Here is a 113,733-nt window from a genome sequence, read left to right as displayed (position 1 = left end):
GCCTGTCTCAACGACGGCGTCGATGCCCACACCGCCGTCAGCGCCATCAAGAAACGGCTTGCCGCCGAGCACGGCATCAGCCATGCCACCGTCGAACCGGAATTCGGCCACTGCGCCGATGACGAACATGACCACGACCATGATCATGCGCATGGTACGGCGCCGCATCACGGCCACTATCACTGATGCAAGGAATCCATGACATGGCAACGAGACTGAATTCCCGCCGCAGCGGGCGCGCGTAGTGGACCGCGACACGCGCAATGCGCTGATCGCGGCAGCGTGGATCATGCTGCTGTTCGGCCTCGCCGCCTATTGGCTGCCAACGGTGATGCTGGCGGTGGGCAGCGTCTCCACCGTCCTGGCCGGCATTGTCGCGGCTATCTTCCTGGTGGCGTTTTTCGCCGTGTTCTGGCTGCGCGCCCGCAGCCAACGCAAAAAGGGTCTTTGACAATGCGCATTCTGATCACCGGCGCGGCAGGCATGGTCGGCCGCAAACTCATCGCCCGGCTGGCAAAGGACGGAACGCTCAACGGCCGCAAGATCACCGCGCTCGACCTGCACGACATCGTGCCGCCGCAGGCGCCGGCGATGGAAGGCGTAAGCGCCGCCATCCATACCGGGGATCTTGCAGCACCCGGCGCGACAGCAAGCCTGGTCGCGTCGCGTCCCGATGTGATCTTCCATCTCGCCGGCATCGTGTCGGGCGAGGCGGAAGCCAATTTCGATCTCGGCTACCGCGTCAATCTCGACGGCACGAGGGCGCTGTTCGATGCCATCCGGCTGGCGCAATTTGCGCCGCGCGTCGTCTTCACCTCGTCCATCGCCGTGTTCGGTGCGCCGTTTCCCGATGTCATCCCGGACGAGTTCCACCCGACGCCGCTGACCTCCTATGGCACCCAGAAGCAGATGAGCGAAGCGCTGCTGGCCGACTATTCCAGGCGCGGCTTCTTCGACGGCATCGGCATCAGGCTGCCGACCATCTGTGTGCGGCCCGGCAAGCCCAACAAGGCGGCTTCCAGTTTCTTCTCCGGCATCATCCGCGAGCCGTTGAGCGGCCAGGAGGCGATCCTGCCGGTGCCGCGTTCGGTGCTGCACACCCATGCCAGCCCGCGCTCGGCGGTGGGCTTCCTGATCCATGCCGCAGGCATCGACGGCAACGCCGTCGGGCCGCGCCGCAATCTGACGATGCCCGGCGTCGCCGTTACCGTTGGTGAGCAGATCGAGGCGCTGGAGCGCATTGCCGGCGCCGCGGTGGTGAAGCTGATCCGCGAGGAGCCCGACGACACGATCTGGGCGATCGTCAAAGGCTGGCCAACACGGTTCGAGGCGCGGCGCTCAAGGGAGCTTGGCTTCAGCGCCGAGAAGAGCTTCGATGACATCATCCGCGCCCATATCGAGGACGAGCTCGGCGGCAAGATAAGTTAGAGGACCGTACCGGTCGCCAGGCTCGCCGACAGCAGCAGCAGTCCGAACAGGAAGACAAAGGCGGCGCCGCCAATCTCGACGATCGAGTGGATGCGGTTGCCCATGCGGCCATCGCCGGCGAAATACACCGCCCAATTCTTAGCCGTCACCGCAATCGTCGCCAGAGCCGAGACGGTGATCGCGGTGCCGAGCGACATCGCCAGCACCGACAGTATGCCGCCGAACCACAGGCCGTTGAGTAGAGCAAAGCTCAGCACGATCAGCGCGCCGGAGCAGGGGCGGATACCGACCGCCGCCACCGCCGACCAGGCGGTGCGCCAGTCGAAGCGGTCGCCGGAAAGCAGCGCCGGGTCGGGCGCGTGCGAATGCCCACAGGTGTCGCAGACCTCGCCCGCCGCATGGGCGTGGCCATGGTCGTGATGATCGCCATGATCGTGGTCATGCTCGCCGTGATCGTGCGCGTGAGAATGATGATCGTGTGTCGTATGGTCGTGATCGTCATGTGCGTGAAGCGCGTGGGAATGCGCTGAATGAGCATGCGCGGAATGCGCGTGGCCGGCATGTGAATGACCAGCATGCGAATGGCCGGCATGCGAATGGCCGGCATGGGCGGCAGAGAGGCTGTAGGCGGGGCTGGCGCCGAACAGGCGCAGGATCGCGGGGCCGGCCTTGCGCCACAGAAGCCAGGCGCCGAACAGGGTGACGAAAACATAGCTCATGATTTCGAGGAACCATGCCGCGTCGGTCATCGAAACGGTGGTGCCGCGCAGGACGAAATAGGCGAGCAGCATGACCACGATCGCGGTCAGACCCTGCAAAAGCGCGGAGACGAAGGACAGCATGATGCCGCGCCGCAGCGCCACTTCGTTGGCCACCATGTAGGACGAGATCACCGCCTTGCCGTGACCGGGGCCGGCGGCGTGGAAAATGCCGTAGGCGAAGGACAGGCCGACGAGCAGCCACAGCTTGCTGCCATCCTGGCGCATCGCCTTCATCGCGGTTGCCAACGCCCGGTAGAATTCCTGCTGGCGCAGATTGATCCACATCAGGATGTGAGCGAACGGTCCGGTGGCGGTGGGGGCCATGCCGTCATTGGTGCCGATGCCGAGCGAGCTCTGGGCGTGGGCGGAGCCGAGGAAATGCGTCATCACGACGGTGACGGCCAAAAGGGCGAGTGCCAAACGCAGGGACGGTTTCGTCACCGGATCTATCCTTCTGGCTGACAGTTCAGCTCAAGCTTGGTGGCAAATATCTTGCTCATGTCGGTGCCTGTCGGATCGTTGAAGAAGGCTTCCGTCAGGGTCTTCTGGTTTTCCTTGATCGCCTCGTCCGGGTCGGGCCGGATGACGGCCTTGGTGCAGTTCGAGGGCAGGCCTTCGACCGTGATGTTGCTATCTTCGGTGAAATCGATCGCCGTGTAGAAGGTCGGATCGTAGACGCCGAAATCGATCTTGCCAGCGAGCTTGATCGGCTCTTTCGGTTCGGATTCGAACAGGATGATCAACTGGTCGTTGTCGAAATTGGCCATCAGGTGCGGCGGCGGCGTCATTGCCACGTCCTTGCCGTTGACGGTGACGAGCTGGAAATAGTTGAACTCGGCCAGCGAGGCATGGACGGTGTCAGCGACATCCTTCAGCTCCTTGTCGTCAAGCTTCAGGTCGGAGTTCTTGTCGAACTCCATCATCACAGTACTCGAAAACAGATCGTCGAAGCGCCAGAGATGACGCAGCGCTTTCACACTTTGGTGATCCTCACTCAGAATGACGTCGAGACGCGCCTCGGCGAAGACGTGCGGATGCACCTCGGCCGGTCCGACCGTGGCAAATGTCGCCGCCGTGGCCGAAGCCAGCATGATTGCTTGCCGTTTGAGGTGCATTCCCGGTCGCGATTCCATCGACTTCAGAGAGTGTGGAGAGGTTACCAGAAACGGGGCGAAATTGGGACCGGTGCCGCGTGTTGCCCAATAGTGCGAAGCGGTTTTGGGATAACGACACGCGCCCAACAAACTCAAAGCGCAACGCGCTTTGACGGCCGTATCAGGTCATGCGGCTTCGCGCGTCTTGAACCACTGCACCAGGAAATCGACAAAAACGCGAACCTTCGCCGGCAGATAACGTCGGTGCGGGTAGACGGCGAAAATACCGCTGCCCGACAGGATGCGGTCGTCCATCACTGTCACCAGCCGGCCGCTTGCGATATCGGGCGCGGCGATGAAATCCGGCAATATGGTGAACCCCAGCCCCGACACGGCGGCAGCTCTTGCCGCCATCGGACTGTTGACCTCGATCGGGCCCGACACCGAGACGCTTACCGCATCGCCATTGTCGCCCTTGAACGGCCAGTTGGTCAGCGAGCGGCCGTTGGTGTCGACGATGCAAGGCACGCGAGCAAGATCCTGCGGCCGCAGCGGCATGCCGTGCTTGGCGATAAGCTCCGGCGAAGCGCACAGCCGCACCGAAAACGGCGCCAGGCGCCTGGCGATCAGCGACGAGTTTTCCAGCCGCGAAATGCGCACCGCAAGATCAAAACCCTCCTCGACCAGATCGACGAAGCGGTCGTCGAGATGGATATCCAGCACAATGTCGGGATGCTGCTTGGCGAAGTCGATCAGCGACTGGCCGATCGGCGCGTCGGCAAAAGTGCGCGGTGCCGAAAGCTTGATCCGGCCGCGCACGTCGCCGGAGGATTCGCGCACCGCATCGGCGAGGCTGTCGACCTCGCGCACGATCTCCGAGGCGCGGCGAAAATAGGTGTGGCCGGCTTCGGTCATCGAGAACTGCCTGGTGGTGCGGTTCAAGAGCAGCGCGCCAAGCTCATCCTCCAGCTCGCGCACATATTTGGACAGCAGCGCCTTGGAGCGACCGATCTTGCGCGCAGCGGCTGAAAAACCTTCGGCCTCGACCACGTCGATGAAGGCGCGCATGCGGGTCAGTGTGTCCATGGGTCAGGTCTTTCGTGCCGCGTCGAGGATTCTACGGCCGAGCCGTATCAGGGCGACGTCGCTGCCGGAAGGGCCGAGCAGCGAAAGGCCGAACGGTGCGCCATCGATCTGGCCCAGCGGCAGCGTGATCTCAGGAAAGCCGGACAGGCCGGAAAGGCACAGCAGATGCTGCGCCCGTTCGCGATACGACTGCAATTGTTCCGGCGCGCCCTGGGCAAGCGGAGCTGCCCCCGGCACCGTCGGCAGGACGAGGAAGCCATGGCTGCCAAGCAGATCGGCGAGTTCGGTGCGGAACGTCAGGCGGCGCGTCGCCTCGGCCTGCGCCGTCTTGATGTCGACCGCCCGGCCGAAGCCGAAGCGTTCTTCGACGCCTGGCCCGAGCTGGCGGTTGCCGCCGGCGATCCAGGCGCCATGCTCGCGCCAGGCCTCGAAGGCCTGCAGCCGGCGAAAGCACCAGTAGAGCTCGTCGGGGAAGGACGCGAACGAGTATTCCATCAGCGTCGGTTCGCCGATGACGGTAGCGGCCAATGCCTTCATCCTGGCATATTCGGCCGCCTCGGCGGGGCCGGCCACGAAGGCATCCAGCCAGCCAATCGAGAGCGGGCGGTTGAGCGGCTGCTGGTGCGGATCGCGGCCGAGCAACAGCTTGCCAACCGTCTCATAGGTTTCGATGTCGTCGGCGAACCAACCGAACGTGTCGAAGCTTGGCGCCAGCTTCATGGCGCCCTCGTGCGAAATGCGGCCATGCGTGGTGCGCAGTCCGATCAGGCCGCAGAAGCTTGCAGGCGCCCTGATCGAGCCGCCTGTGTCGGAGCCGACGGCGATATCGGCAAGCCCACCGGCGACCGCTGCCGCCGATCCCGACGAGGAGCCGCCGGTGACGCGCTCAGGCGCGGCCGGGTTTACCGGAAACGGAAAATGCGCGTTCTGGCCGATCAGCGAGAAGGCTAGCTCGTCGGTCTGCGTCTTGCCGACGAATCGTGCCCCGGCGTCGAGGATCATCTGCACGGCCGCGGCGGTACTGGAGGCGGCGTGGCCATCGACGAACTTGCTCGGATTGCCGCAGCCGGTGCGGTAGCCGGCAACGTCGTAGATGTCCTTGACGGCGAGCCGCAGCCCGGCAAGCGGGCCTAGTTCCGCATTGGCGACAGGCATCTGGCGCAGGTCGAGAAAGGCGTTGAGCGGGCCGTGCGTGCCTGGCATCGTTCGCTATCCGGATACGGTTGCCGCAGCATTGTTCGATGCCGGAAATTTTACAACCTGCGATACGATTTTTATTGATTGTGAAATCTTTCGATCTTATATCGCGCTTGCCCAAAGTCGCACGTGCCTGTGGGTGTCCGCCGATCCTCGAATGGTGAGGGAAATCGGTAAGGTAACTGGAGCCAACCCCTCCAGTCGGTCTAGCGGCCAACCGCCAGCCCGAGGACACCTTGAAGCAACGACGGTGCGGGCCTTTCTGGTTCTCTTCCGGTTGTCCAAAGACCGGGGTTACTAAAGAGGCACACCTTCATTGCCGGCAGTGCGGACGGGTCTCCCATCCAAGCCAAGGCAGACAAAGCGAACCGAGGCCGGGCAAGGCCAAGGTTCATCGCCGCGAGACGGCGTTTCATGGTTCCGGGGTCTCCACCGGCTGGTTCCATGATTTGACGTCCCGCCTTTGTTTGATCCGCGTGTTCGCGAGGCTGACTGCCCGCGTCCCGCAGCCTTATTGCGCGCCGCAAGGCGTTTATGGAGAGACCCCGATGGCCACCCAGCGCATCCTTGACTTCCTCGCCACCCGACGTCCGTCCGGCCCCTGCCTCGTCGTCGACCTCGATGTCGTGCGCGACAATTTCCGCGCCTTCGAAAAGGCGCTGCCCGATTCCAAGATCTACTATGCGGTGAAAGCAAACCCGGCGCCGGAAATCCTGCGCCTCCTTGCTGCGATGGGCTCGTCCTTCGACACCGCTTCCGTTGCCGAAGTCGAGATGGCGATGGACGCCGGTGCGCCGGCGGACCGCATCTCCTTCGGCAACACCATCAAGAAGGAGCGTGACATTGCACGCGCCTACCAGCTCGGCATTCGCCTGTTCGCGGTCGACTGCGTCGAGGAAGTCGACAAGATCGCCCGCGTCGCTCCCGGCGCGCGCGTGTTCTGCCGCGTCCTGACCGATGGCGAAGGTGCTGAATGGCCGCTGTCGCGCAAATTCGGCTGCGTGCCTGACATGGCCGTCGACGTGCTGCGCCATGCCAGGGCGCTCGGCCTCGACGCCTATGGCGTGTCGTTCCACGTCGGCTCGCAGCAGACCGACCTGACGGCGTGGGACCGTGCGCTGGCCGACGCCAAGAAGGTGTTCGCCACGCTCGCCGACGAAGGCATCGTCTTGAAGATGGTCAATATGGGCGGCGGCTTCCCGACGCGCTACCTGAAGGACGTGCCGGTGGCGCAGGCTTACGGCCAGGCGATCTTCTCGGCGCTGCGCAAGCATTTCGGCAATGCGCTTCCCGAGACCATCATCGAGCCGGGCCGTGGCATGGTCGGCAATGCCGGCGTCATCAAGTCGGAAGTCGTGCTGATCTCGAAGAAGGCCGCCAACGACAATGTGCGCTGGGTGTTCCTCGACATCGGCAAGTTCGGCGGTCTGGCCGAGACGATGGATGAGGCGATCCGCTACCCGCTCGTCACCCGCCATGACGGTTCGGAGACAGCGCCTTGCGTGCTCGCCGGCCCGACCTGCGATTCGGCCGACGTGATGTACGAGAAGACGCCGTACCCGCTGCCTCTGTCGCTGACCATCGGCGACGAGGTGCTGATCGAAGGCACCGGCGCCTACACGACCACCTACTCGGCAGTCGCCTTCAACGGCTTTGAGCCTCTCCGATCCTACGTGATCTGACGGCTCGCTAGGAGCCGATCAGATCATCCCAGGTGGGCGCCTGTCGCCCGCTTGGGCTCGCCTGTGGAACAAGCTCCGCTCGTGAAGGATCGCGGAAATGGAAATGCTAAACGAAATCGTGACCGGCTCGCCGGCCTTCATCATCACCGCTGAGGCCGCAGCCGATGTCGCGGCGCGTGAGGCGCTGCTCGATCGCGCCATGGGTCCGATGCGGCGCAAGAAGTCGTCGGAAAAGCTGCGGCGCGGCCGCCGGCCTTCGGAAGGCCTGGCCTTTGTCGCGCGCGACGCGTCGGGCGCGGTTATCGGCACCGTTCGGCTGTGGGATGTGCAGCTGGGCGAGGGCGGTGCGGCGGCGCTTCTGCTCGGCCCGCTCGCCGTCGATCCGGCGCTGAAAGACGCCGGCATCGGCTCGGCGCTGATGCGCCATGCGATCGGCGAAGCAGCGCGCCTCGGTCATGCCGCGATCCTGCTGGTCGGCGATGCGCCCTATTACGGGCGGTTCGGCTTCTCGGCGGCAAAGACCGGCGGGCTCGCCATGCCCGGCCCCTATGAGCGGCACCGCTTGCTGGCGCTGGAACTGGCGGACGGCGCGCTTGAGGGCGCACGGGGCACGCTGAGAGCGGCAGGGCGCAAGCTCAAGGCACAGAGACTGCCGCTCGCCGCCTGATCGGTCGAAAGCAAAACGCCGCCCGACCTTATGAGGGTTCAGGCGGCGTTTTGCTGTTATCCCTAGAGGTCAGCCGAGCACCTGGCTGAGCGCCATGGCGACCGTCATGTCGCCTTCGACCTTTATCTTGCCGGACATGAACGCCATGGTCGGGTTGAGGTCGCCGGCGATCAACGAATCCAGATCGTCGAGCGAAAGCTTTACGGTGCAGTCGGTCGGCGCATCGGTGTTCGAAACGGTCGCGCCGTCGATGACGATGACGCCGTCGCTGCCGGTGTCGAACTTCACCGAATGCTCGAACCCGGCGCTCGCCACGCGCGACCTCATCCTGTCGGCAATCTCCTGAACGCCCATGGCTGTTCTCCTCGTCTCGTTGCGTTTGCTGCGCATTGGCACTTCGCGATTTATGATCGCTGGCGCATATAGCTTCGGGTTGACGTTTACGTCAACGCAGTTTGTCTGCGTCATTTTTCCGATGAGGAAGGGAGCAAGCCATCAGCCTTGTCGGCTCGAATATTTGACGGAGCTTCTCGCGCAGTGAATCCGGCTGGCGGCAGGTCAATGTTCCGCGGCAGGCTTGGGCGTTTCCGCCTCAGCCGGAGCCGGGTCTTTGCGGCGGCGCATGGCGTTGTCGCGGATCTCGTCCTTGGTCAGGAAGTTGACCTGGTCGATCAGCACTTCATGCACCAGTTCGGCGCCGACTCTGGTGTTGATGGTGTCGCGGATGGCGGTGCGGAAGGCGTCGAGGTTGATCGTCTCTTTCTTGGTGAAGTCGATCTGCGGGTTGGAATAGAGATAGGAATAGACCTGATCGGTCATCAGCGCTTCGGCCGGTATCGACAGCTTCTTTATCTCGGCGGGCTCGACCGTGTAGACGAGCTTGGTGAGGAAATAGCCGTCGATTCTGGAATCGCGGATCAGCGGCACCGAGATCATGTCGGTCTTGACGTAGTCGAGACCGCCCAGCATCGGCTTGGGTGTCTCGCCGACGCCGGCCTCGCCGGCCGCCTGGAACGAATAGAACACAGCACCGAGCGTGGCGGCGCAGATCCAGATCGCGGCGGCGATGAATTTGATCACCAGCTGTTCCCAGTTTTGTTCGGGCCTGTTCTGCCCGGACCGGTTCTGTTCATGCCTTGGCCCAGCCGAATTCGCCGGCCGAATAGGTGCCATCGGCTTCGGCGCGCTGAATGGCGTTCTTCAACAGATTGGCGACCTCGTTGACGGCGTTCAGGTGCGCCAGGATCGCCGCCTCGTTCCTTGCCAGCTTCTGGCGCAGCCGCGTCAGGCCCTCGCGGTGCTGCTCGAGGAATTCGGCTTCGCTGCCGCCCTTCATGGCGCGCGTCAGCTCATAGAGGTAGCGGCTCTTGCGGGCGTTCGATGCCTTGAGGTCATAACTGGTGTCGCTGCGGATACCTGCCGTCTCTTCCTCGACCGCTTCCTCGATGCGGCCGATGATGGCGGCGAGATTGCCCGGCCGCGCGAATGGGATCGGCGCTTCGGTGGTGCGCGCCGGCAGGTTGGAAGAGAATTCGGAATAATCGGCCATGATAATCCTGGTCTAGATTTTGAAGTCGGTTTTGATGGTCGTCTCGTCGCCGGTCATCGACCGCGCGACCTTGCGCTGCAGTTCCTGGACCAGCGAGGTGGACAACCGGGTCTGCTGGTCGATCTCGGTCTTCTCAGGTCCGCCCGAAACCGGCCCGACCGGAACGGTGCGCTTGCCGTCCTTGTAATGGTCGGCCAGCATCGACTTGGCGATGCCGATGCCGCCGCGATCGGCCATGACGTCGGCGAGCCTTTCGGCAAGCTGCGATTTCCACATGTCGCCGGCCAGGCCCTTGCCGTAGACGCCTTCGGTGTCCTTGGGCAGCATGTTCTGGATGAAGGTCTGCAGCACCATCGCCTCGAACTTCTTGAACTTCTTGGCCGGGTCGGCGTTCGCTGCGGCCTTGTCAGCCGTGGCGCGCGACAGGATCGAACCGGCATCGATCGACGCCGCGGTGTCGACCGAAAAAGTCCCGGCCACGCCGCCAGCCCGCTTGGTCAACGCCGCGCGAGCCGCCTCGATGCCTTCGGGGTCGACAGCGCGGGCCACATCCATAACGATGTCGCTGGGTGGAGAAATTGCCAAGAAAGTCCGCCTTTTACCGGTTTTCCGTGGCTAGACCATGCCTCAACAAGCTTGTGGCAGGCTTGCGAGGGAGAGGGAGGCGGAATGCAGGCGGTTAATCGAGGCATCTCGAGTCCAAGTGACAGGCATTTGTCGCGCGTATACGCTGCCTGCACGACAATCATCGAGGGAGCCATCGAGGTGAACGCAGACACTGCCAGCCCAAGCTCGCCAAGGCCCCTCGCGGAGATCGCCAGCTACCACGCCCATATCTACTATGGCGGAGCGGCCGAGCGACAGCACGCCGAATGGCTGCGCCTGCGCATCGGCGAACGTTTTCGCGTGCGGCTCGGCAATTGGCGCGACGAGCCGGTCGGCCCGCATGAGCAGGCCATGTACCAGGTCTCCTTCGCCACCGAAATTTTCGCTGCCCTCGTTCCGTGGCTGATGCTGAACCATGGCGGCCTGAGCATCCTCATCCACCCCAACACCACCAACCCCAAACGCGACCATCTGGTTGATCCCCTCTGGATCGGCCGGGCGTTGGGGGTGCATGGGGAGGTGCTTGGCGAGGAGGACGAGGCGGAAGAGGCGCTGGAGGTGAATACGGAGCCGACGCTGGGGGCTTAGGGGCCACCGCGTTCGGCAATGTAGGGCTCGGCCTCGGAATCACATTCCGATACAGTTTAGCTCAGTCGTGCATGACCGGCCGCTTTGCGCCTCATTTCGGACGTGCAGCACCTGTTTGCCTCTGCCTGAAAGCGGACGTCGTCGACAGCGAAGGACACCCGGTCTCGGCTAAGGCTGTTGCCAGTCGTAGACTTTCGCCAACAGTCGTTTCCATCACAGAACATCTGTGATGGAACTGCCGTCATGCGAACTCACACTAGCCGTCGTGGATTTGATCAGCCTGGGCATCATTCCATGATTGACACGGCTTTGATGGCCTACTCGGCGCTTACGACGACCAGCTTGCGATTGACAAACTCCTTGATCCCGGCGTCGCCGAGTTCGCGGCCATAGCCAGACCGCTTGACCCCGCCGAACGGTAGCTCGGGCCGCGACGTTGTCCACATGTTGATAAACACCATGCCTGACTCGATCCGTGAGGCCATTTTGCGCGCACGTTTGATATTTGCCGAAAAGATGCTCCCGCCGAGGCCGAAGTTCGAGTCATTGGCAAGCGCCACCGCCGCATCGTCGTCGTCGACCACGAAAAGCTGTGCGACCGGGCCGAAGAACTCCTGATAGAAGGCGGGGTTGTCCGGGTTCACATCGGTCAGTACCGTCGGTTCGTAAAAGAATCCTGTTTGGTCCGCGCGCTTGCCACCAGTCAGAACGGTCGCGCCGTGCGCAACTGCTTCCTCGACCTGACGGCTGAGCCCGTCCAGCCCTTCACGCGAGGCCATTGGCCCGAGGAGCGTTTGCGGGTCCTTCGGGTCGCCCATGGTTGCCCCGCGCATCGCCCCAACAAAGGCGTCGGTAAAGGCGTCCGCGATCGAGCGCTGGACGATGAAGCGCTTGGCTGCGCTGCAAGTCTGGCCAGCATTGGCCAATCGTCCGATAACGGCACTTTGAACCGCCTTGCCGAGGTCGGCATCGTCAAGAACCACGAACACGTCACTTCCACCCAATTCAAGGGTTGATTTCTTCAGCTTCTCGGAGGCGCGCGCCCCTACCTGGCTGCCGGCCCCTTCGGAGCCAGTAAGAGCGACACCTTGGATCCGGTCATCTGCGATCAGTTCAGAAACCTTCGCTGAAGAGATGTACAGGTTGGTCACGGCGCCTTCGGGTGCACCGGCCTGACGAACCAAATCTGCAAACACGGCAGCGCATTGAGGCACGATACTGGCGTGCTTGTAGATCACGGGATTGCCGACCGCGATCGCCGGCGCGACAACACGGATGAGCTGGTAGATGGGGAAGTTCCATGGCTCTACCGCAAGCAGCACGCCGACAGGATGAAACTCAACCCAGCCTTCACCGACATTGCTGTCGACCGGCTGCGGCTTCAGCATCTCGGTGGCTCGATCAGCATAGTACCGTGCTATATCGGCACATAGATCGGCCTCCATCTGACCTTGGAGCAACGGCTTGCCCATTTCCTCGGCCATCGTGTTGGCGAGCCTGTCGCGGTTCTTGGTGATCAACCCCGCGAGTTTGTCGAGAATCGCAAGGCGGGGCGCGCGATCGCCGGTGGACCAGTCAGACTTGAAAAGAGCGTGTGCCTTGGCCAGCGCCACCTCAACTTCGGCGTCGGTATGTTCGGTGAATTCCTGGACTTTTTGCTCGGTGAAGGGGTTGAGGGATCTGTAAGCCATCGAATTCTCCTTTGGGTGTCGAAATAGACGCATGAGCGCAACGAAGCCTGAGAGCCACACGCGGCGGCTGCTCCGTTCAAGGTCGTTTAAGCACAACTAGGTAAGTCGCGACGGTGCACCCCTCAGGCTCCGACGCTCCTCGTTCAGGGGCGGTAGCGGGGCCCGGGCTGGGAATTGCTGAAGCCAGATGCGAGAATCCCACGCGCCTGCTCGAACGCCTCCCAGGCCGCAATGTCGGGCACTGGCGGGATCGTGATCAGTTCCTTGCGATCAAACCCGACGAGTGCTGCATCCACCAGATCCTCAACTTCCATGACGTTGGGGACCTTGTTGATGTCGCCACCGGCGCGATCGTAGATTTCCGTTCGCGTGGCGGCCGGCAGCACAGCCTGCACATAGACGCCTTTCGAAGCCACCTCGGCCGCAAGGCTCTGCGTCAGGGTCATCACATAGGACTTCGTTGCCGCATAGACGCCGTGCGAGTATTCGGGCAGCAGTGCCAGAACGGACGCGATGTTGACGATCGCGCCATTCCCCCGTGCGACCATGCCGCCGATGACAGCTGATGTGAGCAAGGTAGGGGCGACAACATTGAGCCGGATCAGTTTGTCCATATCTGCGGGGGCGGCAGCTGCGAAATCGCCGCTCAACGCTGCACCGGCATTGTTGATGAGTATGTCGATCGGCGGGTGCGCGCGAAGGCGTTGCAGGACCGGTTCAAGTTGAGCGCTGTCGGTCAGATCAGCAGTGATCACCTCGATACTAACGTCGTACGCCTCACGTAGCTCGGCGGACAGCCCGTTTAGACGGTCGGTCGCCCGAGCGACTAGGACAAGGTCGTGGCCGCGAGCGGCCAGACGGCGCGCATAGGTGGCGCCGATGCCGCTGGAGGCTCCGGTTATAAGTGCGGTACTCATGGTGTTTTCCTAAGTTAGGCTGTCACAGCCGATAACCTGCAGAGAGTGTTGGTGAGCCGTGCATGTCTGTTGGGAGACGGAGATGTTAGCCACGCGCCTTGAGACTAAGCATGGTGTAATGCTCATAGTGGCCGACGCCATTCTTCACGATCGGATCTTCCGATGTGAGGGCAGCGATATCTTGATCGTCGGCGATTTGGTAAAGCGACACCCCGTAGCCTCCCGTATCGTCAATGACGGGGCCGTGGGCGACGATAAGGCCCTGATCGAGTAGCCTGTTTAAGAAAGCGCCATGCTGGCCCATCCATTCACGCTCGGCGGCGGTCAACGTTGTCAGAAAATCGGCACGCGGCGGTATGTATTTGCAGAGGTAGTACTTCATCTTTGTCTCCTGGCAGGATGGCAACGCAAAGCATTTGACGGCCGTGCGATGCCGGATAAAGGGGGATAGCGAGCAGAACGCGCTTCATGATCCTGCGACGCGGGTGCTGTCAGACTTTCTGTGTGCCTTTGATGAAAGCTGCAATCTGGGCAGAGGCCATTTCCGGATATTGGAAATGCGGCGCGTGGCCAGCGCTTGGGGAAGTGATGATGTTCATCGTCGGCAGCTGGCCGTTGAGGGCATACCAATTCTCGACCGGCCCGGAAATGTCGTGATCACCGGCAAGGTGCAGGATCGGAACGTTGCGACGTGACGGGCTGGCAATCTCTTCACCTGTCGGGTGTGCCTGATCCTCGATCATATCAAGTCCTCGCTTTGGCCGTCGCCACACGCTTCATTATTGAGCTTTCGAACATTTTCGGCGCGTAGTTTTGCAGGAAAAGTATCATCCCGATCATCTTCCCCACCGGGTTGCTGAACTTTGGCTCGTTCGTCCCGATAAGCTTGGTGATGGTATGGATGACCGCATCGGGCTCTTCCGCCGCATCGATATCGGACTGCGTCGCAATTTGTACTTGTTTGCGATAGGCATTGTAGTCCGCGATGTTGCCGGCGACTGAAGAGATTGCATTGTGACCGAGGTTGGTTTTGAACCAGACCGGCTCGACCATGCTGACTTTGATGTTAAATTGAGTGAGTTCGAACCGTAGTGACTTGAAATAACCTTCAACGGCATGTTTTGAGGCCGAGTAGTAGGAAAGGTTCGGCGGGCCGATCAAGGCCACGACAGAGCTGACGGTGATGATCTGACCTTTCTTTTGCCTCCGGAAGTAAGGCAAAATGGCATTCGTAACCTTCACCGTGCCCCAGAAATTGGTCTCAAACTGCTGTCTGCCCAGGTCAATAGGGGTCTCTTCGGCTATGCCTGTGAGCATGTAGCCGGCGTTGTTGACCAACACATCAAGTTGCTTGCCATGCTGAAACAACTCGTCGGCGAACGACTGGATGGAGCTGTCATCGTCGATATCCAGACGCATGAGTTTGAAGGGCACCTTTGCCGCATATTTTTCCGGATCACGGCTGGTGCCAATGACATTAAAGCCGCGCTTGTGAAGCGTGTTGGCAAGCATCAAGCCAAAACCTGACGATGCGCCCGTTATCAAAACCGTCTTGCTCATTTCATGTCTCTCTACTGAAGCAGGCCGCACATTTGCCACCGAACTTGGCGATCCGCACTCGCCGAACGCGCCAACTTTCAGCGGAACGCGCCAACCTGACGCTGCAGCCCCTTTGGCGCCATCTGCTATTGTCGTGGCGTGATCCGCTTCATAAAATTGAACTATGAATGATCGAAATAGATCTGCACCGAATGGCCGGCGCGGCGCCGCCTTAGAATACGCGGTTTGGCCGGGCTGGCGTCTGTTGATGCAAGACGCCGGGCTGGCGACGTCCCCTGTGCTGCGGCGCGCGCAGTTGCCTGGCGATTTGTTTGCGCGTGAAAACGTTCGCCTGGACTCGGAGACTTTCTTCAAGCTCTGGGAGGCAATTGGGGCTGAGGCTGAATTCGTTGATCCGGATTTGCCGGCCCCCTTGCGCATTGCCAAGGTGATGTCTTCCGACTGGTTCGATCCAGAACTGTTCGCGGCGTTGTGCAGCGCCAATATGGGCAACGCTCTCGATCGAATTGCGAAGTATGTGCGGCTGATCGCACCCATGGCGATCAAGGTCGAACGCAAAGCGGCTGAAGCCATCGTCACGATCGATTTTCTGGATCACACCAGGCACCCGCCAAGCGTCTTTCTAGCGTTCAAGCTGGTGTTCTTTGTTCAACTGGCGCGGTTGGCGACGCGCAGTCCTGTGCAGCCGTTACGCGTGGGTTGGCCATCGCCGCCGAAGAGTGAATCAGAGTCAGGTCTTTACAGGTCCTACTTCGGTGTGCCCGTGACCAATACGCCACTGGCCACCCTTGTATTCACCACGGCGGACATTGAGCGTCCGTTCCTGACGGAAAACCACTATATGTGGTCGTTCTTCGAACCCGCTTTGCGTCAGCGATTGGCGGATCTGGATCGTACGGCCGGCATGATCGAACGGGTGCGCAGCACGCTACTCGAGACATTGCCGGCCGGTGAGGTATCGATGCAGGTGGTCAGCCGAAAACTCGGGGTCAGCACCCGCACGCTTCAGCGCAGATTGCACCATGAGGGGACGACTTTCCAGGAGACGCTGGACACCTTGCGCGATTCTTTGGCGCGCCACTATTTGCGCACCACGCAAATGTCGAGTGCGGAGATTTCGTTCCTGTTAGGTTTTGAGGATTCCAACTCATTTGCCCGCGCGTTTCATGCATGGACGGGAAAGACGCCGCAAAGGGTGCGAACGGAAATTCGTGGTGACCCGTAACTTGGAATCTGGCGGCAGCCCGGTTTTCTTCACGGGGAAATGTGAGGTGTAGAACGGTCCCATGGACTGCTTCGGTTTGCCCCAGAGATATCGATCACCGTCTTGCTTCAACGTCCGCTATCGTTGTTCCCTTCACCATAAGCGGCCCTACTGCTCCCGGCCCCATCCAAGACGTTCGAGGCCTTGATGCTACGCGATAGCGAAGGCAACTCCTCCGCTCACCCCCCCAGCCAGCCTCGGCAGCAGAAAAATCTCCGCACCCTTTGGCAATTCCTTCGACCACGTATCGCGATAGATCGTCCCGCCGATCGCCACCGCATTCCCGCGATCGTTCAGGGGCTCGAACGCGGGCGAGCCGCGCTCGCGTGTAGGAAGCAGACTGAAGGACCCAAGCGTAAGCATTCGTCGAAGGCCGCAGAATCAAGGCATCAACGTTGTCGTTGAGGTTCGCTGCTCTGACGTCGGTCGGATCGTAGTCCGCGCTACCCCGACCTGCTTGTCGTAACGAGTGCGGGACTCTCCGAATAACCTGTTGTGTAGTATTGCGAATCGCCTTTGAAAATTTGGAGATTCCATTGCTTCGCCGCAGTCTTGTTGCCTTTGTCGCGGTCGCGCTTACCGCTTGCTCCACGTCCTCCATTGATCCGCAGAACAAGGCCTCCATAGGCCTCGTCTACGTGGAGCCTGTGCAGTTATCAAAAGCCACTGTCTTTGCCCCAAATCTAAGTGAGGCAAATGAAAGTTCCGGGAAGGTGCCCGCCACGGTGTCAGAGGCTACTTCTCGCCTTCAGGAGGTCGTGGATACGCGCACCAACCTGCGCGAGCTCATCGAGAGTCAGGCGAAGGAAGACCTCATTGCCAAGGGATATCGCCTAACAGACGCGGCATCAGGCGCCTCCGCCAGGCTGAAGATCAACGTGTACCACGCATTGAGCGTACCAATTGGCGATGGGCGAGGGATTGCAATGACCGTCAGCGCCGAGATGGTTCGTTCATCGGACGGCAAACGGTTAATGTTCGCCGGCGCCAGCCAAATCAAGGATTCTGAAGCGAAGGGAGTTCGCGTGGCACCCTATGCCGATTGGTTCACCAATGATGATTTCGTCGTAGAGCAGTACCGCTTGGTAGCTCGGCTGCTTACTGCTCAGGCCCTTGCGGGCCTGTAGGGGCGTAAAAAACTCGGTGGAGGCGGGCCTGATCGACCGGCCATGCGGGCGAGCGCGATCGCCGGTCTGCCTATCCGCCAGCCAGCCTCGGCAGCAAGAATATCTCCGCCCCCGGCGGCAATTTCTTCGACCACGTATCCCGATAGATCGTTCCGTCGATCGCTACCGCGATGCCGCGGTCGATCCAGGGCTCGAGGCCGGGATACTGTTCAGCCAGCTTCCTGAACAGCTCCCTTATGTCCTTGGCCTCGACCTCGACCTTGCTCTGGCCGCCGGCGAGCTGGCCGAGCGCGCCCCAGAGGGTGACTTCGACCATTCGCTCGACCTCGCTCAGCCTCCCCGTTCCGCCTCGATTGCCGCCAGGATGCGTGGCGGCGACATCGGGATGTGGGTCATGCGCACGCCGGCTGCATTCGACACCGCATTGGCGATCGCCGCCAGCGGCGGCACGATCGAGGTCTCGCCGACGCCGCGCACGCCATAGGGGTGGTTGGGGTTGGGGATCTCGAGGATCTGCGTGTCGATCATCGGCAGGTCCGAGCAGACCGGGATGCGGTAATCGAGGAAGCCGGCGTTTTGCAGCCGGCCGTCCTTGCCGTAAATATACTCCTCGTTGAGCGCCCAGCCGATGCCTTGCGCGGCACCGCCCTGGTACTGGCCCTCGACATAGGTCGGGTGCACCGCCTTGCCGGCATCCTGCAGCACCGTGTAGCGGATAACCCTGGTGAAGCCGGTCTCGGGGTCGACCTCGATGTCGCAGATATGGGTGGCGAAGGAGACGCCGGCGCCGTCGGCGACGAGCTCGCTGTGGCCGGCGATCGGCCCTCCGGTCTTGCCGGACTCCGCCGCGATCTCCTTCAGCGACAGCTTTCCGAGATTGCCGTGCTTCTCGCCCTTGGCAACGGCATGGCCCTTTTCCCAGACCACGTCGTCAACGGCGATGTCCCACATCTGCGCGGCGCGTTCGCGCAGGATTTTTATCGCGTTGCGGGCGGCCGAGATGGTCGCCATGGAGGAGGAGAAGGTGCCGCGGCTGCCGTCGGTCATGTCGTTGTAGCCGAGCGAGGACGTGTCGGCGATCACCGCTTTGAGCTGGGCATAGTCGATGCCGAGCTCTTCGGCCGCTACCAGCGACAGCGACGCGCGCGAACCGCCTACGTCCACCGTTCCGACGGCCAGCGACACCGAGCCGTCCATGCCGATGTTCAGGTCCACGCAGGTCTGGCCACCGAAATTGAACCAGAAACCGCAAGCCATGCCACGGCCCTGGTTCTTGCCCAGCGGCGCCTTCATGTGCGGATGGTTCTTCGCCGCCTCCAGCGTCGGGCCGATGCCGATCGGGCCATAGACCGGGCCGTAGGACGACCTGGTGCCTTCCTGCGCGGCGTTTTTGATGCGGAACTCGACCGGATCCATGCCGAGCTCCTTGGCCAGTTCGTCGACAGCGCTTTCCACCGCGAACGCCGCCATCGGTGCGGAAGGCGCGCGATAGGCCGCGGTCTTCGGCCGGTTGACCAGCACTTCGTAGCCGACGGTCTTGACGTTATCGAGCTTATAGCAGGCGAACGCCGTCATGGCGCCGATCTCGGCCCAGGAGCCGGCATAGGGGCCGCAGGAATAGCGCAGCGTCGCTTCGGCAGCGGTGATGGTGCCGTCCTTGCGGGCGCCGATCTTCACGTCGACCGAGGTGGCGCTGGTCGGGCCCGAGGCGCGGAACACCTCGTCGCGGGTCATGACCAGCTTGACCGGGCGCCCGGCCTTGCGCGACAGGGCGAGTGCCACCGGCTCGGCCCAGACATGGGTCTTGCCGCCGAAACCGCCGCCGATCTCCGACGAGGTGACACGCAGCTTCGAGGCTTCCATGCCAAGCAGTTGGGCGCAGTGCTGGCGGTAGACGAAATGCCCTTGCGTGCAGACCCAGAGGTCGGCGGTGCCGTCGGAACTGACGCTCGCCACGCAGGCATGCGGCTCGATATAGCCCTGGTGCGTCTGCTCGGTCTTGAACGAGCGCTCGACGATGAAATCGGCGTGCCCAAAGCCCTGATGGACATCGCCATGGCCAAACTGGCTGCGCTTGGTGACGTTGGACGGCTTGACCGGCTCTTCCTCGAGGCCTTCGGTGAAGATGGCATCGTTGATGAGAGGCGCCGAGTGCTTCATCGCCTCGTCGACATCGGTGACATGCGGCAAAAGCTCGTAGTCGACCTCGATCAGCTTCAGCGCTTGCCTGGCCGTGCGGGCATCGACCGCGGCGACCGCGGCCACCGCATGGCCGTCATAGAGTGCCTTGGTGCGCGCCATGCAGTTGTCGAGGATGTCGTACATGGCGGCATCGCCATCGGTGAGGTCCGGCAGGTCTTTCGCCGTGATCACCGCCTTGACGCCGGGAAGCTTTTCCGCCTTCGAGGTGTCGATCTTCCTGATTTTCGCATGGGCGTGCGGGCTTCTCAGAACACGCCCGACCAGCTGTCCCGCCATGTTGAAGTCGGCGCCGTAGCGGGCGCGGCCGGTCACCTTGTCGACGCCGTCGGGGCGGATGGGGCGTGTGCCGACGGATGTGAAATTACGCCCGGAATAACGCGGATCGAAATTCATCTCAGGCTCCCTTCATCACGGTGGCCGCGTCCTGGACGGCGCGCACGATCTTGTCATAGCCGGTGCAGCGGCAGAGATTCCCGGCCAGCCCAAAGCGGATTTCCTCTTCGCTCGGGTCGGGGTTTTTCGTCAAAAGGTCCTTGGCCGCGATCAGGAAGCCCGGCGTGCAGATGCCGCATTGCAGGGCCGCATGCTCGAGGAACTTCTGCTGCAACGTGTGCAGCTGGTCGCCATGCGCCATGCCCTCGACGGTTTCGATGCTCCGTCCTTCAGCCTCGGCGCCAAGCACCAGGCATGAGCACACCAGGCGGTCGTCGAGGATGATGCTGCAAGCGCCGCAGTCGCCGGTGCCGCAGCCTTCCTTGGCGCCCGTCAGCCCGAGCCGATCGCGCAGCACGTCGAGCATCGTTTCGTCCGGCTGGCAAAGATACTCGAAATGGTCGCCGTTGATTGTCGTTGAGACTGCTATACCAGCCATCATTTGCCTCCTGCACGTGCATAGGCGGTCGTCGCGGCCCGCTTGGCAAGCACGCCCGCAACCTTACGCCTGAATTCAATGGTACCCCGCTTGTCGTCGATGGGACGGCAAGCCCCGGCGCAGACCTTGGCGAGCCGCTCAAGTGCTGCTTCGTCCAGCTTCCTGCCGATGAGCGCCTCGGCTGCCTCTTCCACCAGAAGCACCGTCACTGCCACGGCGCCCAGCGCCACGCGGGCCGCTTTGACGATGCCCGCCTCATCGATCGTCAGGTTGACGCCGGCACTGACCACCGCGATGTCCATCTCGGTGCGGGGGATGAAACGTAGATAGGCGTCGCCCGAACGCGGCGCGCGCTTGTCGAGCAGGATCGCCTCGATGATCTCGCCCTTGGCGAGCGACGTCTTGCCCGGTCCGATCGGCACGCTGCCCACGGAAATCGTGCGCCTGCCCGCTGGCCCGACAATTGATGCCCGGGCGCCGGCCGCGACCAGCGCCGGCACGCTGTCGGCCGCCGGCGAGGCGTTGCAAAGATTGCCAACGATGGTGCAGCGTCCCTGCACCTGCTTCGAGCCGATCAGCTTGGCCGCTTCGACGACGCCGGGCCATGCCTTCTTCAGGGCCGCGTTCTCGCCCAGCACGGCGCAGGGCACCGCGGCGCCGATGCTGAAACCGTCAGCCGTTTCGCGGATGTCGCTCAGGCCGGCGATGGCCTTGATGTCGACGATCAGGTCGGGTTCGATGAAGCCGCCCTTCATCCTCACCAGGAGGTCGCTGCCCCCCGCGAGGATGGCGGCCGGGCCTATTGCCTTGGCGAGCTCGCCAACGGCATCTTCGATTGAAAGCGGACGTATGTAACGCATCGTCTCCCCTTGGATATCGGAATTTCAGCGACCGTTATAAACTGTCTCCTCATAATGGCCATCCGCTTCCTCTGCTGCGGCGATTGGGCCAGGCGCCGAAAAATCGAGTCCCAAAACAGGCTGGCCTGGCGTACGCCAATGAATGGCGGCAACTGGCTTTGAGATGGCTTTCGGGGAAATTTCTGAAATGGATCAATAGGATAGTCAGAAGCAGAATCCCCGCCGCTACTCCTGCCCGCGCTTCTGCGCGATGAGATCCAGCCGGTCGCGGTCGGAGCGTTCGCGGTCGTCGCGGCGGCGAACGTCCTTGTAGGCGCGCTCGACCATGTTGGTGCGGGCGGTTGCGGTGGCGATCAGGCCGGCCTCCTGCCTGGCGCTTTCCAGGCTCGCTTCCTGGCGCACCACGGCATTGGCGATGCGGCGATGGTAGAGATCGGGAAACAGGCTGGCCAGCGAATCGGCCGCGTCGAAATGCTCGACCAGCTCCTTTGCTTCCGTCTGCGCCTCCGCGGCCGCCGATAGGAACGTGGCATGGCGGGTCTCGTGCAGCGCCTTCAGCTGTTCCTGCACCTTGACCAGTTTCTTTAGGCGATCCTTGCGCGTGCTCATTGTGTCTACCGGGCGAGCGTGAGGTCGACGAAGCCGTTGACGAACAGCGACAGCAAGGTGCCGATGGCAAAGTAGAAGATGATCAGCCCGCCGGCGATGACGAAGGGCAGCGAGATGAAATAGACCGGGATTTGCGGGGTCAGCTTGTTGACGAAGCCGATGGTCAGGTTGACGAGGATGGCATAGGCGACAAAAGGGCTGCCGAGGCGGATGACCAGGAAGAAGGCATCCGACACCGTGTCGGTGACATCGACGAGGGCCGCCTGCGGGTTGAAGAAGATGTTGACCGGGGCGACCGTGTAGGAGGAGACCAGCGCGCGCACGATCTCGTGGTCGAAATCGAAGACGAAAAGCAGCATCAGCGCCGAAAACGAGATGATGGCGGCAAGGGCTGCCTGCGGCTCGGCTTCTTCGATGGCAGGGCCGCCGGAGCCGCCATAGCCGATCATCGTGGCGATGCCGGCGCCCATGAAGCGCAGCGCCTCCATGTAGAGCCTGGTCATCGCGCCGATCAGCCCGCCGATCAGCAGTTCCGAGATGATCATCGGCGCCAGTATCTGCGGGCGCGGATCGACGAAGGGATAGATGCGGTCCCACAGGAAGGTGAGCAGGCCGCCGGTGGCGGCGATGGCGACGAACAGCCTGACCTGAACCGGCACGCGGGCGCTGGACAGGCCGGGCATCAGCATGAAGCAGCTGCCGATGCGGCAGAAGGCGAGGAAGGCGGCGATGACGACGCCTTGCGACAGCGCGGTCACGATATGGTCCCGAGCACCTTGATCTCGACGCCCTTGGCAATTTCGACATGGCTGAGCACCGGCAGCGTGGTGAACAGGCGCTCGATGATCATGCGCACATAGGGGCGCGCGTCGGGAGCTGTGACGAGGACAAAGCGCTCGCCGGCTTCCAGATGCTTGCGGATCGCCTTGGTCGCGTCCTGGCCGAACTCCTCGAGCTGGCGCGGGTCGATGTCGAATTCGCGCACCTCGCCCTTGGCGTCGCGCTTGAGGCTCTGGTGGAAGGCGAGATCCCAGCGGTTGCCGAGGCGCAGCACCTTGAGCACGCCGCCTTCGGAAAGGTCGCCGCAGATCTGCTGGGCCATGCGGATGCGGACATGCTCGACGATCTGCTCGGTGCGGCGCACATGCGGGGCGATCTCGGCGATGGCCTCGATGATCAGGTGCAAATTGCGGATCGAGACGCGTTCGGCGAGCAGCAGCTTCAGCACCGCCTGCAGGCCGGGGTAGGAGATGTGCGAGGTGCAGATCTCGTCGGCCAGCTTGCGATATTCCGGGTCCTGGCGTTCGAGCAGTGCCTTCATGTCCTTGTAGGACAGAAGCTGCGGCAGGTTGTTGCGGATGACCTCGGAGAGATGAGTGAGCAGCACCGACATGTTGTCGGCAAAGGTGTAGTTCTCGCGCTTCAGATCCTCGGCGAAGGTTTCGAGCACCGAGAAGGCGCGCATGCCGAAGGCCGGTTCGCGGATTTCCTCGCCGGGCATGTCGGGCAGGTCACGGGTGCCGAGCAGCACCATGATTTCGCCGACGCGCATCTGGTATTCGGCGACCACGGTGCCATGCACCTTGATCTGGTAGCTCTTCGGCGGGATGCCGAAATCGTCGGCGACGCGCACCTCCGGCACGACGAAGCCATATTGCGTGGCAAACTTCTTGCGCATCTTGGCCATGCGGAAGGCCAGTTCCTGATGCGACACCAGAAGCCGCGTCGACAGCTGCTTGCCGATCAGGAGCTCGATCTCGGCGGTGGCGAGCGAAGCCTTGACCGAGTTCTTTTCCTCCTCGACCTTGGTTGCCTTCTCCTGGTTCTTCAGCGCTTCGGCCTCGGCAAGCACGCGGTTGGCGCGCATCGGGATGATATAGCCGAGGCCAGCCATGCCGCCGGCGAGCGCAAAGAACGGGAACAGCGGCAGGCCGGGCATCAGGCCGAGCAGGACGAGCAGCGATGCCGCGACATAGAGCGCGCGCGGATGGGCGCCGAGCTGGCCGAACACCGCCTGGTTGGTCGAACCGCGGGTGCCGCCCTTGGAGACGAGCAGGCCGGCGGCGAGCGAGACGATCAGCGCCGGGATCTGGGTGACGAGGCCGTCGCCGACCGAGAGCTTGATGAAGACATCGGCGGCTTCGCCCATGCCCATGCCGTGCCTGATATAGCCGATGGCGATGCCGCCGACGATGTTGATGGCGGTGATGATGAGACCGGCGATGGCGTCGCCGCGGACGAATTTCGAAGCGCCGTCCATCGAGCCGAAGAAGGACGATTCCTCTTCCAGTTCGCGCCGGCGCAGCTGCGCCGTCTTGTCGTCGATCATGCCGGCGGACAGGTCGGCGTCGATCGACATCTGCTTGCCGGGGATGGCGTCAAGGGTGAAGCGGGCGCCGACTTCGGCGATACGCGTCGCGCCCTTGGTGATGACGATGAAGTTGACCACGATCAGGATCATGAAGACGATCAGGCCGATGACGAAGTCGCTGGCCATCACCAGCCTGGAGAAACCGGCAATGACATAGCCGGCGGCATGCGTGCCTTCATTGCCATGCGCCAGGATCATGCGCGTGGTGGCGATGTTGAGCGACAGCCTGAGCATGGTGGCGATGAGCAGCACGGTCGGGAACGAGGAGAAATCGAGCGGCCGCTGAATCCACAGCGCCACCATCAGGATCAGCACCGACAGCGCGATCGAGAAGGCAAGGCCGATGTCGATGAGGAAGGCCGGGATCGGCAGAAACAGCACGGCCAGGATGATGACGATGCCGATGGCGAAAAAGACGTCGCGGCCGTTCTTGACCACCGCGCCGGGCTGGATGCTTTCGCTGATCGCCATGTCGTCCCCAGATCACAAGCCTGCCCGCGCGGCAGCCTTTCCACCCTAGCTGGCCAAGCTTGCGCGAAGGTGGGAGACTGCGCCCTTGAAGCAAGAGGGTTCGCATGCTCGTCATCATTGGCACTGTTCGCCTGCCGCCGGAAAAGCTCGAGCAGGCAAGGCCTGTGATGGAGCGGATGGTTTCGGCCAGCCGCACTGAACCCGGCTGCCTCGAATATTCCTATGCGCAGGATGTCTTCGATGCCGGCCTCATCCGGATCACCGAAGTCTGGAGCAGCAGGGCGGCGCTCGACGCCCATTTCGCCGCGCCCCATCTCGCAAGCTGGCGCTCAAGCTGGCCGGCGCTCGGCATCGGCGATCGCAATCTCGTGCTCTATGAGGCAGGCGAGCCCAAGCCGACCTGATTGGCGGCCGTATCGCGGTTGCCATGCGGTATCGCCGGGCGTATCAGCAGGGCCTTCACACCATTCGGATATCGGCGAGCCGCTCCGGTGCCTTCCAGAAACCAACCGCAAGTCTATGCCCGCCGGCTTCGCGCGGTGCTGATCAGGTCGATCCCGCTGCTCGAGGCACGCGGCATCGTCGTCGTCATCCTGGCCGGTGTCGTCGGGGTGATGGCGGCGGTGCTGGTCACCGCGATGAGCCAGATCGTCCAGGACCTGCATGGGCTTTTGTTCGGCGTTCAGCCGGGCGGCCGGCTTTCCGCGATGTTTTCGCTCGCCAACCCGGTGCAGGCGATGGTGCCGGCGATCGGCGGCATCCTGCTTGGGCTGACGGTGATCTGGCTGCGAAGGCGAAAATTCCGCACCCCGGTCGATCCGATCGAGGCCAATGCGCTCTATGGCGGGCGCATGTCGCTCACCGATACGTTCATCATCGCCGGGCAGACGATGATCTCGAGCGGTTTTGGCGCTTCGGTCGGACTGGAGGCCGGCTACACGCAGGTCGGTTCCGGACTGGCGTCGCGGCTGGCGCGTGCCTTCAACCTGCGGCGCAACGATGTCCGCATCCTGGTCGGCTGCGGCGCTGCCGGTGCGATTGCTGCCGCCTTCGACGCGCCGCTGACCGGCGCCTTCTACGGCTTCGAGCTGGTCATCGGCATCTATTCGGTCGCCAATGTCGCGCCGGTGATGACCGCCGCGATCTGCGCTTCGCTGACCGCCGAGCTGTTTGGCGTGGTGCCGTTTCCGCTCGAGCTCTCCGGCCTGCCGGAACTCACCGCCAGCCAATATCTGCCGTTCCTGCTACTCGGCCTGCTCGGCGGCGCGGCCTCCATTGCCATCATGCATCTGGTGAGCCTGATCGAACGCGGTTTCGCCAGGCTGTCGATCGACGCCTCGCTGCGTCCCTTCATCGGCGGCGTCATCGTCGGGCTTTTGGGCCTGATCACGCCGCAGGTGCTGTCCAGCGGCCATGGCGCGCTGCATCGCGAATTCGCGATGAATTACGGGCTCGCTGTCGTGGCCAGCGTCTTTGTGCTGAAGCTGGCGGCCTCGGCGATCTCGCTGGGCTCGGGCTTTCGCGGCGGCTTGTTCTTTGCCTCGCTGTTCCTCGGCGCCTTGCTCGGCAAGATGTTCGCCGGCGTGATGGCTTTTGTCTCGCCGGCGACCGGCATTGACCCATCGGTCGCCGCCGTTGTCGGCATGACGTCGCTGGCCGTCGGCGTCGTTGGCGGTCCACTGACGATGACGTTCCTGGCGCTGGAATCGACCCGCGACCTGACGCTCACCGGCGTGGTGCTGGCGGCGTCGCTGATGGCGGCGATCCTGGTGCGTGAAACCTTCGGCTATTCTTTCTCGACATGGCGCTTCCATTTGCGCGGCGAGACGATCCGCAGCGCCCATGATGTCGGCTGGATGCGCAGCCTGACGGTTGGCTCGATGATGCGAAAGGATGTCCGCACCATCGACGCCTCGACCACGCTTGTGGCTTTTCGCAATGCAGTGCCGCTTGGTTCTGCCCAGCGTGTCATTGCGGTGGATGCCGGGCAGCATTATGCCGGCGTGCTGATCGTCGCCGAATTGCATAGCGTTCAATCCGATGGCGAGATGCCGGTGCTGTCGCTGGCGAGATTCAGGGATGCGGTGCTGGTGCCGAGCATGAACGTTCAATCCGCCGCCGAGACCTTCCAGCGCGCCGGCGCCGAGGAATTGGCGGTGGTCGAGGATTTCGACAATCAGGTCGTCGTCGGGCTTTTGACCGAAGGCCATCTGATGCGGCGCTACGCAGAGGAACTCGACAAGGCGCGCCGCGACCTGTCGGGTGAGGGGTGACAGGCAGTCGGCCGCTTCAGGCTGAGCGCGGCTCGGTGGCGACCTGTCGTTGTTCGTTTCTTCCCTTGTAGAAACTGAATGTGCCGCGACCGCCGCGCTTGCTCTGGTAGAGCGCAAGGTCGGCTTTCCGCAACAGCTCGTCCAGTGACAATCCGTCGTCGGGTGCAACGGAAATTCCAATGCTGGTGCCGATGGAGACCGAACGCCCGCAAACAACGAACGGTTCATGCATGGCGGCAACGAGACGGCGTGCAAGCACACCGGCGTCGGATCGTTTATGGATATCGGTCTGCACGATCGCGAACTCGTCGCCTCCAAGGCGTGCGACCGTGTCGTGATCGCGAACCGAGGCACTCAATCGTCCGGCAACCTGCTTCAGAAGCTCATCTCCTGCCTGATGGCCAAGCTGGTCGTTGACCGGCTTGAACCGATCAAGATCCAGGCACAGGACGGCTATGGTTCCGCTACGCTTCGTCTTGGCGATAGCCTGCTGCAAACGGTCATTGAACAGCGCGCGGTTGGGAAGATCGGTCAGGTGATCGTGGTGCGCCATATGGGCGACGAGTTCCTGGTTGCGACGTTGCTCCGTCACATCCAGGTACGTTGTCACAAATCCTCCTCCGCTGAGCGGAACGCCTCGCACTTCAAGCACGGTGCCATTGGGTCGGGTACGGTGGTAGCTGTGGGGCGTTCGCTGTCTGACCAGCTCAAGGCGCCTTCCGACATGGTCTTCAGTCGACCCAGGGCCATACTCACCTCGCTCGGCATTGAACCGAAACAAATCCTCCATGCTTGGATAGCCATTGCGGAAAAGCTCCGGAGGATAGTCCAGCATGGACTTTTGCTGGTCGTTGCAGAGGACCATCCGCAGGTCGTCGTCAAACAGGGATATGCCACCAGGGAAGTTGTCAACGACTGCCTCCAGAAGCCGAACTCTTTCGCGCAGAAACTGCTCCGATGAACTGACCTTTGCAGGTTCGTTCGATTCGAAATCCATCGGTGCGTGCGACTTGCGCAATGCTGGCATAAGGCTTCTCGTTGCTCCTTGCAGGGGGCTTGCCGTCAAGGTCACGAATACGCCGAGAATCTTTATATCAGGTTTCTCTAAAATTGATGCAGAAGCTGGGGAGCGGCTCAATCCAGCCAGGAAAGCTCTAATGCTCGATCGGGCCCTTCGGCATGACCAGGGCCGTGCCGGCGGTTGTCGGGCGCTCGATCATGCGGCGCACGCGCGGCGGCTCGTCGCCGCTGTGCAGCGCCCTTATGCGCTCGCCGATGACGGCGTCGGCGTGGGTGGTACGCTTGTTGTGGCGGATGTATTCGAGCCAGGTCGGCGTGTGATAGTGCTCGATCCATATTGCGGGATTTTCAAGGTCGCGCGCCAGCGTCCAGTTGCGGGCGCCATCGCGGCGGCGGATGCGGCCGCGTTCGGCCATGACGCCGAGGAATTCCGGCACGTCCTCGTCGCGGATAATGTACTCGATCATGATGGCGATCGGGCCGCTGCGTGGCTTGAGGTCGAGTCCGAGATGCGGCTCCTTGAAGCGATTGAGCGGATCGAGATTGAGCATCGCCTGCTGGGGAAGAGGCAACAGCAGGCCGATTGCGCCGCCGGCCAGCATCGCGACGCTGGCGGCGATCAGTGCGGTTTCGGCGCCATGCGCATCGGCAACGACGCCCCAGACCCAGCTGCCGAGCGCGATGCCGCCGAAGGTCGCCGTCTGGTAGACCGAGAGCACCCGGCCAACCACCCAGCGCGGCGTCGACATCTGCACGGTGACGTTGAAATGCGACAGCGCGTTCACCCAGCAGGCACCGCCGAGGAGCAGTCCGAGCGAGGTCTGCCAGGCATTGTGGCTGATGGCGGCGTTGAAGGCGCAAAGCGCGAAGCCGGCGAAGGCCATGCGCACCATCGTCTCGCTGGACAGCAACTGCCGCAGCCGGACGCTGATCAGCGCGCCGCCGACCGCGCCGATGCCGAAGGCGCCGAGCATGATGCCGTAGGTCAAGGCATCGCCCTTGACGACATCGCGCGCGACCAGCGGCAGCAGCGCCAGCACCGCGCCAGCGCTGAAGCCGAAGGCCGAGCCCCTGACCAGCACCTTGCCGATGTTGGGCGACATGGCGACGTAGCGCAGGCCGGCGCCCATCGCCGCGCCCAGCGTCTCGCGCGGCAGCGTCGACGCCGGCAGTTCCGGCTTCCAGCGGGCCAGCACGATGATGAGGCCGACATAGCTCACTGCGTTGGCGGCAAAAGCCGCCGCGGCGCCGGCTGCGGCGACGATGATGCCGCCGATCGCCGGGCCGACGCTACGCGTCAGGTTGAAGCCGAGCGAGTTGAGCGCGACCGCCGCCGGCAGCTTGGGGCGCGGCACCATATCGCCGACGGAGGCCTGCCAGGATGGGCTGTTGAGCGCCGTGCCGCTGTCGATCAGGAAGGTGAAGGCAAGCAGCGTCCACGGCGTGATCAGACCGAACCATGTGAACAGCGTCAGCAGCACCGAGACGACCAGCATGAAAGTCTGGGCGACCAGCATCACCTTGCGCCGGTTGAAGCTGTCGGCGATGGCACCGGCGACGAGCGCAAACAGCATGATCGGCAGGGTGGTCGAGGCCTGCACCAGCGCGACCTGGTAGGACGATGTGGCGATGGTGGTCATCATCCAGGCAGCGCCGACGCCCTGGATCAGGCCGCCGAAATTCGACACCAGGCTGGCCGACCATACGGCGCGGAAAATACCATGGCTGAACGGCGCCAGCGCCGAAACGCGTTCGCCGGCCGGCTCGTCATCGATCATAAAAGCTGCCTACCTTCACCTGCTGGTTTCGTCCCTGAACCAAGTAGAGCACGGCACCCAAAGGGCGAACGCCTCTTTCGAAAAAGATCATGATCCAACAACAGGATAGCGAAGGCAAAAATACGTCCTGAGGGGACAGTCTTTTGCCCAGCGCAAGGTTCTCATTGGTCCACGTCAGCGGGCGTCCCGGCTGGCGGCATGCAGGGCTTCGGTCAGGTTGCCCGCCGTCTCGCCGCCGGCGTAGAGGCGCAGGAAAAGCTCCATGCCGACAAGCCGCATGCGGGATGATTCATCGCGCGCCGCAAGTTCCACCAGGTCTTCCAGGGAAGACGCCGGCCATTTCATGGCATCCCGCAAGAACCCCTTGCGCAACAAACCCTGGGCGCCGGCGCTAAAGTCGGGAGACATGTCAAAACCGACCTTTTTTGCGTAGACATTCTGGCGTGGGATGTGCTTTTCCGCGACCTTTTTCAAAAGCCACTTCCCGGTCTTGTCGCGATATTTGTGTCGCCTGGGCAGATGGATGGCAAAATCGATCAGCCTGTTCTCGAGGAAAGGGACCCTGAGTTCCACCGAAGCAGCCATGCTGAGCCGGTCATGCCTGTGCAGCAGATCCTGAAGATGCCCGTACAGGTCCTGGAGGCAGCTGCCCAGAAATGCGCGGTCGCTCAGGGGCGTCACCGGCTCCAGCCGGTCGAAGAGCTTCGTTTGCAGAAAGTTCAGTTCCGGCGACAGGGCCCGCAGCATGGCGTTACGATCCGATCCTTTGCCACCACCCATCGAGATCGCGTATGGCGCGCGGCGCAGACGCTTGAATTTCCGATCGAGCGAGCGCTTGGACTGAAACAGCCGCTGCGGCCACGACCATGAACGCCACAGCTTCATGCTCGCCGCCTGCCAATCGTAACCGCCAAAAAGTTCGTCGGCGCCTTCCCCGGTGAGCAGGACCTTGATGCCATCGGCCCGGCACTGTTCGGTAAGCGCAAGCAGCGCGGGCCGGCTGGCGTGCCATCCGTCGCTTTCCAGGTGCCAGACCATTCTCGGCCACAGCTCGAAAAAGCGGTCCTTGTCGAGCGGCACCCTGCGCAAGGGCACGCCGACATGGCGGCCGGTTCGCTCGGCGTTTTCGGCTTCGCTGCGGCCGATGAGGGGATCGACGACATAGCCGTGGATCTCGGGCCGGAAGCGCTTGGCCAGCGCGGTGATCAGGCCGGAGTCGACGCCGCTGCTGCAAGCCGTGGCGACGCTGGTGTCGGCGATGCAGTGTATTTCGATGCTGTCCTCGATCAGCTTCTCCAGCGCCGATATGCGGTCGGGGTCGGATGCCCTGTCATCGTTGATGCGCGCCGTTTCGAGGACATCGAGAACATGCCAGAAACTGCGTTTCTCGACGCCGTCATCGGTGATCTTCCACAGGCCGGCGGGCGGCAAGCGCTCGATCTTGTCGAACAGGCTGAAGCTCGAATCGCGGCTCTGCCAGGCGAGCCGCAAGGTGATTTCACGCGTGTCGATGTCGCCTGCGAACCCTTCGCAGGCAAGGATCGCCTTGTCTTCGGAGGCGAAGATCATGCGGTCGTCCGTCACCGCTACCGACATCGGCTTGATGCCGAGCCGGTCGCGGCAAAGCCACAACGTTTCGTCTCGCAGATCGAAATAAGCGAAGGAGAACATGCCGTCGAACAGTGGCACAGCCTTGTCCGGCCCCCAGTGATGCAGGGCCTGGAGGACCACCTCGGTATCCGACACGGTTCGGAAGACATTGCCTTCGGCCTCGAGGGCCGCGCGCAGCGCCCGGTAATTGTAGACTTCGCCATTGTAGACCAGCACGCCCTGGCCCGATGCGGTCAGCATCGGCTCGCGCGCAGCAGGTGACGGATCGATGATTGTAAGCCGCCGGTGACCCAAAGCGAGCCGGCCGCCGTTCCAGCTGCCATGATCGTCCGGACCGCGATGCACCAGCGCCTGCATCATGCGGGCGACATCGGACAGGTCACGCGCGCCGATCGGACTATGCTTTCGCCAGACGCCGGCTATTCCGCACATGGCCTGCCGGTCGGTCTTGCCTGGTTCATGGCATTCCAAGACATTATCGGGACAAAGGGGCGCCGCAGGCAGAGCAGGTGCGTTGCCGCGAAAGCGCAATCTATCCGGAACCCGGCCGGCTGCAAGCGCGGCCTTGAGCAGCGGCTAGAAGCCGTTTTCGATGCGCTCGAAAATGACGTTGGTGAAAGCCGATATCTGGCTGCCGATAAACGGGCCGGTCAGCGCCACGACCAGCATGATGGCGACGATCTTGGGCACGAAGGTCAGCGTGATTTCCTGGATCTGGGTCAAGGCCTGGATCAGGGCAATGCCGATGCCGACCACCATGGCCACCAGCACCACCGGTGCGGAAGCGGTCAGCACCGTCCACACCGCATACTGGACGATGTCGAGAGCGTCAGCCTCGTTCATGGGATAGCACCCTACCTCGAGATCGGCCTAGCTTGCCGCCTTCACCGAGACGCCCGGGCCAACCGCGATTTCCGTCCCGTTCTGCAGCACCGCGATGAGGCCGCTGCTGGCCAGCCGCACCGACGCTACCGTGCCCGTGGTCTTGCCGTCTGCGGAGGTGATCGAACGGCCGATCAAGGCATCCGCTTGCGACAATGCCGAGGACTGCATGATCTGGTCAAGCTTGGTGTTTGTCTGCACCGATTGCTCGACCTGCGAAAAGGTGGCGAGCTGGGCGACATATTGCGTCGAATCCATCGGCTTCGTCGGATCCTGGTTTTTCATCTCGGCGATCAGCAGCTTCAGGAACGACTGGTAGTCGACCGCCGTCTTCGAGGTTGACTGGGTGGCCTGGTTGGCGCCGGTCGGTATGGTGGTCGTCATGTCCACATTCATCAGTATCGTGCTCCCACAGCCAGCGGGCGCTGCGCACCCGCAACATCGTCATTGCCGCCAAGCGCGCGGCGTTCGAGCGGATAAAGCGCGCGGATCGCCTTCAGCGCCTCGTAGACATGATCCTCGCCGACCATGCGGTCGATCTGCTTCAGCCCGGCGCAGATCTGCTCATCCTCAAAGCTTGCCAGAAGCAGCGGCAGCGAGCGGCGGAACATGTCGCGCGCCTCGACGGCGCCAGAAGGGTTCATCAGCATGACCTGGAGGATGAAATAGAGCTGCTTGAGCGGCGTCGAGGCGTCCTCGGGCTGGATCACATGGCTCTCGAGCAGGAACTGTACGTCGTTCATCAGTTCGACGGTGACCTTGCGATCGACGCGGATGACGGCGCCGTTGATGTAGATCTTCTCGTTGGGTTTCAGCGAGATCTTCAGCGTGTTGGTCATTGAATGCCGTCCCTGATGATCTGGGACACTTCAATCAGCCCCTCGAAATTGTCGGTGCGGCCCTGGCGGATGTCTTCGGTCTCGCGCAGCAGCCACAAGCCGATGGAGATCAGGTTGGCGCGCAGCTCTTTTGGCAGCGCGTTGTCGCTGGAGCCGAGATCGTCGACGAAGGTGGTCCAGATGCGGTTGGTGAAGTGCAGCGCCTCGACCGCCTCCATCGAGCCGTGACCGACAGCGGCCGCCGCCGACAGCATGTCGATCGAGCGGGTCAGCAACTGCCGCTCGCGGTCCTTCGCGTCGGTAACGGAGTCGGTCTGGATGTCGGCGTAGGAGAATTGGTACATCGTTGGGCTCTACCGTTCCATTTGCGAGTTGTCAGGTCAGGTAATTCAACAGGCTGAGTTGCTGCAGGCGCGCCGTCAGCGCGAAAGACGTCTCGATATGCTGCGTAAGATCGGCGACCCGGGTGGCGGCTTCGGCAGGGTCGACACCTTCGAGATCGAGGATGTGCCGCTCGAAAAGATCGACCTGCGTCTTCATGCGGTCGCTGGCGTCGGACACGCGCTTCTGGACAAGACCGGTCTGCGACTGCAACTGGGCGAGCCCGCCGAGTGTGTCGCCGACCAGCGACACGGAACGGGTGACGACCGTATTGCGCGCAGCCTGGCTGATGTTGCCGGACAGCAGGCCGGTGATCATGGCCGACGCCATGGCGAGCTTGCGGATGCTGTCGCTGTTGGCGCTGACCGAGGTCTGGGTGGTGTCGTTGAGCGCGATGCGGCTGGTGATCTGCTGATCGGTGGCACTTGACCAGTTGGTCTGCCAGCCGGGGCCCATGAACTGCGGCACGACATTGCTGGTGATGAAGTTGTCCATCTGTGTGGCGGTGATTGCGGCCGCGGCCGGGGCGTTCTGAGTGAAGCCGAAATAGGCGACGAAGGAGGCGTCGAATGCCGCCTTGGCGGGCGAGCCGGCGGCGGTGAAGTCGTCGATCGGCTTGACGTCGGTGTTGGTGCCGGCGAACAGGTACTCGCCGTTGACGCTGGTGTTGAGGATCGACGTCAGTTGCTGCACCGCCGCATTGCCGGCGTCATGGGTGATGGTGCTGGAGGAATCGCCGGAGGTGGCGGTCAGGGCGGTCAGCAGATTCTGCGCGACGTCGGAGAGCTGGCCAAGCGAATTCTGGGTCGACGAAAGCCGAGCGGTGACCAATGCGTTGGAATCGATGATGACATTCAGCCGGTCGAGATCACGCGAAAAGGTCACGGCCTGAGCGGTGCGCCCGCCAAGCGCCAGGCCTACATCGGCGACCGTGCCCGTCGTCGCCTCTTTCTGGGCTTTGACGAGATCGCTCTGCATGCGCATCTGCGAATAGCGCTGAGCGTTTGACATGGCGGCCGAGGAGACGGATGTCGCTTTCATGGCTTATCCCACGGCATCGAGCAGGGCGGACAGCATGTCGTCGACGGTCTTCATCATGCGGGCCGAGGCTTGGTAGGTGTGTTCGAGGTCGAGCAGCAGCGACATTTCCTGGTCGACGTTGACGCCGGTGTCGTTGGACAGCGCCTCGGCCGTGCGCGTCGCCAGCGCTTCCTTGGTGTCGGCATTGGTCGAGGCCTGCTTGCGCACGCTTTCGAACCAGCCAATGGCATTGGCGGCGTAGTTGGCGACACTGGAAGCGACGGTGATGCCGGCGGACGGATCGAAAGCCATCGGCTTGTCGAGCTTGTCGCCATAGCCGATCAAAAGGTCTGCGTAGGAAGCGCCGCCGCTGGTGTTGGCTACATAGGCAGCGCCATTGGCGCCGCCATCGCGCAGCAGCGTCACATTGCCGCCGACGCTCGGATCCATCGCCGCGTTGACGCTGATCGAGCCGGCAAGGCCGTTGACCAGCGTGCCGGCCGGCGGCACGGCGGGCGCACCCGACCAGGTGAACAGGCCGGCTGCGTCGGGCAGCGCCGGCGCGGTCTCGGCAAAGGCGGTGATGAGCCCGCGCGCGGTCTCGTCGAGCTGGCTCTGCATGGTTGCGGCGACGCCGTCGCGCAATGTGATCAGGCCGGCGATCTTGCCGTCGGCGCTGGCGTTGCCGCCGGAGCCCGCGGAGACCGGTACGTTGTCGATGTAGACCGTGTTGCCGGCGACCCCGGCGGCATAGCCGGGCGATGGTGTGAAGGTCACCGAGCGCGGTATCGTTTCGAACAGCGTCGTGCCGTCCTTGGTGGTGATGACCATGTCGTTGTCGCCGCGCGTGAAGGTCGACACCGGAACGTATTCCGAAATCTTCTTCAGCAGCGCGTCACGCTGGTCGAGCGCATCCGACACATCGCTGCCCGACCGGGTGCCGGAGATGATGGCCTTGTTGGCATCCTGGAACTGGCTGAGCAGCGCGTTGAGATCATCGACCGCAGTCTTAATCTCGCCGTCGGTCTGGGTGCGGAAATCCTGGATCGCCTTGGTGCCGTCGTTCAGCGAACGCGTGACCTGCTTGGCCGCCTCGACGACGCTGGCGCCGAGGTTGGGGTTCGACGGCGAGGTGGCATAGAGTTGCAGCGCCTGCTGCAGATTGCCGATCGCGGTCGACGGTGAGGACGCGTTGTCAACGCCGTTGACGGCAAGGTCCAGCCGGTCCATGCCGCTGGAGAGCGTGCTCTGGCCGCTCCATGCCGACAGCGCGCTGAGGTTCTGGCGAAACAGCAAGGCGTTGGCGGCGCGCTGAATCTCCACCGAGCGCGCGCCGGGCGCCGTGCTGGTGACGACGGCCGTGCGGCGGGCGTAGTCCGGATTGGAGGCATCGGCAACGTTGCGGGAGACGATGCTGGTCTGCTTCGACGTGGTCAGAAGTGCCGACTGGGCGATGCTCAATGCGGAGGTAAGCGACATGCGGGTCTTTCACGGGCTGGCGCCCGTCGTTATCTTTTCAGGTTGACAAGGACGTCCATCAGGTCGGAACCAGTCTGGAAGACTTTCGAATTTGCGGTGTAGCTGCGCTGCGCCGCGATCATGTTGGTCAATTCCTCGGCGATATCGACGTTGGAATTCTCCAACGCGCCGGAGATGATGCTGCCGAGCTTGCCTTCATTGGCGAAGCCTATGCGCACGGTGCCGGAGTCCGTGCTCTGCGCATAGATATTGCCGGGCAGTGCGGTGAGGTTGTCGGCGCTCTGGACGTCGGCCAGCGGGATCTTGAAGAGCGGCTTGGTCGAACCGTCCTGATACTGGGCGTAGATGACGCCGTCTTCGCCGATCTGGATCTTTTCGATGGTGCTGGGAGCGTTGCCGTTGACCTTTGCCTCGGAGACGGTGAAGCCGGTGCCGAGCTGGGTCAGCTTGGACAGATCGAGATCAAGCGACGCGCCGCCCGGTACGGGGATCGTAATTGAGTTGACAGCGCCGGTGAGCTTGCCGGTGGTGGTGTCGAATGTCAGGTTGGCCGCAGCCAGTGCACCACCCGTGTAGGGGAAGGATGTGCCGGGCGTCGCCTTGGACTGGTCGAACACGGAGACCGACCAGGTGCCGGTGCCGGTGTTGGTGAAATAGACGTCGAGCAGCTTCTTGTTGCCGAGATTGTCGTAGGTGACCATCGAGGATTTCGACGTGTACTCTGCCGTCGCGCTGTTGGTCGACGGCAGCGGACCGGCGGGCGGCGTGGCGCCAGCCGGCAGATTGGCGTTGAAGTTGCCCGTGGTGCTCGGCGTTGCCGTCATTTCCTGATCGGAGATCTGGACCGGGACCAGGCCTTCGAAGCCGTTGGCGGTGGCAGCAGGCACGCCATTGGCGTAGCTGTAGGCCATCAGCTGGTAGCCGGCCGCGTTGACCAGCCGACCCTGGGCGTCGGGAACGAAGGCGCCGGCGCGGGTGAGGAAAGGCGTTCCGCTGGGATCCTGGACGACGAAGAAGCCGTTGCCGTTGACCGCCAGGTCGGAGACCGAGGTCGTATACTGCAGCACGCCCTGGGCACTGATCGCCGATCGGATCGTGGTGTTGACGCCGCCGGAATTATAGGCGCCGCCGACCTGCGGCATGATCAGCGTCGAAAACTCGGCGGAGGACCGCTTGTAGCCCGTGGTGTCGGAATTGGCGATGTTGTCGGCTGTCGTCGACAGGCGGTTTGCCTGTGCGTTCATGCCGGACACGCCGGTCCGCATCATTCCGTAAAGGCTCATCGAAACGTCTCCTCAATGCCCATATTGCTGGCTGTGAGGGTACGCTTTCTGTCTTGCGCGAGGCTGGCGGAGGTCGGCATCAATAGACGAGCCGATAGCCGAGGAAGCGCTTGGAATCGATCGGATCGTGGCCGAGCTTTTCACGCAGCTTCTTGCGCAGTTTGCTGATGTGGCTCTCCACCACGTTCTCCTCGACCTCTTCGTCGAAGATGCCGTAGATGGCGTTGAAAACCTGGGTCTTGGTGACGCGGCGGCCGCGGTTGCCCGCCAGATATTCGAGGATGCGGCGCTCGCGGCGCGGCAAGGGCAAAGGCTGGCCGTCGATCTCGGGATCGCGGCCGTCCATGAAGATGCGCATGGCGCCGATCTCGGTGTAGGCCACGTCTTCGTGAGCGCGGCGGCGGATGGCAGTGATGCGGGCCAGGATCTCGCGGATATGAACCGGCTTGCGGATGACGTCGTCGACGCCGCTCTCGAACAGCCGAAGCGTATTTTCGAGCGAGTGCTGTTCGCTGAGCGCAATGACCGGTGCGCCGGTGCGATCGCGGATCTGGCGCGGCGAGATTGCGCCCTCGCGGCAGTCGCCGATAAGGAAGGCTCTGACCGACCTCAGATCGGTGTCTGCCGCCGACGTTACCCACTCGCCGAATTCGCCGGGCGCGAAGCCTGCACAGGCGACGCCCTCACGATCGAAAAGTGAATTGTATCCCTCAGTTACGAGCTCACGCTCGTCAACGATCACGATCATCGGCCCGCCCTCCGAATCAGCTCATCTGCCCCGTGTGAAAAGGCGTATCCGGTGGCGAGATTCGTGAACAACCGTCATTTCTTGTAGCTATTTTCTTGGGAGTTTTTTTGAGGTTCGAAATAAGGGCGGTCGCGCGGCTGCTTCGGTGGCTGCACGCGCCGACGACGATGCGAGCATCGGCAGGGCCGGGCAAAGGCCTACAGCCGTGACCATCGAAGACAGCTATGGGTTGCAGAAGTTTCGGGCGTTCGCAGTCCACTTGCCGAAGCCGGTGGCGACCATGTTGGCGATGACGCGGCAGACATAGATCTTCTGTGCGGGATCGTTGTCGGGACCGGCATGGTAGCGGGCGACGGCCATCGACCACGTCACATGACGGGCATGCAGAGCGGCCAGGAACCGCGCCGCATAGTCGACATTCTGACGCGGATCGAGCATGTCGTCGACGCTGCGGAAATGCGAGGCATGATAGTGGTGGTTGATCTGCATGCAGCCGAGATCGATCAGTGTCTTGCCCTCGCGCCGGGCATTTTCGAACGTCGCCAGCGCCTCGCTGCGGCTCCTGGGAAAGACAGCTTTTCCCTCTATATTCAAGGCGTTGGGTTGCAAGCTGCCCTTGTTGCCGGTCTCGGTCAAGCCGACAGCGTAGAGGATGCCGGCGGGCACGCCATAGCGATCGGCGGCGCGCAGGATCTCCGGTTCGCACGGGTTGGTGGCGGCGCTCGCGACACCGGCAGCGAGGCTAGATAAACATATCGTCGCCAGCACGCTCGCGAGCAGGCGAAGCCGCACGGCCAAATTCGTGTGCGTCATTGCTGTTGTTCCTTCCCGGTTGCTGGCCGCCGGAACCGGCATTGTTGCCGCTTGAGTTGCCGGGTTGAAAGGAGGGCTGATCGCGACCCGAAGACATCGGCAAGGCGCTGCTGGCATCGGTGCGAGTCGCGGCGGGGACTGCTATCGAGGGTTGCAGGATGGTGACCTTGTCGACATCGAAACCGAGACCGCGCAGGGACTTGACGATGGCCTCGCTGTCAGTGGTCAGACGGCGATAGGCCTCATGCGTTTCGGGCTTCAGTTCGATCGACAACTGTTCCCCGGCAAGCCGCATGCTGGCCGTGACGACGCCGAGTTCAGCCGGATGCAGCTCGATCTTCAAAACATGTGTCGGAACGGCAACAGAGCTGGTCATTTGAGAGGTCGTCGAAGGCGTCGAAAGAGCCTGCCGCAAGCCATCCGAAGCGATCGCATCAACCAGAGCCGACGCCGTCTGGCTGATCGGGTTCTGGGCGGGCGCCGGAAAACTCTGCTCGGCGACGATTTCAATGCGTCCGCCGGACGCGTCTTGTTTTCCGGTATCGGAACGCAGGGCGGACTGGATCGCTTCAAGGCCCTTCATCACCGGCGCGGTGCGCTTGGCTTCCGGTGCAGAAATGTCGGCCGCCGGCTGATCCTTCAGCAGGGGCGCCAGATCATCCTGATGCGAGGGTTCGTCGGAAGCAGGTCCGATCCGATCCGTCTGTTGGCGCTCTTTCTGGCCGGATAGACCTGCAGCGACCAGGGCGCCTTCGGAACGCGACAGGGCAGCAAGTGCGTCGGTGTCGACGCCGGACGCGGCGCGGAATTTCTTCGTCGGAGCGGACAGCTGTTCGGCAGGACGAGGCTGGCCGCCGAGCGCCGGATCCGGTGCCCGTTCGTCTGCAGTGGCGATGCGTGCGTCGGTCTTGGCCGATGTCGAGAAATGGCGCATGTCGTGCAGTGCCATCAGCAACGGCAGATGATCCTGAAGTGGCGTTGCGATTGCACCTTGCCCGCTCTCGTCGCTGTCGGCCGAGGCCTTGTCCGAATTGGGATCGTCCTTTGCGGCTTTTGCGGCGGGCAGTTTCGGCGAGGCAGCCTTGCCCGATTCGGTTGGGGCAGGCTCTGCCTTGCCAAGACCGGCCAGGGCGCGCTTGGCCCATCGCGGGCCGTGGGCGCCAGCTTCGGTTGCCTGCGGGTTTTCCGGCGCGGCTGGCTTTTCGTCGTCACGCACCATTTTGCCGAAGCTTGTATCGTCGCTCTTCTCGCCTGTCGCGGACTTCGCCGACGGCGCGCGCGCAGCAGCGAATCCCGGAAGGGCCTGGCCAACACTGGTGGTCATTTCGGGGCGGCTCCAAGCATCTGGTCGATCGTGTCGAGCTGACGCCGCGCCTTGATCATGGCGGCGTCGGTGGGGTCGTTCGGGTCGAGGCCGGCTGCAGGCGCCGACACGGGCAGGACGGAAGCCGCATCGCCGGCAGCGGCGGCGACAGCCGACGCGTCCGGCACCGGCGCGGCAGGTTTGTCGGATGACGCGACGGGTTGTTCGGGCATCGCGCCTTCGACCGGCGGGAGGCCGGTTTCATCGGGCTTTGCCGCGGCAGCGGTTTCGGCTGCCGGCTTCTGTTCGGCGGCGGCTGGCGCAGGCTTTTCGACGGGAAGGGCGGTTGGCGGCGCGATCACTTCGCTGGCGACCGCTTGCGCGGCATCGAGCAAGGCGCGGTCGCCCTCCGAAAGCTTGCTGCGGTCGATCTTGCCCAGCGCGGCGCGCACGTCGTCGATGGTGCCGGACGTTACCGTGGAAAGGCCGGCATAAAGCGAGGCGCGCGGATCGTCGGCGTTGTGGATACCGTCGCGGCCCTGACCGGCTCTGGCCGAGGCGAAGGTGGAAAGATCATTCAGCCCGTCGATCGCGGCGCGGCGGGCGATGCGCAGATAAATCACCTTCTCGCGCTCGGGATCCATCATCGCGGTGATGTCGGCAAGCTTGTCGACGCTCATGGCCATATGCAGCGCAATGACGCCGGAGACGAAGGAGTCCGCGAACTGGCTGGCATAGGGCGAATAGAGATAATCTTCGACGTACTGGGTGGAGGCGAGCGCGAAGCGCGCGCCATCCCCTATGGTGGCGGCAATGCCGACCGAGCGGCGCAATGCCGCCTCTTCGACCAGCGTGCCGGGGCCAAGCAGGCGGGCCTCGTCAAGCAGCTTGAGCGCCTTGGCCGGTTCCTCAGTGGCAAGCAGCGAGCCCTTGACCAGAGCCAGGAATGCCCCGATGTCGCTTGGCAGGGTCATCGGGTCGATCGGCTTCAGCGTTTCGATCGCCTCGGCCGGCCGGCCGTTGAGGTAGCTGATGATGCCCTTAGCGATGGCAAGGCTCTGCGGGTCGGTCTGGGCGCGCGACGCGGCCGCCTCGACAGTGACGGGGTTGCCGCCGCTCATGCCGTAGACCAGCAAGGCGCGCAAATTCTTAGGGTCCTTGAAATCGTCCGCATCTGCCGCACGAAGCCGTGCGTCGGCCATTTCGAGCAGCTTGGCCTGCATCGGCAGTGCGGCATGGTCGCCGGAAGCGATGCGGTCCTGGACCAGCTGCAGCGAGCGCACAAGTTGATATGGTTGCAACGCATCCTGGGCGAAGGCCGCCGGTGCGTGTCCGGCGCTCAGCAGCAACAGGCCGAGGGCGCGGCCGATGATGGCGGCGGGTCTCATCCGTCGGTCGACATCAGGATTTCGATGCGGCGGTTGGCGGCGGCCATCGGGTTGGCAGGATCCTTTGGCTGACGGTCGGCGAAGCCTGCGACCTCGGTGATGCGACGCTCGTCGACGCCGCCGCGGACAAGCATGTAGTAGGCGGAATGGGCGCGTGCCGTGGACAGCCGCCAATTGTCATAGGTGTCGCTGCGAAACGGCCGTGCGTCGGTATGGCCGTTGATGCTGATGGTGCCCTTTTGGCTGTTGACGATGCGGCCGATCTTTTCCATCGCCAGCACCAGTTCGCGGCTCGGCAAGGCCGAGCCGATCTCGAACATGCCGAAATCGAGCTGATCGGTGATCGAGATGACGACGCCCTTGTCGGTGGCCTCGACCGAGACGCCATCATGCAGTTTGTCGCCGGGTTTGAAGGCATCGGCCAGTTGCTGCTTGACCTGCGCCGCGGCCTTGACGGCGGCGGCACTCGGCGCCTTTTCCGTGGTTTCGGGCTTGGCCACTTCTTCCGCCGTTGCGGCTTCGACCTTGGCAGCCTCTTCCGCCTTCGCGGCTTCGGCTTTAGCAGCTTCGGGCTCGGCAGCTTCGGCCTTGGCGATTTCGAGCTTCGCGGCTTCAGCCTTTTTCTCTGCCGCCGTCTTCGGCGCTGCCTTGTCCGGTGCGGATGTCGCCGGCGGCTCGGATGGTGTTTCCGCCACAGGCGGTGCCGGCGGGACGGCTTTCACCTTGGGCACCTGCGTTTGCGCGACCTTGTCGCCGGGCTTGACCGGATCGCCTTCGATCTTTGCGCGTTCGGCACTGGCCTCGGCGGCGGGGGCTGCGACCTGCTGCGACCAGAAATCCGGGGCGAAGGGATCGCGATAGGATTCGCCGCCGGACGCGCCCGTCGCCGGGCCAGCATTCTGCACGCCGCCATCGCCCTTTTGGCTGACGTTCTGCATGACACCGGTGTCGGTGGCGATTTCGGAAAGAACCGCATAGGGATCGGCAAAGAGATGCTGGTCGGACAGATCCGTTTTCGGCGCCGATTGCTTCGGCTGCTGCTTGTCCGCGGAACCGGCGGTGCCGGCGCTATCCTGCCCGGACTTGGCGGTCGTCTTGTCGTTCTGGTCCTGTGCCGCCGGCGCGACCTTGCTGGGGCCATCGCCGAGATCTTCCAGGCCCTTGCGGCTGGCATTGCGGTCGATCAGCTTGACCGGATTGAAGTAGCTGGCGACGGCTGCCTTGGTCTGCTCGTTGGCGGCGTTGATCAGCCACATGACGAGGAAGAAGCACATCATGGCGGTCATGAAATCGGCGAAGGCGATTTTCCAGACACCGCCGTGATGGCCTTCATCATGATCGTGATGATTGCGCTTGACGATGATGATCTCGTGCCTGGCTTCCGCGGCGTCGATAGCGCTCATGACAAGGCCTCGGACAAAGCGGCCGACCATTCGGCGATACGCGTCTCGAAGACGGCCTCGTCGATGGCGACGGTAAGGTCGAAGCCGGGCATTTCGACGAAGGCGAGATTGGCGGCGCGGGGGCCGAGCGCGGTCTTCAACGTTTCGAACAGCGACAGCGGCCCGCGAACACCGATGCGCACCGCTTCGTTGTCGGCGACGGCTTCGCTTATGGTGCGGGCAAGGGCTTCCAGCGAGCGCTTCTGCAAATCGTCGCTGACAATGCCGCCGATGACACGGGCAACGGTGGCGCTGACGAGGCGGATTACTTCCGCCTCCATGGCGTCGACGCCCGTGGCGACGGCGTTGCCGAGATCGCCGCCGAAGCTCTCGAGAAAAATCTTTGCCTCATCGGCATTGGCCTGGCGCTCCGCCTCGAGCGCCGCTTCATGGGCAATGGCAAGGCGCGCCTCAAGCGCGGCCTCGGCGTCGGCAACCGCTTCGGCGATCAGCGCGCCGATATCTGCCTGAGGCGCGGGTGCATCCGGCTTGCGCGGCGGCTCGGTTGCCGCCTGGGGCTGGCCGCTGCGCGGGGCGCGCGAGCCGAAATCCGGCAGAAGGTCAAAGAGCGCTGCTGTGGGCATGGTCTACCCCGCGACTTCCTGAGCCGCCCATTTGCGCAGGATCTGCGCGGTGCGCTCCTCGTTGATGTCGACCATGCGGGCAAGACGCTCCTGTGGTGCCGGCCTGATCTTCTGGCGCAAATCGTCAAGCGGGGTGGAGCTCGGCCGAGAACCCGGCAAGACGCCGACGGGAGCGGAAGGTGCTTCGGAAGCGGCGCTGGCTTCGGGCGTCGGCAGCGAGCGCTGGACATCGTCGAAGCTCGGGCCGGCGAGAGCAGGGGTAGTGGTGGCCCTCGCCGTCAGCGAGGCGGCCATCGGCCTGAGGCCGAAGAAGGCGACCAGGAACACGACGACGATGAATGCACCGGCGTTGATCAGCGTGCCGGCATAGGTCCCGATGGATGCGAGCATGCCGGGTTGCTCGATCGGCTCGCCATCCAGCCCGTCGATGAATTCGACCGCCGAGACGTCGATAATATCGCCGCGCTTGTCGTCGAAGCCGGTGGCCGACACCACCATCTTCTGGATGTCGGCGACGCGCTTGGCAATCTGCTCCGGCGTCGCGTCCTTGCCGAGGATGGTCATCAGCCGCTGCTGGTTGACGACGACGGCAATCGACATCTTGGTGACGGAATAGCCGTTGGAGGTGGTGGCGATCTTCTTGGAGTTGATCTCGTAATTGGTGATCTCCTCCTTGCGGTCGTTCTCGGAGGACGATTGCGGGCCGTCGGTGCTGGCCGCCTGGGTCTCGGGCAGGTTCTGCTCGACGCTGGCCGGCGTCGACGCCTGCTTCTGGCTGTTGTTCTCGTTGGCGCGCACCGACTGCACCGAGCGTTCGACGCGCGACTCCGGATCGAAGATCGTCTCTTCGGTCTGGCGGGTGTCGGTGTTGACGTCGGCCTTGACGCTGGCGCGGAAATTGTCGGGGCCGAGATAGGGCGTCAAGGCGCGGCGGATGTTGTCGCCGATCTGCGCTTCGACGGTCTGCTCGACGCCGAGCGTGCGGGCGGCGCTGGTGTTGGAAGGATCGTCGCCGGCTGCCAGAAGATTGCCGTTGGAATCGAGCACGGTGACCTTGTCGGCCGAAAGACCTGGAACAGCGGCGGCGACGAGATGGCGGATCGACATGGCGCTCTTTTCGGCGTCGATGCCGGAATAGCGGATGACGACCGAGGCGGAAGGCTGTTGTTCGTCGCGGCGGAAATTGGCGCGCTCGGACATGACGATGTGGACACGCGCGGCCTTGATGCCCGAGATCGACTGGATGGTGCGGGCGATCTCGCCTTCAAGCGCGCGCACCCGGGTGATCTGCTGCATGAAGGATGTCAGGCCGAGCGAGCCGACATTGTCGAACAGCTCATAGCCGGCATTGGCGCTGGTCGGCAGACCCTTCTCGGCGAGCAGCATGCGTGCCTGGGCGGTGGTGCCGGCCGGCACCAGCACGGTGGTTCCATCGGGGCCGACGTCGAAGCCGATGCCGGCCTCGCCGAGCACGAGACCGATCTGGTTCACATCGGAGCGTTCGAGCCCGACATAGAGCGTGTCATAGGCCGGGCGGTTGAGATAGACCGAAGCAACGCCGATGACGGTCATCACCAGCGCGGCGATGCCAGCCAGCATGGCGAGGCGTTTGACGCCAAACCCCTGGAGATTCGAGATGATCCTCTGGATCTGTTCCGGCACGGTTCAATCGCTCCCAGCATGACTGTCCGCAGGAACAGTAGACCGCGAAGCTTGTGCGAAGATGATAGGGGCAAACGAAAAGGCCGCGCCCGAGGCGCGGCCTTTCGACGAAATTGCGAGATCAGCCGGAACCTTAGTTCTTGAACAGCGCCAGGATCGACTGCGAGTTGCCGTTGGCGATCGAGAGCGACTGGATACCGAGCTGCTGCTGGACCTGAAGGGCCTGCAGGCGGGTCGATTCCTTGTTCATGTCGGCATCGACCAATGCACCGACGCCCTTGTCGATCGAGTCGCTCAGATTGGAGAGAAAGCTCTTCTGGGTGTCGACGCGCGACTTGGCGGCGCCGAGATAGGCGGCACCGGTGGACAGTTTGGCAAGTGCGGTTTCGACGCTGCCCAGTGCCGTGTCGATTGCCCCGGGCGTGACCTGGGCGGCGCTCGGGTCGAAGAACGCCGCAGCAAGCAGGCCGCCGACGATGCCACCGGTGCCGGCGAGGTCGAGAACCTGCGTATCGGAAGCCTTGACGTCGATCGTGTCGATGGTGACGGTCGTGCCGGTGCGGTTGTAGGACGCAACGATCTTCAGGTCGGACGCGGTCAGGCCGTCGTTCTGCAACAGGTTCGAGCCGGCATAGCTGGCGTTGGTGACAGACGACTTGATCTGCGCCTGGATGGCCTTGATTTCGGTCGCGATCTTCTGCTGGTCGTCCTGGCTGGCGCTGCGGGCGGTGACGAGCTTGGCCTTGATCGAGTCGACCTGGTCCTTGATGTCGGTGATGGCGGTGTAGGCGGTGTCGACTTTGCCGGCGCCGAGGCCGAGCGCGTCCTGGACGGCCGAAAGCGCCTTATTGTCCGAGCGCATGGTGGTGGCGATCGACCAGTAGGCGGCGTTGTCGCTGGCGGTGGCGACGCGGTAGCCGGTCGAAATGCGCGCTTGCGTCGTTTCGAGCGACTTGTTGGTGGCGTTGAGGCTCTGAAGTGCCGTCAACGCCGCAGCGTTCGTCATAATGCTTGCCAAGATACACCCCTTTTAAAAGCAGGCCTGCTCGCGCATGCCTGGTCAACCCTGTTCGACAGGAGGGCATCATGCCAACCGGTCTGTCCATCACACGTATGGTTAACCATGAGTAGCGCGATATGGTTAATGCCTTCTTAAAAGTGACGCGGACAGGCACCAAGCGGCAAGTTTCGGGGCGGTGGGTTACGCACAAAAGAAATCGGGCCGCGCTGGTGGCGCGGCCCGATCTATTGGCTTGCTTCGTGGTGAAGCGGAAGCGATTAGCCGCGGAACAGCGACAGGATCGACTGCGAGTTGCCGTTGGCGATCGACAGCGCCTGGACGCCGAGCTGCTGCTGGACCTGAAGGGCCTGCAGGCGGGTCGATTCCTTATTCATGTCGGCATCGACCAGCGAGCCGACGCCCTTGTCGATCGAGTCGCTCAGGTTGGAGAGGAAGCTCTTCTGAGTGTCGATACGCGACTTGGCGGCGCCGAGCGAGGCAGCACCCGTCGACAGCTTGCCAAGCGCGGTTTCAACGCTGCCCAGTGCCGTGTCGATGGCGCTGTCGGCGATTTGGGCGGCGCTCGGATCGAAGAACGTCGTGGCGAGCAGGCCGCCGACGATGCCACCCGTGCCGGCGATGTCGAGAACCTGCGTGTCGGCAGCCTTGACGTCGATCGTGTCGATGGTGACGGTCGCGCCGGTGCGGTTGTAGGATGCAACGATCTTCAGGTCGGAGGTCGCGGCTGCGTTGTTCTGCAGCAGGTTCGAACCGGCGAAGTTGGCGTTGGTGACAGACGACTTGATCTGCGCCTGGATGGCGTTGATTTCGGTCGCGATCTTCTGCTGGTCTTCCTTGCTGGCGCCGCGAGCGGTGACGAGCTTGGTCTTGATCAGATCGACCTGGTCCTTGACGTCGTTGATGGCGGTGTAGGCGGTGTCGACCTTGCCGGCGCCGAGGCCGAGCGAGTCCTGGACGGCCGAAAGCGCCTTGTTGTCGGATTTCATGGAGGTCGCGATCGACCAGTAAGCGGCGTTATCGCTGGCGGTGGCGACGCGGTAGCCGGTCGAGATGCGCGACTGGGTGGTTTCGAGCTGCTTGTTGGTGTTGTTCAGGCTCTGCAGCGCGGTCAGCGCCGAGGCATTGGTCATGATACTGGACATGGCTACTCGTACCTTGTTTTTACAGGTGTTTTTTTGACATACCGGTATGTCCGGTATGACGGAGCGGCATCATGCCAATGATCGTGAGACCCGATCACCCGCCATCTGCAGGCGAATATGCGGGCAAGTCCCTACCAAACGGCTAAACGGGACGGTTAATCGAAAATATATTGCATAAAATTCGAGCGAGCGCGGCGCGAGCCGGAAACGATCAGTTGAACGATCGCACCAGGCTGCCGACCAAAAGGTTCCAGCCGTCGATCAGGACGAAGAACAGGATCTTGAAAGGCAAGGAGACGACGGTCGGCGGCAGCATCATCATGCCCATGGCCATGGTGATGGTGGCGACGATCAGGTCGATGACCAGGAACGGCAGCACGATCAGGAAGCCGATCTCGAAGCCGCGGCGGATTTCCGAGATCATGAAGGCCGGGACCAGGATGCGCAGGTCGACGGTTTCCTTGGCAACCACCTGGCCGCGCTCGCGGGCGAGATCGGCAAAAAGATCGAAATCCTTGTCGCGCACATTGTGCAGCATGAAGGTGCGGAACGGATCCGAGATCTTCCCGAACGCCTCGGTCTGGCTGATCTGGTTGTCCATCAGCGGCTTGACGCCGGTGTTCCAGGCCTGGTCGAAGGTCGGCGCCATGACATAGAAGGTCATGAACAGCGACAGCGAGATCAGGATCAGATTGGCCGGCGTCGACTGCAGGCCGATGCCGGCGCGCAGGATCGAGAAGGCGATGACGAAGCGGGTAAAACTCGTCACCATGATCAAAAGACCCGGCGCCACCGACAGCACGGTGAGCAGGCCGAACATCTGGATGATGTAGCCGACGGTGGTGCCGTCGGTCTTGCCGATGCCGCCAAGGTCCAGTTGCTGCGCGGCAGCGACAGACGTGGCGGCGATGACGATCGCCGAGGCGATGAGGAACTTTCTCATTCGAGCAGCAATGTCCTGATGAGAACCTGTTTGGCATGGCCGCCGCTGCGGATCGCGGCGCGCTCCTCGAGGTCGGCTTTCAAATGCTGGTAGCCGCTGGCGCCCTCGATCTGGTGCATCTTCAAAGTGCGGACCAGGGCCAGCAGATCCTGATGGATGTCGTCGGAAACCGTCGTCGGTTGCGGCGCGTCATACAGAACCGACGCCTCCAGCCTTATCCAGACGTCGGCGGGCGCCGCCAGATTGGTGGTGATCGGCGCCAGCGCCACAAGCGTTGGCCCGGCGCCCGGCTGCTCGTGCGCGGCGGCGGGCTGCTCGGCATTGGCCTGGTTCTCCGGCGCCGCCGGCACAGTTGCCGGACCCCCGACGCCTTTCAGATAGCCACCCGACAGCCAGCCCATGCCGACGGCAGCGGCCGTCACCGCCAGCAGCATCGCCAACTGGATGACGAGGGACGGTCCCTTTTTGGGTTCGATTTGCTCGACGCTGGCCACGTTGCGGTTCTCCCGATCCTAGAAAGGAAGGACTTGATCGAGGATCTGCTGACCGTAGGCCGGCTGCTGGATCTCGCTGACGCGTCCGCGGCCGCCATAGGAAATGCGCGCCTCGGCGATGCGTTCATAAGAGATCGTGTTCTCGGCGCCGATATCGGACGGCCGCACCATGCCGGCGATGGTGAGCACCCGGAGTTCGGCGTTGACGCGCACTTCCTGTGATCCCTTGATCAGCAGATTGCCGTTGGGCAACACCTCGGTCACGACGGCGGCGACATTGAGTTCCAGGCTCTCCGAGCGCTTGATTTCGCCGTCGGCGTTGGTTTCGGTGTTGGAGCTAAGGGCCGCGTCCCCCTTGCCGCTTGTACTGTTGCCCTCCCAGCCGAGATTGACGTCATAGCCGAGCTTGCGGGCGGCGGTGCGGCTTCTGTCGTTCTGGTTCTTGAAATTGGCCTTGTCATTAAGCTTGATCCTGACGGTCAGGATGTCGCCATCGCGCAGCGCGCGGGGATCGGTGAACAGCCGGCTCTGGCGATCGTCCCACAGCGAAAATTTCTTCACAGGCGCCGGCGGCGCTTCAGGATAGCTGTAGGGAGCGTTGGTGCTGCCGGTGATGCCAGAACCGACCGGCGACAGCGCGGGCTCCCTGCCAACCTCCCTGAGGTCGGACCCGCAGCCGGACAGCGCGGTGACCGCAAGCAGGATGAGCGTTCTGCGGATCATGACGGATCTACCCTTCGGGCGGCGCTGGCCATGATGCCGGTGAGCGCTGCCGCCGCCTTCTGGTCCATTTCGTTGAGAATGATGCTGGCCTTGCGCGGATCGAGTTTCATCAGGATGGCGGCGGCGAGGTCGATATTGACCATTGCCAGGCGCTCGGCAGCCGCATCGGGCTTCATGCCGGCATAGATCTTGACGACGCCGTCCTCGGCGCGCGCCAGAAAGACTTCGCGCCGCTTCAGCCATTGCTCGTATTCGGCCCGCTTGTCGTCCAATGCCTTCATGCGCTGGTCGATGCCGGCCTGCAGTTGCTTCAGTTCCTCCGCCTGCAGCATGTAGCGGCGGTCGCGGGCAGCGTCGGCGATGTTGGAGCAGAAGCGCTCGATCTCGCTTTGATCCGGCGCCTTCTCGCGTGTCAGCTGCTGCGGTGCTGCGGGCGGCTGCCCGCTAGGCAACACCTGTCGAACCGTTTCCTCGGTGCGGGCAGGGCCGCCGGCGAAAAGCGCAAGCGCGCAGGCCGCCAGGACTGCCCTGGCGTTGCGATGGTGTTTTCGTCGAAGAAGATCGATCATCGGCATGGGCCTATTGGAGAACCAGATCGGCCTGCAGGGCGCCGGCCGACTTGATGCCTTGCAGAATGGCAATGATGCCGTCCGGTTTGACGCCGAGACGGTTGAGGCCGGAAACAAGTGTCTGAAGGTCGGGTCCATCAAGCACGGCGACACGGGCGTCGGGCTGGGTGGCCTCGATGGTGGTGAAAGGCTCGACCGCGGTCACACCCTTGGAGAAGGGTTCCGGCTGGACGACCTTCGGCTGCTCGGTGATGCGCACGGTGAGCGTGCCGTGGCTGATGGCGACCCGCGAAATCTTGACTTCGTTGCCGATGACGATGGTGCCGGTGCGCTCGTCGATGACGACGCGGGCCGGCGTGTCCGACTCGACGACCAGGTTCTCGATCTCGGCAAAGAAGCGGGCCGCCGAAACATTCTTCGGACGTCTGATTTGTACCGTGCGGGCATCACGCTCTGCCGCCACGCGCATGCCGAAGCGCTGGGAGGTGTATTCGTTGACGGCGTCGGCGATGCGAACGGCGGTCGAGAAATCGGGATTGCGCAGTTGCAGGGTCAGTGAAGACTGATCTTCGAACTCGGCCTGGACGGCACGTTCGACGATGGCGCCGTTAGGCACCCGTCCGGCGGTCGGCACGCCTTGCGTCAGCTGCTCGGCCTGGCCCTGGGCGGTGAAGCCGGAAACGATCACCGATCCCTGTCCGACGGCATAGATCTCGCCGTCGGCCGCCTTCAGCGGCGTCATCACCAGCGTGCCGCCGGCGAGTGACGTGGCATCGCCCATCGAAGAGACATCGATGTCGATGCGGGCTCCCGACTGGACGTAGGGCGGCATGTTGGCAGTGACGATGACGGCGGCGACGTTCTTGGCCCGCGCGCTGCCGCCCTCGGTGGCGATGCCGAGATTTTCGAGCATGGCGCGGATCGACTGTTCGGTGAAGGGCGAGTTGCGCAGGCTGTCGCCGGATCCGGCGAGACCAATGACCAGACCGTAGCCGACAAGCTGGTTGTCGCGGGAGCTCTGCAGCTGGGCAATGTCCTTGATGCGCGACGCGACCTGGCCGGGCGGCAGCGTGCTTGGGCCATTGGAGACCTTGAACATGCGCGTGGTGGTGGCCGGATCATATTCGGGATCGACAAAGACGCCGCCATCTTTAGCGGCGAGATCGCGCTTTTGCTTGGGCGTAAGCCCGTCGGCCAGCGCCGGCTGGAGGCCGAGCAAAGCTGCAAGCACAAGAGCAAGTCCGCGTTTCATGTAGCGCTGACCCTGATGGAACCGTCGGCCATCACCGTGCCGGAAAAGATCTTGCCGCTGTCGATGTTGCGGACCTTGACGAGATCGCCGGCAGCACCGGGCTGCAGCGTCACGGCCGTGGCCGAAATGGTGAGGCCGCCGGCGATGAAATAGACCTGCACGGCCGCACCCTGTTCGACCAGCCAGGCGTCGCGGATGGCGGCGACCGGAATGTAGCGGCCGGGCAGCAGCGTGCGCTTGGCGACCTTGCCGTCGAGCTCGTCGGCGGTGGTGGCGACGGCATCCGGCTTGTGCTTGCCTGCGATGAGCGTCACCTGCTTCAGGGCGCCCGGTTCGATGGTCTCGCCGGGATAGATGACCCGGTTGGGGATCAGCACGACGTCGCCGGCGGCCTGGTTGCTGGCGATCTGGTTGGCCGACTGATTTGTGGTCTGGTTTGCAGTCTCCTGGGCAACAGCCGGCATGCCGCCGGCTACCAGCGCGAGGAGCAGCGCGGCGCGGCGGAATGCGGAGCGGGAGACCGGCTTGAACATCGTTTGTTACCTGATGTTCTTGGAGACGACCGAGGCCATGTCGTCTGCGGCCTGGATGACCTTGGAGTTCATCTCGTAGGCACGCTGGGCCGAGATCAGCTCGGTGATTTCCTTGACCGGATCGACGTTGGACGCCTCGAGATAGCCTTGCTGGACGGTGGCGACGCCGGGGTCGCCGGGCACGCCGACATTGGCCGGACCCGAAGCCGCCGTCTCCTGGAAAAGATTGTCGCCGAGCGGCGCGAGACCAGCTTCATTGGCGAAGTTGGCGAGCTGCAGCTGGCCGAGCAGCTGGAGGTTGGCCTGGCCATCGATGCGGGCAAACACCTGGCCGGTCTTGTTGACGATGACTTCGAGAGCATCGGTCGGCACGGTGATGGCCGGGATGACGTTGGCGCCGTCGACGGTCACCAGCTGGCCGGTGGCATTGGTGTTGAAGGCGCCGGCGCGGCTGTAGAGCGTGCCGCCATCGGCGCCCTCGATCTGGAACCAGCCCCTGCCGGTGAGCGCCAGGTCGAAGCTGTTGCCGGTGCTGGTCAGCTCGCCCTGGGTGTGCACGTTGCGCACTGCCGTGGTCTTGACGCCGAGGCCGATCGAGACGCCTTCGGGCACCAGTGACGAATTGGAGCGATTGGGTACGCCTTGCGTGCGGTCGACCTGATAGAGCAGGTCGGAAAATTCGGCGCGCGCGCGCTTGTAGCCCGTGGTGTTGATGTTGGCGATGTTGTTGGCGATGACTTCCAGATTGGTCTGCTGGGCATTCATGCCGGTGGCGGCGATGGCGAGTGCTTTCATAGCGAGGTTCCTCAGATGCCCATGCGGCTGACTTCGAGATATGCGGAAACGACCTTGTCGCGGATGGCGACGGCGGTCTGCAGCGCTTGCTGGGCGCTCATCACGGCATCGACGACCTGGCGGGTGTCGGCATCGCCCTTGAGCGCCTGCAGCGATACCTGCTCGGCATTTTGCATGGTGCCGACCGTCTTCGACGCGGCCTGGCTCAGCGCTTCGGCGAAGGTGGTGCCGATGTCGCTGCCGGCCAGCGGTGCTGCACCGCCCTGAAACAGGCTGGTCGCCGCATCGGTGCCGCCGATTTCAGGCTTGAGTTGAAGTGCGCCGATGCCGCCAATGCCGCCGATCATTTACTGGTTCCTCATCAGGTCTATGGTCATGGAAATAAGATCGCGTGCCTGCTTGATGACCTGCAAATTGGCCTCGTAGGAGCGGTTGGCCTCGCTCATGTCGGCCATCTCGATCAGCACATTGACGTTGGGCATCTTGACGTAGCCCTTGTCGTCGGCGGCTTCGTTGCCGGGCTGGAATTCGACAGGGAAGGCCGCCGGATCGCGGTCGATCGAACTGACCTCGACCAGCGAGCCGCCGGAAGACCGGTCGAGCTGCGAGACAAAGCTGATGGTCTTGCGGCGATACGGATCGGCGCCGGGTGTGTCACCCGTCGACTGGGCATTGGCGAGGTTTTCCGAGACGACACGCAAACGTTCCGACTGGGCACCGAGACCGGATGCTGCGACTTTGAGGGCTGCGGTCAATGCGTCCATGGTCAGCTCTTCACAGCCATCATCATCATGGAATGGAATGCCTTGACGATCGCGGTGTTGAGTTCGAAGGAGCGGCGGACTTCGCCGGCTTTCATCAACTCGTTTTCCAGCACCACCGTGTTCTTCGACGGCATGATCGAACCTGTGGTTTCCTCAGGCTTGACCGTGAAGCCGGCATTGGTCGCCGCGCTGCCGAGATGACCGGCCTGGGTGGCATTCAACGATACTGCCGTGCGGTCGAGGACCTTCTCGAAGGGCTCGACATCGCCGGCGGTGTAGCCCGGCGTGTTGACGTTGGCGATGTTGCTGGCAATCGCGGACTGGCGCACGGCCAGCCACTGCGACTGCTTGGCGGCGAGATCGAAAAGGTTGACGGGATCCATGGGAAATCTCCGGGCAGGTTCCAGAGACTAGGCCGCCAGTCTTGCGCGGGCCTTGCGCGCGGCCGAACACCGCGCGGCAGGGGCTGCTACTTGGAGAGTTCGATCACCTGGTCGGTGCTGGTGACCAGAACCCATTTGCCGCCGCGTTGCTCGATCGACGTGACGAGGCTGGAATCCGGCAGTTTTGAGCCGCGCTGGACGATCCACAGGCCGGCATCGTCCTCGATCATGGCGCGGCCGTTGGCGACATGGACCACGCGGAATTTGCCGACGTCGGCCGGGAAGGGCTGTTCGTCGACACCTGGAGGATTGACGGTGGTGTCCTGCAGCGTGCCGGTGGCAAACAGATCGACATCAGGAGGGACATCCTTAGCCGTCAGCGGCGCGCCGGCATTTTCCATTTCCGAGCCGCCGGCGGTGCGTCCGGCATTGGTGCCGCTGCCGCCGAACTTGATGGCCTGGACGCCGAACTGGTCCTGGTTGAAGAAGATGTACCAGGGAAACAGCGCGCAAATCAGGCCGAGCGTGATGCCGAGCGCGGCGAAGACGAAATCACTGCGCCGGTCATCCTTCTTTTTCAACCTGGGAAACTGCGGCTTTGGCGGCTGCGGCCATTCGGTGGCGGGAAAAAGCCCGTCGAGAAGCGAGTCACGACTGGCGGCGATCGCGTCGGCAAGCTCGGCATGCGGTGCCTTGGGCAGCGGGGGCTTGGCGAAAGCGGGAGCAGGTCTGGCCACCTGCGGGAAGGCAGGCTTGCTGACATCGCGCAATGCAGGTTCGACTGTCCTGAGCGATGCTGGCTTGGCTTCGTCGGTCGATGCGGGCGCTGCGATTTTGCGCGAGGCAGACTTGGCCGCCTTGCGCGCCGCCACCTTGGCTGCTTTGCGCAACGCCACCTTGGACGCACTGCTCGATATGAGTTTCGCGCTACCCAATGCAAGCTTGGACACACCGCGCAGGGCAGCCTTGGGTGCACCGACCAAGGCAAGTCTGAACGCGCTGGGTGTGGATGGCTCACCCATGCCGGGCAAGGCAAGGCTGGCTGCGTTCGGCAAGGCAGAGTCAGGCGAGCCGAGCAAGGCAGGCTCGGGCACCCTGGGCAACATAGGCTGGGGCAACGCAGGTTGGGCCACTCTCGGCAAGAATGGCTTGGCTGCCCTGGCCAGAACAGCCTCGGTCTTGGCTGCCTTGGCGCGATCAGCCCTTGCCTTGGCGAATTTTGCTTCGGCGGCCCGCGCGTCGTCCGCCGCCGCGGCGTCGGCAATCATCTCGCGCAAAAGGCGCTCGGTGTACTGAAGCTCAGTCTCCTGCATCGGCACTTTGCTTGCCTTTCAGATGGCGGGCGAGGTCGGAGAACGGGTCGGTCGAGGCGCGATCCCTGGGCGACTGCGTCAATGCTTCGTAAATCAGCGGCACCTGGCGCACCGCGATGTCGAGTTCGGCATCGGCGCCGCCCTGATAGGCGCCAAGCAGGCGAATGTCGCGCGTGTCCTCGAAGCGGGAGATCATCGACTTCAGCTTGGTCACCAGCATGCGCTGCTCGGCGCTCCATGCCTTGTCGGCAAGGCGGGAGATCGACGACAGCGGATTGACCGGCGGATAGCGTCCCTGCTCGGCGATGGCCCGGTCGAGCACGACATGGCCATCGAGGATACCGCGCACCGAATCGGCAACCGGGTCGTTATGGTCGTCGCCGTCGACCAGCACCGAAATGATGGCAGTGATCGAGCCCTGGCCTTTGATTCCCGGGCCCTCGACGCCTGGTCCGGCGCGTTCAAGCAGTTTGGGCAGGTCGGTGAAGACGGAAGCCGGATAGCCGCGCGCCACCGGCGGTTCGCCGGTTCCTGTCGCTACTTCGCGCAGCGCATGGGCAAAACGGGTGATCGAATCCAGCACCAGAAGCACACGGTGGCCCTGGTCGCGAAAATGCTCGGCGACGCGCATGGCGGTGTCCGGCGCGCGCCGGCGCATCATGGCGCTCTCGTCGCTGGTGGCAACGACAGCGACGGTCTTGGCCATGCTTTCGGCGCCGATCGTATCCTCGAGGAATTCGCGCACCTCACGGCCACGTTCGCCGATCAGTGCCACCACGACGGTGTCGAAGGCGTCAGCGCCGGCCAGCATGGCGAGCAGGGTCGACTTGCCGACGCCGGAGCCGGCAAAGACGCCGAGGCGCTGGCCAAAGCAAAGCGGGGTGAAGATGTCGATGACGCGCACACCTGTCATGAACGAGGTGCCGACGCGCTGCCGTGACATGGCGCCTGGTGTCGTGCCATCGCCGCTTGCCGCCACGTCATTCCTGATCAGGGCCGGACCGCCGTCGATGACGCGGGTGAGCGCGTCGATGGCGCGCCCGCGCCAAGAGGCATGCGGCGTCACCGTGAGCGGACCGCGGCGAAACACGGCGTCGCCGATGCCGGCATCGGCGCTGCGTTCGAAGGGCGCGACGATGACCTCGTCGCGGCCGATCTTGACGATCTCGCCACGGCGCGTGCCGGCATGGCTGCGCTGTTCGACGAGATCGCCCAGCCTGGCGACTTCTGAAAGGCCGCGCACCTTGTAGTGGGTGGGCGAGACTTCGGCGACGCGGCCGCCGCGCCGCAGCAATGTCTCCGTGTCATCGAAACGGCGCCAGATCCGCTCCAGCGCGGCAAGCCGGTCTTCAGGCTCCGCTTCAGGCAGCTTTTCGAGCGCGCGTATCGATGGGCCGGTCGACATGCCGCTACTTGGAGCCGAGCGTCTTGATGGCGTCGTCGGTGGAAGCATCGGTCTGGCGCATCAGCGCCGCCGTGTTCTCGAAGGCGCGCTGAACCATGATCAGACGCGTCATTTCCAGCACCGGATTGACGTTGGATTCCTCGAGGAAGCCCTGGGCGACGCCGATGTCGGAGCGGTCGGTGACCGGCTCGGGCGTGCGCGCCGGAACGATGCCCGAATTGCCGTAGCGGACGAAATTCTGCCCTGGGTCGAAATCGTAGAGGCCGATGGCGCCGACAAGCTTGTCGCCTTGCCGTAGTGAACCGTCGGCGCCTGCCTTGGGCGGGCCATCGCGCGGATCGAGCTGGATCGGCGCGCCGCCGGAATCAAGCACCGGATGGCCCTCGATCGACATCAGTTCGCCGTTCTCGTTCATCGAAAAACGCCCGTCGCGAGTCATCACGGTGCCCGCAGGGGTGTCGATGGCGAACCAGGCGTCGCCCTGGATGGCGAAGTCGAAGGGATTGCCGGTCTCGGTCATCGCGCCATGCGCGCCGGAAAGATAGGTGTTGCCCGTCGATGCGAAGGACACTGACTTCGGCCCGGTGCCGGAGACGACATCTTCGAACTTCACGCCCGTGGCGCGAAAGCCGATGGTCGAGGCGTTGGCGACATTGTCGGCGATGGTGTCGAGGCGGCGCTCGAGCGCGATCTGCGATGAAAGGGCGACGTAGAGGCTGTCCTGCATGATACTCTCAGAATTTCAGTTTCTGCATGGCCATCATCAGATCGGTCGAGATGCCGGCAGAGGTCGGTTGGGCAAACAGCACACCGACCGATGTCGATGCGGTCGAGGTCGGATGGTTGATTTCCCACAGGCTGGTGAATCGGGTCAGGAATTTCTCGAGCTTGGCCGGGTCGGTGAAATCGGTGAGGTCGAGCTTCTGCTCGAAGGCCTGTGCCTGCTTGTCGATGTCGGCGGTGGCGAAGGAATCGGGCAGGCCGAGCGCGGTGCGCACGACGCTGGACAGGGCTGTGTCGGCCAGCACGTCGTACCAGCTGGTAATGGTCGACGCCTTGCGCTCGAAATAGAGCGCCAGCCGCACGCCCTCATTGTCCTTGCCGGCGTCTTCCTCCAGTGTCTGGCGCATGTATTTGTCGACGACCGGCTGCTGCGACGGACTGCGGGTCGTTGCCGCTTCTCCATAAGCCTCGAAATTCAGCGAGGTGGCGAGCCGGGCGTAGGCCTTGTTGCTGAGCTTGTTGGCGACGCTGTTGGGATCGCTGACGCCGCCCTCCAGCACGTCGCGGACCAGGTTCTTGTTGGTGGTTGCCGGATCGAGACCGCTGGCGGAGAGCGCATAATTGTACAGCCGGCTGTCGGCCATCAGGTCGTCGACGGACTTCACCTTGGTGATGTTGGCGAGATAGTAGCTGGTCTCGGCCTGGATGTAGTCGGCGTTCGGCTTGATCAGGCCAAGCCCGGACTCGATCGTGTAAAGCTTCGGCGTGGTCTTCAGCACGGCGTCGCGCGTGGTCGTCTGGTCGCCATACTGGGCAAAGTCGAAGGCGCCCACGAAGTTGGCGTAGCTTTTGTCGGCCAGGAGGTTGGCGGGGCTCAACGGATCGGTGACGCCGCCATTGACCATCGTGCGGATCTGCTTCGCCGTCTGGGTCGATGCATCCAGCCCGTACGCAGCCATGGCGAAGGTCAGCAGGCGCTTGTCCTTCAGGAGATCCTCGATCGATTTTACCTTGGAGATGTTGGCCGCGTAGTAGTCGGCCTCGCCCTTGATGTATTGCGCGCTCGGTTTGACCAGCACCAATCCGGTTCCGCCCATGACAGCCTTCGGAACCGCCTGCTGGACGGCATCGCGCGCCGTTGCCTGGTCGCCATATTGGGCGAAGTCGAAGGCAGCGACGAAGGCGGCATAGCCCTTGTTGGTCGAGGTGTTTGCCGGACTGTTCGGATCGGTGACGCCGCCTTCCAGCATTGCCCGGACGGTCGCAGGCGGTTCGCTGTCGGCATCGAGGCCGAATGCGGCCAACGCATAGGTGAGCAGGCGATCGTTGCCCATCAGGTCGTCGATCGATTTTACGTTGGAGATGTTGGAGATATAGTACGAGGTCTCGCCCTTGTAGTAGCTGAAGCCGTTCTTCGAGACACCGGCCGCGACCTGGACACTGAAATTGTTGGCTACACCTTGCTGCGCCGGGTTGTAGCTCGTGGCATTCTCCCCCAGCGCCGCGAAGTTGAAGGCTTTCACGAACTCGGCATAGCGCTTGTCGCTCAGTTTGTTGGCGAAGCTGTCGGAGTCGGACACGCCTTCCTTCAGGGCCTTGACCATGAAGGCCTTTGCGTAAGCCATGTCGCCAAGGCCGAAGGCCTTCATGGCATAGGTGAACAGGCGGGTGTTCTTGACGAAATCGTCGATCGTTTTCACGCTGCCGATGTTGGCCAGATAGTAGTCGGTGTCGCGCTTGGTGATCGGCTGCGCCTCGACGCGGTCGATCGCCTTGGGAATGTCCCTGGCGATGAGCTGGTAGCTGGTAAAAGTGCTCAACACGACATGCCTCCGGTCGCAGCTTCAGAAGCAGAGTATGCCGACTTCCTTGCGCGAGGCTGAATCGGTTCGCGATGCGCGATTCAAGCCTCACACAAGGCACGAGGGCTATCCGTTGATCTGGACGTTGAAATGCGGAAGGACCTTTTGTGGGCATTCTGATCGGACTAGTGGTGACGCTCGGCTGCGTTCTCGGCGGCTTCATGGCCATGGGCGGCCATCTTCATGTGCTGATGCAGCCATGGGAAGCGGTGGTCATCTGCGGCGCGGCTCTCGGCACCTTCCTCGTCGCCAATCCGATGAAGACCGTCAAGGACACCGGCAAAGGCATTCTGGAAGCCTTCAAACAGGCAGTGCCGAAGGAGCGGGACTATCTCGAAACGCTCGGCGTGCTGCACAGCCTGATGCGCGAATTGCGCTCCAAGTCGCGCAGTGAGGTCGAGGCGCATATCGACAATCCCGAGGAATCGGCGATCTTCCAGGCCTTCCCGACCGTGCTCAAGAACCACGATCTGACGCATTTCATCTGCGACTACTGCCGCATCATCATCATCGGCAACGCGCGCTCGCATGAGATCGAGGCGCTGATGGACGAGGAAATCCAAACCATCAAATCCGACAAGATGAAGGCCTATCATGCGCTCGTGGCGGTGGGCGACGGCCTGCCGGCGCTTGGCATCGTTGCCGCCGTGCTCGGCGTGGTCAAGGCGATGGGCGCGCTCGACCAGTCGCCGGAAATCCTCGGCGGCCTGATCGGCGCCGCGCTCGTCGGCACCTTCCTCGGCATCTTCCTGTCCTATGCGGTGGTCGGGCCTGTCGCCACCAAGATCAAGACGGTGCGCGAGAAGAAGAACCGCCTCTACATCATCGTCAAGCAAACGCTGCTGGCCTACATGAACGGGGCGCTGCCGCAGGTGGCGATCGAGTTCGGCCGCAAGACCATTTCTTCGTATGAACGGCCGACGATCGACGCGGTCGAGCAGAGCACGATGAATACCGCGTCCGCCGAGAAGAAAGCCGCCTGAGCCATGCGCGACACCAGACAAGGCCGCGCGCCGTCATGACCAGCCCAGGCAGCCCGTCACAAACTCGTTCTCTGATCATCGAGCGTCTGGTCGGCGACAGCGGCGAGGCCGCTCACGTCATCGGTACCGGCCGGTCGATGGGCGAACGCGCTCTGCCGCTGCTGCAAAAAGCTCTGGCCGGCGAGCTTGGTGCTCCGGTCACCGTCGACCTGCGGGCGGTCGAAGTGAGCCGCGTCCCCGATGCGCGCGCACACGCCGGCGAGACGTTTGCCCTCACCATCATTGCCTCGCCAACATCCTCCGATGCGATGACGCTGGTCATCGATTCGCCGGCGATCGCGGTCATGGTCTGCGCGCTGTTCGGTGGCGATCCGGATCAGGCTGTGTCACCCATCGAGCGCGATCTGTCGCAGATCGAGACGGATGTGGCGACGATGGTGTTCCAGGAGGTTGCGCAGGCGCTCAACGGATCGGGCCGCCGTTCGCTCGAATTGCGGCTGCCGGTGCCGCGGGCGATGTCCGGCATGGAGGCGAAGCGCCGCGTGCTGCGCGATGGTGCCGCCGTTCGCATCGTCTTCGGCATCTCGACGCCGACTGACACCGGTACGGTCACGGTGATGATCCCGCAGCGAATTCTTTTGGCGACGCGCGGCATCGCGGCCAATGGCAATGAGGCCGACAGCGCGAATTCCGACTGGCGGGCACGTTTTTCGGAAGAGGTGATGCGCTCGACGGTGACGCTCGAAGCGACCATGCCGCTGGCCCGGCTAACACTTGGCGACCTCGCCGATTTCGAACCGGGCCAGGTGATCGAATTCGAGGAGACCGCGCAGTCGCAAGCGCGGCTGAGCGCGCGCGACAAGACGCTGTTCATTTGCGAGTTCGGCAAGTTGGGACAGAATTACACCGTCCGGATCCGGCACCCTTACGACGCCGGACAGGACTTCATCGATGGGCTTATGCCAGGCTGACGCCGGGAGAGCCTGAGCTTTTTTGGAGACGACGTATGGCCAAGACCAAGGTGGAAGCCGAACCCGATCAGCCGGACGAACAGCTCGACCGTGCCATCGAGGAATTGCGCGGTGTTCTCCAGGAAGAGGAAAAGCGGCCTGATGCCGCCTTCCGGTCAGCCTCCGGCGCCAATTCGAATGTCATTATGACGATACCCGTCGATGTGCAGATCATTCTTGGCAGCACAGAGATGCCGGTGTCCGAGCTGATGGCGCTGCAGAAGGGCTCGACGGTGGCGCTGAACCGCCGCATCGGCGAGCCGGTCGACGTGGTGGTCAATGGCCGCAAGATAGCACGCGGCGAAATCACCGTGCTGGAGAGCGATCCATCGCGCTTCGGCATCAGGCTGACTGAAATCATCGCAGCGGCAAAAGGCGCTTAAAGCATGAACGACGCGCGGCAGTGGAGGCGGACGGCATGACAACGCTGATGACATTGACGCGCCCGCAAAAGGCCGCCGCCATCCTGGTGGCGATGGGCAAGCCTTCGGCCAGCCGATTGCTGAAATTCTTCAAGCAGGAAGAACTGAAAGCGCTGATCGAGGGTGCCCGTCTGCTGCGCACCATTCCGCAAAGCGATCTCGAACGCATCGTTGCCGAATTCGAAGCCGAATTCACAGAAGGCGCGGGATTGCTCGATTCCGCCGACCGGATGGACACCATCCTCAATGAATCGCTGTCGCCGGAAGAAATGAGCGCCATCATGGGCGACAAACGGTTCGAGGTCGCGCCGGAAGGGCCGCCGCCGATCTGGCCTGAGCTGGAAAAGCTCGAACCGGAGCGCCTCGGTACTTTCCTTGCCGGCGAACATGCGCAGACCGCGGCCATGGTGCTGGCGAAGCTTTCGCCGCAAGCGGCGGCGAATGTGCTGTTGACCATGACCAAGCCGATGCGCAGCGAGATCATCAAGCGCATGGTGACATTGGCGACCGTTCCGGAGGCGGCTACGAGGATCGTCGAGAACCAGCTGCGCAACAGCATACTGGCGCAGACCTCGACCAAGGACACATCGGCCGGACAGGCGCGCGTCGCCAGCCTGCTCAACGAGATGGACAAGCCGCAACTCGACGAAGTCATGCAGGATCTGGAAGAAGCCGGTACGCCCGATCTTAGCGGCGTCAGGTCGCGGCTGTTTGCCTTCGACGATTTGCCGCTGCTCACCCAGAAGGCGCGGGTGCTGCTGTTCGACGGGCTGTCGACCGAACTGGTCACGCTGGCCTTGCGCGGCGCGCCGCCCGGATTGACCGAAGCGGTGCTGTCGGCAATCGGCGCGCGGTCGCGGCGCATGATCGAAGCCGAGCTCGGGCAAGGCTCGGAAGGGATCGCCCTTGCCGACATCATGGCGGCACGCAAGACGGTCTCGGTGACGACAATCCGGCTTTCGCGCGAGGGAGCGTTCGAGCTTCCCTCGTCGCAGCAGAGCGAAGCGGCCTGACATTCTATCTTTTTTCGCAATTCCGGACCGGAAAACCGCTCACACTTTTCCTGGAATTGCTCAAAGCGGCTGACACCAAATGGCTGACGCGGTCGACAAAGACTCGAAAACCGAAGACGCGACCGAAAAGAAGATCCGCGACACCGTCGAACAGGGCAAGCTGCCCCATTCCAGGGAAACCGCAATCCTTGCCTCCTTCGTCGCCATCCTGGTGTTCACCGTTTTCTACGCCAAGGACGCCATAGTCGATCTCGGCACGTTCCTGTCGATGTTCCTGGAGAAGCCGGAAGCCTGGCCGATGGAAACCGAGACCGACGTCATCGCGCTCTACAAGACCGTGATCATGGAGGTCGGCCGCGCCGTCGTCAGCCTGCTGGTGTTGCTGGTCGTGGCCGGTGTCGGGGCCTCGGTGTTCCAGAACATGCCGCAATTCGTCGGCGAGCGGATCAGGCCGCAATTGTCGCGCATCTCGATAGCCAAGGGTTGGAGCCGGATGTTCGGCGTTCAGGGCTGGGTCGAGTTCCTGAAATCGCTGGGCAAGCTTGGCTTTGCCATCGCCGTACTTGTCTTCACGCTGTCGGAAGACCACCGCAAGCTGTTGACGGGCATGATCACCAACCCAGTCGCTTTCGGTCTCGTCATCAGGGGTATTGCCGTCGATATCCTGGTGGCGATCGTCTTCGTCATGGGGCTGATCGCGGCCGTCGACATCGTCTGGTCGCGCTTCCACTGGAAGCAGGATCTGCGCATGAGCAAGCAGGAGGTCAAGGACGAGATGAAGCAGTCGGAGGGCGACCCGATCATCAAGTCGCGGCTGCGGTCGCTGGCGCGCGACCGTGCGCGCAAGCGGATGATGACGGCGGTGCCGCGCGCGACGCTGATCATCGCCAACCCGACACACTTTTCGATCGCGCTCAAATATGTCCGCGACGAGGATGCGGCCCCCGTGGTGTTGGCCAAGGGCCAGGATCTGGTGGCGGTGAAGATTCGGGAGATTGCCAGGGAGCACAACATCCCGATCTTCGAGGACGTGGCGCTCGCCCGCTCCATGTACAAGCAAGTTTCGGTTGATAGCGTGATCCCGTCGCAATTCTACCAGGCCGTCGCCGAACTGGTGCGGATCATCTACTCGAAAAAGGCTGAGCGCAGACTGACCTCATGAACCGACAGGCACACGCAAATTCCCGCGAGATCATCGTCGCCAACGCCATCGAGCAGGTGGTGGACGAGTTGCGGCTGATCGATGTCGCCGACTACATCGCCTTCATCCGGCTGGAGCATTTCGCCTGCCTGTCGGATCTGGTGGATTCGGCCGTCGAGCTGTTCTTCCAGCCGGGGACATTGCGGCTCGGCCATGGCGGCGAGGCGCATGTCGACTGGAGCGGCAGCCCGCGCATCGTGCTCGATCTGGAACTCAGACCACCCGGCGTCACCGTTTATTTCCAGCTGACGCTGAGCGAGCACAAGGCTTCGGTGGTGGTCAACTACGTGTCGTTCGAGAAGCCGGGCGAGGATCCTGAGCGCAACACGGCCTTGCTCGAGGCGGTGATCGAGCAGGCGCGGATCCGCAGGACCGAACCGCTGGCCTTTGGCTGATTGCCCTATTCAATCAGCCCGAGCCGCAGCGCCTTGGCGACCGCCTGGTTGCGGTTGACCGCATTGAGCTTCTGCGTCGACTGCGTCAGATACTGATTGGCGGTGTGGACCGACAGTTTCAGCAGCCGTGCGATCTCTTCGCTGGTGTTGCCGTTGGCGGTCAACTTCAGGCATTCGAGCTCGCGCTTGGAGATCGAACGCATCCTGCCGGCATCGCTCGGACGGATGCGGGCGACTGCTGCAAACAGCGAGAAACAGCGGGCGTGGATCTCGTACAGCGCGTCTTCCGGCAAGGCCATTTGCGACCCCAGGAAAACCACCAGCCCGCAATGGCCGCGATCGGCATGGACGGGAAAGGCGATGCCGTTGGTGCCCGGCGCCAGCGCCGCCATGCGCTCCGACCAGGCAAGGTTCACGAATGTCTCTTCCGAGCCGGGCATGCCGTCATCCGCCCACCAGCGCGGCGCCGTCGAGGTGCGGGTGTGGCGCACGATCTCCTCGCCATTGGCGCCGGAGATGAATTTCGTCGCGACGGCGGTGCCGGGATAATCGGAATCGAAGCCCGCCACGAGACGCGCCCGTTCCGGCGACGGACTGACGAAGAACAGGCCGAAGGCTGCGGCATTGACGTCGACGGCGATCCAGCGGCAGCGGCGCACGGCATCCGGAATGGTGACGGCCTGATGCGTTTCGGAGCCGAGCGAGAAGGCACCGAACGGATTGCGCTGCTCGCTGAAAAGGGCCTCCGCCGCCTCCTTGATTTGCGTGTGTTTCAAATGATGCCGCTCCTGATCGCCGTGGCGATGGCCATCGCGCGGTTCGAGGCCGCGAATTTCTGTATGGCGTGGGTGAGGTAGCTGTTCACGGTGTTCGAGGAGACGCCAAGGATGACCGCGACCTCGTCGGTGGTCTTGCCCTCAGACACCCAGAACAGGCATTCGCGCTCGCGGTCGGACAGTGGATCCTGCATGGCGGCGGCGGCGATCAATTGCGGGATGCTGGAAAGCGCATAGCAGCACTTCAACTGCGCCTTCATCAGCGCCGGCTGGTCGATTTTGCCGGCCGCGGCGGCAGAGAACAGCGCGAACAGGCGCTGGCGGCCGACATTGAGCCGCAGCGAATAGACTTCAGCATGGCCAAGCACGTCGAGAAGGCGGGCTTCTTCGCCGGTGAGCAGCCCGCCGGCGTCGGGTGCCTGGGCTGCCACCAGCGGTTTCGGGCGGATGCCGGGCGCTGCCGTCAACGCGCCTTGGGCAAGGCCGGCGATCAGCCGCTTGCCGATCAGTTCGATGGCGTCGAAGATCCAGTTGGAAGAAACGATGCGCGCGTCGTTGCGGTCCTGGTCGTGGACGATGGCGACGAGCATGTAGCTGTCGGCGCCGATATCGGCAGCAAGCTGCATGAAAAAGGAGGTGAGATCGCCGCGGGACGCGAGGCGCGAACCTAATGTGTCGGATTGCAGAAGCGCGGCGGGACTGCTCATTTGCTGCTTTGGTTGGATGTCATGGCCGGAATCTATTCTTTAGCCCGGAGGCTGGAGTCACCAGCAGCCGAACTTGGATACGCATTACGTTTACGAAGCACACGCACGGCACGGGGTCGCGCCCGATCGAACCGAATCCTTCTAGGGAACGCGAAGCCGTCCGCGTCTGGCGCCGGAAAAACTCCGGAACGTGAGACTTTGGGTGGTTGCCGCGCCCCCCAGGACCGGCTGATTCGGGTCTAATCTACCCGCACTCGAATCCGACATCAAACGCGATTTGACAAAATCGAATCCGATGGACTCGGGCGCGACTCAGAGGCCGGCTTTCGGGGCCTTCGACAGACCTTCGGCCACAGGTTTCGACACGAAAAAGCCAGACCTTGTTGCAAGCGTGCCGTATCGGCGGCCGATCGATTCCGATAGGTTGCAGCGGTTGGAAGGGATGGGCATCCCTTTCGATCGATTTAGGGGCGATATTGGCGGCGCGTGTCTCGCGGCCGCCAAAATGGGGTTTGATCATGGTGCGGATTTTCCTCGCATTCACGGTGGCGGTTGCGCTGTGGAGCGGCGCTTGGGCGGCGGAGCCGGCGAAGGCCGAGCCTGTCGTTACCTATGCGCTCGGCAACGGGCTGCAGGTGGTGCTGGTGCCGGATCATCGCGCACCCAAGGTGGTGATGAACCTGCGCTATCGCGTCGGCTCGATGAACGAACCGGCCGGTCGCTCGGGCTTTGCGCATCTGTTCGAGCATTTGATGTTTTCCGGCACGCCGGCATGGCCGAACGTGTTCGGCGCGCATGCCGCGCTCGGCAATGAGATCAACGCCTGGACCACCGAGGACGGCACGGTCTTCTATGTCGACGGGCTGTCGTCGTCGCTGCCGATGATCCTGTCGCTGGAAGCCGACCGCATGGCCAATCTCGGCCGTTCCGTGACGCAGGCCAAGCTCGACCTGCAGCGCTCCGTGGTCAAGAACGAGATGCGCCAGAACGTGCTCGACAAAGCCGGCGCCTCCGGCTGGGAAGCTTTCTGGTCGGGCCTGTTTCCGAAGCCGCATCCCTACAGCCGCATGGTCATCGGTTCGGTGGCCGATCTCGATGCCGCGACGCTCGACGATGTCAGAGGCTTCTTCAACAGCTACTATCTGCCCAACAATGCGGTGCTGGTTCTGGTCGGCGACCTCAAGGTCGATGAGACCAAGGCGCTGATCGAAGACACGTTCGGCCGGATACCGCGTGGCGCCGATGTGGCGCGGCCGGCGGTGCCCGAACCGACGCAAGCCAGGCTAAAACTGGTGCTCGAGGATCGTGTGCCGAGCCCGGTCGTGGTGGTCGGCTTCAGCGGTCCGGTGGCGCAATCGTCGGACAATGGCGCGCTCAGCATTGCAGCGGAACTGCTCGGCAATGGCGACTACGGCTTCCTGCGCAACCGGCTGGTGGCGCAGAAGGGTATCGCCACCTATGCCAGCGCTGGCTGGACGGGCGGGCTGCTCGGCGGCCGCTTCACGCTTGAGGCGGGTGCCGCGGGAGGTGTCGCCCCCGAGGCGCTCGAAGCCGAGATGAAGGCCGCTTTCGCCGATTTCCTGAAGACGCCGCTCGATCCGGCGGACGTGGAACGCGCGCGCAGCAACCTTTTGCTCGGCGCCCGCCTCGGCACCGAGTCGTTGAAGGATCGCGCCGGCACTGTCTCCTACAACGCCGATATTCTTGGCGATGCGCAGAGCGCGCTGGAGGACGATCCAAGGATCAAGAACGCCAGCGTTGCCGATATCGAAGCGACGATCAAGCGGCTGCTGAAGCCGGAAGACGCCAGCGTTCTGGTGCTGAAGCCCGGTCCGCGCGGCGGCTACCCGGACGCTTTGATCGGATCGTCCGGCACACCGCAGCCGTTTACCGCGCCAGAGCGCGTGGCGATCGACATTCCCAAGCACCCGGCCGGCAACGCACCTTCGGCGGTGCTGCCGGAAAAAGAGACGGCGACGCTCTCCAACGGCATCAAGCTTGTCCACTACACCATGCCTGAAGCGCCGATGGTCTATCTCGCGGCGAGCGCCGAAGGCGGCTGGAACAGCGTGCCGGAAGGCAAGGAAGGGCTGCTCGAACTTGCTGCCAGCATGGCGACGCGCGGTGCCGGCGAGCGCGGCTCCGCCGACTTCGCCAAGGCCACCAGCGATATCGGTGCCAGCATCGGTTCCCAGGCGGGCACCCTGACCACCGCGATGACGCTCGGCGTCCAGCCCGAGAAACTGGATCAAGGCATCGGCCTGCTTGCCGACGCGGTGCTGAAGCCGCGTTTCGACAAGGCCGACTGGACCATTCTGACGGCGCAGACGGCCGACTGGCTCAATGGCCGCGAAGCGGATCTGCCGGGTGTGGCAGGCCGCGCCGCGAAGGCGGCACTCATTCCGCAAGTGCCAGGCAAGGCGGCGATCGACTGGTCGGCAAAGGCGCTGGCGTCGATCTCGCTGGATGACGCCAAGGCTGCCTTCAAGGCCGTGTTCACGCCGAAATCCGTGACCTTCTACAGCGTCGGCCCGGTGCCGGTGGAGACAGTGGCCGCCAGCCTTGAAAAGGCGTTCGGCGCATGGTCAAGCGATGCTGCCGGCTATGCGGCTGAGGCCTCGCCGGCGGCGCATTTCAATGGCGGCCAAAAGGTGCTGCTGGTGCCGGAACCTGGCGCCAGCCAGTCGGCACTGTTCGTGGCGCGGCCGGCACCCGGCAGCGACGAAAGCGAGCGTGCCGAATCAACGGCGGTCGCCAATCTGCTCGGTGACGATTTTTCGAGCCGGCTGAACTCTGTGATCCGTGAGGAGAAGGGCTATTCCTACGGCGTCTCCAGCTACCTGCTCAGCCCGATGAAAGCCGGATCCGGACTGGTGGTGGCAACCACGGTCGAGCGCGCCAACACAGGCCCGGCGATCACCGAAATCCTGAAGGGCTTTGCCGGGCTGAAGACGTTGCCGGTGGCGCAGGACGAGGTCGACCGCACGGTCACCGTCTACCGCCGGGCGCTGGCCGGATCGGCCGAAACTTCGGCCGGACTCTTCAACTCGCTGATCGGCGCTGTCGGCAGCGGCTCGACGCTGGAGGACCAGCAGGGCCGCATGACGGCGCGCACCAGGCTTACGCTCGAAGCCGTGCAGAAACAGGCGCTGGCCCTGTCCTCGCTCGAGCCTTCGCTGATCGTGGTGGCGGGCGACCCGGATGTGGTGATGCCGCAGCTTGCAGCGATCGGCCTCAAGGACGTCGAGATCGTCCAGCGGCAAGATGAGCAAACCGCCATGCGCGCACTCGATCTGCTCAGCGGCAATCAACAGGCGCCACTGACCGCCTCGCCATGGCGGCTCGGCGACGGCGGCACGACACGGGCGGTGCATTCCTGTGAGAACGGCAAGGATTGCGGCGCGCGTATTCACGCCGACTGATGAGTTTAAAGCGCGCGGCTGTCCGGTCGCGTGGAAAATTTTGGCAATAGCGGTTTCGGGGGAAACGATGAGCGATTCATTTCGGGAAGTAACATCCGTCTCGTGGTTCGGGCGGATCAAGCGTGCGGTTGGCGGGGTCATCTTTGGCCTGCTGCTGGTCGTGCTGATGGTGATCGGGCTGTTCTGGAACGAGGGCCGCGCGGTGCAGACGGCGCGCTCGCTGGCCGAGGGATCGGGTGCGGTCGTCTCGGTCGGCGCCGACAGCGTCGATGCCGCCAATGACGGCAAGCTCGTGCATGTCAGCGGCCCGGTGACGGCGAGCGACGGCCTTGCCGATCCGGATTTCGGCATTGCGGCGCAAGGGCTGCGCCTGTCGCGCACCGCCGAGATGTACCAGTGGAAGGAAGAATCCAAGTCCGAAACGGAGAAGAAGCTGGGCGGCGGCGAGGAGACGGTGACGACCTACAGCTATTCCAAGGTGTGGGACGACAGCCAGATCGATTCATCGGATTTCAAGAAGCCGGATGGCCACCAGAATCCGCCGATGGAAATCCACAGCAAGACCTTCCAGATTCCGGACGGCAAGCTTGTCGCGTTCGATCTCGATACGCCGGTGCTCGACCGCATCGAGGGCGACAAGGACTATTCGCTTGCGTCCAGCCAGGCGGCCGCGATCAAGGCCGCTTACACCGGCACAAAGCCGATCAACGTCGTCGACGGCAAGATCTATCTCGGCGCCGACACGACATCGCCGGCACTGGGCGACTATCGCATCGGCTATGAGCTGGCGCCGCTTGGCGTGATCAGCATTGTTGCGCGCCAGGCCGGCAGCCGGTTCCAGCCCTACCAGACGGTCGCCGGCGACGAACTGCTGATGGTCGATACAGGCGATGTGCCGGCGGCAAAGATGTTCGCCCACGCGGTCTCTGAGAACACTATCATCACCTGGCTGCTGCGGGCCGTCGGTCTGCTGCTGCTGACGATCGGCTTCGCCCTGTTTCTCAGCCCGATCGGCGTCATCCTCGACGTCATTCCCTTCCTCGGCAGCATCGCGCGGATGGGAACCGGCATCATCGCCTTCTTCCTGGCGATCCTGGTCGGGACGACGACCATCGCCATTGCCTGGTTCTGGTACCGGCCGGTGCTGGCGGCAGGCATTCTGGCGGCGGGCGTCATTGCAGCGGCCGCGGTCTATTATCTCGGCCGGTCGCGCAAACCGGCCGCGCCGGCTGCGGCGCCGAGCGTCGGCGCCACCAGCTGAAATCGTCGGTTTTGTAAACGATTGGGGGCGGCTATGGCCGCCCTTTTTGTTACCGGTCCTCGAAGCCGGTCAGCACGCCGACGGCGTTGATGCCGATCTCTTCGACGGCATAGCCGCCTTCCATGACGAACAACGTCGGCAGGCCGAGTTTTGCTATGCGGCGGCCGATCTTGGGATAGTCGGAGCTTTTCAGCTTGAACTGGCTGATCGGGTCCTTCTCGAAGGTGTCGACGCCGAGCGAGACGATGACTATATCGGGGGCGTAGGCGGCAAGTTTGGTGCAGGCATCGTCGAGCGAGGCGCTCCAGGCGTCCCAACCGGTGCCGAACGGCATCGGATAGTTGATGTTGAAGCCTTCGCCGGCGCCCGCGCCGCGCTCGTCGGCATGGCCGAGGAAGAACGGATATTCGGTCAGGGGATCACCATGCAGGTTGATGACCTGGACGTCGGCGCGGCCGTAGAAGATTTCCTGCGTTCCGTTGCCATGGTGATAGTCGACATCGAGGATCGAGATCCGTTTGGCACCCTGGTCAAGGAACCATTGCGTGGCGACGGCGGCGTTGTTGATGAAGCAATAGCCGCCCATGAAGCCGGCGCCGGCGTGATGGCCTGGCGGACGGCAGAGCGCGAAGGCCGATGTCTCACCGCCCTTGACCAAAGCGGCCGCGGTCAGCGCGACGTCATAAGACGACTTGATCGCGGCCCAGGTGCCTTCGACGAAGGTGGCGCCGGCGTCGAAGGAATAGTAGCCGAGCAGGGCGTCGATGCGCTGCGGCGGCACGTCGCCGCGCAGGCCGCGCGTCGGCCAGGTGAAGGGCATCGCCGTGCCCTTGTGCCCCTCAGCCGTCCAGCGCGGCCAGACGGTCGGCAGGAAATCGATGTAATCGGCCTTGTGAATGCGTTTGGCGGCGGTGAGATCATGTTCGACCGGTCCGATGATAGGCCCCAGTTTCTCGCTCTCGACCCGCGCTCTGATGAACTCGGCCCGCGACGGCTTTTCGAAACCCGGCACGATGGCCGATGTGACCAGTTCCATCTGGCCGGAATGGCCGGCGTGAAGCGGCGAATAGACAGTCTTCATAAAATTCCTCTCGAAGTGCGAACTTATCCAAGATTGAGATAGGGGCTCACCAGAGCGAGCCACATGGTTTCGACATCGTCCTCAATGAGGTCGAACGTCCGGCGATCCTTTTTCAGCCCGACAAGCCGGCAGACGTGCCCGACCTCCATCATCACCACGCCGAGCCGGCTGGCGATCTTGTCTTCAAGCGCCGGGTTCACATGCTGCAGCCATGCGGCGTAGAGGGCGATGATCTGGTCGTCATATTCGTTCTGGATCGGCCTGAGGTCGGCATTGCCGGAGATAGCCTCGATCACCGGCATCAGGCTGGCGTTGTCGAGATAGAGCCTGGACGTGTCGACGAAGAGTTCGCGCACTTCCTGCCGAAACTCTTCGCGGTTGGTGGGCGCAGCGACCTTGATGCGCTTTTCGATGACCTCGGGAAAGGATGACAGCCAGCGCCGGGCGAGGTCGAGCAGAATGGCTTCCTTGTTGGGGAAGTATTGGTAGACCGAACCGACAGACAGGCCGGCGCGCTGCGCAATGGCCAGCGTCGTCGGCGTCTTGGTTCCTTGCTCACGCGTCAGGGTTAGCGCCGCGTCCAAAATCCTGTCGACCACCTTGCTCGACCGTTCCTGTCGCGGTTGCTTGCGCGGTTCGAGCGCCATCCTGGTTTCGCGGCTGAGATTGCGCTTCACGTCCCCGATGCCCTCGTTCCCCCGTCCCAAGCGCCGGATGCTGTCCACAATACATTCGAAATTCGGCACGTTGACAAACGCGAATAATTAGTCGCATTCTTTTATCCACGCTGTTTTCAGAGATCACAAGGGGAATTTCAAAACAGCGCACTGGCATCAGTTTTCGTCCGATCGCACCTCCGGAAGAGTGGTGCGTCGCTGGACGGTGTTGTCGGTCTCAGTCAGTCGTCAAAAGCGCGGAGTCGCGATGTCTGTCACGGGTGCGGGTACTGATCTGATCGTCATCAATGGTCGCGTGCAGACCATGGACGATGACAATCCCGCCGCCGAGGCCGTTGCCGTCAAGGACGGCGCCATTATCGCCATAGGCAGCCGCGCTGCCATCGAACAACTCAAGGGATCAGCCACCAAGGTTATCGACGCCAAGGGCGGTTCGGTGATCCCGGGTTTCATTGAAGCCCATATGCATCTGTTCTCGGGAGGAGCCGAGCTCGCGCATCTTCAGCTTGGCGGTATCCATGGCTTCGAGGCGCTGCAACAGGCGATCCGCGACTATGCATCGACGAAAGCCGACGCAAAAATGCTGGTCGGCCAAGGCGTCGACTACACCGTGCTCGGCGACGAGCGGGTTACGCGCCACCACCTCGACGCCATTTTGCCCGATCGCCCGTTCTGCATGGCGGCGCCCGATCATCACACCATGTGGACCAACACCAAAGCGCTGGAAATGGCCGGCATCCTGCACGGACGCACGCTTGGTCCAGGCAACGAGATCGTCATGGGCGATGATGGCCTTGCCGCCGGCGAGTTGCGCGAGGGCGAAGCCTTCGGCCCGGTGCTCGACCTTGCCGGCGAAGGCCGGGTAAGGCTGGGGCTGGCGACCGGCGGCGAGCCGAATCCGATGCCGAGTGCAGCCGAGCGCGCCGCCGACCGCGACATTATGCGGCGCGGGCTTGCCTGGTGCGCGCGCCACGGCATCACCTCGATCCAGAACATGGACGGCAATCTCTACCAGCTCGAGCTGCTGGCCGAGATCGACGCCGAGGAAGGCTTGCCCTGCCGCGTCAAAATACCGTTCCACTACAAGAACTTCATGACCCTCGACATGCTCGACAAGGCGTCTGTCATGGCCGAGCGCTATCATAGCGAGTGGCTGTCGTCGGGCATGGTCAAGGTGTTTTACGACGGCGTGCTCGATTCCTGGACGGCGGTGATGGTCGAGCCCTATGCGGACCGCCCGGACTGGGTGGGCGAGCCGCTTTTCACGCCGCAGCAGTTCATCGATCTGGCGGTGGCCGTCGACAAACGCGGGCTGCAGATCGCCGTGCACTCGATCGGCGATGGCGCGGTGCGCGCGGTGCTTGACGGTTATGAGGCGGCGCAAAAGGCCAATGGCAAGCGCGACAGCCGCCACCGTGTCGAACATATCGAGGTGGTCACGGCCGCCGATGTGCCGCGGTTTGCCGAACTCGGCGTCATCGCTTCGATGCAGCCGCCGCACCCACCGGGCGCCATGGATTTTCCGCTGGAGCCGACCGTGTCGCGCATCGGGCCGGCCCGCTGGCCGCTGAGCTACGCCTGGCGGACGCTGAAGGATGCCGGCGCGCGCGTCGCTTTCGCCTCGGACTGGCCGGTGGCGGCGATCGATCCGATCCTGGGCATTCAGGCGGCAGTGCTGCGCAAACCATGGGCAGCAAGCGATCCCGACCAGAGCTTCTCGCTGCGGGAATCGCTTGCAGGCTACACGGTGGAAGGCGCCTATGCCGAGTTCGCCGAACATCGCAAAGGCATGTTGAAACAAGGCCATATGGCCGATCTGGTGGTGTTGTCGGCCGATATCGAGGCGATCGCGCCGGAGGCGCTGCATAAGGTGCGGCCGGTGACGACAATCTGCGGCGGCAAGGTGACCTATCAGGCATGACGGTGGCATGGAGCTTGCTTTCTGAATCGACATTCAACTGTGTAGTTGCCAAGCCGACCGGCATGTGGTGACAATCGAACAACAACGAGACCTGCCGCCAAGAGCAGGCTTTTTCAGTGGGGTACTGCGTGCCGGAACAACCGGGTAGAAATGCGATCGAAGTGCGTGGCGTGCGCAAGGTGTTCGGCTCCGGCGAGAGCCAGGTCGCCGCTCTCGACACCGTCTCTGTGTCGATCCGCGAGAACGAATTCTTCACGCTGCTAGGGCCTTCGGGCTGCGGAAAGACGACGCTGCTCAGGCTGATCGCCGGCTTCGACTTTCCAAGCGCCGGCGAGATCCTGCTCTATGGCGACGACATCGCGCTGCTGCCGCCGTTCAAGCGGCCGGTCAACACCGTGTTCCAGTCCTATGCGCTGTTTCCGCATATGACGGTGGCGCAGAATATCGGCTTTGGCCTGGAAATGCTGGGCAAGCCGAAGGCCGAGATCAAGGCCCGCGTCGACGAGATGCTGAAGCTGGTGAAGATGGAGGCGCTGGCGTCGCGCCGCACCAGCCAGATTTCCGGCGGCCAGCAGCAGCGCGTGGCGCTGGCGCGCGCACTCGCACCACAGCCGAAGGTGCTGCTGCTCGACGAGCCGTTGTCGGCGCTCGACTACAAATTGCGCAAGGAAATGCAGATCGAGCTGAAACGGCTGCAGCACGAGACCGGCATCACCTTCATCTTCGTCACCCATGACCAGGAAGAAGCGCTGACCATGTCGGATCGCATCGCGGTGATGTCGTCGGGCAAGATCCTGCAGGTCGGGTCACCCTGGGATATCTACGACAAGCCGGCGGAACGGTTCGTCGCCGACTTCATCGGCGAGACCAATTTCCTGACCGCGGCCATCACCGGCATGGGCAATGGCAAGGCACGGGCGACGTTCAAATCCGGCGCGACGATCGACGCGACCGTGGCCGAAGGCTTTCAGCCGAAGGACAACGCCACCCTGGTGGTGCGGCCCGAGCATGCCAAGCTGACCAAGGGCAAGGGCGACCTGTCGGGGACGGTCGAAAACATCGTCTATTTCGGCACCGACACGCATATCCATGTCCATCTGGACAGCGGCGAGGCCTTCACCGTGCGCCAGCAGAACACGCGCAGCGCAGGTTGCGGCTTCGAGCGTGGCGACAAGGTCGGCATTTCGATCGGCAATGATGCCGCGCAAGTGCTGAGGGACTGATGGCAAGCGCGGAGGAAGTCGCCAAGGCGGCCGCGCGGCGCGACGTTCGCGATCGTTGGCTGTTGTCGGCGCCGGCACTGTTGATCATCCTTCTGGCGGCGACCGGTCCGTTGCTGATCGTGCTGGTCTATTCGTTTTTGACGCCAGGTTCCTACGGCGACGTCAAATGGCAATTCTCGCCGGAGGCCTGGCTGTCGGTGTTCATGGAACGCGACATCTTCGATGACACGCTTTCGGTCGCCGCCGCTCACGTCACCATTTTCTGGCGCTCCATCAAACTGGCGATCGTAACGACGATCGCAACCTTGGCGCTGGGTTTCCCGACCGCCTATTTCATGGCGACGCGCAGCGAAAAGACCCGCGATCTCTGGCTGTTCCTGATCACCATACCGTTCTGGACCAACCTTCTGATCCGCACCTTCGCCGTGCTGCAGATCATCCGCAACGAAGGCATCGTCAACACGGTGCTGCTCAAGCTCGGCATCATTTCGGCGCCGATCCAGATCCTCTTCACCGACACGGCGATCCTGATCGGCATGGCCTATGTCTATCTGCCGCTGATGGTGCTGCCGATCTACGCCAGCATGGAGAAGCTCGATTTTCGCCTGGTCGAGGCAGGGTATGATCTCTACGCGACACGCTTCAAGGTGCTGCGGAAGATCATTTTCCCACTGGTTAAACCCGGCGTCATCGCCGGCTCGATCCTGGTCTTCATCCCGGCGCTCGGCGCCTATGTGACGCCGAGCGTGCTTGGCGGCGGCAAGAACATGATGCTGTCCAACCTGATCGAATTGCAGTTCGGGCAGGGCCGCAACTGGCCGCTCGGCTCGGCGCTGTCGATCGCCGTCATGGTCATCGTCATGGTTGCCCTGCTTGCCTATGTGCGCAATGCCGGCAGATCCGAGGTGCGGCATGGCTAACACCTTTTCCATCAAGCACCAGCCGGGATTCACCGCGATCGCCGCGACCTGCTTCGTCGTGCTCTATCTGCCGATCGTGGTGCTGGTCATCTATGCGTTCAATGCGGCGACATCGACCTCCGAGTGGGGTGGGTTTTCGCTCAAATGGTTCCAGTCGGCGTGGCAGAACACGCAAGTGATCGATGCGACGGTGCGGTCGTTCCAGATCGCCGCCATTGCCGCGACGCTTGCGACCGTTGCCGCCACCATGGCGGCGCTGGCCACGACCCGCACCGCGGCCTATCCGGGCCTGACCTTCAAATATGCGGCGATCAACCAGCCGCTGATGGTGCCCGAGATCGTCACCGGCGTGGCCCTGCTGATCTTCTTCTCGCGCGTCAAGGTTTTTACCGGCTATTCCGGCCTCGGCTACCTGATCGCCGCGCATACGGCGTTCTGTATCCCCTTCGCGTATCTGCCGATCCGCGCGCGACTGGAGAATATGGATCTGACGCTGGAGCGGGCCGCAGCCGATCTCTATGCGACGCGGTGGCGGACGTTCCGGCGCATCACGCTGCCGCTGCTGTGGCCCGGCATATTGGCCGGGCTGATGCTGGCTTTCGTCATCTCGCTCGACGACGTTGTCATCACCGAGTTCGTCAAATCGGGTGGCCAGGACACGCTGCCGACCTACATGCTCGGCCAGATAAGGCGGGGGATAACCCCTGAGATAAACGCGATTTCGACCGTGTTCCTGCTCTTGTCGGTCGCCATCGTGACGTTGTTTTTCTTGATCAGCAGGAAACGGGACTGAATCTGAAAATGGGAGCTAAGACCATGAACTGGAAGACAACGGCGACCGCCATCGGGCTGGCGCTGCTCGCAACGACGAGCCTGGCTCGCGCCGACGGCGAACTGAACATCTACAATTGGGGCAACTACACCAGCCCCGACGTGATCAAGAAGTTCGAAGCCAAGTACAACATCAAGGTCACCATCACCGATTATGATTCAAACGACACGGCGCTGGCCAAGGTGCGCCAGGGCGGTACCGGCTTCGACATCGCGGTGCCGTCGCAGACCTACGTGCCGATCTGGATCAAGGAAGGCCTCGTGCTCGAGACCGATCCGGGCAAGATGGAGAATTTCAAGAACGTGGCGCCCGAATGGGCCAATCCGGAATTCGACCCGGGCCGCAAATATTCGGTGCCGTGGGCGCTCGGCACGGTCGGCGTCGTCGTCAACACCGATGTCTACAAGGGACCGGCGGACAGCTGGGGCATCATCTTCAACACGCCCGACGAGCTCAAGGGCAAGGTCAATGTCGTTCCCGAGATGAACGACGTGATCTTCGCGGCGATCAAATATGTCGGCGGTCAGCAGTGCACCACCGACAAGGAAGTGCTGAAGAAGGTGCGTGACACGCTTGTCGCGGCCAAGCCGAACTGGATCGCCATGGAGTACAACACCATCGAGAAGATGGGCGCCGGCGATTTCAAGGCGACCAGCGACTGGAATGGCTCGGCGCTGCGCCAGCGGCTGGCCAACCCGGCCATCCACTACAACTACCCGAAGGAAGGCTTTGGCCTGTGGAGCGACAATGTGGTCGTCCTCAAGGAAGCCAAGAATGTCGAGAATGCCAAGCTGTTCCAGAACTTCATCATGGATCCTGAGAACGCCGCCGGCCTGTCGGCTTTCCACCGCTACGCCAATGCCATCACCGGCTCCGACAAATACATGCCGGCCGACATGAAGGATGCGCCAGAAGTGGTCATTCCGGCGGCCGACAAGCCGCATGCCGAGCTGCAACAGATGTGCGCGCCGGAAATCCAGGAACTCTACACCAAGATCTGGACCGAACTGCAGAAGTAGCCGCCTCAAAAACGGACCCGGCGGCAGCCACCGCCGGGTCCGTTTTTTCGTCAGGACATGAAATCATGGACTCTTACCGCAACAGCGATCCGGCGCCGCCGATCATGCAGGGCTCGCCGCCGCAGATGGTTCTGCCGAAGCTCGACTGGGACAGAGGCCCGTGGAATCGCTGGGCGTTCCAGCACATTCGTGAATTCCTGCCGACCGCAGAGGTGTGGCGCGGCAACGGCCACCGGCACCGGTTCGAGCGGGCAGAAGTCGATCTCGATGCGCTGCCGGTGGTGGACAGCACAGGCGCATCGACGACATTGGCCGGGCTGCTCGACGAAACCTACACGGACGGGTTCCTCGTGCTCAAGGACGGCAAGGTCGCCTATGAGCGCTATTTCAATGGCATGACCGACCGCTCGCTGCATCTGTCGCAGTCGATGGCGAAGTCGGTGACATCATCGGTGTTCGGCATATTGGTCGGGCGCGGCCTGATCGATCCGGCGCTGCCGGTGACGACCTATCTGCCGGAACTGGCTGCGACCGGCTGGGCCGGCGCCAGCGTGCAGCATGTGCTGGACATGACCAGCGGCGTGCGCTTTTCCGAGGAATACACCGACCCATATTCCAACATCGGCCAGGTCGATGTCGCCTGCGGCTGGAAGCCGGTGCCGCCGGGCAGCGATCCGGACTTCCGCTGGCCGTCGCATATGTTCGAGCTGATCCTGGGGCTGAAGGAGCAGAGCCGGCCGCACGGCGCTGCATTCGAGTACCGCTCGATCGAGACCGATGTGCTCGCCTTCATCATGGAGCGGGTGACCGGCAAGCGGCTGCCGCAGCTGGTTTCGGAAGAGATCTGGCAAAAGCTCGGCGCGGATGAAAGCGCCTGCTTCACCGTCGACAGCACCGGCTATGCGGTGGCCGACGGCGGCTTCAACGCGACGCTGCGCGACTATGGCCGCTTCGGCCAGCTGATCCTGGACAATGGCGGCGGCGTGGTGCCGGCCGAGTGGATCGGGGCGGCGCGCAACGGCCGGCATGGACCAGATTTCAACCCCAGCCTGCCGGAAGGCAGCTACCGCAACCAGTTCTGGATCGAGGACCCGCGCTCGCGCGCGCTGATGTGCCGAGGCGTGTTCGGGCAAATGATCCACATCGACTGGGACACCAGAATGGTGGTGGTGAAGCTTTCGACCTATCCGGATTTCACCAACATCGCCTATTCGGTGGCGACGCTGAAGGCCGTGCACGCGATCGCTGCCGCGCTAGGCTGAACGTCCAAGACGCAAAAACCCAGAAGGAAATGCCATGACCGGCAAGACCGCGTTCGAGACCCAATATGGCTTTGCCCGCAATGAGGTGCTGCTCGGCAACTGGCGGGAGGCTCCTTACAGCCGGTGGTCGTTCCAGAACCTCGGCGAACTCGTGCCGACCGTACCTGTGGCGGCGGCGCCGGGTGGTGGCGAGACGCCGCCTCAGGATCTTGGCGGCTTGCTCGGCGAAAAGATCGCCTTGCCGAATGGCGCGGAGACTGCTGCGGCGTTTCTGGCGCGTTCCGACACCGACGCGCTGACCATTATGAAAGCCGGCAAGGTCGTCGGCGATTGGTTCGCGCCGCACATGGATTTCGGCGCCCGCCACATCATCTTTTCGATCAGCAAGTCGGTCACCGCCATCATCGCCGGCATATTGGAAGGCGAGGGGATTTTCGATCCGGAAGCCCCTGTCACGCACTACATTCCGGAAGCCGCCGGTTCGGCCTATGGCGATGCCAGCGTGCGCCATGTGCTCGATATGACCGTCAGCCTCGATTTCGAGGAGGCCTATCTCGACCCAGAAAGTGCCTTTGCCCGCTACCGCCGCGCCACGCTGTGGAATCCGGGCGGCGGTACGGAAAGCCTGCGCGAATTCATCCTGACGCTGCAGCGTCTTGCCGAGCCGCATGGCCAGACCTTTCGCTACCGTTCGCCCAATTCCGACCTGCTCGGCATCCTGCTCGAACGCGCGTCGGGCCAGCGCTTTGCCGATTTGATGCGCGAGAAACTCTGGCTGCCGCTCGGCGCTGTCAGCGAAGCCTCGATCGGCGTCGACATGGAGGGCACGGCGCGCACCGCCGGCGGCATTTCGGTGACGCCGCGCGACCTGGCGCGGGTCGGCGAGATGATGCGGCAAGGCGGCACGGCCAATGGCCGCCGCATCGTGTCGGAAGCCTGGGTGCGCGATACGGTTGCCACCGGTGGCAGCCTCGATGCCTGGCAGCGCGGCACCATGGCGTTCCTGTTTCCTGAGGGACGCTACCGCAACAAATGGTACCAGACAGGTGCGACAAGCGGTGCCTTCTGCGGCATCGGCATCCATGGCCAATGGCTCTACGTCAATCCGCAAGCGGAAGTGGTGATTGCAAAGATGTCGTCGCAACCCGAGCCGGTCGACGATCCGCTGGATGTCGAGGTCGTCGCCTTTCTGGAGGCACTGAGCCGGCTGGTTTAAGCACGCCCGGACACCCGAGCTGCGGCACGCTTTCCTGTGGACCTTTCTGGGGGTTGAAAACGCCGCGGTTGGCGTGGCGATGCGCAGCGCCTATGGTCGCCGCTCTTTTCGACTGGCTACAGGAACGACATGGCATCCGACATCAAGCGCATCGCAGCCCTCATCGCCGCCGAAATTGCTTCACGGCCTGAACAGGCCGCAGCGGCGATCGAATTGCTCGACGAGGGTGCAACGGTGCCGTTCGTGGCGCGCTATCGCAAGGAAGTCACCGGCGGGCTGGACGACACGCAGCTGCGCCTGCTGGCCGAGCGGTTGGCCTATCTGCGCGAACTCGAGGCGCGCCGCGACACTATTCTCGGTTCGATCCGCGAGCAGGGCAAGCTGACGGCCGAACTGGAGGCCAAGATCGCAGCAACAACGACCAAGGCCGAACTGGAAGACATCTATCTGCCCTACAAGCCGAAGCGCAGGACCAAGGCCGAGATCGCGCGCGAGCGCGGGCTGGGGCCGCTGGCGGAAGCCATTCTCGCTGATCGTGCGCTGGTGCCGACCGAACTGGCACTGGCCTATCTCACAGAAGAGGTGGCGGATGCCAAGGCGGCGCTCGACGGCGCGCGCGACATCCTGTCGGAACAATTCGCCGAGAATGCCGATCTGGTCGGCAAACTCAGGACCTATATGAAGGAACGCGCCTTCATGCGAGCCAGGGTGGTCGACGGCAAGCAGGAGGCCGGCGCGAAATTCTCCGACTATTTTGACCATGTGGAGCGCTGGGCCACGGTGCCAAGCCATCGTGCTTTGGCCATGCTGCGCGGCCGCAACGAGGAGGTTCTGTCGCTCGACATCGAGGTCGATGCCGACGATGCCTCGCCGGTAAAGCCGGTCGAGCGGATGATCGCCAACGCCTATGCCATCGGCGGCAGCCTGCCGGGCGATCGCTGGCTGATGGAGGTTGCCGGCTGGACCTGGCGCATAAAACTGTCGCTGCACCTGACGCTCGATTTGATGCGCGATCTGCGCGAGCGGGCCGAGGAAGAGGCGATTCATGTCTTCGCCCGCAACCTCAAGGATTTGCTGCTCGCAGCGCCGGCCGGCTCGCGCGCCACGATGGGGCTCGACCCCGGCATCCGCACCGGCGTCAAGGTGGCGGTGGTGGACGGCACCGGCAAGGTGCTGACGACGACCACCGTCTATCCGTTTCCGCCCAGGAACGATGTGCGCGGCACGCAAGCCGAACTGGCGAAGCTCATCCGCCTGCACAAGGTCGAGCTGATTTCGATCGGCAACGGCACCGGCAGCCGCGAGACCGAAAAGCTGGTTGCCGACATGCTGTCCGAGATGCCTGCCGATGCCGGGCCAAAGCCGCTCAAGGTAATCGTCAGCGAAGCCGGCGCCTCGGTCTATTCGGCTTCAGCGACAGCGGCAGCTGAATTTCCCGGCCTCGACGTGTCGCTGCGCGGCGCGGTGTCGATCGCCAGGCGCCTGCAGGATCCGTTGGCCGAACTGGTCAAGATCGAGCCCAAGTCGATCGGCGTCGGCCAGTACCAGCACGATGTCGACCAGTACCGGCTCGGCCGCTCGCTGGAAGCGGTGGTCGAGGACGCGGTCAATGCGGTCGGCGTCGACCTCAACACCGCGTCGGCGCCGCTGCTGGCGCGGGTTTCGGGCCTTGGCGCGTCGCTCGCCGAAGCCATCGTCGCGCATCGCGATGCGACCGGGCCGTTCGCCAGCCGAAAGGACCTACTCAAGGTGGCGCGGCTCGGACCTCGCGCGTTCGAACAATCCGCCGGCTTTTTGCGAATTGCCAATGGGACCGAGCCGCTCGATGCCTCGTCCGTGCATCCGGAAGCTTATGGCGTGGCCAAGAAGATCGTCGCCGCCTGCGGCCGCGACGTCCGTTCGCTGATGGGTGACAGTGCGGCTCTCAAGGCGCTCGATCCGCGCGTCTTCGTCGATGAGCGCTTTGGCCTGCCGACGGTGCGCGACATCCTGGCCGAACTGGAAAAGCCCGGCCGCGATCCGCGTCCCGGTTTCAAGACGGCGACCTTCGCCGATGGCATCGACGACATCAAGGATCTGAAGCCCGGCATGCAGCTGGAAGGCACAGTCACCAATGTCGCCGCCTTCGGTGCCTTCGTCGATATCGGCGTGCACCAGGACGGGCTGGTGCATGTCTCGCAACTGGCCGATCGTTTCGTCAAGGATGCGCACGAGGTGGTGAAGGCCGGTGACGTGGTCAAGGTGCGCGTCGTCGAGGTCGACATCAAGCGCAAGCGCATCGCGCTGTCGATGCGCAAGGACGGCGACGGCGGCGCATCGCGTGGAGGGCCGCGCGACAATGGCAACAAACCGGCGCCGCGCTCCCCAGCACCGCAGCGCCAGCCGGAAAAGCCGGCGCAGCAAGGTGCGTTCGGCGCTGCATTGGCGGATGCGCTGAAGCGGAAGTAGCTACCACGCCAGAACAGCCGGCTCCTTTTCAACCTGCCCCAGCAGCCAGTCGCGAAAACTGGCGACCGGTGGATGGCCGCGCTTGTCGTGCGGCACGACCAGGTAATAGGCGCTGCGGCTTTGCATCGACTGGCCCGGCGCCGGCACCAACTGGCCGCGCTGCAACTCGCCAGCGATCAGGATCTGCGGCAGCAGCGCCACGCCGAGCCCGGCCATGCAGGCCTGCGCGGCGGTGCCGAACTGTTCGAACTGCATGCCCGGCCCGGTCGGCGCGCTCAGGCCCTGATGCTCGAACCATTCAGTCCAGGCGCCGGGGCGCGTCGCCATGTGCAGCAGCGGCAGGCGGCCGAGATCGGCCGGCGCGGCGATGGCGCGCCCGGCCAGGAATTCGGGCGAGACCACCGGCGCCACCGTCTCGCGCACCAGCAGCGTCGAGTCGGCTTCCGGCCAGTCGGGCAAGCCATAGTGGATGGCGGCATCCAGCCGCTCGCGGGCAAAGTCGAAGCGGCCGACGCGGGTGACGAAATTGATCGTGATATCGGGATTGTTTTCGACGAAATCGGGGATCATCGGCATCAGCCAGCGCGTGCCGAAGGTCGGCAAGATGGCAAGGTTCAGGATGCCGCTATGCCGATTGCTCATCAATCCAAGCGCGGCGTCGCGCAATTGGCCAAGCGCTGAGCGCACCGCATCGGCATAGATTTCGCCGGGCGTCGACAGCCGGACATTGCGGCTGTCGCGCTCGAACAGCCGGCGACCGAATTGTTCCTCCAAAAGCCCGATCTGCCGGCTAATGGCGCCCTGAGTGAGATCAAGCTCCTGGGCGGCGGCGGTAAAACTGCCGAGACGGGCCACCGCCTCGAAGGCGGCAAGGGCGCTGGTGCTTGGCAAAAGGCGGCGTTGGACATTCATCATCCATTACTAACCCTCATTGATCAGTGAAGCAATTTCGTTTGATTTTTTCCAGCTGCGGGCGGATAAGCCGGTCACTCCAAGATTTTTTGTTATGCATGTCGTTGTCCCAAAACCGCTCAACACTTTTGGGCGACATGCATCAATCCGAGGACAGAGCCATGGCCGCCGACAAGAACGCGTTCGTCTGGGAAGATCCTTTCCTGATCGAGAACCAGCTTTCGGAAGACGAGCGCATGGTGCGCGACGGCGCCGCGGCGTTTGCCGCCGATAAATTGGCGCCGAGGATCGAGGAAGCCTATCTCGAGGAAAAGACCGACGCCGGCATCTTTCGCGAAATGGGCGAGGCCGGCCTGCTCGGTATCACCATCCCTGAGGAATATGGCGGGCTCGGCGCCAACTATGTCACCTACGGACTGGTGGCGCGGGAGGTCGAGCGCGTCGATTCTGGCTACCGCTCGATGATGTCAGTGCAGTCGTCGCTGGTGATGTATCCGATCCATGCCTATGGCTCGGAGGCACAGCGCAAGAAATACCTGCCGAAGCTCGCCAGCGGCGAATGGATCGGCTGTTTCGGCCTGACCGAGCCGGATGCCGGCTCCGATCCCGGCGGCATGAAGACGCGGGCCGAGAAGACGGCGAACGGCTACAAGATCTCCGGCTCGAAGATGTGGATTTCCAACGCGCCGATCGCTGACGTGTTCGTCGTCTGGGCGAAGTTGAAGGGCGAGAATGGCAAGGACGAGATCCGCGGTTTCGTTCTGGAGAAAGGCATGAAAGGCCTGTCGGCGCCGAAGATCGGCGGCAAGCTCTCGCTGCGCGCATCGATCACCGGCGAAGTGGTGATGGAAGGCGTCGAGGTCGGCGAAGACGCACTGCTGCCCAACGCCAAGGGCCTCGCCGGTCCGTTCGGCTGCCTCAACCGCGCCCGCTACGGCATTTCCTGGGGCGCGATGGGTGCGGCGGAAGATTGCTGGCGGCGGGCGCGCCAATATGGCCTCGACCGCAAGCAGTTCGGCAAGCCGCTGGCCGGCACGCAGCTTTACCAGAAGAAACTCGCCGACATGCAGACCGAGATTGCGCTGGCGCTGCAGGCGTCCTTGCGGGTCGGGCGGCTGATGGATGAAGGCAAGATGGCGCCGGAGATGATCTCGATCGTCAAGCGCAACAATTGCGGCAAGGCGCTCGATATTGCCCGCCAGGCCCGGGACATGCATGGCGGCAACGGCATCCAGATCGGCTACCACGTCATGCGCCATGCGCAGAACCTGGAGACGGTCAACACCTATGAGGGCACGCATGACGTGCACGCGCTGATCCTCGGAAGGGCGCAGACCGGGTTGCAAGCGTTTTTCTAAGCCCTGCAACAGGCGCGCCTGGGCTCAAGACCCATAGGCGGAAGTTGCTGGTTGCCGCGATTGCGATGGTGCTCATCACGCGCTGGCGCAACGGCCGTATCCCTGAGCCTGCCGAACACGCGTTCGATGCGGCACGACGATAGCCGCTGGCGTCGCAAGCAGCGTGTGGCCTGGAGCTCAGGCCGCTTCTCGTCCCCTGAAACAACGGACTTCCCTAGCTGGCCACCCTTCGGATGGCTTTCGGATGCGTAGCATTGATCACGACCACGTCCTTTGCCTCGGTCATCGCGGCGAGGGCGGAAAAATTTGCCGTTTGACATGCAGGTATTTACCTGCATATTATAGTCTCAACAACGAGCGAGACTGATGGACGCTGACAAGGTTTTCAAAGCGCTGGGCGACCCGACACGCAGAAGGCTGCTCGACCTTCTCCATGAGAAGAACGGGCAGACACTCGGCCAGCTTTGCGAAAACCTGGATATGGCAAGGCAATCGGCCACCCAGCACATCGACCTGTTGGAGGCGGCCAATCTGGTGAGCACGGTCAAGCGCGGCCGCGAAAAGCTGCACTTCATCAACCCGGTGCCGCTGCACGACATCTACGAGCGCTGGGTGCGGAAATTCGAACAGCAGCGGCTCAGCCTGCTGCACGATTTGAAAAAAGAGATCGAAGGAGACGACCAATGACCAAGGAAACGACCAGCTTCGTCTACGTGACCTATATTCGCTCGACGCCGCAAAAGGTGTTCGAAGCCATCACCAAACCAGACGTAGCAAGGCGCTATTGGGGCCACGAGAACGTCTCCGACTGGCAGCCCGGATCGAAATGGGAACATGTCCGCGCCAATGATGAGCGCACCGTCCAGATCGTCGGTGAGGTGGTCGAGGTCTCGCCGCCAACCCGTCTCGTCATCACCTGGGCGAGCCCATCGCAGGCCGCCGATCCGGCAGCCTACAGTCGTGTCACATTCGGCATCGAGGAGTATGACAACAACATGGTCCGGCTGAGCGTCACCCATGACGAACTCGAAGCCGGCAGCGGCATGGCGAAAGGCATCAGCCAGGGTTGGCCGGTTGTGCTGTCCAGCCTGAAATCTCTGCTGGAAACCGGCAGCGGCATCGACGTTTTCGCCAAGCCGAAATCGGCCTGATCCCTTGCCGATCAACACATCCGCCAGCGGAGAATGACAATGACCAAGCGATTTAGCGGCGGATGTGCGTGTGGCGCGATCCGTTATGAAACCAGCAGCGAACCCATCTTCGAGAACCACTGCCAATGCCTCGATTGCCAGAAACGCAGCGGCACGGGGCATGGCTCCTACCTGACCTTCGGCCGGCGCGCCGACATGGCAATCAACGGCGAGGCGAAAACCTGGCGGATAAAAGGCGACAGCGGCAACGAAAAAATCCACGCCTTCTGCCCGACCTGCGGAACGCCGGTCTACCTCACATTCGTCGCCATGCCGGAGCTGATAGCGGTCCACGCGACCAGCCTTGACGACCCGGGCCAGTTCCAGCCGAAAGTGCTCACATACGGCATTCGCGGGCATGGTTGGGACACGATCGACCCCTCATTGCAGGCATTCGAGCGCATGCCGACCGGATGAATTCCGCCGGAGCAATGCGAACCCGCCGACGATGTCGGTGGGTTCGCCAAGGGCTCGAAGCGCCGTCACGTGCTGCAGGATCAACGGCTCCCCGAGCCTAAATTAGGTGCACCGGAACATCTCTGCTTGGAGAATGGGCGTCATTTGTGTCAGGGTTCGGCGAAATCGTTGAAACGCCGACTTTCGAGGCCCCATGGCAATTCTGGCAGCCATCTACCACCTGACCCACTACAAATATGACCGCCCGGTCGTTCTTGGCCCTCAGGTCATCAGGTTGCAGCCGGCGCCGCATTCCCGCACCAAGGTTTTGAGCCATTCGCTGAAGGTCGAGCCGGCAAACCACTTCGTCAATCTGCAGCAGGACCCTTACGGCAATTTCCTCGCCCGTTTCGTCTTTCCGGAGCCGGTGACGGAACTGAAGATCGAAGTCGACCTCGTTGCCGACATGACGGTCTACAATCCGTTCGATTTTTTCGTCGAGCCGTCGGCCGAGATATTTCCGTTCGAGTACCCGGAAGAGATACGCGACGATCTCACCATCTACCGCACGCCTGAGCCGGCCGGGCCACTGCTGTCGGCGTTCCTGAAGACCATCGACCGCGGCGCGACCAACACCGTCAATTTCGTTGTCGACCTCAATGCGCGGCTGCAGCGCGAGATCGCCTATATCGTGCGCATGGAGACCGGCGTGTTCTCGCCGGAGGAAACGCTGGCCGCGAAAAAAGGCTCGTGCCGGGATTCGAGCTGGCTGCTGGTGCAGATCCTGCGCAATCTCGGCATCGCCGCGCGTTTCGTCTCCGGCTATCTGATCCAGTTGAAGCCCGATCTGGTGGCGCTCGATGGCCCAGCCGGGACCGCCGTCGACTTCACCGATCTGCACGCCTGGTGCGAGGTCTATCTGCCGGGCGCCGGCTGGATTGGTTTCGATCCGACCTCCGGCCTGCTCACGGGCGAAAGCCATGTGCCGCTGGCGGCGACGCCGCATTTCCGCAACGCCGCGCCGATTTCCGGCATGGCGAGCTTTGCCAATGTCGAGTTCGGCTTCGACATGCGGGTCGACCGCATCGCCGAGCATCCGCGCATCACCAAGCCGTTCTCGGACGAAAGCTGGCAGGCGCTCGATGCGCTCGGCAACAAGGTCGATGCAGCACTTGCGGCCGGTGATGTCAGGCTGACCATGGGCGGCGAGCCGACCTTCGTGTCGATCGACGACTTCGAGTCGGCGGAGTGGAATACCGCCGCCGTCGGCCCGACCAAGCGGGAGAAGGCCGACGCGCTGATCCGGAAACTGCGCGAACGCTTCGCGCCCGGCGGCTTTCTCCACTACGGCCAGGGCAAGTGGTATCCGGGCGAAAGCCTGCCGCGCTGGACGTTCTCGCTCTACTGGCGCACCGACGGGCAGCCGGTGTGGAGCGATCCGTCGCTGATCGCGCGCGAAAAGAGTTCTGCGGATATCGGGCCGAAGCAGGCCGAAAGCCTGTTGACGGCGATCGCCGGTGAACTCGGCATCGAAAAGACCATGGTCAGCGAAGCCTATGAGGATCCGGCGGAGTGGCTGCTCAAGGAAGGCAAGCTGCCCGACAATGTAGATCCCTCCAATTCCAAGCTCGAGGACCCGGAAGAACGCAGCCGCATGGCGAAAGTGTTCGAACGTGGGCTGACCAAGCCATCGGGCTATGTGCTTCCGGTGCAACGCTGGAACAGCCAGGCGTCGGGACCGCGCTGGCGCTCGGAAAAATGGAAGACGCGGCGCGGCCGGCTGTTCCTGGTGCCCGGCGATTCACCGGTCGGTTATCGCTTGCCGCTGGGCACGCTGCCTTATGTGCCGCCGGCGCAGTTTCCCTACATCGTGCCTGTCGATCCGTCGCTGCCGCGCGGACCGCTGCCCGCACGCGAAGCGATTTTGCCCACCGCTGCTCCGGCCGAACTGGAAGGCGCCGACGAAATGGCGCGTCGTCAGCAAGCGGTGTCGTTCACGGCTGCGACCGGCCAGCAGGACCGGGTCGAGCAGGAGATCACCGAGATCGGCGGCGCGGTGCGCACCGCACTTTCGGTGGAGCCGCGTGAGGGACGGCTTTGCGTGTTCATGCCGCCGGTCGAGGCGCTGGAGGACTATCTCGAACTGGTCGCGGCAGCGGAGAACGCGGCTAAGGCGATCGGCCTGCCGGTGCATATCGAAGGCTACGGCCCGCCGCACGACCCGCGCCTCAACGTCATCCGCGTCGCGCCCGATCCCGGCGTCATCGAGGTCAACATCCATCCCGCTTCCAACTGGCAGGATTGTGTGGCGACGACCACGGCGATCTACGAGGAGGCGCGGCAGACGCGGCTCGGCGCCGACAAATTCATGATCGACGGCCGCCATACCGGCACCGGTGGCGGCAACCATGTCGTCGTCGGCGGTGCGACGCCGAATGACAGTCCGTTCTTGCGCCGACCAGACCTGTTGAAAAGCCTGGTGCTGCAATGGCAGCGGCATCCGTCGCTGTCCTATCTGTTCTCCGGCCTGTTCATCGGCCCGACCAGCCAGGCGCCGCGCTTCGACGAAGCGCGTCATGACTCGCTCTACGAGCTTGAGATCGCGATGGCGCAGGTGCCGCATCCCGACCAAGGCCAGGCACCCTTGCCATGGCTGGTCGACCGGCTGTTCCGCAACCTGTTGACCGACGTCACCGGCAACACGCATCGTTCGGAAATCTGCATCGACAAACTGTTTTCGCCGGACGGTCCGACCGGCCGTCTCGGCCTGGTCGAGTTTCGCGGCTTCGAGATGCCACCCAATGCGCGCATGAGCCTGGCGCAGCAATTGCTTGTTAGGGCCATTATTGCCCGCGCTTGGAAGAACCCGCTCGATGGCCGCTTCGTTCGCTGGGGCACGTCGTTGCACGACCGTTTCATGCTGCCGCATCATGTCTGGGCCGATTTCCTCGACGTGCTCGACGACCTCAAGCTGAACGGCTTTGAATTCCGCCCCGAATGGTTCGACGCGCAGCTTGAATTCCGTTTCCCGTTCTGCGGCGAGGTCCAGTATGCCGGCATCAAGCTGGAACTGCGGCAGGCGCTGGAGCCATGGCATGTGATGGGCGAGCAAGGCGCGATCGGCGGTACCGTGCGCTTCGTCGATTCCTCTGTCGAGCGGCTGCAGGTCAAGACCGAAGGGTTGAACCCGGAGCGTCACGCCATCGTCTGCAACGGCCGCATCGTGCCGATGAAGGTGACCGACAACCGCGAGGTCGCGGTGGCGGGCGTCCGCTTCAAGGCCTGGCAGCCATCGTCCGGCCTGCATCCGGCGCTGCCGGTCAACACGCCCTTGGTCTTCGATATCTATGACCGCTGGTCGGGCAGGGCGGTTGGCGGCTGCGTCTATCATGTCGCGCATCCCGGCGGGCGCAGCTACGACACCTTCCCGGTCAATGGCAACGAAGCGGAAGCAAGAAGGCTCGCGCGCTTCGAGCCGCGCGGCCACACACCGTCCGGTTACGTGCTGCGCAATGAAGAAGCCGCTGAAGACTTTCCGATGACCCTTGACCTGCGCCGCCCGGCCAGACTCTGATCAGCGATGGCAAAGGGGAATCACAAGAGGGTCCGCGGCAAGCCGCAAACCCACAGTCTGCTGGAACACTACCAGCCGATTGACGGCGTCGTCGACGAGATGGTCGACGCCTCTGGCAATCCCCGCCCGGCCTGGAAGAACTTCATCGAGGCGCTGGAGGAACTCGGACCGGAAAAGCTCGCACAGCGCTTCGCCCGCGCCGACCAGTATCTGCGCGACGCCGGTGTCTATTACCGCGTCTACGACAAGGCCGGCGCCAACGAGCGCGAGTGGCCGCTGGCGCATATTCCGCTGCTGATCGAGGACAAGGAATGGGCCGACATCAGCGCCGGCCTCGTCCAGCGGGCCGAGCTGTTCGAAGAAACCATCGCCGACATTTACGGGCCGAACCGGCTGATCGAGAAAGGTATCCTGCCGGCGGGACTGATCGCGGCCAGCCCGGAATATTTGCGGCCGGTCGTCGGCACCCGGCCGGCAGGCGGCCATTTCCTGCATTTCTGTGCCTTCGAACTCGGCCGTGGCCCGGACGGCCAGTGGTGGGTGCTGGGCGACCGCACGCAGGCGCCCTCGGGCGCCGGCTTTGCGCTGGAGAACCGCGTCGCCACCACGCGCGCGCTGTCCGACATCTATGGCGAGATGCATGTGCATCGCCTTGCCGGCTTCTTCCGCCGCTTCCGCGACGCACTGATCGGCATGGCCAAGGAAACCGACGGCCGCGTCGCCATCCTGACGCCGGGGCCGCTCAACGAAACCTATTACGAACATGCCTATATCGCCCGCTATCTCGGCATCATGCTGCTTGAAGGCGAGGATTTGACGGTCTCCGGCGGCCGATTGATGGTGCGCACCGTTTCCGGCCTGAAGCCGGTGAGCGTGCTGTGGCGCCGGCTCGACGCCGCCTTTGCCGACCCGCTTGAATTGCGCTCGGACTCGCAGATCGGCACGCCGGGCCTGGTCGAGGCGATCCGCCGGGGTGCGGTGTCGACGGTCAATGCGCTGGGCTCCGGCCTGATGGAAACGCGGGCGCTGCTCGCCTTCCTGCCGAAGATTTCGCGTGCATTGCGAGGCGAGGAGCTTTTGCTGCCAAGCGTCGCCACCTGGTGGTGCGGGCAGGAGACGGAGCGCGCGCATGTGCTCGCCAATCTCGACCGCATGGTGATCGGGCCAGCGCTGTCGACGCGGCTAGCCTTCGAGGATGACGACCAGACCAAGCTCGGTTCGGCGCTGTCGGCAGAAGAGCGCGCGGAACTGGTGGCGCGCATCGAACGCGCCGGCGGCGATTTCGTCGGCCAGGAAGCGGTGACGCTTTCCACCACGCCGGTTTATGTCGGCGGCTGGTTGGAACCGCGCCCGGCAAGCCTGCGCGTCTACCTGGCGCGAACGCCGGAAGGCTGGACGGTGATGCCCGGCGGCTTTGCCCGCGTCGGTTTTTCGCTCGATCCGACGGCCATCGCCATGCAGCGCGGGGGCCAGGCGGCGGATGTCTGGGTGGTCAGCGACAAACCGGTGGAGCGCGAGACGCTGCTGCCGCAGGAGCATGACAGTTTTACCCGCAGCATGCCGGGCAGCCTGCCCAGCCGCGCGGCGGAAAACCTGACCTGGCTCGGCCGCTACATCGAGCGCTCGGAAGACACGGTGCGCATCCTGCGCGCCTATCACGTGCGTCTGGCCGAGACCTCAGACCCCGACATGCCGCTGCTGGCCGATATCAGGGACTATCTCGAGCCCTTCGGCATCGACGTCGACTCGGCAATCCCTTCCGGCCTGATCGGCACGCTGGACAGCGCCGTCTACAGCGCCGGGCAGATCCGCGACCGGTTTTCGCCCGATGGCTGGCTGGCGCTGAAGGATCTGTCGAAGACCGTCCATCAGTTCGCGACGACGGTGGCGCCTGGCGACGACGCGACCCGGGCGATGACGGTCCTGCTGCGCAAGCTCGCCGGCTTTTCCGGCCTGCTGCATGAGAATATGTACCGTTTCACCGGCTGGCGTTTCCTGGAGATCGGCCGGCGGCTGGAACGCGGCATCCAGATCGCCCGTACGCTGGCTCGGCTGACCAATCCCAAGGCGCCGGACGGCGCGCTCGACATGATGCTGGAGATCGGCGACAGCGTCATGACCCACCGCCGGCAGTATCCGGTACAGGCGGGCCGGCGCACGGTGATCGACCTTCTGGTGCTCGATCCGCTCAACCCGCGCTCCATTCTGTTCCAGCTCGAAAGGCTGAAGGCCGAAATCGGGCTGTTGCCCTCCGCCTTCGGTGAGGGGTATATGTCGCCAGCGGCAAAGGAAATCCTGCAGCTCAACACGGCAATTGCCGTCATGGAGCCATCAGAGATGTCGGCGGAGGTGCTCGACGATCTCGCCACTGAGATCGGCAACCTCTACAGCAGCCTCGCCAAAGCGTATTTTGGTTAGCATGCTGTACGATATCAGGCTTCATCTCAGCTACGACTATGATGCGGCGGCCGGCGGCGGTCGACATCAGGTGCGTGTATTGCCGCCGACCATTGCTGGCGTACAGCGCGTGGTCGCCGCCTCGCTTTCGTTTGTGCCGACCCCGTCGGAACGCACGGATTTTGCCGATTTCTTCGGCAACAATGTCACCGCGATCGCCTTTCGCGATGTCCATGACGGGCTCGACATCAGGATGAGTGCGCGCGTGTCGGTGTCGCGTCCCGAGCCTGGGCTCGATGTGTCGCCCGATCTGCAGCGGTTGCGAGAAGAACTCGGCGCCGTGCGGTCGCTCGCCCCGGATGCACCGCACCACTTTCTCGCCGCCAGCGATCATGTCGGCATCGATGCGGCGATCACCACCTATGCCCGGAAGAGCCTTGGCGGTTCGATCACCGCCGCGGCCATGGATCTGTGCAACCGCATTCGCCGCGATTTCACCTATGACGGCAAGGCAACCACCGTTCGGACCAAGGCCAGCGACGCTTTCACGCTGAAGCGCGGTGTCTGCCAGGATTTTTCGCACATCATGATCGCCGGCCTGCGTGGCCTCGGCATTCCCGCCGGCTATGTCAGTGGCTTCCTGCGCACCATCCCGCCAAAGGGCAAGCCACGGCTCGAAGGCGCCGACGCCATGCATGCCTGGGTCAAGGTGTGGTGCGGACGTGATGCCGGCTGGCAGGAGTTCGACCCCACCAATGGCATGCGGGCAAGCAACGACCACATCACCGTCGGCTATGGCCGCGACTACTCGGATGTGGCGCCGATCGTCGGCGTCTTGAAAACCACCGGCGGGCAGGTCGGCGACCAGGCGGTGGATGTCATTCCGGTGGTGCTCGAGAAGGCCTGACGGCAGCGAGGGTGCGGGGCCACGCCCAGGCGGGCAAAGACTGCTTCTCAAACACGGATGCGGCGGCTATCCTGAGCGTATTTAAGGGGAACCGCCTGCACATGTGAAATGCGCCGGCGTGGAGCTATCTTTGAAAGCAGTCAGCGTCGTCATTCCGGCCCATAATGCGGCGGCAACCATCGCAGGCACGCTGGCCTCACTTCGTTCCGAGACCGACCTTATCGGCGAGGTGCTGCTGGTCGACGATTCGTCGTCGGACGGCACCGCAGTTGTCGCGCGGGACGCAGCTTTGCAAATGTCATTGCCGTTGCGTGTGCTCAAGGGCAGCTGCGGTGACGCCGGCGGCGCCCGCAATCTGGCGCTGGCGCAGGCGCGATCTCCCTGGATATACATGATCGATGCCGACGACCTGCATCTGGAGGGCGGATTGCGGTCCCTGCTTTTGCGGGCGAATGCCCAGCCATCGGCCGAAATGGTGGTCGGAGCCTATCGCCGACGAACCGCTGGCAAGGACAGGCAGGTCAAGGTTCCGAGCGGCTATACGTCCACCAACATCGCCAATGCTTCGGCCTATCTGAAAGGTCATATCCGCTCGATTGCCGTGGGCAGCGTGCTGGTGTCGCGCAGCGTGATCGGAGACACCAGGTTCCCGACCGGGCTCGCCTATGACGAAGACACATTGTTCTGGGCACGGCTGATGAGCAGGGCCTCGCTTGCCGTCATTTCACGACCTGTGATGATTTACGTCGTGTCGGCGGAGCGCTCCGACGACCGTTTCACGATCAAGCCGGCGCAACGTTTCCTCGACTGGCACCTCGCACTGCGCAAACTCACCGACTGCGGCATTCCGAAGTCGACTCTGAAGGTCAGGGAAGGCCTGGTCGCGCTCAAGATCGCCCGCGTCCACTACGCGCGTGGCGACCTGGAGACCGCGGCGCGGTTCCTGACCTTAGCCAGGGCGGCGCCGAAAGGTGCCTCGGATTGCTGGCGCTGCATGCGCTACCAATTCAAGCTTGCGGTGCGCCGCCGCTTTTTCCCTCCGCAAGCCCAGTTGCAACGTGCCTGATACGGGCCCGCCGAAGCTTGCCGTCATTGTCATTGGCTACCGCGCGCCGGGTCGAATCGTCGAGGCGGTAGTGTCTTTGCTTGATCAGAAGATGCCGCTTGAAATCGTCGTGGTTAACTCAGGGGGAGGGCAAGTGTCGACGCTGCTGTCTGGCGCCGGGGTCAAGGCGCCGGTGATCGAGGTCAGTCGAAGGCTGTTTGTCGGTGCAGCCCGAAATGTTGGCATCGCGGCGACGCGAGCGCCTTTCGTTGCCTTTCTTGCAGACGATTGTCTCGCCAGTCCCGGCTGGGCCGCGGCACGGATGCAGCGGCATCTGGCCGGCGACCGCGCCGTGGCGAGCGCCATGGTGAACAGCCATCCGCGCAATCTGATTGCCTGTGCGGCACATCTGGTCATGTTCATGCGGCGGCTTCCCGGTCTGCCGGCGGATCGTGCGCTGCGTTACGGCGTATCGTTCGATCGCCGGCTGTTCGATGAATATGGCTTGTTCGATGAAACGATGCCCGTTGCCGAAGACACAGAATTTTTGGGGCGGCTGCCGCAGGAACTGCAGCCGGTTTGGGAGCCGGGGGTGCAAACGGTTCATCGCAACGAAACCCGGCTGTTCGGCTTGCTCGCCGATCAGTACAGGCGCGGCTATCGCCGCGGCGATTACCTTGCGGCGCCCAGCCGCAACACCCCGTTTCGTTTTTTCCGCGACACCTTTCGCGACCGGCGCAATGTTCGCGAATTGGCAAAGATCGGCCTCTCCGGATCGGATCTGACCTTTGCGATGCGGTCGATGCCAATTGTCTGGTTTGCCCTGCTCGTGATGTCCGTGGGCGTCTATGCCGGCGCGCGAAATCGCGTGAAAGCGGCGCCAAGAAAATGATAACCAGCCAAATCAAACCTCGACGCTGGCGACGGAGCCGCCTGTTCTGGACGCGGCAGAGAACGATCGCAGTTTTCAGCTATCGCTATGACGCGCATCTGGTTGCCGACCTGATCGCCAACATCGATCCGGTCGTCGATGGCTGGATTGCCTATGACGATCGTGGGGCGATCGGCGTGTTCAGCAGCGAGCCGCAGCGGCGGCGGATATTGCTCGAAGCAGCGAAAAACGCCGCCGCCGACTGGATCCTGGCTATTGATCCCGATGAGCGGATGGAACACGGTGCTGCGGAGCGGATTGGACAATTGACGGGTGATTACAGGCGCATGGCCTGGGGGTTCCGGTTCTGCGAATTGTATTCGCCGACCGAGTACCGGGTTGATGGCCTGTGGGGCGAGAAGGTCCAGCACCGTCTGTTCAGAGCTTACGATCCGGCGAACTACCGGCCAGAGGATCTGCATGGGCTCTGGTATCCTCCTGATCTCGGTTTCAAGGCCCGCAAAAGCGGGCTCAACCTCTATCATCTGAAAATGATCGAGCCGAAACGGCGGATCGCCCGCCGCAATCTCTACGACCACCTCGATCCGAAGGGCCTCCTGCAGGATGTGGGCTATGACTACCTAGCCGACGAGGCAGGGGCCGTGTTCGAACAGATTCCGCCCGGGCGCGACTATAGCCCGCTTCACGTCGATGATGGCGGCCTCTGGATGGCCGACGTGTCGGTGGATACGAAAGCCTAGCCTGGAACTTGTTTCAGTCAGGAGGCTCTTTTTTGAGATGGCTCAAGGCGGGGCTGGTTTGACGCTAGGTCAGCCGCATTTTTTTATCGACGCCATGTCGGGATCGGTCCTACTGTTTCGTCCTTTGACAGAGAAAAGGACGTCCCATGCTCTATGCTATCCTCTGCTACGCCTCCGAAGATGTCGTCTGCTCCTGGAGCAAGGCGCAGGACGATGAGGTCATGGCCAATCTTCTCGACGTCCAGGAAAAATATGCCAAAGCCGGCCGGCTTGGCCCGGTGGCGCGGCTGCTGCCGACCACGGCGGCGACAACGCTGAGAAGGGTCAAGGGCGAGTCCGTCGTCATCGACGGCCCGTTTGCCGAGACCAAGGAACAGTTCCTCGGCTTCTACACGCTCGAATGCGCCGATCTCGACGAGGCCGTCGAGTTCGCGCGCGAGCTTTCCGAGGTCAACCCCAGCGGCGGCTCCTACGAGATCCGGCCGGTTTCCATTTTCAATCCCGCCAGGGTTCCCGCATGACCGAACTCGCCTGGATCAGCACGGCGATCAGCACTGCCCGTCCGCAGGCGATGGGCGCGCTGCTGCGCTACTTCCGCGATCTCGATGCGGCGGAAGAAGCTTTCCAGGACGCTTGCCTGAGAGCGCTGAACAATTGGCCGAAAAATGGCCCGCCGCGCGATCCGGCAGCTTGGCTGATCTTTGTCGGCCGCAACAGCGGCATCGATGCGGTACGCAAGCGCGCCAAACAGGCGCCGCTGCCGGAGGAGGACCAGATTTCCGACCTCGAGGATGCCGAGAGCGATATCGCCGAGCGGCTGGACGGGGCGCATTACCGCGACGACATCTTGCGGCTGTTGTTCATCTGTTGCCATCTCGACCTGCCGGCGACGCAACAGATTGCGGTCGCATTGCGCATCGTCTCCGGTCTGACCGTCAAGCAGATAGCTCGCGCCTTTCTCGTTGGCGAAAGCGCCATGGAGCAGCGCATCACCCGAGCCAAGGCGCGCATTGCCGACGCCGGCGTGCCGTTCGAGACACCGGGCGCGGTCGAGCGCTCGGAGCGGCTCGCCGCTGTTGCCGCCATGGTCTATCTGATCTTCAACGAAGGCTATTCGACCAACAGCGGCGAGGCGCCGGCGCGCGCGCCGCTCTGCGAAGAGGCGATCCGGCTGGCCCGCCTGCTGCTCAGGCTGTTCCAGACCGAGCCGGAGATCATGGGGCTGACGGCGCTGTTGCTGCTCCAGCATGCGCGAGCGCCGGCCCGTTTCGATGAAAACGGCGAGATCGTGCTGCTCGAGGATCAGGATCGCAGCCTGTGGACCCGAAAGATGATCGATGAGGGTCTGGCGCTGGTCGACAAGGCATTGCGCCACCAGAAGCCCGGTCCCTACCAGGTGCAGGCGGCGGTGGCCGCGCTGCATGCGCGGGCGGAACGGGCCGAGGATACCGACTGGGTTGAAATCGACCTGCTCTACAGCCTGCTCGAACAGATGCAGCCGTCGCCGGTGATCACCCTCAATCGCGCTGTCGCCGTCGCCAAGGTGCGCGGCCCGGAAGCGGCGCTTGCCATGATCGAGCCGCTGGAATCCAGGCTTTCCGGCTATTTCCACTTCTTTGGCCTCAAGGGCGGCCTCTTGATGCAGCTTGGCCGTAGCGAGGAGGCGCGTGTCGCCTTCGATCGCGCCATCGCGCTGGCCAACACGGCTGCGGAAGCCGCCCATATCCGCATGCATATCGACCGCCTGATGAAGGACGGTACGGCGTCGGGCGCCGCCAAGGCCGCGCTCTGATCCGGCTGGTTCAATGGTCTGGGCTCGGCTTGGACCATGCCGGGGTGGCGATTTTTCCCTGAAACAGGTAATGGCACGCCATGACAGCGCCTCCTGTGCCCGATGGCACCGAGAAGGCATGACGCATGGCTTGAGCCGCCAGCCAATAAGCGGCGGACTCTGAAAGGGACAAAAATGACGATAGCGAAGGAAACGACTGAGCTTCTGGCGAAACTGGGCGTCGCCAAGGGCGCGCTTGTCGGCGGCGATCTCATCGTGCGCAGCCCGGTGACGGGCGAGCAGATCGCGGCGCTGAAGACGATCTCACCAGCCGATGCGACAAAGACCATCGAAGCTGCCCATAAGGCGTTCCAGAGCTGGCGGATGGTGCCGGGTCCGAGGCGCGGCGAACTTGTGCGGCTGCTCGGCGAGGAACTGCGCGCGCACAAGGCCGAGCTTGGCCGGCTGGTGTCGATCGAGGTCGGCAAGATCCCATCCGAGGGCCTCGGCGAAGTGCAAGAAATGATCGACATCTGCGATTTCGCCGTCGGCCTTTCCCGGCAATTGTACGGCCTGACCATCGCCACCGAGCGTCCCGGCCATCGGATGATGGAAACCTGGCATCCGCTGGGCGTCGTCGGCGTCATCTCGGCCTTCAACTTCCCGGTTGCGGTGTGGTCGTGGAACACCGCTCTGGCACTGGTCTGCGGCGACGCCGTGGTGTGGAAGCCGTCGGAAAAGACGCCGCTGACGGCGCTGGCCTGCGAGGCGATTTTTGCGCGCGCGGTCAAGCGCTTCGGCACAGACGCGCCGGAAGGGCTGGCGCCGGTGCTGATCGGCGATCGCGCCGTTGGCGAGATCCTGGTCGATCATCCGAAGGTGGCGCTGGTTTCGGCCACCGGTTCGACCCGCATGGGCCGGGATGTCGGCCCGCGGCTGGCCAAGCGCTTTGCCCGCGCCGTGCTGGAACTCGGCGGCAACAATGCCGGCATCGTCTGCCCGACGGCCGATCTCGATATGGCGCTGCGCGCCATCGCCTTCGGCGCCATGGGCACGGCGGGACAGCGCTGCACGACGCTGCGGCGCCTGTTCGTGCATGACAGCGTCTATGATGCTTTGCTGCCGCGGCTGAAGAAGGCCTATGAGAGCGTCTCGGTCGGCAATCCGCTGGAAACCTCGTCGCTGGTCGGTCCGCTGATCGACAAGGCAGCCTTCGATGCCATGCAGAAGGCGCTGAAGGAAGCCACCGCGCACGGCGGCAAGCTGACCGGCGGCTCACGGGTCGAGAACGGCCATCCCGATGCCTATTATGTGCATCCGGCGCTGGTTGAGATGCCGAAGCAGGTGGCTCCTGTCACCGAAGAAACCTTCGCGCCGATCCTCTATGTGATGAAGTATTCGGACTTCGACGCCGTGCTCGACGAGCACAATGCGGTCGGCGCCGGGCTCTCGTCGTCGATCTTCACCCGCGACCTGCAGGAATCCGAGCGATTCCTCGGCGTCGACGGTTCGGACTGCGGCATCGCCAACGTCAATATCGGCACGTCAGGCGCCGAGATCGGTGGCGCGTTCGGCGGCGAGAAGGAGACGGGCGGCGGCCGCGAATCTGGCTCTGACGCCTGGAAGGCCTATATGCGGCGCGCCACCAACACGGTGAACTATTCCAAGGCGCTGCCGCTGGCGCAGGGCGTGTCCTTCGACATCGACTGAGGAATTTCGTTGGAAATAGGATACGGGCAATGCCGTCAGGCGTTGCCCGTTTCTGTTTCTACTGCGCCGCGGCGAAAGCCTTGCCGGTCGTGGGGTCGAAGAGGCGCAAGGTCTCTTCATCGAAGGCGAATGCGCATGTTTCGCCCTTGTCGACGCGGGCGCGTGGCGGCAGGCAAGCCGTCAGCCTTTGCGTGCCGATCCGGGCGGTGGTGACCAGTTCCGGGCCGGTCAGCTCGACGACGTCGATTTCGACCGGCAATGGCAGTTCCGTTGCCGCGCCGGTGGCGAGGCGAAGCGCCTCGGGCCTGATCCCGACAATGACCTGTGCGCCATCCTTTGCCGCGGTTCTGAAACGGGCGGGCAAGGGCAATCGCACAGTTGAACCGGCAATGGCCAGCGTTCCATTCTCGACCGTGGCCTGCAGCATGTTCATCGACGGCGCGCCGACGAAACCGGCGACATAGAGCGTCGCCGGGTGGTTGTAGATGTCCTCTGGCGTGCCGAGCTGTTCGATCCTGCCGTCGCGCATGACGGCAATCCGCGTCGCCAGCGTCATTGCCTCGATCTGGTCGTGGGTAACATAGACGACGGTGGTCTGCAGCAGCTGGTGCAGGCGCTTGAGCTCGGTGCGCATTTCCAGCCGCAGTTTCGCATCGAGATTGGACAGCGGCTCGTCGAACAGAAAAACCTGCGGCTTGCGCACCAGCGCCCGGCCGATGGCGACGCGCTGGCGCTGGCCGCCGGAAAGCTGGCTCGGCTTGCGGTCGAGCAGGGCTTCGATCTGCAGCAGTTTTGCGGCTTCCCGCACCGTCTTGTCGCGCTCGGCGGTTGGCACCTTGCGCATCTCCAGACCGAAGCCGATGTTGCGATGAACGGTCAGGTTCGGATAGAGCGCGTAGGACTGGAAGACCATGGCGATGTCGCGGTTCTTGGGATGGACGCCAAGCACCGAGCGGCCGCCGATCAGCACATCGCCGCTGGTCGCCTCGGCCAGTCCGGCGATGATGTTGAGCAGCGTCGACTTTCCGCAGCCCGACGAGCCGAGCAGCACCAGGAACTCGCCGCTTTCCAACGCAATGTCGATGCCTTTCAGCGTTTCGACGGCGCCATAGTTCTTGCGGATGTTGTGGATCTCAAGCGCGCTCATGGACGACGTCCTCGAATTGCATGGACCCGCCATAGTTGCGGGGCAGAGTGGAAATCGCACGAGACGCCACATGCGTGGCGGCCGACAGGCAGGAGCTAAGGGGCTGGTCCTGCGCCAATGCGGCGAGAAAGGCAGCGTTGAAGACGTCGCCGGCGCCGATCGTGTCGACGACTTTCACATTCGGCGCCGCCGCCTCGACCAGAGAGCCGTCGGGGCCGATGGCGAGCGCGCCGTCCGGGCCGCGCTTGACGACGACGGTGGCGCCTTTCTTCATGCTGAACCGGATCTCGCGTGCGGCGTCGACCGGGCTTTCCAGCCCTGCCAGGGTTAGCGTCTCGACCTCGTTGAAAAGTGCGAGATCGCAGCGTGACAGCCACCCGCGCGCCGCCGCGCAGTTTGCCGCCGTCCAGCCAGCCATCGGCCAGCCGGTGTCGAGCGCCACCGCAATGTCGTGCGCGTCGGCCCAGTCGAAAAACGCGTCGTAGGCGCCGGTGAGATCATCGGTGAGGAAGGAGCCGCACAACAGCGCGTAGCCGCCGGAGAGCCGCTTGCCGTCGAGAACGGCGAAGACATCGGTGAGGCTGAAACGCGGCAAGTGTCCGCGCGTGGTGAAGAAGGTGCGCTCGCCGTCGGGGTGGGTCATGCCGACGGACAGCGTCGTGCCTTCCGGGCGCACCGGCCATTTCTGCGCCCGGCTGCCGAAGGCCTCGCGCAGCCAGCGGCCGAACTGGTCGTCGCCGACATTGGCGGCAATTTCGAAGTCGACACCCAGCGCTTCCCAGGCGAGGCCGCTGTTTCCCGCCTGTCCGCCGACGCGCAACTCGTCATGGTCGACGACGGTTTCCGTTCCCGCCGCCGGCCATGGCGCGACCGGGCCGACAATCAGGTCGACATTGACGTTGCCGATCACTGCCAGCGGCCGCATCATTCGCTCCGGGTGATCTTGGTAGAACGAACCGGCGTGCCGGCATTGTCGACGCGGGCATCGGCAAAGGCGATCATCAGCCGCTGCGCCACCGGCAGCATGGCAAAGATCGCCGCCAGGCCGGAAGCTGGTTTGAACGACAGCGTGACGGCGCCGGTGACCGGCGTTTGCCCTGAGGAATCGAAGATGACGAGTGGTGCGCCGGCTTCCACGACGGAGACGGCCATGGCGGTGACCAGCTCCGACGTTGGGTCGTTGCCGCGAAACAGGATGACGCCGGTCAGCGGGCCGAGCATTTCCATCGGACCATGGCGGAGCTGGCCGCCTTCGAGGGAAAAGCACGGCAATCGCGACAGTTCGGTGAGGCCGAGCGCCAAAGCTTCGGCGAGACCTTGCAGCCGGCGACCGGAGGTGACGACGGTGGTCACCGTGCCCAGCGCGGCAAGTGCGTCATGGATGTCGACTGTTTCTGGAGCGTCGAGCGCGGCGAGTGCTGCGACGGGGTCATCGCCGAGCGCGGCCAGAATGGCCACATGCAAGGCAAAGGTCACAGTCAGGCTGCGGGTCGCGGCGAAGGCCAGCTCGCTGCCGCCTGCGCCAACCAGGCAGGGCACCGTTCGGGCGAGGAACGAGGCGCTCTCCAGCGTCAGGCCGAACGTGTCGGAAACAGCGCCGGCTTCGGCGAACCAGCGCACGACTTCGGCGCTTTCGCCCGACTGAGAGGTGACGAGCACGGTCCTGCCTGCGAGCGGCAGCGGCTGGCCAAGCTGCTCGGACAGCGGCAAGGCGATGGCGTCGATGCCATGCGCGCGATAGAGCGGCTCGACGGCGCGCCCGACCGCGTGCGAGCCGCCCATGCCGAGCAGAAGCAGCCGGCCGCTCCGTCGTATCGAGGCAGCGATCTTTGTCGCCATCACCGCGTTGTCTTGGAACGACGCGATCGCATCGCTGTGCTGGCGCGCCATTTCACGGTCGATCGCAGCGAGCCCGAACGGGCGGTCTTTTTGTACAGTCATGGTCATCCTTTGACGCCGCCGCTGGTCAGGCCGGAAATCAGCGCGCGTTGCATGACCAGGCCGATCAGCACTGGCGGCAAGGCGGCTAGAACGCCGGCTGTCGCGATCAGGCCGTAGTCGGAGACACGGCCGCCGGCGAGATCGGCGATGGCGACGGTCAGCGTCTTGGCGCGCTGGTCCGAGGTGAAGAGCAAGGCGTAAAAGAACTCGTCCCAGGCCAGCAGCACGGCAAACAGCGCTGACGTCGCCATCACAGGTGCTGCCAGCGGCAGGGTGATGATGCGCAGCGTCTGGAACAGTCCGGCGCCATCGATCATCGCCGCCGCCTCGATTTCGCGCGGGATCGAGTCGAAGCCCGCCTTCATCAGCCAGGTGGTGAACGGCGCCAGGATGGTCAGGTAGACCAGCGCCAGGCCGAAGACATTGTTGAGCAGGCCGAGATGCGAGAGACCCATATAGAGCGGCACGGCAAGTGCCACCGGCGGCAGCATGTAGGTGGCGATGACCATCGACAGCGACCAGCCGATCGACGGCGTGCGCGAGACGGCCCAGCCGGCGGGAATGGCCAGCAGGAGGGCAGCAATGGTCGCTATGCCGGCGATCTCCAGGCTGTTGCGCAGCGATGCGGTGAAGGCGGCGCCGGCGCTGTTCTCGCCCGTCGACAGCAATTGCTGGTAGCGCGAGAAGTCGGCGCTTTGCGGCCACCAGCGCAGCGGCTTGGCGGCAAGGTCGGCGGCCGGCGAGATGCTCATGATGAACAGCCAGGCAATGGGGGCGAGAATCACCACGGCAAGCAGCAGCGCGCATGCGTAGATGAAGACGGTGAAAGCGGGGCTCCTGCGTTCCATCAGGTGGCGCTCCCGGCGGTCTTCCTCACCAGAGCTGCGTAGGCAACGGCCAGCACGGTGACGAGCAAGGTGACAATCAGCGCCAGCGAGGCACCGGAGCCGGCGCGCTGGAAGGAAAAGGCCTCCTGGTAGACGAGGATCGACAGCGTGCGCGTGCTGTTGGCGGGGCCGCCGCGGGTCATCACCCAGATGATGTCGAAGACCTTGAAGGCCTCGATAGTGCGCAGCACCAGCGCCACCATCAGCGGTCCGGCGAGATAGGGCAGGATGACGAAGCGGAAGCGGGCAAAAGGTCCGGCGCCGTCGACCAGCGAGGCGGCGGTGATGTCGCGCGGCACCGCTTGCAGGGCGGCCAGCGCGATCAGCGCCACCAGCGGAAAGTTCTTCCAGCAGTCGGCGACGATCAGCGCCGCCAGCGCCGTGCCGGGCTCGCCGAGCCAGGAGCGGTAGGCATCGATGAGATGCAGCTGAGTCAACGCCGCGTTCAGTGCACCGTATTCCGGATTGTAGATCAGCCGCCACAGCGTGGCGTTGACCACGGTCGGCAGCGCCCAGGGCAGGATCATCAGCGCCCGCAAAAAGGCGCGGCCGCGAAACTCCTGGTTCAGCAGCAGTGCCGCCAGCACCCCGATTACCATTTCGATGGCGACGGAGGCGACGGCAAACCAGGTCGTGGTGACCAGCGTGCGCGAGAAATTCGAGCTCGACAGCATCTTGGTGTAGTTGTCGATGCCGACGAACGAGCCCTCTGTGCCGACCAGTTTGGCGTCGGTGAAGGACAGGCCGACAGTGTCGACAAGCGGCCAGCCGATGACGGCGACCATGACCACGAGCAGCGGCAGCATCAGCAGCCACGCACGGGTCGTCATCCAGGTGCCCGACATCGGAGCAGCCTCTCTTCATTCATCGCGATTTGACAGATAGCACGGGCGGCCTTTCGCCGCCCGCGCTCAACGAACAGCTGGGCTCAAAGACCGCTGTTTTCGGCAGCCGTCTTCAGCGCGTCTTCCGGCGAGGCCGAACCGAGCAGCGATTCCTGGATCGCCTGCTGCAAAGCGGTCGACATCTCCTGGTATTTCGGCGTGGTCGGGCGCGGATACATGGCGGCAAGTCCGACCTTGGCCGTGGCGATCAGTTCTTCCTGGCCCTTGGTAACCGCCGGGTCCTCATAGGACGAGGCCCAGATCGGCAGCGAGAGCTTGGCATACTGGTTCTGCGTCGCCTGCGAGGTCATGAACTCGATGTACTTCCAGGCTTCGTCCGGGTGCTTGGAGACCGCGGTGACGCCGAGGCCCATCGAACCGTTGACGGCCGAAACCTCGCTCTTGCCGGCAATGCCCGGCGCCGGCACGACGCCGACCTTGCCCGCGACCTTGCTGTCCTTCGGGTCGTTGGCCATGTTGTACATGTAGGTCCAGTTGAGCGCGAAGGCGGCGTCGCCGTTCTCGAACACCTTGCGCACATCCTCTTCGAGGAACTCCTTGGAGTTCGGATTGGTGACGCCGGACTTGTAGCTGGCGACCATGTATTTCAGCGCGTCGAGCCCGCCGCCGTTCTGGAAGTCCGGCTTGCCGTCCTTGAGGAAATCGCCGCCATAGGCGCTGACCAGCATGGCGTAGTCGCAGATCACGGCTTCGGCCTGCGACCAGCTCCAGGCGATGGGCGTGGCGAGAAGTCCCTTGTCCTTGATGATCTTGGCCTGCTCGCTCAACTCGTCCCAGGTCTTGGGCGGGGTCTTGATGCCGGCCTTCTCGAGGATTTCCTTGTTATAGAACAGGTATTTGGTGTCGAGGATCCAGGGCATGCCATAATATTTGCCGTCATACTGGACGGTGGTCCAGGCGCCGGGCAGCACGCCTTTCTTCATGTCTTCGGTAATCTTGGACGACTCGTCGACCAGCACCTTGTTGGTGGCATACTCGGCCGGCCAGATGACGTCGAAGAGCACGACGTCGTAGCCGCCGCCCGACCCTTGCGCCAGCACGGTCTTGTCGTGGAGGCCTTCATAGGGGACGAATTCGAGATTGACCTTGATGTCCGGATTGGCCTTGGTGAAGGCGTCCGTCATGGCGCGGACATCGGCTTCGCTGTAGGCGGCCTGCGCCATGAACAGCGCATTCAGCGATGTCTCGGCGAAAGCGTGAGGAACCAGCAATCCTTCAGCGAAGACTGCGCCCAAAAGTGTCTTACCGATCGATTTCAACATTTTCATCTCCCATTTTCAGCGTTGGCGAGTTGGTGGTGCCGGCGTTGCACCGCCTTCTCGAACTGATGTCGCGTGACCTTTTGTTTGTCCGAGCGATCGGTGGCGATAGGCATTCAGCCTTGGCCATCTTTTTCTGGAGCGCCCGGTTTCACCATTAAGTCAATTCGCTTGACTTAATTAGTCGATCAATAGTTTATTGGAGTCAAGAGGGAAACGCCGGTGAACGACATCAGCCCGATCCGCGCCAAAAGCGGCACCAACCAGGAAGGCACCAGCGCGCACAACCGCCGTGTCATGATCGAGGCGCTGCGGCTCAACGGTGCGCTTTCGCGCGCCGACCTGGCGCGGGCGACGCAGCTGACCAAACAGGCGGTGTCGAACATCATCGAGGATCTCGAACGCGACGGCCTGGTCATTGCGCTGGACACGGTGCGCAAGGGCAGGGGGCAACCCTCGACCCCCTACAGGCTGGTTCCGGAGGGCGCCTTCGCCATCGGGCTGCAGATCGACCGGCATGTGACGCGGGCGGTTGCCGTCGATCTGGTCGGCAGCGTGCTGGCGCGTGCCGAAGCAAATTTGCCGGTCGATGAGCCCTCACAAGGCGTCAAAATCATTCTCGGCCTGATCGACGGCGTCAGGCGCCAGCTGGCCGGTATTTCCAGCCAGTCCGAAAGCCGGCTCGTCGGCCTCGGCGTCGCCATGCCCGGGCCGTTCGGGGTGAAGAATTCCGACGACAAATGGATGATGCCGGCCTGGCAGAAATTTCCGCTGCTGGAAACCCTTGCCGCAGGCACCGGCTTGAATGTCGGGCTGCAGAACGACGCCGCCGCCTGTGCGACGGCAGAGCGTATCGTCGGCGCCGCGCATGGTGTTGACCATGCGGTTTGCCTTTATGTCGGCTACGGCATCGGCGCCGGCCTTATCCTGAACGGCGAACTGTACAGCGGCGGCAACGGCAATGCCGGCGAGATCGGCATGGCGCTGTTGTCGCCGGCTGGTCCGGGCTCGACGCCGCTCGAGCACCGCGCCTCGCTCGCCTCGCTTTACCAGCACCTCGACATGAACCTCGCCGACGAAGGTCTCTATGAGCGGATGAACGCACTGGCCACAGCCGACGATCCCAAGATCATGGCCTGGATCGAGGGTGCCGCGCATGATCTGCGCTGGAGCGTGCATCTCATCGAAACGATCTTCGACCCGCAGACCGTCATCCTGACCAGCGGTGCGCCGGAAGCGCTGGCCCGCCGCCTGCTGGAGGCGATGCATCCACTGCTGCCGTCGATCGCCGACCGGCCCGGCCGGCTGTTGCCACGCCTGCAACTTGGCATCACCGATCCCTGGTCGATCGCGCTCGGTGCCGCGGCCGAACCGATCAGCCGCGCCTTCGACCCGCGGTTTTCGGCGATCCTGAAGACACGCTCCGGCGGTTCCTGAAATCGATCTTCAGGCGCCCTTCGATGGCGGAAAACACGCTGCGAAGGCGGCGTCCATAATGGCGAGTTTGACGGCCTGGGCGCTCATGTACTCCTGATAGAAACTGTTCGAGATCCACATGACGGAATTGCCACGCTGGCCGAGCCAGCCGAGGCTGCCGAGCCCTTCGGCATCGCGCAATTTGCGTGCAAGATGGGTGCGCGAGAGCTTGAGCCAGTTGGCGAAGTCGCCGATCGACACCACGCCGGTCGGGATCCGGTCCAGCCCGGCGTGGTCGGGATCGACGCCGGAGATCAGCCAGTCCATGACGACGCCGCCATTGTTGAGCCAGGTGAACAACGAGAAGGTCTGTTTTGGCTCACGCACCGGACTCGACGACACCAGGCCGTCGGCCACCAGCGGCTGCACCCTTGCGAGCGCATCGGGTCGTTGGAGGAAATTCGCAAGCCGGCTGGCGCCGTCCAGACTGTCCAGCGTCTGCAGATGGGCAAGAAGCCAGCCGGTCACCGCCTCCAGCGAGGCCGCCGCGGGCCGCAGAGGGCGGATGCGCCCGTCCTCGCTGTTTTCCAGATACTCGATGAAATCATAGTGCAGCATCTCACGGATGAAGGCATCGGCCGTGTTGCGGCTGGCGACGGCGTGCTGGCCGACGACGTCAAGAAAGCGCGACGTCGTCAATTGCTTGCGATAGTCGCTGGGGTCGCGCCTGAAATGCATGGCAAGGCCGAGATGCGCCATCAGCCACCGTTGCTGCGTGGCAAACACCGAAGAGCGGCGCGGGTCGGCTCTGAAGGCTTTGACCATCGCCAGTGCCTGTGCCTGGACACAGCGGTGCAATGCCGGGTGGCCGGCAATGTCTTCCAAGGTCAGCATATCCTCCCCCGTGCGCCGCTACAGCCTCTCGGCTGCGAAGAAGAAAATCACATTTTCAGTCTTCGCGGCTTGTGTCCAGACGCCCCAATCAGGACCACACAACGGATCGATCACGGCGATGTTATGCAGTCGGTTGCTACGCCTCTGCTGTCGGAAAACACGCCTGGAAAGCAGCCTCGACAATGGCGAGTTTGGCGGCCTGGACCGTCATGTACTCCTGGTAAAACTGGTTCGACACCCACATGACCGAATGGCCGGGCTGGCCCAGCCAGCCAATACTGCCGAGCGCCTCGGCATCGCGCAATTTGCGCGCCAGATGGGTTCGCGACAGCTTGAGCCAGTCGGCAAACTCCGCGATCGAAACGACGCTGGTCGGGATACGATCGAGGCCAGCATGATCGGGATCGATGCCGGACATCAGCCTGTCCATGACGATGCCGCCATTGTTGAGCCAGATGAACAGCGAAAAGGTCTGTTTGGGTTCGCGCACGGGACTGGAGGAAAGCAGGCCGTCCGCCACCAGCGGCTGCAATTTGGCAATCATTTCGGGTCGTTCGAGGAACATGGCCAGCCGGCTGCCGCCATCAAGACTGTCCAGCGTGCGCAGATGGGTGGTGACCCAGCCGGCAAATGCCTTGAGCGTGCCCGCCGTCACCTCGAACGGGTGGGCACGACCGTCCTCGGTCTTCGGCAGGTACTCAATGATGTGGTAGTGCAACATCTCCTTGATGAAAGCGTCGGCGGTGTTGCGGCTGGCCACCGAATTCCGGCGGATGGCCTCCATGAAACGCGTCGCCGTCAGTTCGGTGTGATGGTTGCGCCGGAAATGCAGGGCAAGGCCGACATGGGCCATCAGCCAACGCTGCTGCGTGGCGAACACCGAAGCAAGGCGCGGCGTCGCTTCATAAATCTGGAGCAAGGCCAGCGACTGCGCCCGGACACCACGATGCAATGCCGGATGGCCGGCAATATCTTCCAAATTCAGCGCCGTCCTCCTCGCTCCGACCCAGCCCCCGGCCCGCGAAGACAAAGATTACATTTTCAGCCTTCACCCTTCGTGTCCAGCGTCGCGATCCGACCGATAGTCCTAACTCGATCGCGCCCGGCGGCTGCGGCGTTTTGCCAACTGCTTGCAAGCGAAGAGCCCACCCCGTCGCTCGACACCGGCGAGTGAGCCAAGCGTCAGATTTCGAGCGCTTCCCGCAGGGCCGGACCACCCCTGACGCGAAGGTCGAGATCGGCTTCGATGTGGTCGATGTGGTGCAGCATCAGCGCGCTGGCGCGTTCGGCATTGCCGTTTTCAAGGGCGTCGAGGATCTGCATGTGCTCATTGTGGCCGCAGCTCGAAATGCCGGAGCGACCATAGAGAGCGATCACCAGCGAGGAGCGCGCCACCAGTTCTTCCATGAAGCGCTGCAGGATGACGTTTCCCGCCACCGAGGCCAGCAGCAGGTGAAAATCGCCTGACGCCTTGATTTCGGAGCGTCTGGCGGTCGGTCCGCGCTCGGCAATGAAGCGGCCCTCTTCCTCGAGCTGAGCCTTGAACGCAAGGACATGCTCCGGCGTGATGCGCCCGGCGGCTGCAATGGCGATGCCGGGTTCGATGAGCCGGCGTGAGGCAAAGACCTGGCGCGCCTCTTCCGGCGACGGATTGGCGACGAAGGCGCCACGGTTGCGCTCGGTGCGCACCAGGCCTTCGAAGGACAGCATCTGCAGGGCCGCGCGGGCGACAGTGCGCGACACATCGAACAGAGTGCCGACCTCGCCTTCCGACAATTTGGTTCCGGGCGCCAGCCGGCGGTCGACGATCGCGTCGCGCAGCTGGTCGCGGATCGCCTGGGCGCGATCCTCATTGGCGTTGTCGATAGCGGGGAAAGTCTGGTCGGCAATGTTCATGGCGGCGCACCCTCGCGCCTTTCTATCCTGAATCGGGGCGCGCGGACGAGAGCCAAAGTGAACACGATCCAAGAAAAGATTGCATACGATTTTTGCTCAGATCGAAAACAATCGCCCATAATTTGTGCACTGCACAAGCGTGCTGTTTCGACGGGCAGTCGGCTTCGGCGCTGATTTTCCCAAGGATTCAAATGCTTGAGGGAGGCGACCGGCGACTGGCACGCATGATGCTTTGGTTCATCCGACCAAAGGGGAAGCTGGATGTCCAAAGCCGCCGAAATCGACATCGTGTCCGTTTCGAAAGTCTATGGCGCAACAACCGCCGTCGAAGACATCAGCCTGAAGATCCCGGCCGGCACCTATTGCTGCCTGCTTGGTCCCTCCGGCTGCGGCAAGACCTCGACGCTGCGCATGATCGCCGGGCACGAGAGCATTTCCAGCGGCGACGTGCGGCTCGGCAATGTGGTGGTCACCGATCTGCCGCCAGCCAAGCGTGGCACCGCCATGATGTTCCAGTCCTATGCGCTGTTTCCGCATCTCGACCTCATCGACAATGTCGCGTTCAGCCTCAAGATGAAGGGCGTCGGCAAGGAGGAGCGCCGCGCCAAGGCGCTCGACATGCTGAAGCTGATGCAGATGGAAGCCTATGCCGGCCGCCGCCCGGCGCAGCTTTCAGGCGGCCAGCAGCAGCGTGTCGCTCTGGCCCGCGCGCTGATCACCGACCCGGAGGCGCTGTTGCTCGACGAGCCGCTGTCGGCGCTCGATCCGTTCCTGAAAATCCGCATGCGGGCCGAGTTGAAGAAACTGCAGGCGTCGCTCGGCATCACCTTCGTCCATGTCACCCACAGCCAGGAAGAGGCGATGGCGCTGGCCGATCTGATCGTGGTGATGAATGACGGCCGCATCGAGCAGGCAGCACCGCCGCGCGATGTCTTCGAGCGGCCGGCCACCGCCTTCGTCGCCCGCTTCATGGGCGACCACAACGTCATCTCCGGCCGCGTCAGCGGTGAGCGCAACGGCATGGTCGTCTTCGATGTGCCGGGCGGCGTCTCGCTGGCGGCCAGCGGACAGGGCAGGCAGATCGGCGAGCCGATCGATATCGCCATTCGCACCGATCATGTGCGGATCGGCGAGCCGCCGGCCAGTGGGCTCGGCTTCACCGGCATCGTCTCCAACATCGAGTACCGCGGCTCGACCGTGAAGCTCTCGGTCAACGGCGCCGGCATCGAGGATTTCACCGTCATCGTCGACGACACCAGCTTCTTCGCCAAGCCGGTAGCCGTCGGCGATGCGGTGCCAATCGCCTGGGACGCAGCGGACGCGATCGTCCTCGGCCGTCTCGATTCCTGAAACCAGCATAACCAAACCAGAAAAAGGGAACAGAAAATGACCAACACCACCGACACCAAGAAGACAGGAATTTCGCGGCGCTCGCTGCTCAAGACAGGGGCTGCCGCCGTCGGCTTTGCCGCCGGCTCCGGCGCCATCACGGGCTTCCCGACGATCTGGGCGCAGTCCAACATTACTCTGCGCCAGTTCGGCACCGGCGTGTCGAACCTCAACGCCATCGCCGACAAGTGCAAGGCCGATCTCGGCATCACGCTGGAAATGACCGCGACCGATTCCGACGCCGCCGCCCAGCGCGCGGTGACGCAGCCGGACAGCTACGACATTGCCGACATCGAATACTGGATCTGCAAGAAGGTGTTCCCGAGCGGCGTGCTGCAGCCGATGGATGTCAGCAAGCTGAAATATTATGACGAGCTGGTGCCGCTGTTCAAAACCGGCAAGCTGACGCCGGACAGCGTCATTGCCCAGGGCACAGCGCCGCACACGGTCGGCTATGTCGAGGCGCAGGACTCGAAGACCTTCGCCAAGGCGCCGACCAACTGGTTCACCATGGTGCCGACCATCTACAACGCCGATACGCTGGGCATCCGTCCCGACCTCGTCGGCCGCGACATCACCACCTGGGCCGACATCATGGACCCGGCCTTCAAGGGCAAGACCGCGATCCTCAACATCCCGTCGATCGGCATCATGGATGCGGCCATGATCATGGAAGCCACCGGCAACATCAAATATGCCGACAAGGGCAACATGACCAAGGAGGAGATCGACAAGACCATCGACTTCCTGATCAAGGCCAAGCAGGCCGGCCAGTTCCGCGCCTTCTGGAAGTCGTTCGACGAGAGCGTCAACCTGATGGCATCGGGAGAAGTGGTGATCCAGTCGATGTGGTCGCCGGCGGTGGCCGCCGTCCGCTCCAAGGGCATCGCCTGCCGCTTCCAGCCGCTCAAGGAAGGCTATCGCTCGTGGGGCGGCGGCCTGGGCCTCGCCGCCCACCTCAAGGGCGCCGAACTCGACGCTGCCTATGAATACATCAACTGGTACACGTCCGGCTGGGTCGGCGGCTATCTCAACCGGCAGGGCTACTACTCCGCCAACATGGTCTCGGCCAAGAAGTTCATGTCCGAGGACGAGTGGGGCTACTGGATCGAGGGCAAGCCGGCCAAGGGCGAGATCAAGGCGCCGGACGGCACCGTTATGGAAAAGGCCGGCGCCGTGCGCGACGGCGGCTCGTTCGAAGAGCGCATGGGCAAGGTCGCGTGCTGGAACTCGGTGATGGACGAGGATCGCTACATGGTTAAGCGCTGGAACGAGTTCATCGCGGCGTAGGCGGACGCGTTCACTGTGATGTTGCGATCCTTCGCGCCCCCCTCTGTCCTGCCGGACATCTCCCCCACGAGGGGGGAGATTGGCAGCGTCATGGCGGCTCTCCCTTGACAACGTTGGAGATTGGCGAAGGTCGTTATGAGAGTTCAATCTCCCCCCTCGTGGGGGAGATGTCCGGCAGGACAGAGGGGGGTGCGAAGGATTGCGAGCCATCGCGATCACGCGGAGGATTTTCCAGATGACCGTGGCCCTCGAATCCCCTGCAATCGCCGCTGCCAAGCCCGCCAGACGCCGCCGCGTTTCCCTTGGCGCCATCACGCCCTACCTCCAATCAGCGCCGCTGGCGCTCATCCTCGGCGCGTTCCTGCTGCTGCCCATCATCATGATCGTTGTCGTCTCCTTCTGGGACTACGACTTCGCGGCGATGTATCCGGATTTGCTGACCACCAACTATTCCGACGTGCTCGGCTCCTGGGTGACCTGGAAGACCTACCTCAACACGCTGAAATTCGCTGCCATCGTCTGGGTGCTGACGCTCGCCATCGGTTTCTGGGTGGCCTATTTCCTCGCCTTCCACATCCGCACCACGGCCATGCAGATGGTGCTGTTCCTGGTCTGCACGGTGCCGTTCCTGACCTCCAACATCATCCGCATGATCTCGTGGATCCCGGTGCTCGGCCGCAACGGGCTGATCAACTCGACGCTGGTGCATATGGGCCTGGTGCCGAAGCCGATCGAGTGGCTGCTCTATTCCGAGTTCGCCGTCGTGCTGGCCATGGTGCATCTCTACACGCTGTTCATGGTGACGCCGATCTTCAACACGCTGATGCGCATCGACCGCTCGCTGTTCGAGGCCGCGCGCGATGCCGGCGCTTCCGGCTGGCAGGTGCTGTGGAACGTCATCATTCCGCTGGCCAAGCCGGGCATGGCGATCGGCACGATCTTCGTCGTCACGCTTGTCATGGCCGACTTCTCCACCGTGCAGGTCATGTCGGGCGGCCA

110 protein-coding genes (2 of these 110 cut by a window edge) are annotated in these 113,733 nt (G+C 63.3%); 43 read left to right on the top strand and 67 right to left on the bottom strand.

Features of this window, described 5'->3' with window-relative positions; all coding sequences use genetic code 11:
• The 3 genes in view from AC1DXU_RS05985 to denD are tightly spaced (at most 58 nt apart) and all read left to right on the top strand, a layout consistent with a single transcriptional unit that may run on beyond the window.
• Positions 1-186, top strand: the 3' end of a protein-coding gene (locus AC1DXU_RS05985; protein ID WP_477365523.1) for a cation diffusion facilitator family transporter. The gene continues 795 nt to the left of window position 1, outside the view; only the last 186 of its 981 coding nucleotides appear in the window; the start codon falls outside the window, past its left edge; the stop codon is at positions 184-186.
• A 58-nt stretch (positions 187-244) separates the two neighbouring features.
• Positions 245-451 (top strand): hypothetical protein, encoded by a 207-nt coding sequence (locus AC1DXU_RS05980; RefSeq protein WP_477248387.1) that lies wholly within the window; start codon positions 245-247, stop codon positions 449-451.
• Between the two features lie 2 nt (positions 452-453).
• On the top strand, positions 454-1,428 hold the full coding sequence (denD, locus tag AC1DXU_RS05975; protein WP_477365521.1) for a D-erythronate dehydrogenase: 975 nt from the start codon (positions 454-456) through the stop codon (positions 1,426-1,428).
• On the opposite strand, the gene AC1DXU_RS05970 is transcribed toward denD, so the two are convergent.
• The 4 genes from AC1DXU_RS05970 to AC1DXU_RS05955 form a co-directional block, all read right to left on the bottom strand.
• Entirely contained in the window at positions 1,425-2,639 is a 1,215-nt protein-coding gene (locus tag AC1DXU_RS05970; protein WP_477366055.1) for a nickel/cobalt transporter, read from the bottom strand. The two genes, denD and AC1DXU_RS05970, sit on opposite strands and share 4 nt — an antisense overlap.
• Positions 2,636-3,304 carry a DUF1007 family protein gene (locus tag AC1DXU_RS05965; protein ID WP_477365518.1) on the bottom strand — a complete coding sequence of 223 codons (669 nt, stop codon included), beginning with the start codon at positions 3,302-3,304 and terminating at the stop codon, positions 2,636-2,638. The genes AC1DXU_RS05970 and AC1DXU_RS05965 overlap by 4 nt, the downstream gene beginning before the upstream one ends.
• A gap of 165 nt (positions 3,305-3,469) precedes the next feature.
• Positions 3,470-4,369, bottom strand: coding sequence for a LysR family transcriptional regulator (locus AC1DXU_RS05960; protein WP_477313348.1), 900 nt, complete (start codon positions 4,367-4,369; stop codon positions 3,470-3,472).
• Positions 4,370-4,372: 3 nt separating this feature from the next.
• Positions 4,373-5,572: an amidase gene (locus AC1DXU_RS05955; RefSeq protein WP_477365515.1), complete on the bottom strand. Its 1,200-nt coding sequence runs from the start codon at positions 5,570-5,572 to the stop codon at positions 4,373-4,375.
• A 542-nt stretch (positions 5,573-6,114) separates the two neighbouring features.
• Between AC1DXU_RS05955 and odc2 the strand changes: the two genes are divergently transcribed.
• The gene (odc2, locus tag AC1DXU_RS05950; RefSeq protein WP_477365512.1) at positions 6,115-7,248 is read left to right on the top strand and encodes an ornithine/lysine decarboxylase; all 1,134 of its coding nucleotides are present in this window, start codon (positions 6,115-6,117) and stop codon (positions 7,246-7,248) included.
• A 97-nt stretch (positions 7,249-7,345) separates the two neighbouring features.
• Positions 7,346-7,915, top strand: coding sequence for a GNAT family N-acetyltransferase (locus AC1DXU_RS05945; RefSeq protein WP_477365509.1), 570 nt, complete (start codon positions 7,346-7,348; stop codon positions 7,913-7,915).
• 69 nt (positions 7,916-7,984) lie between these two features.
• Here AC1DXU_RS05945 and AC1DXU_RS05940 read toward each other — a convergent pair whose 3' ends face one another.
• The 4 genes from AC1DXU_RS05940 to AC1DXU_RS05925 form a co-directional block, all read right to left on the bottom strand.
• Entirely contained in the window at positions 7,985-8,269 is a 285-nt protein-coding gene (locus AC1DXU_RS05940; RefSeq protein ID WP_477365507.1) for an SCP2 sterol-binding domain-containing protein, read from the bottom strand.
• A gap of 204 nt (positions 8,270-8,473) precedes the next feature.
• Positions 8,474-8,995, bottom strand: coding sequence for a hypothetical protein (locus AC1DXU_RS05935; protein WP_477313338.1), 522 nt, complete (start codon positions 8,993-8,995; stop codon positions 8,474-8,476).
• Positions 8,996-9,044: 49 nt separating this feature from the next.
• Positions 9,045-9,464 carry a hypothetical protein gene (locus tag AC1DXU_RS05930; protein ID WP_477313336.1) on the bottom strand — a complete coding sequence of 140 codons (420 nt, stop codon included), beginning with the start codon at positions 9,462-9,464 and terminating at the stop codon, positions 9,045-9,047.
• Positions 9,465-9,476: 12 nt separating this feature from the next.
• The gene (locus AC1DXU_RS05925) at positions 9,477-10,019 is read right to left on the bottom strand and encodes a rod-binding protein (RefSeq protein WP_477366052.1); all 543 of its coding nucleotides are present in this window, start codon (positions 10,017-10,019) and stop codon (positions 9,477-9,479) included.
• Positions 10,020-10,229: 210 nt separating this feature from the next.
• On the opposite strand from AC1DXU_RS05925, the gene AC1DXU_RS05920 reads away from it, so the two are divergent.
• Positions 10,230-10,658, top strand: coding sequence for a DOPA 4,5-dioxygenase family protein (locus tag AC1DXU_RS05920; protein ID WP_477365504.1), 429 nt, complete (start codon positions 10,230-10,232; stop codon positions 10,656-10,658).
• Between the two features lie 317 nt (positions 10,659-10,975).
• On the opposite strand, the gene AC1DXU_RS05915 is transcribed toward AC1DXU_RS05920, so the two are convergent.
• From AC1DXU_RS05915 to AC1DXU_RS05895, 5 genes are all read right to left on the bottom strand, one after another.
• The gene (locus AC1DXU_RS05915; protein ID WP_477365501.1) at positions 10,976-12,349 is read right to left on the bottom strand and encodes an NAD-dependent succinate-semialdehyde dehydrogenase; all 1,374 of its coding nucleotides are present in this window, start codon (positions 12,347-12,349) and stop codon (positions 10,976-10,978) included.
• Positions 12,350-12,492: 143 nt separating this feature from the next.
• Entirely contained in the window at positions 12,493-13,266 is a 774-nt protein-coding gene (locus AC1DXU_RS05910) for an SDR family NAD(P)-dependent oxidoreductase (RefSeq protein WP_477365498.1), read from the bottom strand.
• Positions 13,267-13,351: 85 nt separating this feature from the next.
• Positions 13,352-13,648 carry a YciI family protein gene (locus AC1DXU_RS05905; protein ID WP_475438383.1) on the bottom strand — a complete coding sequence of 99 codons (297 nt, stop codon included), beginning with the start codon at positions 13,646-13,648 and terminating at the stop codon, positions 13,352-13,354.
• A gap of 109 nt (positions 13,649-13,757) precedes the next feature.
• Positions 13,758-14,009, bottom strand: a complete 252-nt coding sequence (locus tag AC1DXU_RS05900; protein ID WP_477365495.1) for an alpha/beta fold hydrolase — start codon at positions 14,007-14,009, stop codon at positions 13,758-13,760.
• 1 nt (position 14,010) lies between these two features.
• Complete coding sequence (locus AC1DXU_RS05895) at positions 14,011-14,826, bottom strand: SDR family oxidoreductase (protein WP_477365492.1); 816 nt, start codon at positions 14,824-14,826, stop codon at positions 14,011-14,013.
• A 247-nt stretch (positions 14,827-15,073) separates the two neighbouring features.
• On the opposite strand from AC1DXU_RS05895, the gene AC1DXU_RS05890 reads away from it, so the two are divergent.
• Positions 15,074-16,051 (top strand): AraC family transcriptional regulator, encoded by a 978-nt coding sequence (locus AC1DXU_RS05890; RefSeq protein ID WP_477365489.1) that lies wholly within the window; start codon positions 15,074-15,076, stop codon positions 16,049-16,051.
• A gap of 575 nt (positions 16,052-16,626) precedes the next feature.
• Entirely contained in the window at positions 16,627-17,217 is a 591-nt protein-coding gene (locus tag AC1DXU_RS05885; protein WP_477365486.1) for a YajG family lipoprotein, read from the top strand.
• A 70-nt stretch (positions 17,218-17,287) separates the two neighbouring features.
• Here AC1DXU_RS05885 and AC1DXU_RS05880 read toward each other — a convergent pair whose 3' ends face one another.
• From AC1DXU_RS05880 to flhA, 7 genes are all read right to left on the bottom strand, one after another.
• Entirely contained in the window at positions 17,288-17,533 is a 246-nt protein-coding gene (locus tag AC1DXU_RS05880; RefSeq protein WP_477365483.1) for a MoaD/ThiS family protein, read from the bottom strand.
• Between the two features lie 14 nt (positions 17,534-17,547).
• Positions 17,548-19,812, bottom strand: coding sequence for a xanthine dehydrogenase family protein molybdopterin-binding subunit (locus tag AC1DXU_RS05875; RefSeq protein ID WP_477365480.1), 2,265 nt, complete (start codon positions 19,810-19,812; stop codon positions 17,548-17,550).
• A 1-nt stretch (position 19,813) separates the two neighbouring features.
• Complete coding sequence (locus AC1DXU_RS05870; RefSeq protein ID WP_477313324.1) at positions 19,814-20,290, bottom strand: (2Fe-2S)-binding protein; 477 nt, start codon at positions 20,288-20,290, stop codon at positions 19,814-19,816.
• A complete protein-coding gene (locus AC1DXU_RS05865; protein WP_477365477.1) occupies positions 20,290-21,150 on the bottom strand; it encodes an FAD binding domain-containing protein in 861 nt (286 codons plus the stop codon). The genes AC1DXU_RS05870 and AC1DXU_RS05865 overlap by 1 nt, the downstream gene beginning before the upstream one ends.
• A 225-nt stretch (positions 21,151-21,375) precedes the next feature.
• Positions 21,376-21,759, bottom strand: a complete 384-nt coding sequence (locus AC1DXU_RS05860; protein WP_477365474.1) for a hypothetical protein — start codon at positions 21,757-21,759, stop codon at positions 21,376-21,378.
• A gap of 5 nt (positions 21,760-21,764) precedes the next feature.
• On the bottom strand, positions 21,765-22,517 hold the full coding sequence (fliR, locus tag AC1DXU_RS05855; RefSeq protein WP_477365471.1) for a flagellar biosynthetic protein FliR: 753 nt from the start codon (positions 22,515-22,517) through the stop codon (positions 21,765-21,767).
• Entirely contained in the window at positions 22,514-24,601 is a 2,088-nt protein-coding gene (gene flhA / locus AC1DXU_RS05850; protein ID WP_477365468.1) for a flagellar biosynthesis protein FlhA, read from the bottom strand. Before flhA ends, fliR begins: the two co-directional genes overlap by 4 nt.
• Before the next feature lie 104 nt (positions 24,602-24,705).
• Between flhA and AC1DXU_RS05845 the strand changes: the two genes are divergently transcribed.
• Together AC1DXU_RS05845 and AC1DXU_RS05840 are read left to right on the top strand one after the other, a co-directional pair.
• Positions 24,706-25,005 (top strand): putative quinol monooxygenase, encoded by a 300-nt coding sequence (locus AC1DXU_RS05845; protein WP_477365465.1) that lies wholly within the window; start codon positions 24,706-24,708, stop codon positions 25,003-25,005.
• A gap of 87 nt (positions 25,006-25,092) precedes the next feature.
• Positions 25,093-26,874 (top strand): chloride channel protein, encoded by a 1,782-nt coding sequence (locus AC1DXU_RS05840; RefSeq protein WP_477365462.1) that lies wholly within the window; start codon positions 25,093-25,095, stop codon positions 26,872-26,874.
• Between the two features lie 16 nt (positions 26,875-26,890).
• On the opposite strand, the gene AC1DXU_RS05835 is transcribed toward AC1DXU_RS05840, so the two are convergent.
• From AC1DXU_RS05835 to AC1DXU_RS05675, 33 genes are all read right to left on the bottom strand, one after another.
• Positions 26,891-27,901: a diguanylate cyclase domain-containing protein gene (locus AC1DXU_RS05835; RefSeq protein ID WP_477365459.1), complete on the bottom strand. Its 1,011-nt coding sequence runs from the start codon at positions 27,899-27,901 to the stop codon at positions 26,891-26,893.
• 127 nt (positions 27,902-28,028) lie between these two features.
• Positions 28,029-29,672, bottom strand: coding sequence for an MFS transporter (locus AC1DXU_RS05830; protein ID WP_477365456.1), 1,644 nt, complete (start codon positions 29,670-29,672; stop codon positions 28,029-28,031).
• Between the two features lie 174 nt (positions 29,673-29,846).
• Positions 29,847-31,754: an asparagine synthase (glutamine-hydrolyzing) gene (asnB, locus tag AC1DXU_RS05825; protein WP_477365453.1), complete on the bottom strand. Its 1,908-nt coding sequence runs from the start codon at positions 31,752-31,754 to the stop codon at positions 29,847-29,849.
• 105 nt (positions 31,755-31,859) lie between these two features.
• Positions 31,860-32,126, bottom strand: a complete 267-nt coding sequence (gene fliQ / locus AC1DXU_RS05820) for a flagellar biosynthesis protein FliQ (protein WP_258608584.1) — start codon at positions 32,124-32,126, stop codon at positions 31,860-31,862.
• A 27-nt stretch (positions 32,127-32,153) separates the two neighbouring features.
• Complete coding sequence (gene flgD, locus AC1DXU_RS05815) at positions 32,154-32,561, bottom strand: flagellar hook assembly protein FlgD (RefSeq protein ID WP_477245856.1); 408 nt, start codon at positions 32,559-32,561, stop codon at positions 32,154-32,156.
• Positions 32,561-33,004 carry a flagellar biosynthesis repressor FlbT gene (gene flbT, locus AC1DXU_RS05810; RefSeq protein WP_477365450.1) on the bottom strand — a complete coding sequence of 148 codons (444 nt, stop codon included), beginning with the start codon at positions 33,002-33,004 and terminating at the stop codon, positions 32,561-32,563. The genes flgD and flbT overlap by 1 nt, the downstream gene beginning before the upstream one ends.
• The gene (gene flaF, locus AC1DXU_RS05805; RefSeq protein WP_477313301.1) at positions 33,001-33,348 is read right to left on the bottom strand and encodes a flagellar biosynthesis regulator FlaF; all 348 of its coding nucleotides are present in this window, start codon (positions 33,346-33,348) and stop codon (positions 33,001-33,003) included. Before flaF ends, flbT begins: the two co-directional genes overlap by 4 nt.
• A gap of 31 nt (positions 33,349-33,379) precedes the next feature.
• Positions 33,380-34,426, bottom strand: a complete 1,047-nt coding sequence (locus tag AC1DXU_RS05800) for a flagellar hook-associated family protein (RefSeq protein ID WP_477365447.1) — start codon at positions 34,424-34,426, stop codon at positions 33,380-33,382.
• 3 nt (positions 34,427-34,429) lie between these two features.
• A complete protein-coding gene (flgK, locus tag AC1DXU_RS05795) occupies positions 34,430-35,884 on the bottom strand; it encodes a flagellar hook-associated protein FlgK (protein WP_477365444.1) in 1,455 nt (484 codons plus the stop codon).
• A 29-nt stretch (positions 35,885-35,913) separates the two neighbouring features.
• The gene (locus AC1DXU_RS05790) at positions 35,914-37,167 is read right to left on the bottom strand and encodes a flagellar hook protein FlgE (protein WP_477365441.1); all 1,254 of its coding nucleotides are present in this window, start codon (positions 37,165-37,167) and stop codon (positions 35,914-35,916) included.
• Positions 37,168-37,246: 79 nt separating this feature from the next.
• Positions 37,247-37,915 carry a response regulator transcription factor gene (locus tag AC1DXU_RS05785; protein WP_477313293.1) on the bottom strand — a complete coding sequence of 223 codons (669 nt, stop codon included), beginning with the start codon at positions 37,913-37,915 and terminating at the stop codon, positions 37,247-37,249.
• Between the two features lie 222 nt (positions 37,916-38,137).
• The gene (locus AC1DXU_RS05780; protein WP_477365438.1) at positions 38,138-38,728 is read right to left on the bottom strand and encodes a transglycosylase SLT domain-containing protein; all 591 of its coding nucleotides are present in this window, start codon (positions 38,726-38,728) and stop codon (positions 38,138-38,140) included.
• Positions 38,658-40,052: a flagellar hook-length control protein FliK gene (fliK, locus tag AC1DXU_RS05775; protein ID WP_477365435.1), complete on the bottom strand. Its 1,395-nt coding sequence runs from the start codon at positions 40,050-40,052 to the stop codon at positions 38,658-38,660. The genes AC1DXU_RS05780 and fliK overlap by 71 nt, the downstream gene beginning before the upstream one ends.
• Entirely contained in the window at positions 40,049-41,419 is a 1,371-nt protein-coding gene (locus AC1DXU_RS05770; RefSeq protein WP_477365432.1) for a chemotaxis protein MotC, read from the bottom strand. The genes fliK and AC1DXU_RS05770 overlap by 4 nt, the downstream gene beginning before the upstream one ends.
• On the bottom strand, positions 41,416-42,822 hold the full coding sequence (locus AC1DXU_RS05765) for a MotB family protein (RefSeq protein ID WP_477365429.1): 1,407 nt from the start codon (positions 42,820-42,822) through the stop codon (positions 41,416-41,418). The genes AC1DXU_RS05770 and AC1DXU_RS05765 overlap by 4 nt, the downstream gene beginning before the upstream one ends.
• Positions 42,819-43,445: a hypothetical protein gene (locus AC1DXU_RS05760; protein ID WP_477365426.1), complete on the bottom strand. Its 627-nt coding sequence runs from the start codon at positions 43,443-43,445 to the stop codon at positions 42,819-42,821. Before AC1DXU_RS05760 ends, AC1DXU_RS05765 begins: the two co-directional genes overlap by 4 nt.
• Before the next feature lie 3 nt (positions 43,446-43,448).
• Positions 43,449-45,107, bottom strand: a complete 1,659-nt coding sequence (fliF, locus tag AC1DXU_RS05755; protein WP_477365423.1) for a flagellar basal-body MS-ring/collar protein FliF — start codon at positions 45,105-45,107, stop codon at positions 43,449-43,451.
• A gap of 133 nt (positions 45,108-45,240) precedes the next feature.
• Positions 45,241-46,125, bottom strand: coding sequence for a flagellin N-terminal helical domain-containing protein (locus AC1DXU_RS05750; RefSeq protein ID WP_477365420.1), 885 nt, complete (start codon positions 46,123-46,125; stop codon positions 45,241-45,243).
• A 260-nt stretch (positions 46,126-46,385) separates the two neighbouring features.
• A complete protein-coding gene (locus AC1DXU_RS05745) occupies positions 46,386-47,270 on the bottom strand; it encodes a flagellin N-terminal helical domain-containing protein (protein WP_477365417.1) in 885 nt (294 codons plus the stop codon).
• Between the two features lie 211 nt (positions 47,271-47,481).
• A complete protein-coding gene (gene fliP, locus AC1DXU_RS05740) occupies positions 47,482-48,213 on the bottom strand; it encodes a flagellar type III secretion system pore protein FliP (protein WP_477365414.1) in 732 nt (243 codons plus the stop codon).
• Positions 48,210-48,707: a flagellar basal body-associated FliL family protein gene (locus AC1DXU_RS05735; protein WP_477365411.1), complete on the bottom strand. Its 498-nt coding sequence runs from the start codon at positions 48,705-48,707 to the stop codon at positions 48,210-48,212. The genes fliP and AC1DXU_RS05735 overlap by 4 nt, the downstream gene beginning before the upstream one ends.
• A gap of 18 nt (positions 48,708-48,725) precedes the next feature.
• The gene (gene flgH / locus AC1DXU_RS05730; RefSeq protein ID WP_477365408.1) at positions 48,726-49,430 is read right to left on the bottom strand and encodes a flagellar basal body L-ring protein FlgH; all 705 of its coding nucleotides are present in this window, start codon (positions 49,428-49,430) and stop codon (positions 48,726-48,728) included.
• The gene (locus AC1DXU_RS05725) at positions 49,427-50,005 is read right to left on the bottom strand and encodes a MotE family protein (protein ID WP_477365405.1); all 579 of its coding nucleotides are present in this window, start codon (positions 50,003-50,005) and stop codon (positions 49,427-49,429) included. Before AC1DXU_RS05725 ends, flgH begins: the two co-directional genes overlap by 4 nt.
• 4 nt (positions 50,006-50,009) lie before the next feature.
• The gene (locus tag AC1DXU_RS05720; protein WP_477313267.1) at positions 50,010-51,251 is read right to left on the bottom strand and encodes a flagellar basal body P-ring protein FlgI; all 1,242 of its coding nucleotides are present in this window, start codon (positions 51,249-51,251) and stop codon (positions 50,010-50,012) included.
• Complete coding sequence (gene flgA / locus AC1DXU_RS05715; RefSeq protein WP_477365402.1) at positions 51,248-51,784, bottom strand: flagellar basal body P-ring formation chaperone FlgA; 537 nt, start codon at positions 51,782-51,784, stop codon at positions 51,248-51,250. Before flgA ends, AC1DXU_RS05720 begins: the two co-directional genes overlap by 4 nt.
• A 6-nt stretch (positions 51,785-51,790) precedes the next feature.
• A complete protein-coding gene (flgG, locus tag AC1DXU_RS05710; protein WP_477313263.1) occupies positions 51,791-52,579 on the bottom strand; it encodes a flagellar basal-body rod protein FlgG in 789 nt (262 codons plus the stop codon).
• 11 nt (positions 52,580-52,590) lie between these two features.
• Positions 52,591-52,926: a flagellar hook-basal body complex protein FliE gene (gene fliE / locus AC1DXU_RS05705; RefSeq protein WP_477365399.1), complete on the bottom strand. Its 336-nt coding sequence runs from the start codon at positions 52,924-52,926 to the stop codon at positions 52,591-52,593.
• Complete coding sequence (flgC, locus tag AC1DXU_RS05700) at positions 52,927-53,343, bottom strand: flagellar basal body rod protein FlgC (RefSeq protein WP_477245814.1); 417 nt, start codon at positions 53,341-53,343, stop codon at positions 52,927-52,929.
• Positions 53,344-53,345: 2 nt separating this feature from the next.
• Positions 53,346-53,726 carry a flagellar basal body rod protein FlgB gene (gene flgB, locus AC1DXU_RS05695; protein ID WP_477365396.1) on the bottom strand — a complete coding sequence of 127 codons (381 nt, stop codon included), beginning with the start codon at positions 53,724-53,726 and terminating at the stop codon, positions 53,346-53,348.
• An 86-nt stretch (positions 53,727-53,812) separates the two neighbouring features.
• Positions 53,813-55,039 carry a hypothetical protein gene (locus AC1DXU_RS05690; RefSeq protein WP_477365394.1) on the bottom strand — a complete coding sequence of 409 codons (1,227 nt, stop codon included), beginning with the start codon at positions 55,037-55,039 and terminating at the stop codon, positions 53,813-53,815.
• Positions 55,026-56,444 (bottom strand): flagellar protein export ATPase FliI, encoded by a 1,419-nt coding sequence (gene fliI / locus AC1DXU_RS05685; RefSeq protein WP_477365391.1) that lies wholly within the window; start codon positions 56,442-56,444, stop codon positions 55,026-55,028. Before fliI ends, AC1DXU_RS05690 begins: the two co-directional genes overlap by 14 nt.
• 4 nt (positions 56,445-56,448) lie before the next feature.
• Positions 56,449-57,171, bottom strand: coding sequence for a flagellar basal-body rod protein FlgF (flgF, locus tag AC1DXU_RS05680; protein ID WP_477313251.1), 723 nt, complete (start codon positions 57,169-57,171; stop codon positions 56,449-56,451).
• A 7-nt stretch (positions 57,172-57,178) separates the two neighbouring features.
• Positions 57,179-58,990: a DUF1217 domain-containing protein gene (locus AC1DXU_RS05675; RefSeq protein ID WP_477365388.1), complete on the bottom strand. Its 1,812-nt coding sequence runs from the start codon at positions 58,988-58,990 to the stop codon at positions 57,179-57,181.
• 146 nt (positions 58,991-59,136) lie between these two features.
• Here AC1DXU_RS05675 and motA point away from each other — a divergent pair, with 146 nt between their 5' ends.
• The 6 genes from motA to AC1DXU_RS05645 all read left to right on the top strand — a co-directional run bounded on the left by motA (position 59,137) and on the right by AC1DXU_RS05645 (position 64,053).
• Positions 59,137-60,012 (top strand): flagellar motor stator protein MotA, encoded by an 876-nt coding sequence (gene motA / locus AC1DXU_RS05670; protein WP_112559342.1) that lies wholly within the window; start codon positions 59,137-59,139, stop codon positions 60,010-60,012.
• A gap of 35 nt (positions 60,013-60,047) precedes the next feature.
• Positions 60,048-60,983 (top strand): FliM/FliN family flagellar motor switch protein, encoded by a 936-nt coding sequence (locus AC1DXU_RS05665; RefSeq protein ID WP_477365385.1) that lies wholly within the window; start codon positions 60,048-60,050, stop codon positions 60,981-60,983.
• Between the two features lie 35 nt (positions 60,984-61,018).
• Positions 61,019-61,405, top strand: coding sequence for a flagellar motor switch protein FliN (gene fliN, locus AC1DXU_RS05660; protein ID WP_477313245.1), 387 nt, complete (start codon positions 61,019-61,021; stop codon positions 61,403-61,405).
• A gap of 35 nt (positions 61,406-61,440) precedes the next feature.
• Entirely contained in the window at positions 61,441-62,457 is a 1,017-nt protein-coding gene (locus AC1DXU_RS05655) for a flagellar motor switch protein FliG (RefSeq protein ID WP_477313243.1), read from the top strand.
• A gap of 79 nt (positions 62,458-62,536) precedes the next feature.
• The gene (flhB, locus tag AC1DXU_RS05650) at positions 62,537-63,619 is read left to right on the top strand and encodes a flagellar biosynthesis protein FlhB (RefSeq protein ID WP_477365382.1); all 1,083 of its coding nucleotides are present in this window, start codon (positions 62,537-62,539) and stop codon (positions 63,617-63,619) included.
• A complete protein-coding gene (locus AC1DXU_RS05645) occupies positions 63,616-64,053 on the top strand; it encodes a hypothetical protein (RefSeq protein ID WP_477313239.1) in 438 nt (145 codons plus the stop codon). The genes flhB and AC1DXU_RS05645 overlap by 4 nt, the downstream gene beginning before the upstream one ends.
• Positions 64,054-64,058: 5 nt before the next feature.
• On the opposite strand, the gene AC1DXU_RS05640 is transcribed toward AC1DXU_RS05645, so the two are convergent.
• Together AC1DXU_RS05640 and AC1DXU_RS05635 are read right to left on the bottom strand one after the other, a co-directional pair.
• The gene (locus tag AC1DXU_RS05640) at positions 64,059-64,829 is read right to left on the bottom strand and encodes a helix-turn-helix transcriptional regulator (RefSeq protein ID WP_477313237.1); all 771 of its coding nucleotides are present in this window, start codon (positions 64,827-64,829) and stop codon (positions 64,059-64,061) included.
• Positions 64,826-65,536, bottom strand: a complete 711-nt coding sequence (locus tag AC1DXU_RS05635) for a helix-turn-helix transcriptional regulator (protein WP_477365379.1) — start codon at positions 65,534-65,536, stop codon at positions 64,826-64,828. Before AC1DXU_RS05635 ends, AC1DXU_RS05640 begins: the two co-directional genes overlap by 4 nt.
• Positions 65,537-66,054: 518 nt before the next feature.
• Here AC1DXU_RS05635 and AC1DXU_RS05630 point away from each other — a divergent pair.
• Both AC1DXU_RS05630 and AC1DXU_RS05625 read left to right on the top strand, forming a co-directional pair.
• A complete protein-coding gene (locus AC1DXU_RS05630; protein ID WP_477365376.1) occupies positions 66,055-68,958 on the top strand; it encodes a M16 family metallopeptidase in 2,904 nt (967 codons plus the stop codon).
• 67 nt (positions 68,959-69,025) lie between these two features.
• Positions 69,026-70,219 (top strand): TMEM43 family protein, encoded by a 1,194-nt coding sequence (locus AC1DXU_RS05625; RefSeq protein ID WP_477365373.1) that lies wholly within the window; start codon positions 69,026-69,028, stop codon positions 70,217-70,219.
• A 49-nt stretch (positions 70,220-70,268) separates the two neighbouring features.
• On the opposite strand, the gene AC1DXU_RS05620 is transcribed toward AC1DXU_RS05625, so the two are convergent.
• Both AC1DXU_RS05620 and AC1DXU_RS05615 read right to left on the bottom strand, forming a co-directional pair.
• Positions 70,269-71,300, bottom strand: coding sequence for a histone deacetylase family protein (locus AC1DXU_RS05620; RefSeq protein ID WP_477365370.1), 1,032 nt, complete (start codon positions 71,298-71,300; stop codon positions 70,269-70,271).
• A gap of 23 nt (positions 71,301-71,323) precedes the next feature.
• Entirely contained in the window at positions 71,324-71,977 is a 654-nt protein-coding gene (locus AC1DXU_RS05615; RefSeq protein WP_477365367.1) for a TetR/AcrR family transcriptional regulator, read from the bottom strand.
• 247 nt (positions 71,978-72,224) lie between these two features.
• Between AC1DXU_RS05615 and AC1DXU_RS05610 the strand changes: the two genes are divergently transcribed.
• The 8 genes from AC1DXU_RS05610 to AC1DXU_RS05575 all read left to right on the top strand — a co-directional run bounded on the left by AC1DXU_RS05610 (position 72,225) and on the right by AC1DXU_RS05575 (position 82,818).
• On the top strand, positions 72,225-73,898 hold the full coding sequence (locus tag AC1DXU_RS05610; protein WP_477365364.1) for an amidohydrolase: 1,674 nt from the start codon (positions 72,225-72,227) through the stop codon (positions 73,896-73,898).
• Positions 73,899-74,026: 128 nt separating this feature from the next.
• Complete coding sequence (locus AC1DXU_RS05605; protein ID WP_477365361.1) at positions 74,027-75,121, top strand: ABC transporter ATP-binding protein; 1,095 nt, start codon at positions 74,027-74,029, stop codon at positions 75,119-75,121.
• On the top strand, positions 75,121-76,041 hold the full coding sequence (locus AC1DXU_RS05600) for an ABC transporter permease (RefSeq protein WP_477365358.1): 921 nt from the start codon (positions 75,121-75,123) through the stop codon (positions 76,039-76,041). Before AC1DXU_RS05605 ends, AC1DXU_RS05600 begins: the two co-directional genes overlap by 1 nt.
• A complete protein-coding gene (locus tag AC1DXU_RS05595; protein ID WP_477365355.1) occupies positions 76,034-76,834 on the top strand; it encodes an ABC transporter permease in 801 nt (266 codons plus the stop codon). Before AC1DXU_RS05600 ends, AC1DXU_RS05595 begins: the two co-directional genes overlap by 8 nt.
• A gap of 23 nt (positions 76,835-76,857) precedes the next feature.
• Complete coding sequence (locus tag AC1DXU_RS05590) at positions 76,858-77,892, top strand: ABC transporter substrate-binding protein (RefSeq protein WP_477365352.1); 1,035 nt, start codon at positions 76,858-76,860, stop codon at positions 77,890-77,892.
• Positions 77,893-77,957: 65 nt separating this feature from the next.
• Positions 77,958-79,154 carry a serine hydrolase domain-containing protein gene (locus AC1DXU_RS05585; RefSeq protein ID WP_477365350.1) on the top strand — a complete coding sequence of 399 codons (1,197 nt, stop codon included), beginning with the start codon at positions 77,958-77,960 and terminating at the stop codon, positions 79,152-79,154.
• A gap of 34 nt (positions 79,155-79,188) precedes the next feature.
• A complete protein-coding gene (locus AC1DXU_RS05580) occupies positions 79,189-80,370 on the top strand; it encodes a serine hydrolase domain-containing protein (protein ID WP_477365347.1) in 1,182 nt (393 codons plus the stop codon).
• Positions 80,371-80,499: 129 nt separating this feature from the next.
• Positions 80,500-82,818 carry a Tex family protein gene (locus tag AC1DXU_RS05575; RefSeq protein ID WP_477365344.1) on the top strand — a complete coding sequence of 773 codons (2,319 nt, stop codon included), beginning with the start codon at positions 80,500-80,502 and terminating at the stop codon, positions 82,816-82,818.
• Here AC1DXU_RS05575 and AC1DXU_RS05570 read toward each other — a convergent pair whose 3' ends face one another.
• A complete protein-coding gene (locus AC1DXU_RS05570; protein ID WP_477366049.1) occupies positions 82,819-83,730 on the bottom strand; it encodes a LysR family transcriptional regulator in 912 nt (303 codons plus the stop codon). It lies immediately after the preceding gene.
• 161 nt (positions 83,731-83,891) lie between these two features.
• On the opposite strand from AC1DXU_RS05570, the gene AC1DXU_RS05565 reads away from it, so the two are divergent.
• The 13 genes from AC1DXU_RS05565 (at position 83,892) to amaB (ending at position 99,710) form a co-directional block, all read left to right on the top strand.
• The gene (locus tag AC1DXU_RS05565) at positions 83,892-85,088 is read left to right on the top strand and encodes an acyl-CoA dehydrogenase (RefSeq protein ID WP_477365341.1); all 1,197 of its coding nucleotides are present in this window, start codon (positions 83,892-83,894) and stop codon (positions 85,086-85,088) included.
• Between the two features lie 366 nt (positions 85,089-85,454).
• Positions 85,455-85,775: an ArsR/SmtB family transcription factor gene (locus AC1DXU_RS05560; RefSeq protein WP_477313705.1), complete on the top strand. Its 321-nt coding sequence runs from the start codon at positions 85,455-85,457 to the stop codon at positions 85,773-85,775.
• Positions 85,772-86,239, top strand: a complete 468-nt coding sequence (locus AC1DXU_RS05555; protein WP_477313204.1) for an SRPBCC family protein — start codon at positions 85,772-85,774, stop codon at positions 86,237-86,239. The genes AC1DXU_RS05560 and AC1DXU_RS05555 overlap by 4 nt, the downstream gene beginning before the upstream one ends.
• Positions 86,240-86,278: 39 nt before the next feature.
• Positions 86,279-86,695 (top strand): GFA family protein, encoded by a 417-nt coding sequence (locus AC1DXU_RS05550; RefSeq protein WP_477365338.1) that lies wholly within the window; start codon positions 86,279-86,281, stop codon positions 86,693-86,695.
• Positions 86,696-86,888: 193 nt separating this feature from the next.
• Positions 86,889-90,248, top strand: a complete 3,360-nt coding sequence (locus tag AC1DXU_RS05545; protein ID WP_477365335.1) for a transglutaminase family protein — start codon at positions 86,889-86,891, stop codon at positions 90,246-90,248.
• A 6-nt stretch (positions 90,249-90,254) separates the two neighbouring features.
• The gene (locus tag AC1DXU_RS05540) at positions 90,255-92,666 is read left to right on the top strand and encodes a circularly permuted type 2 ATP-grasp protein (protein ID WP_477365332.1); all 2,412 of its coding nucleotides are present in this window, start codon (positions 90,255-90,257) and stop codon (positions 92,664-92,666) included.
• Between the two features lies 1 nt (position 92,667).
• On the top strand, positions 92,668-93,552 hold the full coding sequence (locus tag AC1DXU_RS05535) for a transglutaminase family protein (RefSeq protein WP_477365329.1): 885 nt from the start codon (positions 92,668-92,670) through the stop codon (positions 93,550-93,552).
• 130 nt (positions 93,553-93,682) lie between these two features.
• Positions 93,683-94,618, top strand: coding sequence for a glycosyltransferase family 2 protein (locus AC1DXU_RS05530; RefSeq protein WP_477365326.1), 936 nt, complete (start codon positions 93,683-93,685; stop codon positions 94,616-94,618).
• Positions 94,611-95,489: a glycosyltransferase family 2 protein gene (locus AC1DXU_RS05525; protein WP_477313192.1), complete on the top strand. Its 879-nt coding sequence runs from the start codon at positions 94,611-94,613 to the stop codon at positions 95,487-95,489. The genes AC1DXU_RS05530 and AC1DXU_RS05525 overlap by 8 nt, the downstream gene beginning before the upstream one ends.
• Positions 95,486-96,229 (top strand): hypothetical protein, encoded by a 744-nt coding sequence (locus AC1DXU_RS05520; protein ID WP_477313190.1) that lies wholly within the window; start codon positions 95,486-95,488, stop codon positions 96,227-96,229. The genes AC1DXU_RS05525 and AC1DXU_RS05520 overlap by 4 nt, the downstream gene beginning before the upstream one ends.
• A 146-nt stretch (positions 96,230-96,375) precedes the next feature.
• On the top strand, positions 96,376-96,750 hold the full coding sequence (locus tag AC1DXU_RS05515) for a YciI family protein (RefSeq protein ID WP_477313188.1): 375 nt from the start codon (positions 96,376-96,378) through the stop codon (positions 96,748-96,750).
• Positions 96,747-98,021, top strand: a complete 1,275-nt coding sequence (locus AC1DXU_RS05510; RefSeq protein ID WP_477365323.1) for an RNA polymerase sigma factor — start codon at positions 96,747-96,749, stop codon at positions 98,019-98,021. The genes AC1DXU_RS05515 and AC1DXU_RS05510 overlap by 4 nt, the downstream gene beginning before the upstream one ends.
• A 174-nt stretch (positions 98,022-98,195) precedes the next feature.
• Positions 98,196-99,710: an L-piperidine-6-carboxylate dehydrogenase gene (gene amaB / locus AC1DXU_RS05505; protein WP_477365320.1), complete on the top strand. Its 1,515-nt coding sequence runs from the start codon at positions 98,196-98,198 to the stop codon at positions 99,708-99,710.
• A 58-nt stretch (positions 99,711-99,768) separates the two neighbouring features.
• On the opposite strand, the gene AC1DXU_RS05500 is transcribed toward amaB, so the two are convergent.
• The 6 genes from AC1DXU_RS05500 to AC1DXU_RS05475 form a co-directional block, all read right to left on the bottom strand.
• The gene (locus AC1DXU_RS05500) at positions 99,769-100,857 is read right to left on the bottom strand and encodes an ABC transporter ATP-binding protein (RefSeq protein ID WP_477365317.1); all 1,089 of its coding nucleotides are present in this window, start codon (positions 100,855-100,857) and stop codon (positions 99,769-99,771) included.
• Positions 100,844-101,782 (bottom strand): PfkB family carbohydrate kinase, encoded by a 939-nt coding sequence (locus tag AC1DXU_RS05495; protein WP_477365314.1) that lies wholly within the window; start codon positions 101,780-101,782, stop codon positions 100,844-100,846. Before AC1DXU_RS05495 ends, AC1DXU_RS05500 begins: the two co-directional genes overlap by 14 nt.
• Positions 101,782-102,804 carry an SIS domain-containing protein gene (locus AC1DXU_RS05490; RefSeq protein WP_477365311.1) on the bottom strand — a complete coding sequence of 341 codons (1,023 nt, stop codon included), beginning with the start codon at positions 102,802-102,804 and terminating at the stop codon, positions 101,782-101,784. The genes AC1DXU_RS05495 and AC1DXU_RS05490 overlap by 1 nt, the downstream gene beginning before the upstream one ends.
• Positions 102,801-103,646: a carbohydrate ABC transporter permease gene (locus AC1DXU_RS05485; RefSeq protein ID WP_477365308.1), complete on the bottom strand. Its 846-nt coding sequence runs from the start codon at positions 103,644-103,646 to the stop codon at positions 102,801-102,803. The genes AC1DXU_RS05490 and AC1DXU_RS05485 overlap by 4 nt, the downstream gene beginning before the upstream one ends.
• Positions 103,646-104,530, bottom strand: a complete 885-nt coding sequence (locus AC1DXU_RS05480; RefSeq protein WP_477365305.1) for a carbohydrate ABC transporter permease — start codon at positions 104,528-104,530, stop codon at positions 103,646-103,648. The genes AC1DXU_RS05485 and AC1DXU_RS05480 overlap by 1 nt, the downstream gene beginning before the upstream one ends.
• Positions 104,531-104,613: 83 nt before the next feature.
• On the bottom strand, positions 104,614-105,852 hold the full coding sequence (locus AC1DXU_RS05475; protein WP_477365302.1) for an extracellular solute-binding protein: 1,239 nt from the start codon (positions 105,850-105,852) through the stop codon (positions 104,614-104,616).
• 219 nt (positions 105,853-106,071) lie between these two features.
• On the opposite strand from AC1DXU_RS05475, the gene AC1DXU_RS05470 reads away from it, so the two are divergent.
• Positions 106,072-107,286 (top strand): ROK family protein, encoded by a 1,215-nt coding sequence (locus AC1DXU_RS05470; RefSeq protein ID WP_477365299.1) that lies wholly within the window; start codon positions 106,072-106,074, stop codon positions 107,284-107,286.
• 9 nt (positions 107,287-107,295) lie between these two features.
• Here AC1DXU_RS05470 and AC1DXU_RS05465 read toward each other — a convergent pair whose 3' ends face one another.
• From AC1DXU_RS05465 to AC1DXU_RS05455, 3 genes are all read right to left on the bottom strand, one after another.
• A complete protein-coding gene (locus AC1DXU_RS05465; RefSeq protein ID WP_477365296.1) occupies positions 107,296-108,159 on the bottom strand; it encodes a hypothetical protein in 864 nt (287 codons plus the stop codon).
• 136 nt (positions 108,160-108,295) lie between these two features.
• On the bottom strand, positions 108,296-109,138 hold the full coding sequence (locus AC1DXU_RS05460) for a hypothetical protein (protein ID WP_477365293.1): 843 nt from the start codon (positions 109,136-109,138) through the stop codon (positions 108,296-108,298).
• Positions 109,139-109,341: 203 nt separating this feature from the next.
• A complete protein-coding gene (locus AC1DXU_RS05455; protein WP_477365290.1) occupies positions 109,342-110,055 on the bottom strand; it encodes a GntR family transcriptional regulator in 714 nt (237 codons plus the stop codon).
• Positions 110,056-110,316: 261 nt separating this feature from the next.
• Between AC1DXU_RS05455 and AC1DXU_RS05450 the strand changes: the two genes are divergently transcribed.
• The 3 genes from AC1DXU_RS05450 to AC1DXU_RS05440 all read left to right on the top strand — a co-directional run.
• Positions 110,317-111,405: an ABC transporter ATP-binding protein gene (locus AC1DXU_RS05450; RefSeq protein WP_477365287.1), complete on the top strand. Its 1,089-nt coding sequence runs from the start codon at positions 110,317-110,319 to the stop codon at positions 111,403-111,405.
• Positions 111,406-111,441: 36 nt separating this feature from the next.
• Positions 111,442-112,734 (top strand): ABC transporter substrate-binding protein, encoded by a 1,293-nt coding sequence (locus AC1DXU_RS05445; protein WP_477245709.1) that lies wholly within the window; start codon positions 111,442-111,444, stop codon positions 112,732-112,734.
• Between the two features lie 235 nt (positions 112,735-112,969).
• On the top strand, positions 112,970-113,733 hold the 5' portion of the coding sequence (locus AC1DXU_RS05440; RefSeq protein WP_477365284.1) for an ABC transporter permease. 148 nt of this gene lie beyond the right edge of the window; 764 of the gene's 912 nt are visible here — the first part of the coding sequence; the start codon lies at positions 112,970-112,972; its stop codon lies off the right edge, out of view.

Source organism: Mesorhizobium sp. P3_A10, assembly GCF_056403175.1.
This window is presented reverse-complemented; position numbering and strand designations above follow the sequence as displayed.

Bases quoted from the DNA above. Each gene is read 5' to 3' on its own strand.
- flhA (WP_477365468.1), bottom strand. From the start codon at position 24,601: ATGGCGATCAGCGAAAGCATCCAGCCCGGCGCGGTGGTCAAGAACGGC.
- AC1DXU_RS05475 (WP_477365302.1), bottom strand. From the start codon at position 105,852: ATGTTGAAATCGATCGGTAAGACACTTTTGGGCGCAGTCTTCGCTGAA.
- flgG (WP_477313263.1), bottom strand. From the start codon at position 52,579: ATGAAAGCACTCGCCATCGCCGCCACCGGCATGAATGCCCAGCAGACC.
- AC1DXU_RS05610 (WP_477365364.1), top strand. From the start codon at position 72,225: ATGTCTGTCACGGGTGCGGGTACTGATCTGATCGTCATCAATGGTCGC.
- AC1DXU_RS05550 (WP_477365338.1), top strand. From the start codon at position 86,279: ATGACCAAGCGATTTAGCGGCGGATGTGCGTGTGGCGCGATCCGTTAT.
- flaF (WP_477313301.1), bottom strand. From the start codon at position 33,348: ATGTACCAATTCTCCTACGCCGACATCCAGACCGACTCCGTTACCGAC.
- AC1DXU_RS05910 (WP_477365498.1), bottom strand. From the start codon at position 13,266: ATGAGTACCGCACTTATAACCGGAGCCTCCAGCGGCATCGGCGCCACC.
- AC1DXU_RS05830 (WP_477365456.1), bottom strand. From the start codon at position 29,672: ATGATCGATGACGAGCCGGCCGGCGAACGCGTTTCGGCGCTGGCGCCG.
- AC1DXU_RS05845 (WP_477365465.1), top strand. From the start codon at position 24,706: ATGCTCGTCATCATTGGCACTGTTCGCCTGCCGCCGGAAAAGCTCGAG.
- AC1DXU_RS05595 (WP_477365355.1), top strand. From the start codon at position 76,034: ATGGCTAACACCTTTTCCATCAAGCACCAGCCGGGATTCACCGCGATC.
- AC1DXU_RS05890 (WP_477365489.1), top strand. From the start codon at position 15,074: ATGCAAGACGCCGGGCTGGCGACGTCCCCTGTGCTGCGGCGCGCGCAG.
- AC1DXU_RS05725 (WP_477365405.1), bottom strand. From the start codon at position 50,005: ATGCCGATGATCGATCTTCTTCGACGAAAACACCATCGCAACGCCAGG.
- AC1DXU_RS05860 (WP_477365474.1), bottom strand. From the start codon at position 21,759: ATGAGCACGCGCAAGGATCGCCTAAAGAAACTGGTCAAGGTGCAGGAA.
- AC1DXU_RS05655 (WP_477313243.1), top strand. From the start codon at position 61,441: ATGACAACGCTGATGACATTGACGCGCCCGCAAAAGGCCGCCGCCATC.
- AC1DXU_RS05555 (WP_477313204.1), top strand. From the start codon at position 85,772: ATGACCAAGGAAACGACCAGCTTCGTCTACGTGACCTATATTCGCTCG.
- AC1DXU_RS05835 (WP_477365459.1), bottom strand. From the start codon at position 27,901: ATGCCAGCATTGCGCAAGTCGCACGCACCGATGGATTTCGAATCGAAC.
- AC1DXU_RS05450 (WP_477365287.1), top strand. From the start codon at position 110,317: ATGTCCAAAGCCGCCGAAATCGACATCGTGTCCGTTTCGAAAGTCTAT.
- fliK (WP_477365435.1), bottom strand. From the start codon at position 40,052: ATGACCACCAGTGTTGGCCAGGCCCTTCCGGGATTCGCTGCTGCGCGC.
- flhB (WP_477365382.1), top strand. From the start codon at position 62,537: ATGGCTGACGCGGTCGACAAAGACTCGAAAACCGAAGACGCGACCGAA.
- AC1DXU_RS05520 (WP_477313190.1), top strand. From the start codon at position 95,486: ATGATAACCAGCCAAATCAAACCTCGACGCTGGCGACGGAGCCGCCTG.
- AC1DXU_RS05620 (WP_477365370.1), bottom strand. From the start codon at position 71,300: ATGAAGACTGTCTATTCGCCGCTTCACGCCGGCCATTCCGGCCAGATG.
- AC1DXU_RS05785 (WP_477313293.1), bottom strand. From the start codon at position 37,915: ATGATCGTGATCGTTGACGAGCGTGAGCTCGTAACTGAGGGATACAAT.
- AC1DXU_RS05955 (WP_477365515.1), bottom strand. From the start codon at position 5,572: ATGCCAGGCACGCACGGCCCGCTCAACGCCTTTCTCGACCTGCGCCAG.
- flbT (WP_477365450.1), bottom strand. From the start codon at position 33,004: ATGACCAACACGCTGAAGATCTCGCTGAAACCCAACGAGAAGATCTAC.
- AC1DXU_RS05790 (WP_477365441.1), bottom strand. From the start codon at position 37,167: ATGAGCCTTTACGGAATGATGCGGACCGGCGTGTCCGGCATGAACGCA.
- fliI (WP_477365391.1), bottom strand. From the start codon at position 56,444: ATGTCGACCGGCCCATCGATACGCGCGCTCGAAAAGCTGCCTGAAGCG.
- AC1DXU_RS05560 (WP_477313705.1), top strand. From the start codon at position 85,455: ATGGACGCTGACAAGGTTTTCAAAGCGCTGGGCGACCCGACACGCAGA.
- AC1DXU_RS05690 (WP_477365394.1), bottom strand. From the start codon at position 55,039: ATGCAGGAGACTGAGCTTCAGTACACCGAGCGCCTTTTGCGCGAGATG.
- AC1DXU_RS05900 (WP_477365495.1), bottom strand. From the start codon at position 14,009: ATGATCGAGGATCAGGCACACCCGACAGGTGAAGAGATTGCCAGCCCG.
- AC1DXU_RS05895 (WP_477365492.1), bottom strand. From the start codon at position 14,826: ATGAGCAAGACGGTTTTGATAACGGGCGCATCGTCAGGTTTTGGCTTG.
- AC1DXU_RS05500 (WP_477365317.1), bottom strand. From the start codon at position 100,857: ATGAGCGCGCTTGAGATCCACAACATCCGCAAGAACTATGGCGCCGTC.
- AC1DXU_RS05465 (WP_477365296.1), bottom strand. From the start codon at position 108,159: ATGCTGACCTTGGAAGACATTGCCGGCCACCCGGCATTGCACCGCTGT.
- AC1DXU_RS05630 (WP_477365376.1), top strand. From the start codon at position 66,055: ATGGTGCGGATTTTCCTCGCATTCACGGTGGCGGTTGCGCTGTGGAGC.
- AC1DXU_RS05515 (WP_477313188.1), top strand. From the start codon at position 96,376: ATGCTCTATGCTATCCTCTGCTACGCCTCCGAAGATGTCGTCTGCTCC.
- AC1DXU_RS05590 (WP_477365352.1), top strand. From the start codon at position 76,858: ATGAACTGGAAGACAACGGCGACCGCCATCGGGCTGGCGCTGCTCGCA.
- AC1DXU_RS05445 (WP_477245709.1), top strand. From the start codon at position 111,442: ATGACCAACACCACCGACACCAAGAAGACAGGAATTTCGCGGCGCTCG.
- AC1DXU_RS05720 (WP_477313267.1), bottom strand. From the start codon at position 51,251: ATGAAACGCGGACTTGCTCTTGTGCTTGCAGCTTTGCTCGGCCTCCAG.
- AC1DXU_RS05575 (WP_477365344.1), top strand. From the start codon at position 80,500: ATGGCATCCGACATCAAGCGCATCGCAGCCCTCATCGCCGCCGAAATT.
- AC1DXU_RS05580 (WP_477365347.1), top strand. From the start codon at position 79,189: ATGACCGGCAAGACCGCGTTCGAGACCCAATATGGCTTTGCCCGCAAT.
- AC1DXU_RS05600 (WP_477365358.1), top strand. From the start codon at position 75,121: ATGGCAAGCGCGGAGGAAGTCGCCAAGGCGGCCGCGCGGCGCGACGTT.
- flgD (WP_477245856.1), bottom strand. From the start codon at position 32,561: ATGAATGTGGACATGACGACCACCATACCGACCGGCGCCAACCAGGCC.
- AC1DXU_RS05585 (WP_477365350.1), top strand. From the start codon at position 77,958: ATGGACTCTTACCGCAACAGCGATCCGGCGCCGCCGATCATGCAGGGC.
- AC1DXU_RS05635 (WP_477365379.1), bottom strand. From the start codon at position 65,536: ATGAGCAGTCCCGCCGCGCTTCTGCAATCCGACACATTAGGTTCGCGC.
- AC1DXU_RS05540 (WP_477365332.1), top strand. From the start codon at position 90,255: ATGGCAAAGGGGAATCACAAGAGGGTCCGCGGCAAGCCGCAAACCCAC.
- AC1DXU_RS05930 (WP_477313336.1), bottom strand. From the start codon at position 9,464: ATGGCCGATTATTCCGAATTCTCTTCCAACCTGCCGGCGCGCACCACC.
- AC1DXU_RS05495 (WP_477365314.1), bottom strand. From the start codon at position 101,782: ATGCGGCCGCTGGCAGTGATCGGCAACGTCAATGTCGACCTGATTGTC.
- flgB (WP_477365396.1), bottom strand. From the start codon at position 53,726: ATGGATCCCGTCAACCTTTTCGATCTCGCCGCCAAGCAGTCGCAGTGG.
- AC1DXU_RS05745 (WP_477365417.1), bottom strand. From the start codon at position 47,270: ATGTCCAGTATCATGACCAATGCCTCGGCGCTGACCGCGCTGCAGAGC.
- flgF (WP_477313251.1), bottom strand. From the start codon at position 57,171: ATGCAGGACAGCCTCTACGTCGCCCTTTCATCGCAGATCGCGCTCGAG.
- AC1DXU_RS05940 (WP_477365507.1), bottom strand. From the start codon at position 8,269: ATGGGCGTTCAGGAGATTGCCGACAGGATGAGGTCGCGCGTGGCGAGC.
- AC1DXU_RS05645 (WP_477313239.1), top strand. From the start codon at position 63,616: ATGAACCGACAGGCACACGCAAATTCCCGCGAGATCATCGTCGCCAAC.
- flgK (WP_477365444.1), bottom strand. From the start codon at position 35,884: ATGTCGCTTACCTCCGCATTGAGCATCGCCCAGTCGGCACTTCTGACC.
- AC1DXU_RS05570 (WP_477366049.1), bottom strand. From the start codon at position 83,730: ATGAATGTCCAACGCCGCCTTTTGCCAAGCACCAGCGCCCTTGCCGCC.
- AC1DXU_RS05485 (WP_477365308.1), bottom strand. From the start codon at position 103,646: ATGGAACGCAGGAGCCCCGCTTTCACCGTCTTCATCTACGCATGCGCG.
- fliE (WP_477365399.1), bottom strand. From the start codon at position 52,926: ATGATCGGCGGCATTGGCGGCATCGGCGCACTTCAACTCAAGCCTGAA.
- AC1DXU_RS05480 (WP_477365305.1), bottom strand. From the start codon at position 104,530: ATGTCGGGCACCTGGATGACGACCCGTGCGTGGCTGCTGATGCTGCCG.
- AC1DXU_RS05965 (WP_477365518.1), bottom strand. From the start codon at position 3,304: ATGCACCTCAAACGGCAAGCAATCATGCTGGCTTCGGCCACGGCGGCG.
- AC1DXU_RS05535 (WP_477365329.1), top strand. From the start codon at position 92,668: ATGCTGTACGATATCAGGCTTCATCTCAGCTACGACTATGATGCGGCG.
- denD (WP_477365521.1), top strand. From the start codon at position 454: ATGCGCATTCTGATCACCGGCGCGGCAGGCATGGTCGGCCGCAAACTC.
- AC1DXU_RS05800 (WP_477365447.1), bottom strand. From the start codon at position 34,426: ATGAAAGCGACATCCGTCTCCTCGGCCGCCATGTCAAACGCTCAGCGC.
- AC1DXU_RS05875 (WP_477365480.1), bottom strand. From the start codon at position 19,812: ATGAATTTCGATCCGCGTTATTCCGGGCGTAATTTCACATCCGTCGGC.
- flgH (WP_477365408.1), bottom strand. From the start codon at position 49,430: ATGATCCGCAGAACGCTCATCCTGCTTGCGGTCACCGCGCTGTCCGGC.
- AC1DXU_RS05760 (WP_477365426.1), bottom strand. From the start codon at position 43,445: ATGCCCACAGCAGCGCTCTTTGACCTTCTGCCGGATTTCGGCTCGCGC.
- AC1DXU_RS05490 (WP_477365311.1), bottom strand. From the start codon at position 102,804: ATGACCATGACTGTACAAAAAGACCGCCCGTTCGGGCTCGCTGCGATC.
- AC1DXU_RS05865 (WP_477365477.1), bottom strand. From the start codon at position 21,150: ATGCGTTACATACGTCCGCTTTCAATCGAAGATGCCGTTGGCGAGCTC.
- AC1DXU_RS05565 (WP_477365341.1), top strand. From the start codon at position 83,892: ATGGCCGCCGACAAGAACGCGTTCGTCTGGGAAGATCCTTTCCTGATC.
- AC1DXU_RS05780 (WP_477365438.1), bottom strand. From the start codon at position 38,728: ATGACGCACACGAATTTGGCCGTGCGGCTTCGCCTGCTCGCGAGCGTG.
- AC1DXU_RS05870 (WP_477313324.1), bottom strand. From the start codon at position 20,290: ATGGCTGGTATAGCAGTCTCAACGACAATCAACGGCGACCATTTCGAG.
- flgC (WP_477245814.1), bottom strand. From the start codon at position 53,343: ATGGACGCATTGACCGCAGCCCTCAAAGTCGCAGCATCCGGTCTCGGT.
- AC1DXU_RS05625 (WP_477365373.1), top strand. From the start codon at position 69,026: ATGAGCGATTCATTTCGGGAAGTAACATCCGTCTCGTGGTTCGGGCGG.
- AC1DXU_RS05915 (WP_477365501.1), bottom strand. From the start codon at position 12,349: ATGGCTTACAGATCCCTCAACCCCTTCACCGAGCAAAAAGTCCAGGAA.
- AC1DXU_RS05925 (WP_477366052.1), bottom strand. From the start codon at position 10,019: ATGGATGTGGCCCGCGCTGTCGACCCCGAAGGCATCGAGGCGGCTCGC.
- AC1DXU_RS05510 (WP_477365323.1), top strand. From the start codon at position 96,747: ATGACCGAACTCGCCTGGATCAGCACGGCGATCAGCACTGCCCGTCCG.
- AC1DXU_RS05765 (WP_477365429.1), bottom strand. From the start codon at position 42,822: ATGAGCGCTATCGACGCCGCGGAAGCCAGGCACGAGATCATCATCGTC.
- fliP (WP_477365414.1), bottom strand. From the start codon at position 48,213: ATGAGAAAGTTCCTCATCGCCTCGGCGATCGTCATCGCCGCCACGTCT.
- AC1DXU_RS05545 (WP_477365335.1), top strand. From the start codon at position 86,889: ATGGCAATTCTGGCAGCCATCTACCACCTGACCCACTACAAATATGAC.
- AC1DXU_RS05960 (WP_477313348.1), bottom strand. From the start codon at position 4,369: ATGGACACACTGACCCGCATGCGCGCCTTCATCGACGTGGTCGAGGCC.
- amaB (WP_477365320.1), top strand. From the start codon at position 98,196: ATGACGATAGCGAAGGAAACGACTGAGCTTCTGGCGAAACTGGGCGTC.
- AC1DXU_RS05665 (WP_477365385.1), top strand. From the start codon at position 60,048: ATGACCAGCCCAGGCAGCCCGTCACAAACTCGTTCTCTGATCATCGAG.
- AC1DXU_RS05945 (WP_477365509.1), top strand. From the start codon at position 7,346: ATGGAAATGCTAAACGAAATCGTGACCGGCTCGCCGGCCTTCATCATC.
- AC1DXU_RS05455 (WP_477365290.1), bottom strand. From the start codon at position 110,055: ATGAACATTGCCGACCAGACTTTCCCCGCTATCGACAACGCCAATGAG.
- AC1DXU_RS05880 (WP_477365483.1), bottom strand. From the start codon at position 17,533: ATGGTCGAAGTCACCCTCTGGGGCGCGCTCGGCCAGCTCGCCGGCGGC.
- AC1DXU_RS05905 (WP_475438383.1), bottom strand. From the start codon at position 13,648: ATGAAGTACTACCTCTGCAAATACATACCGCCGCGTGCCGATTTTCTG.
- flgA (WP_477365402.1), bottom strand. From the start codon at position 51,784: ATGTTCAAGCCGGTCTCCCGCTCCGCATTCCGCCGCGCCGCGCTGCTC.
- fliQ (WP_258608584.1), bottom strand. From the start codon at position 32,126: ATGAACGAGGCTGACGCTCTCGACATCGTCCAGTATGCGGTGTGGACG.
- fliN (WP_477313245.1), top strand. From the start codon at position 61,019: ATGGCCAAGACCAAGGTGGAAGCCGAACCCGATCAGCCGGACGAACAG.
- odc2 (WP_477365512.1), top strand. From the start codon at position 6,115: ATGGCCACCCAGCGCATCCTTGACTTCCTCGCCACCCGACGTCCGTCC.
- AC1DXU_RS05770 (WP_477365432.1), bottom strand. From the start codon at position 41,419: ATGAGACCCGCCGCCATCATCGGCCGCGCCCTCGGCCTGTTGCTGCTG.